The sequence below is a fragment of the Klebsiella terrigena genome, assembly GCF_006539725.1.
In the GTDB taxonomy this organism is placed as follows: domain Bacteria; phylum Pseudomonadota; class Gammaproteobacteria; order Enterobacterales; family Enterobacteriaceae; genus Klebsiella; species Klebsiella terrigena.
In genome coordinates this window covers 1-99,822 of the sequence record NZ_BJNO01000021.1, presented here as the reverse complement: position 1 = coordinate 99,822, position 99,822 = coordinate 1, and the positions used below count along the sequence as shown (strand labels likewise).

The following is a 99,822-nucleotide window of genomic DNA, read 5'->3' as shown; positions in this document are numbered from 1 at the left end:
GTTTCGTAGATTGCAGGACATGCTAAAAAAACAGCTTTCGCCCAAACCACCGTTATCTGTAATCCCCTGCCCTACGATAAAAAAAACCCGGCGCAGGGCGCCGGGCTTGTTATTTCATTGCGCGTTTACTGTGCGGTCTTATCAAATTTCCCCAGCACCTCACGTTCGTACGCCAGCGCTTTCTTACGGTCAAATTTGTGCTCCCACTTGGCGATAACCAGCACCGCCAGGGCATTCCCCACCACGTTCAGCGCGGTACGCGCCATATCGAGGATACGGTCAACGCCGGCAATAAAGGCCAGACCTTCCAGCGGGATCCCGACGCTGCCCAGCGTCGCCAGCAGCACCACGAAGGAGACGCCCGGCACGCCGGCAATTCCTTTCGAGGTCACCATCAGCGTCAGCACCAGCGTAATCTCCTGCCACAGCGACAGGTCAATCCCGTACAGCTGAGCAATGAAGATCGCCGCAATACTCTGGTATAGCGTCGAACCGTCGAGGTTAAAAGAGTAGCCGGTCGGCACCACGAAGCTGGTGATGGAGGCCGGTGCGCCGTAGGCCTCCATCTTCTCAATAATACGCGGCAGCACGCTCTCGGAGCTGGCGGTAGAGTACGCGAGGATCAGCTCGTCTTTGAGGATGCGAATCAGGGTCCAGATGCTCAGGCCGCAGACCCGTGCGACCAGCCCCAGCACCACCAGCGCAAAGAACAGAATCGCGAAGTAGACCAGAATCACCAGCTTGGCCAGCGGCCACAGGGAGGCGAAGCCGAAGGTAGCAACGGTCACGGAGATCAGCGCAAACACCCCGACCGGCGCGTAGCGCATCACCATGTGCGTCACTTTGAACATGGTCTCGGAAATGGAGCGGAAAACGGTCACCAGCGGCTCACGATGCGTTGCCGGCAGCGAGGAGAGGCCGAGGCCGAACAGCACCGAGAAGAAGATAATCGGCAGCATATCGCCCTTTGCCATCGAGGCGACGATATTGGTCGGCACCAGCGACAAGATAGTCCCCATCAGGCCGTGCGCGTGGCTTTGCACTTCCGCCGTCGTACTTTGGTATTTCGAAATATCGACCGCCGCCAGCTGCGACATATCAATGCCGGTGCCCGGCTGGAAAACGTTGGCCAGGGTGATCCCCAGCACAATCGCCACCGTGGTGATCACTTCAAAATAGATAATCGTTTTGGCGCCAATGCGTCCCAGCTGCTTAGCGTCGCCGACGCCCGCAATCCCGACGATCAGCGTCGAAATCACAATCGGCACCACGATCATTTTAATCAGGTGGATAAAGATGTCGCCCGCAGGCGTCAGGAGGTTCGAGATTAACCAATCACGGCTTTCGGCATGGTAATGCAGATAACTGCCCAGGAGTATGCCCAGCACCAGGGCCAGCAAAATTTGCCAGGCCAGGCTGACTTTTGTTTTTTTCATCACTACAGACTTCCTCAATGAAAGGCATCATTACCGGAGGTAATGATGCCCACTGAAAGGGGTATGAATTGTGTTGCGTTGCTCTATGGGGTTTTTTAACGCGGGATATGAGTATCATTTGCACGGCATGCTACGCAAGCCTTTAAGAACAGGCCTTTACTCTGGTTTTATGCATAAAGTCGCTCATTCCCCCCACTTATCTTGCATAAGTATTTGTTATAAAAAAATTTTAATAACTTCCATTTCTATAAATTCATTGCCGGAACTATTGCACTTAAAAGTTTCATTTGATTGATTTTCATTCAGTTGAATTAATGCGTGATCTGTCCCCCAAATAGCAAACAAAGCGCGCAAAGCCCCTACTATTAACGTTTATTTGACATATATTTAACAACCTACAGGAGAAAAAAAGCCATGAGCCAAATACATAAACACTCTATTCCCGCAAATATTGCGGACAGCTGCCTGATTAACCCGGAACAGTACAAGGCGCAGTATCAACAATCCGTGACCGACCCCGACGCGTACTGGGGCGAGCAGGGAAAAATTCTCGACTGGATGCGGCCCTATACGCGCGTGAAGAACACCTCGTTTGCCCCAGGCAACGTCTCTATCAAATGGTATGAGGACGGAACGCTAAACCTGGCGGCCAACTGTCTCGATCGCCACCTCGCGGAGCGCGGCGACCAGACGGCCATCATCTGGGAGGGCGACGACGCCAGCCAGAGCAAGAAAATTACCTATCGCGAGCTGCATCGCGACGTATGCCGCTTTGCCAACGCCCTGCTCGGCCTCGGGATTAAAAAAGGCGACGTCGTGGCTATCTATATGCCGATGGTGCCCGAAGCGGCGGTCGCTATGCTGGCCTGCGCGCGCATTGGCGCCATCCACTCGGTTATTTTCGGCGGCTTCTCGCCGGAAGCGGTGGCCGGACGCATCATCGACTCCAGCTCGCGGCTGGTGATCACCGCCGACGAGGGCCTGCGTGCCGGTCGCGCCATTCCGCTGAAGAAAAACGTCGATGACGCGCTGAAAAATCCTAACGTGACCACCATTGAAAACGTGGTCGTCCTCAAGCGCACCGGAGGCAAAACGGAATGGCACGAGGGTCGCGACCTGTGGTGGAGCGATCTGCTGGAAAACGCCAGCGACCAGCACCAGCCGGAAGAGATGAACGCCGAAGACCCGCTGTTTATCCTCTATACCTCAGGCTCAACCGGCAAGCCGAAAGGCGTCCTGCATACCACCGGGGGCTACCTGGTGTATGCGGCAACGACCTTCAAATACGTATTCGACTATCATCCTGGCGATATCTACTGGTGCACCGCCGACGTAGGCTGGGTAACCGGCCACAGCTACCTGCTGTACGGCCCGCTGGCCTGCGGCGCGACGACGCTAATGTTCGAAGGGGTACCAAACTGGCCGACTCCGGCGCGCATGTGCCAGGTGGTGGATAAGCACCAGGTCAGCATCCTGTATACCGCACCAACGGCGATTCGCGCGCTGATGGCCGAGGGCGATAAGGCTATCGAAGGCACCGACCGCTCTTCTCTGCGCATTCTGGGGTCCGTCGGCGAGCCGATCAACCCGGAAGCCTGGGAGTGGTACTGGAAGAAAATCGGCAACGAGAAATGCCCGGTGATGGACACCTGGTGGCAGACCGAAACCGGCGGCTTTATGATCACCCCGCTGCCGGGCGCGATTGAACTGAAGGCCGGCTCCGCCACCCGTCCGTTCTTCGGCGTTCAGCCGGTCATCGTCGATAACGAAGGCACGCCGCTGGAAGGGGCCACCGAGGGCAACCTGGCCATCGCCGACTCCTGGCCTGGCCAGGCGCGTACCCTGTTCGGCGACCACGAGCGCTTCGAGCAAACATACTTCTCCACCTTTAAAAACATGTACTTCAGCGGCGACGGCGCGCGTCGTGACGAGGATGGCTACTACTGGATAACCGGCCGCGTGGACGACGTGCTGAACGTTTCCGGCCACCGTCTGGGCACCGCCGAAATTGAATCGGCGCTGGTTTCACACCCGAAAATCGCCGAAGCGGCGGTGGTCGGCATCCCGCATAACATCAAAGGTCAGGCCATTTACGCCTACGTGACGCTGAATCACGGTGAAGAGCCGACGCCGGAGCTGTACGCGGAAGTGCGCAACTGGGTGCGTAAAGAGATAGGCCCGCTGGCCACCCCGGACGTGCTGCACTGGACCGATTCGTTACCGAAAACCCGCTCCGGTAAAATCATGCGCCGCATCCTGCGCAAGATTGCCGCCGGTGACACCAGCAACCTCGGCGATACCTCAACGCTCGCCGATCCTGGCGTGGTGGAAAAACTGCTCGAAGAGAAGCAGTCCATCGCAATGCCGTCGTAAATACGTACTGAATCCCTACACCCTCTCCCCAATCGGGGGAGAGGAGATAAACATAAAACCTTCCTAAGGATTCCAGGCAGCAGGAAAGCGGTAAGCAGGCAGATTCCCGACGGTTAACCGTCGGGCGGACGCGTGCTGCCGACGTCTCGCGCGTGGATGACGAAAGGAATACCTCTGGAGACGCTAAGATGAATGATCAAATTTGTCAGCGGATAGAAAATAGTGCGAATTTCAGGGAGTTAGTTGCAACCCGGCAAAGGTTTGCCGCCATTTTGTCACTGATCATGCTGGTTATCTATGTCGGCTTCATTTTGCTTATCGCCTTTGCCCCCGGCTGGCTGGGTACGCCGCTGCACGCGGGAACCAGCGTCACCCGCGGCATCCCCATCGGCATCGGCGTCATCGTTATCTCCTTCCTGCTCACCGGCGTTTACGTGTGGCGGGCCAACGGCGAATTCGATCGTCTGACGAAAAGCATTCTCAAAGAGGTGCAGGCATCATGAAGAAAGTTCTGACGGCGCTTGCCGCCACGCTCCCAGCTGCCGCAAACGCGGCCGATACGATCGCCGGCGCGGTCCAGCGCCAGCCGACAAACTGGCAGGCGATTATCATGTTCCTGATCTTCGTCGCCCTGACGCTCTATATCACTTACTGGGCGTCAAAACGGGTACGCTCGCGCAGCGATTACTATACCGCCGGGGGGAATATCACCGGCTTCCAGAACGGGCTGGCAATTGCCGGCGACTTTATGTCCGCCGCGTCCTTCCTCGGGATTTCCGCGCTGGTTTATACCTCCGGCTACGATGGGCTGATTTACTCCCTCGGCTTCCTGGTCGGCTGGCCGATTATTCTGTTCCTGATTGCCGAACGCCTGCGCAACCTCGGACGCTATACCTTTGCCGACGTCGCCTCCTATCGCCTGAAGCAGGGGCCAATCCGTACCCTCTCCGCCTGCGGTTCGCTGGTGGTGGTGGCGCTGTACCTGATTGCGCAGATGGTCGGCGCGGGCAAGCTTATCCAGCTGCTGTTCGGCCTTAACTACCACGTTGCGGTGGTGCTGGTCGGCGTGCTGATGGTGCTGTACGTGCTGTTTGGCGGCATGCTGGCAACCACCTGGGTACAGATCATTAAGGCGGTTCTGCTGCTGTGCGGCGCCAGCTTTATGGCCTTTATGGTCATGAAGCACGTCGGCTTCAGCTTCAATAACCTGTTCAGCGAAGCGATGGCGGTCCATCCAAAAGGGGTGGCGATCATGAGCCCTGGCGGACTGGTGAAAGACCCGATATCGGCGCTGTCGCTGGGGCTGGGGCTGATGTTCGGTACCGCCGGTCTGCCGCACATTCTGATGCGCTTCTTCACCGTGAGCGATGCGCGCGAAGCGCGTAAAAGCGTATTCTACGCCACCGGTTTTATGGGCTACTTCTACATCCTGACCTTTATTATCGGCTTCGGCGCGATCATGCTGGTGGGCGCCAATCCGGCGTTTAAAGACGCTGCGGGCGCGCTTATCGGCGGCAACAACATGGCGGCGGTGCACCTCGCTGACGCGGTGGGCGGTAATCTGTTCCTCGGCTTTATTTCGGCCGTGGCCTTCGCCACCATTCTTGCGGTGGTTGCGGGCCTCACCCTGGCCGGGGCCTCGGCGGTCTCCCACGACCTGTACGCCAACGTCTTCCGTAAGGGCGCCAGCGAGCGCGACGAGCTGCGGGTATCGAAAATCACCGTGCTGATCCTCGGCGTGGTCGCCATTCTGCTGGGGATCCTGTTCGAAAATCAGAACATTGCCTTTATGGTCGGACTGGCGTTCTCGATTGCCGCCAGCTGTAACTTCCCTATCATTCTGCTGTCGATGTACTGGTCGAAGTTGACCACCCGCGGGGCGATGATTGGCGGCTGGCTGGGGCTGCTGACCGCCGTAATCCTGATGATCCTCGGCCCGACAATTTGGGTCCAGATCCTCGGCCATGCGAAGGCGGTCTTCCCGTACGAGTATCCGGCACTGTTCTCGATTGCCGTTGCCTTTATCGGTATCTGGCTCTTCTCCGCCACCGATAACTCGGCGGAAGGGCAGCGCGAACGCGAGCGGTTCCGCGCCCAGTTTATCCGTTCACAGACCGGTATCGGTATCGAACGCGGCCAGGCGCATTAAGCCGCTTAACCCCGGCCGTTCGGCCGGGGTTCATCAGAACATCAGCAGGCGCACCAGCGGCGCCGCCAGCACCATCACCACTCCAGACAGCATCATCACCAGGCTGGCGACAACGCCCTCCTGCGGCCCGAGCTCGTAGGAGCGCGCGGTCCCGGCACCGTGCGAAGCGGCGCCAAAGCCCGCCCCTTTCGCCATCCCTTCACGAATCGACAGGCGCAAAAACAGCACATCGCCGATCGCCATGCCAAAGACCCCGGTGACCACCACGAACAGCGCGACCAGATCCGGCTGACCGCCGAGAGGCCGGGCCGCGGCCAGCGCAAAAGGCGTGGTGACCGAACGCACCGCCAGGCTGCGCTGAATCTCATCGGAAAGGGTGAACAGGCGCGCCAGCCAGACCGAGCTGCAGACCGCCACGATTGAGGCCGTCACCACCCCGGCGCTCAGCGACATCCAGTGGCGTTTAATAATCGCCAGGTTGTCATACACCGGCACGGCGAAAGCGATGGTCGCCGGCCCCAGCAGCCACAGCAGCCAGTGGGCTTCGCCCATATAGCTTTGATATGAAATATGGCCAAAGACCAGAATCAGCACCAGCAGGATCGGGGTAAAAACCAGCGGCATCAGCGGCAGCTTGTGAAAGCGGCGATAGAGGCGTTTATTGGCAAAATAGAGCACCAGCGTCACGATCAGGCACAGGATGCTCAGATGGAGATCACTCATGCTTCATCCTGCTGATTTCATAGCGATAAACTTTATCCACCACCCACGCCGTGGCGCCCAGCACCAGCGTCGTGCTCAGCGCGATCACCAGCAGAATACGCCAGCCATCCACCATCAGCAGCTGGGTGTAGTTGACCACCGCCACCACCGCCGGCACGAAGAACAGCAGCATTTCTGCCAGCAGCCAGCGGGCGCCGGCGCGCACCCACTTCAGCGGGATAATCCGACAGACGATAAGCGCCAGCAGCATCAGCATGCCGACCAGATTTGCCGGGAGCGGCAGGTGCAGCCAGTTAACCAGATATTGAGCGCAGACAAAGAGTCCGGCATAAACCAGTACCTGAACCGGTACCTGAAGGCGTTGCATAACGAAGGGGGTAACGCGAGCTGGCGCGAAGGCCATGAGCGATATTCCTGAAAAAGAAGCCAGGCGAGCAGTATAGTGAGCCGCCAGGTTGGACAGAAATGAATTAAAATCATCACAGGTATAGTCTCAGGGAATAATTATGGATATCCGCACGCTGCGTTATTTTGTCGAAGTCGTCCGTCAGCAGAGCTTCACCCGCGCGGCGGAGAAACTGTTCGTCACGCAGCCCACCATCAGCAAGATGCTAAAAAACCTCGAAGATGAGCTCAACTGTACGCTGCTAATTCGCGACGGCCGCCGGCTGCTGCTGACCGATACCGGCCGGGTGGTTTTCGAGCGCGGGCAGGCGATTTTGGGCGAATTCCGCCAGCTGGAATCCGAGCTTAGCGATATTAACCACCTGCATAAGGGCATTCTGCGGCTGGGGATCCCGCCGATGGTCGGGATGCTGATGGCCGAGCCGATCGGCCTGTTTCGTCAACGCTATCCGGGCGTGGAGCTGAAAATTGCCGAGTTCGGCGGCCTGACCGTACAGCAGGCGGTCAGCGACGGGGAGCTGGATCTGGCCATGACGGCGCTGCCGGTCGATGAGGAGAGCGGCCTGGCGACGCTGCCGCTGTTCAACCATCCGCTGTGCGTGCTGGCGCCGAGAACGGCGCAGTGGGAGGCGGTTAGCTCGCTGTCGCCGCAGGCGCTCGCCGCCCATCCGCTGGTTATCTATAACGAAGATTTCGCCCTCAGCCAGCAGCTGATGCAGCTGTTTACCGACCATGACGTCAAGCCCCGCATCGCGGTGCGCAGCGGACAGTGGGACTTCCTCGCCGCGATGGTTCAGGCGGGAATTGGCGTGGCTATCCTGCCGCAGCCGATTTGCGAGCGCCTCGACGCCCGGCATTTTTGCACGATCCCGCTGCAGAGCGAGCTGCGCTGGGAGCTGGGGATGATTTGGCGGGAGGGCGTCTATCTGTCGCATAGCGCCCAGGCGTGGCTGGAGTGCAGTAAAAGCTTCTGGCTCAATGAGTAAGCGCCCGGAGGCGGCGCGTTGCGCCGGTCCGGGCGAGCCCTGTCGATAGCTCAGCCGCACGGCTCCCCGGCGGGGAGCGGCGGCGGCTATTGATCTTCGATGAGCAGCGCTTCCAGCAGGTCAAGGTCGTGCAGCAGCTTCTGCAGCGTCTCGTTGCTGATCTGGCGGGTGGCGCGCAGGTGGTATAGCTCACCGCGCTCTGAACGCAGCGCCGCCAGGCGGAAGCGGCGCTCAAGCTGCTCTTCGAGGATGGAGGTTTCCACGTCGTTGCGCCCGTCGACCCGCCGGCGCAGGTTACCGATCACCCGCGAGCTGACCTCCGTCAGCAGCTGGTTATCGATATTCTCTTTGGTATCCGCCGCCAGCCGCTCCTCCATTTTTTGAATCGCCACGATCGCCACGTCCGCGGTTGCGGCGCGCGCCAGGCGCTCCTCTTTACGCTGCTGGACATGGTCGGTCGACTCGATGTGGCGCAGCAGGATCGGTAGCGCAATCACGCCGACAAACAGCGAGAACAGGATGACCCCGGCGGCAAGGAACACCAGCTCATAGCGCGCAGGGAAAACGTCGCCGCTCGGCAGCAGCAGCGGTATCGACAGCACGCCGGCGAGGGTAATCGCCCCGCGCACCCCGGCCACCGAGGAGATCAGCAGCTCGCGGGTGGTCCAGGAGCCAAACTCCATCGGCTTCTTCTTCAGGAAGCGCTGGCTGAGCTTGCGCATCGTCCACAGCCAGCCAAAACGGACCAGCATCAGGGCGGCGTAAATCAGGATTATATCGGTAAACAGCATCCAGGTTTCGACGTTGGGATCCGCCTCCGCCGCCACCAGCGAGCTCGACAGAATATCCGGCAGCTGCAGGCCTAACAGCAGGAACACCATGCCGTTAAACACGAACTCCAGCATCGCCCAGGTGCTGTTGGCGCGCAGGCGCATCGCCAGCGGCGCGGTGCGCATCACTCCTGAACGGGTGATGGTCATCCCCGCCGCGACCGCGGCCAGAATCCCGGAAAAACCAATATGTTCAGCGATCAGGTAGGAAGCAAACGGCAGCAGGAACAGCAGCACAATCTGCGTTGCCGGCTCATCGCCACCCCAGCGGCTGAGGAAGCGCATCGAGCGCCCGTAGAGCCAGCTGACGACAAAACCAGCGAGGATGCCGCCTATCGCCACCTTGAAGAACTCGACGGTCGCACCGCCAACGGTAAAGACCATCGTGCCCATCGCCACCGCGACGGCAAACTTCAGCGAGACCAGGCCGGAGGCGTCGTTCATCAACGCTTCGCCCTGCAGTATCCCCATAATTTTTTTCGGGATCCGCCCTTCGCCGACAATCCCGGAGAGCGCCACCGCATCGGTTGGCGACAGAACCGCCGCCAGCGCAAAGGCCGGGATCAGCGGAATGCCCGGGACTATCCAGTAGATGAGGTAGCCGATGCCCACCACCGTCACCAGCACCAGCGCCAGCGCGAGGCCAAAAATCTCTCGCCCGTGCTCAATGAACTCGCGGGTCGGCGTCTTCCAGCCATCGGCAAAAAGCAGCGGCGGAATAAAGAGGACCAGGAAGAGCTCGGGGTCGAATTCGACGTGCAGCCCGAAGGTAGGCCAGGCTAACAGCGCGCCGATGGCGATTTGGATTAAAGGTAGTGGAACCTGAAAGGGCAGTACGCGTGTAACCACCCCGGAGAGAGAGACCACGAGGGTCATGATGAGTATGGTAAAGAATATTTCCATGTGTTCCCTGTTTGCTGCGTTTTCTTTTTTTACATCTGAGGCGTCATGTCTCGAAATGATACGCTACCCAGATTAACGCAAAAGGAAACAGGATGTGGCTTAAAAATTAAACGGGCGGCCTGAGCCGCCCGCTGTCAGCATAAATCGCTTAAATTGCCCAGCCGCCGGCGTAGAAGATAACCAGCGCTGCAGCAATGATCACGGTGCCGAGGTTCAGCTTGCGCCACTCCCCGGAGACCAGGCGTCCGATAACCAGCGACGCGAAGCCGATCATGATGCCGGTAACGATGTTGCAGGTCAGCACGATAAAGACCGCGGTAATCAGCCCCGCCATCGCATCGACAAAATCGTTGAAATCAATCTTCGCCACGTTGCTCAGCATCAGCAGGCCGACATACATCAGCGCCGGAGCGGTGGCGTAGGCGGGCACCAGATAGGAGAGCGGAGAGAGGAACAGGATCAGCAGGAACAGCACGCCAACCGTCACCGCGGTCAGGCCCGTTTTACCGCCGGCAGCGGTACCCGCAGCCGATTCGATATACACCGCCGCAGGCGCCGCACCGACCAGGCCGGAGAAGACGCTGCTCAGGGAGTCGGTGGTCAGCGCTTTACCGCCGTTGATAATCTGCCCGTCTTTGTCCAGCAGGTTCGCCTGCCCCGCGACCGCGCGGATGGTACCGGTGGCATCAAATACTGCCGTCATCACCAGCGCCAGCACGCTCGGCAGAACAACCGGGTTCAGCGCGCCGATAATATCCAGGCTGCCGATCAGCGAATTGCCTTTATCGTCGCTCAGCGACGGCATGGCAAAAATACCGGAGAAGTGAACGTTAGGGTCGAAAATCAGGCCCACGATCGACACGCCGATAATGGTCAGCAGGATGCCACCCGGCACCTTCAGCTTTTCGAGGCCGATAATCACCGCCAGCCCCACCAGCGACATAATCACCGGGAAGCTGTCGAAATTACCCAGCGCCACCGGCAGACCATCCAGCGGGTTCTTAATGACCAGGCCCACGCCGTTGGCAGCGATCAGCAGCAGGAACAGGCCGATACCGATACCGGTGCCGTGCGCAACGCCCTGCGGCAGGTTGCGTAAGATCCAGCTACGAATGCCGGTCGCGGAGATAATGGTAAACAGCACGCCCATCAGGAACACGGCGCCCAGCGCAACCGGGATGCTGATCTGCTGTCCCAGCACCAGGCTGAAGGCGGTAAAGGCGGTCAGCGAGATAGCACAACCGATTGCCAGCGGCAGGTTGGCCCACAGCCCCATCACCAGAGAGCCCACGCCCGCCACCAGGCAGGTGGAGACAAACACCGCTGCCGGTGGGAACCCGGCTTTACCCAGCATGCCCGGTACCACGATTACCGAGTACACCATGGCGAGAAAAGTGGTTAAACCTGCAAGAACTTCCTGACGCACGGAGCTGCCGCGAGCCGAAATTTTAAACCAGGCGTCTAATGAACCGCCGGTACGCGCTGAAGGCGTAGACATAGAAAACTTCCCCTGAGAATTTTTATCATTCGTCGGTATGCGTGGTGGACCATCCACTGCCAGTTCAACGCGATCTCCTTGTGCTATATATCGCAGCGCCAGGGGGGCTGCAAAAAAAGCAAACGTTTAACTCCGCGCATACAATACGGTGGTCAAAATTACTTTACTCACCCCCTGTTAGCAGGATAAATAGCGAGCAAAATAATAAGGCAAACGATTATCCAGCCTTTAGATGGCCCTTTTCAACTGAAGTTTGTCGCATTTCGCTAAATTTCGCTTATGACGTTCAGGAAATAACCAGCCGATGCGCAAACGTTATCGTCCATGCGCAATCTACTAACATTTTTGTATTGCGCTGATAGCAATTCGCCTCGGCCATCGTAAAAGGTGATGCCTCAGGCACCCGGTAGCGTAAAGGGGCCACCGCGCTCAATGGCGCGCTGCCAGGCCGGACGCTGCTCGATACGCTGCGTCCAGCGGGCGATGTGCGCAAGCCCGTCAATTCCGCCACGCGACTGCAGCGCCAGCAGCGGAAAGCTCATCTGGATATCGGCCATGCTCAGGTTTTCGCCCGCAAACCACGGCCATCGGGAGAGGTGATCTTCGATAAAGCCGGCGTGGGTCGCAATCTGCCGGTCCAGCCAGGCCTTCTGCATCCCCTTCCCCAGCGCGCCGCCCAGCGTGCGCATGCCGAACGGCACCGGGGCCTTGCCGAGGCTGGAAAAGACCAGCTTCATCAGCATCAGGGGCATCAGCGAGCCTTCGGCATAGTGCAGCCAAAAGCGGTACTGCAGCCTGTCCGCCATCGCCTGCGGCCGCAGCTGCTGCGTGCTATCGTAGGTTTCCTGCAGATATTCGAGGATCGCCCCGGACTCCGCCAGCACGTAGCCGTTGTCCTCCACGACCGGAGATTTGCCCAGCGGGTGAATTTTTTTTAACTCCGGCGGTGCCAGCATATTTTTCTGCCGCGGATAGCAGACAATCTGATAGGGCAGCTGCAGCTCTTCCAGCGCCCAGAGCACGCGCTGCGATCGCGATTGATTAAGGTGATGTACCGTCAGCATGGGTCTCTCCCGTCGTTTGTTCAAATTAACTATAGGAACTGGCGGTGAATGACGGGAAAAATTCGCCAAAATAAGCGGGTGGATTTAAGGGGATGTGCCACAATTAAGGTGTCGGCGCAATCCGGAACCTCCATCAACTTGTTGCGCAATACTGAGGGGAGCCGATGTCGGGGGAAACCCTCCTGTGAACCAGCGGGATAGAGCGAAAGACAAAGACCGGAAAACAACTAAAGCGCCCTGTTGTGGCGCTTTAGTTTTTTTAATCATCCTCCAGCAGCCTCGCGCCGGTCCCCTCTTCACCCAGCTTGTCTCCCGGGTTACGCAGCGGGCAGTCCCGTCGTGACAGGCAGCCGCAGCCGATGCAGCCATCCAGCTGATCGCGTAGCGCGGTGAGCGTATGAATGCGCCGGTCCAGCTCTTCCCGCCACACCGACGATAGCTGCTTCCACTCTTTGGCGCTTAGGTTGTGGCCTTCTGGCAGCACGCCAAAGGCGTCGCCGATAGTCGCCAGCGGAATGCCGATGCGCTGCGCAATCTTGATAATCGCCACCGCGCGCAGCACGTCACGACGGTAGCGCCGCTGATTACCCGGATTGCGCTGGCTGTGAATCAGCCCTTTGCTTTCATAGAAATGGAGCGCCGAGACGGCAACGCCGGTACGTTTTGCCACTTCGCCGGGGGTCAACAGCATTTTGATACGGGGTGATTTCTTTTCCATAAAGCTCTTTACCTCAAGTTAACTTGAGGAATTATACTCGCCCGCAGACAAAACGACGAATCGAGAATTGAGAGAGAGGCCGCTTTATGTCCCATCAGGATATTATCCAAACGCTTATTGAATGGATTGATGAACATATCGATCAACCACTTAACATTGATGTAGTCGCCAAAAAATCGGGGTACTCGAAGTGGTATCTCCAGCGGATGTTCCGCGCCGTTACGCATCAGACGCTGGGTGATTACATTCGCCAACGTCGGCTGTTATTGGCCGCTGAAGCCCTCAGAACCACCCAGCGCCCGATTTTCGATATCGCGATGGATCTGGGTTACGTCTCGCAGCAGACGTTTTCACGGGTGTTCCGCCGGGAGTATGACCGCACGCCCAGCGACTATCGCCATCAGATTTCCGCCTGACGGGTTTGCGCGCAGGCGTTAAGCAGCGCTGGCGCCTTAACCAGCCACTGCTTAAACTCCTGCACCGGCATCGCCCTGGCAAAATGCCAGCCCTGGCAGTAGCGGACGCCGCGCTTCTGTAGCCACTTCACCTGGTCCAGCGTTTCGACGCCCTCGGCCACGGTTTTCAGATGCAGGCTGCGCGCCATCTCAATAATATGCTCGGCGATCGTGTGGCTGGTGCCGTGGGTCGTCAGCGTATCGATAAAGGATTTATCGATCTTGAGAATGTCGACGTTGAGCGAAGAGAGGTTATGCAGGTTGGAGTATCCGGTGCCGAAATCATCGATGGCGACTTCATATCCCGCCTCGCGAAAGGCCTGAATCACCGGCGTCGTTTTCTGCACGTCAATAAACCCACGCTCGGTCACTTCGATTTTAATCTGGTTGATGCATACCGCGTGGCTTTGCGCCTTTTCACTAATTTGGCTAATCAGCCGCGCGGAGTGGAAGTCGGTGGCTGAGAGGTTAATCGCGACGTACAGCTGCGGATGGCTGGCGAGGAATTCGCCCAGATCGGCAAACACCTCATCCACGACGTAGTCCGTCACCTGCGCAATCAGCCCTTCGTTCTCCGCCAGCGGAATGAACTCCGCCGGACTCATCACCGGGCCATCGCACCCGGGCCAGCGCAGCAGCGCTTCGGCCCCGACGCAGCGGTTATTTTTAATATCGACGATCGGCTGATAGTGCAGGCACAGCTGGCGACGGCTCAGCGCGCGCTGCAGCCTGCTGCGCGGGGAGTGATACTGCCGCCGGGTTCGTAGCCACAGCATTAACATCATCCCGCTACCAATCAGGCCCAGCGGCAGAGTAAGCATGCTCTGGTCATATAGATTTTGATAATAGCCAACGCGCGAGGTGGACATGATCACCGCGATTGGGCGGTTCGCCGAATGGGCAACGGTGTATACCCGGCGATCCTGCTGGAAAAATGTGTCTTCGCTGCGGATCAGCGGACGTAACGCCGCGGCGTTGGTATTTTTGCTGACGGAGAAGAACTGATTCGTTTTGGTATCGAACAGGCCGTAGGCTAAATCTCTATCGCTGGATATTAACGCACTATAGGAAAGCGGATTAATAACCGCGACATAGTGACCGCGCTGCATATAGGTCATGGCAAAACCGGGATAGAACGGCGTATCGCGATAGTAATAGATGGCGACATCCGGCTTTTTTATATAATTAGCCGTCTCAACATGCCAGACCGTATCGGGATGAACGACGGTTGAGCAAAAGAAATCAGCGCCTTCCGCATAGATTAAATCTTCGACGTAAAGCAGGCTGCGAACAATATCCAGCATATATCGCTGGTGCTGCGGCGAACATATTATCCCTTGATATTGCATGGCCTTTTTACGCGCCTGCTCGACCTCATGAATCACCATTTCGGTTTTCTGCAGCGCCAGTTGAGAAAACGCGCGGAGCTGGTCGTCAGTTTCCACCCTGGCCCGGTGTTGGGCAAGCCACGATGCCAGCACCACTGGCAGCAGGATAACTAGGGTAATACCTAATATTCTCAACGCCTTATGCGGCGCGCTACGACTCATTTCCGCTTTTTATCCATGCGATACGCCTTAATCACGGTAAAAGTCCACAATGGCAGATGCCTGCGCCTATACAACGCCCGGTCATTTAGCATTCGGCTATTGAGGGTAAAAACCCCACAGCTGATAATGATGAATAATACTAACTTATAGAACAATCGAGAAACATTCTCGACATAATGAGAGCGGCACCGCTTTCTGATTCGGTTTATCCGTATGATTACCGCGAACAGGTAATAAAACCCGTAGATATAAGCCTGGCAAAAAAAACAATCCATCGTATTAATGCATTAGCTTCAGCATCATAGCGGGTATGGCTATGGCGCACCGCGCCATTAACCACAATATTAAAATGGTTTATAAGTACATAAAAAACGCAATTTTTGACTGGTGAATAAAAGAACAAATGTGATATAGTTCACACATCCTAATGAAACGGAAACATTGTTTCATTATACGTTTGTTTGCCCGTCGATAGCCAGAGCGTCACGTCATCGTTAGTCTCGCCAGGTTGTCAAAGGCCCCCGACTTTCTTTGAGGATCAGGTTAATGGCTTCCATTACTACCAGTGTCATACTCCTGCGCTGGCCGCTGGTGAGCGCAGTGCTGATGTTTTTAGCCAGCTCGATGAATATTCAGCTACGTAAAAGCGACTATGCCGGCTTAGCGGTCATCTGCAGCTGCCTGGGGCTGGTCGCCGCCTGCTGGTTTGCCACCGGCCTGCTCGGCATCACGCTGATCGACGTTGCCAAAATCTGGGGCAACATTAAAGACGTCATGGTTGAAGTGATGAGCCAGACGCCGCCAGAGTGGCCGATGATGATGACCTGATAGTAAAAACGCTTCCCACCGGGAAGCGTTTTTACTGGCGGGTAGCCTGAGCGCTATTTGCCCATTTTCGCCAGCATTTCCGGGCGCATAAATTTATGAATAACCAGCATAAACAGCAGCGACGGCAGTAATAAAATCAGCGCGGTAATAGACGATACCTGATAGTTTCCCGACATGCTGGCGTTGTAGAGCAGCAGCGGCAGCGTGGTGATATCCGGCGCGCCGACAAAAAAGGTGCCGGTGAACTCGTCCAGCGACTCCAGAAAGACAAAAATACTGGCGGCAATAATCCCCGGCGATGCCTGGGGCAAAACGATATGCCAAAACGTATACACCGCCCCGGCCCCCAGATTGCGCGACGCTCTTGCCAGCAGCGGATCGACCGCCGAGAACGCCGCCACGCAGATCCATACCGAATACATCAGCCCGTGCACGCTGTGCACCAGCACCACGCCGGCCACGGTGCCGTTGAGCCCCCACTGATAGAAAAGCCGGGCAATATTCATATATACCGTCAGGTTAGGGAACGCCTGCGGAATAAGAAACAGCAGCATAAAGCCCACCCGCAGCGGCATCCCTCGCCGCGATAACGCATAGCCGGCGGGGATCGAAACCAGCAGGCACACCAGCACCGACAGCACGGCAATCAGCACGCTGGTCAGCAGAGAGCCCGAAACATCGCTATAGGGGCTGAACACCTGATACCAGTATTTCAGCCCCCACTGGCTGGGCAGGCTGTGGGGAAAGAACCAGCTTTCGGCCACCGTCCAGATAAGCAGATTCAGCAGCGGGCCAAACATCGCCAGCAGCATCAGAACCAGCAGCAGCGTCTGAAGCGGCAGGCTGGCGTTCAGCTTTCTCCGCCCTTTCGCCAGCAGCGTCGCGGGTGACGTCATCGTAACCTCCTTCATTATTCTCCCCCTTTTTGCCGCAGGCTGTGGCGCAGATAAAACCACGACAGCGCGCCGCAGATAAGCAGCGACACGACGCCGAGGGCGTTAGCCACGGCGTAATCCCCGTAAGAGTTCACGCGAAACGCCATATCAACGGTGATCATCGTCGGCGTACCGACGCCTATCATCAGCGGCACCGACAGCACCGACATCATGGTGACGGTCGAGAGCACCAGCGCCACGCCGATGGCAGGCAGTACCTGAGGCAGAATAATATCGAACAGGATCCGCGGACGAGAAGCGCCCAGGTTGCGCGCCGCCAGAATTTGCGACCGCTCAAGTGCCGCCATTGCGCCGCAGATAAGCAGCGTGGCGAACGCCAGCTGCTTCCAGACGAAGGTGATAATAATGCCCTTCCAGCCCAGCCAGGAGAGAGTTTCCATCGGCGTGAGCAGATCGCTGGCAACCAGCGCATTGTTCATTAAGCCGTTTTTGGCCAGAAAGGTGCGCATCATCTGCGCCGCAACGATAAAGGGTATAAACAGCGGCAGCCGATATAAAAATGCCAGCATCTGCACGATCGGCCGGCAGGACGACAGGGTAATCACCGCGGAAAGGGTGATGGAAATCAGCGCCAGCAGCGCCACGGAGCTCAGCACGACGATCAGCGTAAACAGAATATCGGTGGAGTAGAGCGCATAGACTTTGCGAAAGTGGGCCAGGGTCAGCCGCTGCGCATCGTCGGTGAAGGCGGCAATCAGCGAGAAGCCCAGCGGATATAAAAACAGCACGGCGATGGTCAGCGCAGCGGGAGCAACCAGCAGCAGATATTTCAGCGAAATACGCATAGCAAACCTGATATCAGCAAGGAGAAACGCCCGGGTCGACGCGCAGCCGCCCCGGGCATCGACGAAGATTAGTTGGCGACCTGGCTTTCGTAGCCTTCTTTAATATCGTCAAAATAGGCGCTAATCGGGAAGCTTTTGCCGTATTCCGCCAGCGCCTGCGGCGAGATCTCAGCAAACAGCTTTTGCCACGTCCCGGCGTCCAGCTGCGGCTTAACGTGCTGCGCATCGATGCCGGGATACCAGTTAAACTGCTTGACGATCCCCTGCGCCTGCACCTCCGGGCTGGTCGCCAGCTCGATAAACTCGCGCGCCAGCTGCGGATTCGCCGCCTTCGCCGGGGTCACGTAATACATCGGCTGACCCGGCATGCCCGGCGCCAGCAGGGAGAGCTTGATCGACGGCGGCAGCTTCCCCTGATCTTTCCAGCTGTAGAACATGTCCACCCACACCGGCCCCATCGCGATCTCCCCGCGGGTCAGCATATCGAGCGTCCCGGCGTTGCCCGGCGTAAAGGTGACGTTTTTATTAAAAGCCTTCAGTTTTTCATAGGCCTGGCCCCAGTTTTTCTCCACGCCTTTATCGTACGGCAGGGAGGAGAGGCGCTGGGCGTCGGTGCCGTAGGCGTACATCCAGCCCACCACGAAGCTGACCCCGGACATGCCGTTCTTAATCCCGTTATAGCCGAAGGCCTGCGGGTTTTTCTGCGCCCAGGCCACCAGCTCATCGTAGGAGGCCGGCGGGGTTTTGATCGTCTCGCTGTTCCAGGCAATGGCGGTCTGGCTTAAAAACATCGGCATCACGTAGCCGTCGACGTTAACCCCGAGGGCATTTTTAGCGTTGTCGGCGCTGACCAGGCTGCCGGTCTTAATCTGCTGGCGGTACTTCTCTAACAGCCCCTTCTCCACCAGCTCGCCGCCGGCTTTTTGATGCACTACGGCGACGTCAATATCCCAGCTGCTGGCGCCGCTCGCCTTCTGCGCCGTCAGCTTTTCGATAATTTTGTTCGAGCCCGCGTCCCCCGGCCCGGTACCGATAACCTGCACCTTAACGCCCGGATGCGCGGCCTCAAACTTTGGCCCCAGCCAGGTTTTTACGTAATCCACCATATTCTGATCGCCCGCCGTCGCGACGTTCAGGATGGTATCGGCCTGCGCGCCGTAGCTCAGGAGTACGGCGGTCGCTAGCGCAACGTTTGTTTTAGTAAACATGGTTTATCCCCAGAATGAACACGATGATGTCAACTTGCATGAGATGAAGGAAAAATATGCAGCGCCGGCGTCGGCACGTGCAGCCTGACCGGGGAGCTGGCGGGCCAGCAGCGGGTAGAATCCGCCAGCAGCAGGCGATCGCGGCAGCGCACGCTGTGGCGATATAAATGGCCGAGGAAGGCGCTTTGTTCGACGATGCCGTCGAGGATCAGCCCCTCCTGCGGCGCGCTATCCGCGACTGAAAGGAGCGCCGCGTCGGTGCTGCGGAAATAAATAACCTGCTCGCCGGAATCGGTAGCGGAATATGCCTGTGGGCTGCGCCAGTGAATACCGTCGAGGGTGTGGATATCGCGGCTATTTATTTTATTATCAGCCCCCATAAAATCGGCGACAAAAGGCGTGGCCGGACGCTGATATATCTCTTCTGGCGTCCCTAGCTGCTCAATCCTGCCGTTATTTAATACGGCGATACGGTCAGCCATCACCAGCGCTTCCTGCTGGTCATGAGTGACGATTAATGAGGTAAAGCCGAGCTTCTTTTGCAGCGCTTTTATTTCATGGCGGACGTTAAGGCGGACTTTGGCATCGAGATTGGAGAGCGGTTCATCCAGCACCAGCACGTCCGGTTCAATCGCCAGGGCGCGCGCCAGGGCAACCCGCTGACGCTGGCCGCCGGAAAGCTCGGTCACCTTCATTTCCGCCAGCCCCGAGAGGTTGACTACCTGCAGCAGCTCCGCCACCCGGCGGTCGATATCGTCGCGCCGCCACCGGCGCAGCTTCAGGCCGTAGCCGATGTTACGGGCCACCGTCAGATGCGGCCACAGCGCATAGCTTTGAAAAACCATCGTAATATTGCGCTGCTCCGGCGGGCTATGGGTAATATCCCTGCCGGCGACGACGATCTCCCCGCTCTGCGCCGGGATAAAGCCGCAGAGCGCATTTAGCAGCGTGGTTTTCCCGCAGCCTGAAGGCCCCAGCAGGGCGATCATCTCCCCCTTCTCTACCGCCAGGTCGATATTATGCAGGACAACCTTATCGCCGTAGCTAATTCTCAGGCTGGCAATGTGCAGATAGCTCATATTCGGTATCCAAAACTTTTCTGTAGGCATTTTTTATTTATTCGCGCCTGGATGAACACGTGTTCATTTAGCTGTAAAAAAAATGCAACCTTGACTCGACATGATGTGAGCCTACTTTGTCGGGTATTTGTGACAATTTAATTAAGTGCGAAAATTTTTTAGCGAGGGTAAATGAAAATAGACGTTCTCGGCTGCGGCAGCGCCTTCTCAGAGAGCCAAAATACCTCTGCGCTGCGCGTGATTGATAATAACAATCGCCAGTGGCTGATTGATTGCGGCCCCACCATCCCGCGCGCCCTGTGGCAGCGCGGGGGCGATATTAACGATATCGATGCCATTTACTTCACCCACGTCCATCCGGATCACTGTACCGGCCTGACGGCGCTGCTCAACTACTGGAAAAGCTTTTCCCGCCACAAGCCGCTGATTATCTACAGCCAGCCGCAGCAGCGTCCGGTGCTGATGCAGCTGGCGCAGCTGGCAAACTGGCCGGACACCGCGCTGTGCTTTGCGATTGAGTGGCGCGACGTCACCCCGGCGTGGACCTGGCACGACTGGCAGATCCGCACCGCCGAAACTCAGCACGAGCTCAGCAACCGCGCTATTCGCCTCACCTTTGCCGGCAAAAGCCTGTTCTACAGCGGCGACGGCCGGCCGACGGCGCAGTCGATCGCGCTGATGGCGGGAGCCGATCTGGCGTTCCAGGAGTGCGCCTCGCTCACCGCCCTGAGCGACGACGCCTCCCACGGCGATTTCCCGGCCTGCCTGGCGCTGTTTCAAAGGCTGGCGCTGCCCGCCATGGGGCTCTATCACTGCTACGACGCGATCCTGCCGGCGCTGCGGGTAGCCTGCCGGCCGTGGGACGGGTTGTTCGTCAGCCAGGACGGCTTACAATACGATCTTCATCAGCCACCGCGCAGCGGCGAGGAAAGCCCGGCATGAGCGCACTCCCCCGAAAACAGAGCATTACCGCCGAGGACGTTGCCCGCCGCGCCGGGGTCTCGCGCGCGGTCGTTTCCCGCGCGCTGAGCAATAACGGCAGCATCTCGCCCGCCGCCCGCGAGCGGGTGCTGCGCGCCGCAGAAGAGCTGGGCTATCAGGTCAACTTTCTCGCCCAGGGGCTTAACCGCCGGCGCAGCCACCTGATCGGGGTGATCGTTTCCCGCATCAACGATCCGTTTCGCAGCAGCCTGCTCGACGGGCTGCTGAGCGAGATCCAGCGCCGCGATTTTCAGGCGCTGGTCAGCGAGATCCGCAGCGAGCAGGATCTGGCCCAGACCCTTCGCCGCTTCGCGCAGTTTCGCGTGTCCGGGGCGATCGTCACCTCCGGCCAGCCGCCTGAATCGCTGGTCTACGAGTTCGCCCAGCAGCAAATTCCGGTCGTCGGCATTAATCGCCAGCCCAATATTCCCGGCGTCGATTACGTCTGCTCGGACAATGCAGCCGGGGCGGCGCTGGCCGCGAAGCAGCTGGTAACCGCCGGCTGCCGCCGCTTTGGCTGGCTAAACCATCGCCACTCGACCTGGGCCGGACAAATGCGCGGGGAAGCGTTTTATCAGGCGCTCACCGAGCTTGGGGTGGATACGCGGCGCAATCTTCAGCCGCTGTTTGCCACCCTCGAAGGCTATGAGGGCGGGCTGCAGGCCGCCGCCGACGCCGACGATGCGCTGGAGGGGATTTTTTGCGCCAACGCGCAGCTGGCCTGCGGCTTTCTTGACGGCATGCGCCAGCGTGGCAAAGAGGCCCCGGCGGATTTTCAGCTCATCGGGTTTGATAACACGCCGCAAACGGCGCAGTACAGCTACCGGCTCACCACTCTGCATCAGGACGTGGCGGAGATCTCCCGCCAGGCGCTCACCCGCCTGCTGGAGAGGGCCAGCGATCCGCTCCAGCCTTCACGCACCACGTGGGTGAAGGTCGATTTAATTCACCGGCGCACGTCGCCATCAACCACATAAGAGCCAGGCTATGACCGAAGAACAGCAGCAGTCGCTATGCAGATTGATTCGCCAGTTGGGTACGCGCGCGCAGGAGCTGCGCGATGCGGGACTGCAGGTGGATAAAAAAGCGCGCCAGGATTTTGTTTCCCAGGCCGACGTTTTTGTCGAGCAAGAGATCAAGGCCTGGCTGGAGGCCCATCGCCCGGAGGACGGTTTTCTCGGCGAAGAGAGCGGCCTGCGGGCCGGGAAGCAGGGAACCTGGGTCATTGATCCTATCGACGGCACCACCAACTATATTCTGGGCATGGATTACTGGTGTATTTCTCTGGCCTGGGTCAGCCAGGGCGCGCTGGAGCTGGGAATTATCTACGCCCCGGATCGCAACGAGTTTTTCTTTGCCCGCCGCGGCGAAGGCGCATTTCTCAACGATAAGCGCCTGACGCTGCGCGAGCCGGACCCGGAAACGGTGGTGATAGGCATGGGGCGCTCCAGCCGGGCGCCTGCCGCAAACTACGCCCGCATGCTTGAGCGGGTGATTGACGCCGGTATGGAGTACCGTCGCTTTGGCGCCGGGGCGCTGATGCTGGCCCACGTCGCCGCCGGCCAGGTGCACGCCTACTATGAGGCGCATATGAACAGCTGGGATGCGCTGGCGGGTATCCTGCTGATCGTCGAAGCGGGCGGGAGCAGCAGCGACTTTCTGGCCAACGACAGCCTGCTCAGCGGTAACCTGGTGCTGGCCGGCTGCCCTGAGGTTCAGTCGCGCCTGATGGCCCTGACGGAGAGCTAACCGCCCGCCGATGGCGACGGGCAGTCGTTGGATATTTTGATAAATTGATCGTTGTAAATTATGTACTTGTCGCCAGGTTGGCGCAGCGCGGCCTGGCGCACCACGTCGCCTGGGCGTAGGTACCAGGCGTCGCCGTCCTCTTCCGTTGCCCCGCATCCGGGCTTAATCAGCAGCTTAAACCAGGTGTTGCCGCTGTTGCTGACGGTGCCCGCCTGGCGGTCAAAGGCCCATTTAAAATCGACCTGACGCGGACGCACCGCCAGGATAGTCTCCACCACCACCACCGGGTCGATGCTCACCGCCGCCCCGGCGGTATTGCGCTCGACGCGGTTGCGGGTGGGGATTTCACGAAACGAGACCCGATAGTAGCGCTCGCGGTTGTCCTGAGGCCCGTGATAGTAGAACTTAAAATATTCCCCCTCCCCCGCCTGCAGGGTCAGCTGGCGCGGCGCAAAGAGCAGCTCGCCGTCCTCCGGGCGGGAGCGAACCTCTTTCCCACCCGGACGGTCGATGCCGACCACCGAGACCTGATACAGGCGCGCGCTCTTGTTATTATTCAGCACCCGCTTGGCGGCAAAACTCTCCTCCGCCCCCAGCGAGAAGGTCAGGTTACCGACCGATATGGCCTCTCCGACCGCCGGCAGGCAGAGGGCCAGCAGCCACGCCATCAGGCGTATTGTATTAGTTAACATTTCGCCACGTCGCCTGGACCCGAATTTCACCTGAAGCGCTCACCTCACCGAACCAGCCGTCATCGTCGATCGTTTTCAGCGAGATCGCGTCATTCATCGGGATGGAGAACCTGACCGTGGTTTTATTCATCACTCCCGGATCGCCGGAGGCGTCGTTCCACGGCGTGCTCATCCACAGCGCATCGGTCATGTCGCGCCAGCTATCGTCGCAGCCGGCATCGTAGGTTTTGTTACCGCCGCTTTGCGTCGTGAAGGTCAGCGTCGCCGGGAAAGGGACTTTCGTCGTATTGTCCGCGGAGCTGAAGATGCAGTATGAACGCCCGTCGATGGTCTGCGCCGGGCCGTTAACTTTGATCAGCACCTCATCGGCGGCGGTCCTGCCGCTGGTGGTGACGATATAGCCAAAATCCAGCGAAGGCTTGCCCTGGCCGACGTAGCCCTCGCGGCTCGGCGCGCTGGTGTACTCATCGGAAATAATGCTGATGCTGAAATCACGCGGCTTGATAATCAGCGAGTTGGAGGTGGAAAACTCATACCAGCCGGACTCCGGCGACGTAATGTTCTGGAAGCGGAAGTTAAACAAATCTTTGGTATTAATATCGCTGATCCCCAGCGCAACCATCTGCTTAAAGAAGTTATTCGAAAAGAAGATGTAAATGGAGTCAGAGGACTTCATCTCATTGAAATTGTAGTAGTAGGAGATGCCGCTTACTGGCTTCCACGTATTGCCGTTGAGGCTGAACTGCATATCATAGATGCCCACCGCGGAGACCAGAGACGAATTGCTGATGGCGGGGAAAACATGGATCGATGTATTGCTCAGGCCGTTGGTTTCCAGCGCATAGTTAACCATTTTGCAGCTCAGGCCGGAGCGGGGGCCGATGGTTTGGGCATGGCAGTTGGAGCTCCCCTCGCCGAGGGTCGGCACCCCGTCGGTATTGATAAACACTTCGGTAAGGGAGTGGGTATTGAGCAGCCTTAGGTTGGCGCCCTTGGTATGGGTGACCTTGCGGGTATACCAGCTCCCCGAAGCCTGATCCTTACAGCGCGCCCCGCTGCTGGCATCGTACTTAACGGAAGTCTGACAGCCGTTGATGGTCATCGAGAAGCTGCCGCCTACCGGCATCTGCTGGAGATACAGGTAGAAGGCGTCGGATAGCATCCCGTGCATCCATTTAGTCCCGCCTGAGGTTACCGTCGCGCCGTAGAAACCGCTCGCATCCAGCGCCGGTGCCTGAATCAGGCTGGTTGCCATATCGCAGCCAACGTACCAGTTTATACAGCGCAGGCCGCTCAGCGGGTTGGATACCGGCGAGTTCTCCAGCCACATGTCGAACTGCCAGTTGGCGTTCAGTATCGTGTTGTAGCCGTTATCGATATAGCCCAGGCTCTGCTGATAGATAGTGCCGGTACCGGTATACTTCAGCCCGGTCCAGCGGCTGCCGCCGGTCAGGCGCGGGTCGAGCGCGCCGCCAGGGGTAACGAAGTAGTTATCGTCAGAGTTGTTTTCCACAAACACATACTGCATCGCCGCCGCGTCGGCCCAGTTCGTTTTGCTCACCGCCGCAGAGGCCCGCGTCATTGCGCCCAGGGCGAGCACAATCGCCAATAGCGCACCCCATTTAGCCTTCATAATTCTCTCCCGTTGGCAGGTTGCTGGCGTAGGTTTTCAAGCCGTTACAGGTCACATCGCCGACCCATACCGCCCCACGCGCTTTGTTAATCTCAAGCTCCACTTCGCAGCGTTGGTTGTTGCCGTAGCTGAAGTCGATGGTCGGGAATTTTTTATCTACATCCATCACAAACTCGCCTTTGTCATCGGTGCGGGTACGCCCGATGTGGTTATTAATGTGCGCATTGGCCAGCAGCGTGCCGTCTTCGGCGCGAATACGCCCGGAGACGGTCACCATCTGCTTCACTTCCGGCTCGATCACCGCCACGTTGCCCGGATAGAGGGTGAGACGGCTTTTGCGGCTGCTGACGATGTCGTAGCTGTCGATCGAGTTCTTGCTGTTCTGCAGCTCGACTTCGTAGCGGCTGTAGGGCGAGAGCGGCAGATAGCTGCGTTTGCCCGAGAGCTGGAATACCCGGCCGTTTACCCTGGCGCTGAGCTTGCCGTCATCTTCAAGACCGGTATTAAAAATCACCCCGGCGTTCCCGTCGGTACGCCCGCTGGCGGCAATATTTTTACCCTGCCAGCCCACGCTGCCGTTAGCGGTCAGGTTGGTATTCACGTAGCCGTCGGTGCCGCTGTTAACGTTCAGCGTCCCGCTGGAGTAACGGGTATCGAACTGGGCATAGGCGCCGCCGCTCAGGGTTTTGTCATCCCCGGTGTCGCCGGAGATGGCCCGGGAGATATTGGCGCCGACGGTGCGAATGGTGCTCCCTTCCTCAAACTGCTTGCGCGCCGCCAGGTTGGCCATGGTGTAGCCGTTCTGGTGGGTCATCCCGGCGCTAAACCAGTTGCCGAGCGGCAGAGAAAAGTCGAGCGCGATATATTTCCCGGTGCTGGCGCTGCTGTCGCCGTTGTTAAAGCGCTGGATCCCGGCGCGCAGGCCCAGCGAACCGTAGGCGTTGCTGTAGAGGGTCTGATAGTAATCCGCGGTGTAGTAGTGGCTGCTATAGCGGCGATCGTCGTTATAGCTGATGCTGAAAGTGCCCAGCTTTGACCACAGAGGGCTGAGGTTCAACGTCCCGCCAATCGCCCGGTTATCGGCGTCGCTGCGCCGCAGCCTGTCGCCGATTATGGTCTTTTCCTGGTTGACCCAGACCGAGCTAAAGCCGCCGGGCAGCGTGGCGCTGACGCTGCCGATGCTGCTCCACGAGCTGTCGCTGGCCAGCATGTTTTGCAGGTTCACGTTGATAGATTGCGTCAGCGGCAGGGTCAGCCGGGTCTCGCCGACGGCGTTGTTATCGTAGCCGTAGCCGGTGGCGGCCCAGCTGAAGGCGCCCAGCGAGCCCGTTGCCGAAGCCCCGGCCAGCCAGCTCTCTTTGGCGGGCAGCGTCTTTTTGCCGCCCTCTGACCAGCGGTCCATATGGAAGCTTCCGCCCCAGACCTGCCAGGCCAAAGGCGCGCCGGCGCCGCGTCCCCGGGTGAACAGCTTGTTCACCCGCTGGGTGCGCTTGCTCACCACCCGGCCGTTGACGACAACTTCAACATTCACGTCGTAAATGCCGTACGGCAGGCCGCGGGTATCAACCTCATGGTTGCCCATCATGAAGTTCTGCACGCTCAGCAGGCGGCCATCGCGCGACAGATGCACTTCACCGGCGGAAGGCAGGAACGCGATAATCGGCGTCGCCGACTGGGAGTTATCAAAGACCGTCGAACTGGCCTGGTTGCCCCAGGAGGCGCCGTAAATTTTGCCTGCTGAAATGGCGGTCATCGGTCCGAGGGACTGCAGGTTCCACGTATCGAGCATTCCGCCCGCAAAGCGGTGACCGGCGAAGTCACGCTCGTACATCGCCTTATAGAGCTCGCTGTCCTGATTGCTGGTTCCGGCGCCGTAGAGCGAGCCGTCGAGCACCAGGTGATGCTCGCGCAGGGAGGTAACGCTGTTCATCGACAGATAGCTGGAGGTGCTGTTCCCCGCGTTGCGCATCTGATTGTTATAGACGCCGAGGTTATAGTTCAGGGTGCTGCTGAGGGCGTTAACGCTGGACTGGCCGATATCTTCGCTGCGCGATCGCAGTACGGTGCCCAGGGCCTCTTTTTTCACTACCAGCTGGAGCAGAAGCTGGCGCAGGCTGAGCTGCAGCTGCGCGTCGGCGGAGATCTTAATGCGCAGGTCGCTGTCGAAGGATTCGTTCGCCAGGGCGGTGAGCGTCTGCCGGGTTTGGGCGCTCACGGTGGCATTATTATCGCTCTCCTCCAGGCGGATCTGGCGCACGCGCAGCACGCCGCCATCCAGCCAGATAAAGGCGCTGCCGAGGCGCTGATCGTCCCCGTTTCCCGTACTGCCTTCCAGATGAATAAAGAGCGGGATGCTCATCCCGTCCTGCAGGGCCTGGCTAAACGCCTGGGGAATAATTACGCCGCCGATTTGCGGTATCTGTTCCGGCGCCGCGCTGACGCTGAGCGGAACAGAAAAAATAACCATACCGTAGGCCAGGAGCGCTTTCAGCTCCGGGGAAATCCGTAGTCGCGGCATAACCTTATCCCGTCAGCACAATTGTTATTTTACGGGAACAAACTGCTCGCCCTGCCAGAGCGCGACCCGTCCTTTTTTATCGGCAACGTTGACGCGCGTGAATCGGCGCTCTTTACCGGGCATGAGGTAATAATTTTCTTTACACTCTTTGCCATCCGCCGCCTTGAGGCATGGGCCGTAGGCGAGAATGCGCAGCGTGGCGTTTCCGCTGTTCACCAGCGTGCCGTTGGCGTACTGATAGCGGTAGTTCACCTTGCGGGGCGCCACGACCAAAATGGTGCCAATACGGGCGGATGCCGTCGCCACCGCGCTGCGGGCTGCGCCATTGCGCTGGGCGTCGCTTAGCGCCTGATCGAACCAGACGATGCGGTAATAGCGCTCTTTGTCATCCGTCGGGCCTTTGTAGAAAAAGCGAATAACATCGCTGCTCTTCGCCGGCAGCAGCAGGCTGGCTGGCGTGAGCAAAACTTCGTCCTGGCTCTCCATCGCAATGACGTTACCGCCATCGAGCGGCGAGGAGAGGCGCTCCATATGGATATTGATCAGGCGTCCACTGTCGGTGGTATTTTTTATCTCTTTGCTGAGCACGCTGCTGTCGCTGTTCATAAACGAGGAGATATCGCCAACGTCCAGCGCCCGGGCAGGCATGATGGCGCAGAAACAGAGGCCAATAGCCAGAATGTGGTTTTTCATGGGAATTCAATCCGTGAAAGAAAGCAGGGGAAGCCCCCTGCTTTGTGCTACAGGGAAATCAGCTGGTCCAGGTCGCGTCGAACTGTACGCTGACGTCGCCGCTCCAGATCCCTTCCGGCAGCGTGCTGTAATCCGTTACAGCCGTGGTGCCGTCGGTGGTGCCGCTAACGATAGTGAAGTTGAAACCATCCTGAGCGGTCGTACGGCCGGCCTGGTTATAGCCGTTAGCCAGCGCGCTGAGGTTGCCGCCCAGCTTGCCGTTAGCGGTATCGATCATGGTGGTGTCCGCCGATTTTTCTACGGACTCGCCGTTGTAATCAACGCCAACGCTCAGCGTAGAGCCAGAGGTATCCAGCTGAGTCAGGGTATTAGTGATCAGACGGGAAGTCAGTTTAAAGGCCGTTGCGGTCGCATCGCCTTCAATCGCCACATCAAACAGGCCTTTCTGCGAGTTAAAGCCTTTGATCCCTTCAGCGTACTGGAACGCCAGGCTGCCCAGCGGAGTGACGACCAGCTTGCTGGTGGTATCTTTTTTAGCGGTTGCTGACCAGGTCGCTACTGCCTGAGCCGTAACATCAGCGGCCTGAACAGCGCCAACACAGAGAGTAGTCATCAGAGCTGCTGCCAACATTTTCAATTTCATATTTATCACCTGATAAAGATAAGAGGCTTTTTATGGCCCGTACTGTTCCATAGTTCTTTATGGAATGATCGCCCTTAAGAACCCTGAGTCCTTAAAAACAAATGCCTGAATAAATCGATACAATGCGCTTCCGCGGCAGATCAAATAAGCCGCAGGCCGTTTTTTGATGCCGGCAGAATAAAACGCATCAGGGCCAGCATCGTGATATTGTTATTATTAAGCAAACCAACCTTATTGCTGGTATTGCTTTTATGCAAACTGACCGTCTTAATACTTAAGCCGAGCGTTTGTGAAATGTCATTAATTAAATTACCGATAATCATTAATGACATTATTTTCTCTTCGCGCGGAGTCAGGCTTCGTTTCCTGATTTTATATTTCTTAAGTTTAAACATATTCTCAACCGCCTTGACGCTGGCATTGGCCGAGAGAAAATAAATATCATTAATGTCCGACACGTCGCTAACAAACTTTGCATCCGGGGCGACAATAACTTTCGCCAGGCTGTGAGAAAGATAGTATCGGTAGAAACATAATATATGATCTAAATGTGCAAAATGGATAATCACATAGTCGTCAGCACTCAGCACCGCACATTGCCTACGGGCCAACTCGCTATCAAAACTGCCGGCGCAACCGATATAACAGAAGTCATCGGCCATATGGCTCAGGCCTTGTATAAAGAAATAATTATCAGTTACAATCAGTACCGCCATAATAACCAACCTTTATTCCATTGGGCCACCGGTCCGGAAAAAACACCTCCACGACGCCTTCGTTACTGATTATGACCGGTACGTAACAACAGTCTGATACGCCCCTGCCATTCATTAACATTGTTATCGCAGGACAACCACATCCTTTTATTAATCTTGTTACGTTACGGCCGTAACATTTTGTTGCAGCAATAATAATCGCAGTGCTCATATTTTATTACTCATAAAGTTATGAAGCGTAAAGAAATCACATTTGTTGATTTTATGTAAAAACATAACTCACTGAAATTAATGATATAAATACCATAAAATTAACAAACAATAGACTTTTTATAACAAACATCTTATTGGATTAAGATAATTCTTAGTTATGAATGAATGCCGGAAGTAAGCTTTAATGCTAGTATCTCAATATCAAATCTTAGATAAATTTCAGCAGCGGTAACTATTCTCACGATAAGACACGATATATGGACACTATTTACGTTATCGAGAACACGCTCAGGTTCAATCCTACGGCGCATACTCTCCATTCTATAGAAAGCAATGAGCGTATCACTCTGGCAATACCAGCAAGCCTTTGCTTTATTTTATTAATTAAAAACCAGGGCAGAATAGTCACCCAGGCAGAGCTGTTGCATAACGCCTGGGGAGAAAGAGGGATGAACGTTACGCCAAATACCCTACACCAAAATATCTCTCTGTTGCGTAAATCATTAAATCGCCTGCACGTTAACGGCAGCATAATTCAAACAATCCCGAAACGGGGATTTATGATTGCCGATGACACCACCATTTTGGCCCGGAATATTGAAAGCGACCCGGGGCCCGAAAACGATAGTGGGCCGAATGTTGAGGAAAAGGTTAATAACCCACAGCAACCTCCGGCAGTAGAAAGTATCGAACCGCAGCAGCCAGATCCGGAACCGCCGCGGGATAACCTATCGGCGTCGCCGCCGGTGAACGAAGACCCGTTCATCCCGCGGATACTTTCCGGCCTCAGATTCACTGACAGTGAAAAAGGAACCTGTAGAGTTGCAGGTATCGCCAGCCTGCTGGCGATCGTTCTGTTGGTCTATGTTTATTATTTTCCACAGACCAGCACGCCTTTCTCTTCTTATACCGAGCTGGCTACTCCCGGTACCTGCAAGGTGTTTCGTAATGATGATTTAAGATTTGATGAATTTTTTATTAACTTTATGCTGGAGAAGCACATCAGCTGTTCCGATGGCCAAACGGTATATATTACCAACCACTATCCATCGAGCAGAACGTCGCTGATCGTTTGTCGCTATCCGATCAAATCAAGCAAGAAATCATTCTGTACCTCCTCCTACTACTTAAAATAAAAGACAATCTCGGCATATAAAATGAAGAAAACAATAACCCTCATCATCATTATTCTTATCATCGTCGGTGCTGTATATTACACTCACTTCCGCGAAGAGGATGATAGTATTAACTGTACGTCAGCCTTTTCGATTATCAGTGGCGACGAAACCTTCTCGTTTTCAGTCACCTTTTTCACTAAAAATGGCAATGGCCTGATGACCTTTACCGGCAACTCCGGAAATACTCAGGATAACATCAGCATTCGCAAATATTTTTCCTATACTAAAAACAAGAGCGACATCTATATTTTTAAAAATAATAATTCCAACATGCGAGCCAGCTCACCGGCATTCTCTGAAAAGTTCGATGATATTCTCCCACCGTTCTTTACTGAAATTAGCAAAGAAGATAACTTTATTATTAAGATAATAAAAATAAAGCCAGATTCGTGGGTATTTATGTCGACAAACACGCCCTACTTTGTCTGTGAAAATACCCGTTCTTAATCGCCGCTGGTTTAGCATAAGGCGTGGCGATGATAGCTACCAGGGCATCGCTTAATGACGCAGTGCGGCTGGTAGCAGCACCCCTCTGCGGTGGTTGCGCTAAAGTCATGAGGGCAGGATGGCCGCTCTCTCAGCGACTCCCACTGCGTATCGCTGTAGGTCGCAATATTGTAAACCTTAAAGAAATGATATTTATTATTTATCAGAACTTTAGATGAGTACAGCTTCATTGACTCACCGGGAATCAACAGAATATCCGCTTCATACCAGACGATAAACTTTAAAAAACGCAGTCCGCAGATACTGGAGAATGCGACGCCAGAATGCGGGCATATGATTGTATTAAGCACCGTCCATTTCATGTTTCATCCTTGTATCCCTGGCCAGCAATCATGAATTCAGAAATAGCAAATATTATAATCAATCGCAAGTCCTCAGCGCAATAATGTGATATGCGACGGCCATTGCTTACAATCGATCTAGCTATTTATAAGTAATCACCATAATATTTAATACGTAGATATGGATGCTGGAAATACATATTTATATGTAAAGTCAGAAAACCATAAAATAAGCCTAAATAACTTTACAAAAAAGTATCGCCATGGAATTCAGATTAAACAACGACATAACGGCAAAATAGACTATTTTGCCGTCTATGCGCGTATTTTTCCCTGGCGGGCAGCTCGCCGCCGGGGGTAATGGGAGTAGAAAGGCCTCGCCGCCGCCGCGTGAATGATAGCCATCAGAGCGTCATCTCTCACGCGGCGGCGCGACGGTAGTAGCGCGGTTCCTGGCCCCCCGCTTACCAGGTTTTGCCGATATTAAACTGGAACTGCTCGGCCTTATCGCCATCGTACTTTTTAAAGGGCTCAGCCCAGGAGAAGACCAGCGGCCCCAGCGGCGACATCCACTGTACCGCTATCCCCGCCGACATTCGGATATGCAGCGGATCGCTATAGTCCGGGATCCCCGCCGCCAAGGTTTGGGCGTTATTCTGCCACGAGGTGCTCCATACCGTGCCGGCATCGACAAAGAGCGAGGTCCGCAAACTGTCGGCATATTTGTCGCTAATAAACGGCGTAGGAATAATAAACTCGCTGTTCAGCACCGCCATCGCATTTCCTCCAACCGCGTCGGAAGAGCTCTCCAGCGGGCAGCCGCTATAGCTGCTTTCAGAGCCATTACAGCGATAGTAGGCCGCCTTCGGGCCGATGGTATTTGAGGAGAAGCCGCGCACCGATGACGATCCGCCGGCGTAGAAATTATCGTAAAAGGGCACCGTTCTCCCCTGCAGGCCGCCGGCATAGCCCGCTTTCAGATGCTCCATCCATACCCAGCTTTGGTTTTCATTTAGCGGCACATACTGGGTGCTATCGAGGGTCAGCTTGTAATAGCGGTTATCCGATCCCGGGACGGTCACTTTGCCGCTCAGGCTGCTTTTATTGCCGGAGCGGGGGAAAAACCCGCGATCGAGATCGTTATAGCTCCATCCGAGGCTGACAAAAAAATCGTTGGCGCTGTATTCCGCCCCGCTGTCGCCATCTTTGGTCACCACCTGCGGATAAATTCCCCGCGAGTTAAGGTAATTCCAGGTCGTGAGCTCAGGATCCATATTGGTCAGGCGGTTATGGACATAATCAACGCCCAGATTCAGCGAATTATTTTCGCTAATCGGGAAGCCGAGATTGCTGCCAAGGCCGTAGCTTTGCTGGTTGTAGCTGCCGGAGTCGGCATCGGAGGCGTCATAGCTGTTATAGAAAATCTTGCCGCCGAGGCTCACGCCGTCGACGGTGAAATAGGGGTTAGTCGCGCCGAGCTCAACGTAGGACTGATAGCTATTGCGAGTGCCGTTAAAGCTGACGCTGTTGCCGGTGCCCAGCCAGTTATCCTGGGTCACTCCCAGCTGGTAGCTGACGCCGCTATCGGTACCAAAGCCCAGGCCAACGTTAAATGAGCCGGTATTGCGCTCTTTCACCTTATAGACGACGTCAACCTGGTCCTGGCTGCCGGCAACCGGGGTTATCTCTTTATCAACGCTCTCGAAATAGCCCGTGCGGTCAAGACGCTCTTTTCCCTGCTGCACCTTTTCATCGTTGAGCCACGCGCCCTCCATTTGCCGCATTTCGCGGCGTAAAACGGCATCGCGCGAGGTATCGTTGCCGATAAAACGAATCTGGCGTACGGAGTAGCGGCGCCCGGCATCGACGCTAATACGCAGCGTGACGCTTTTCTGCCGATCGTCAATGTCGGCGTGCGTCGCCACCTGCGGCCAGGCATAACCATATTTACCGAAGCGCTTTTTAATCGCGTTTTCGACGGCGGTAATCTCGGCTCCGCTATACCACCTGCCGGACAGCGGCTGGGCCAGCGCCTCAATTTCCTGGCCATGCGTGGCCATCTCACCCGTCACCACGGTGCGGCTGACCTTGTAGCGTTCTCCCTCTGCAAGGTCAATTGTAAGATAGAGCGATTTTTTATCCGGGGTAATACTGACCTGGCTGGAATTAATGGCAAAACGCGCATAGCCACGATCGAGATAATAGCTGCGCAGCGTTTCAAGATCCGCCGCCATTTTTTGCTTTTGATATTTTTTATCACCGATAACGTTCCACCACGGAACCCGATCGCGTAGCTGAAGCTGGTCGAGCAGCGTTTCTTCGCTAAACGCTTTATTGCCAATAATATTAATCTGGGCAATGGTTGCCGACTTCCCTTCCTGAAAGACAAATTTTAAATCCACGCGGTTGCGCGGCAGCGGTGTCACCACCGCATGGACCGTGGCGCTATATTTCCCGACGCTGTAATAGAAATCCTGCAACCCCTTTTCTATTTCACTGAGGGCGTTACGATCCAGCGCGCTACCCGCATCAACGCCGCTGGCGGTGAGGTTCTCTTTCAACATCTCGTCCTTCACCGATTTATTGCCGGCGAAGCTGATACTGGCAATGGTCGGGCGCTCTTTAACCTGCACCACCAGCGCACGGCCATCGCGCAGGATCTGCACGTTCTCAAAGTTGCCGCTGGCGTACAGGCCGCGTATCGCGTCGCTGATATCGTCGTTCGAGACCTCTTCTCCCGGGTGAACGGGCATGTTCAACAGTGCCGCTCCTACGGTAACGCGCTGCAGGCCCTCAAAGCGAATATCATCAATAGTGTACGAAGTCGCGGCATAAAGCGTTAAGGGTGAAATCAATAATCCGGCAATGATATTTGTTTTCTTTAGCATGGGCGTTTTATTTAAAAGAGATTTAGAAATAGCAGGCGTCTGCTGGGATTAACCTAAGCGAGGCGCAGAATTGCACTTAATTATGGTGAAACAATGGAGAAAAAATGGATCTTAAAGAACCGTAAATAAATAAATTTATTAGCGGAACTCACACCTATTTTTTCGGTCTGAGAGGGTCAGGCAGTAATATATAGCGCACTTTCAATGAATCAAAAAACAAAAAGCCCCCTTTCGCATTGGTTGAAAGGGGGAAAGATCTTGTTAGGAATGATGCTCTCTGGGGTTGACCAGGAACACGCAAAAGTTAGCTTAAAATACCGCAGATAAAATGAAGAGATATTGAAAAAATTATGCAGAGCGACCATCACGTATGCGCAAAATATATCATCAGGGATATTAATCCAGATTCTTCATATTTTCCTCAAAATGACAGGATATGGTCGCAGAGGCTTATGGGAGCATCATCGAAAGCCGATTGCGATATCCAAAAGCAAAGTAGTGGCGCCTTGCCAGGGACGGTAAGGCATTTTCCCGCGGCGGCGCTGGACACCGAGGCCCGGCAGAGAGCCATGCCGGGCGGCGACCTGGCCGTGACGTCACCCTCTGCCCGCGCCATGAAGCGACGGGCGCCATCGTTCTGGAACCGGCATGAATCAGCGTAAAAATGGGATCCAACAGGCCGTGCTGCACGAACTGGTGCGCTGGATAAAAAATAATCTTGAGAAAAAACTTACCGTCAATGCGCTAAGCGTTTTTTCCGGCTATTCAGAGTGGCACCTGTTTCGCCTCTTCCAGCAATACTTCCAGATGTCACCGATGGAATTCATCAGGCGGCAGCGGATGCTGCTGTGCCGGGATTTGCTGCAGATAAAACCGGCCTTTCGCATCGTCGATATCTGCATTATGGCCGGCTATGAGGATATCAGCGCATTTAACCGGACCTTTAAAAAATACTATTCGGTCACGCCCAGCCAGTTCCGTAAAATTTCAGCGGCATAAAACCACAGTCCAGGCGCCTGGCCGACACGCTAACCCGGCAGAGTTGACTAAAATAAAAGGATGTCCCTGCGGAGCGCCGCGCCATGAACATCCTCTGTTTGCCGCGATTATTTATCGCCTGGTCTACCTGCCTCCTCGCGATGCTGTTTGTTGGCTTCGTTTATGCCGCTTCCGCTGAGAAAAAACCGCCGGCGCCCGAGCCACGGGAAACCCTGGAGGTCAATACCGAAGAGATGCTAAAACCCTGGCAGGGGGATCTTTCCGGCATGCTCGACCGGCGGACCATCCGGGTTTTGACCACCTACAGCAAAACCTTTTTCTTTATCGATAAGGGCACCCAGCGCGGTGCCACCCACGACATTTTCATGGAGTACGAGCGCGACCTGAATCGTCAGCTGATGAAGGAGAAAAAGCTCCGGCACCGTCACCTCAAGGTACGGATCGTTTTCGTTCCGGTGGCGCGCGACCAGCTGATCGAGGCGCTCAATGCCGGTAAGGGAGATATCGTCGCCGCGAACCTCACCATCACCCCTGAGCGCCAGCAGCAGGTCGCCTTCAGCGCGCCGATTTATACCCGCGTTCAGGAGCTGCTGCTTTCCGGGCCGGGTTCTCCCGCGGTCGCTGACATCGACCAGCTTTCAGGCAAGACGGTGTTCGTGCGCCGCTCTTCAAGCTATTACCAGAGTCTGGTCGCGCTCAACGCGCGCTTTATCAAAGAGTCGCGCCAGCCGGTGATCATTGATGCCGCCCCGGAATCGCTTGAGGATGAGGACCTGATTGAGATGCTCAACGCCGGCCTTATCCCCCTGACCGTTGTCGATCGCCATAAGGCGCTGTTCTGGAAACAGGTGTTCCCTAAAATCGAGGTACACCAGAATATCGTCCTGCGCGACGATGGCAGCATCGCCTGGGCGGTGCGCAAAGATAGCCCCCAGCTGCTCGCTTCGCTTAATCAGTTTGCGAAGACGAATAGCCAGGGCAGCAGGCTGGGGAATACCATCCTGCTGCGCTACCTGAAAGACGCTAAATATGTCAAAAATGCGGCGGCGCAAAAGGAGCGGCAGAAATTTTTAGCGATGGTGGAGATCTTCCGTAAGTACGGCGATCGCTATGACGTTGACTGGCTGCTGATGGCGGCCCAGGGCTATCAGGAGTCGCGCCTCAATCAGTCGGTGCGCAGCCACGTCGGGGCGATAGGCGTGATGCAGGTTATGCCACGCACCGGTAAGGAGCTGAAGGTCGGGGATATCAGCAAGCTCGATCCCAACATCCACGCCGGGGTGAAATATATGCGCTGGATGATAGACCAGTACTACGGCGACGAGCCGATGACCCAGCTCGATAAGGCGCTGTTCTCCTTCGCCTCCTACAATGCCGGACCGGCGAGAATCGCCCGCCTGCGGGTTGAAACCAAAAAGCGCGGCTTTGACCCTAATATCTGGTTTGGCAACGTGGAGTACCTGGCCGCGGAGAAAATCGGCTCCGAGACCGTCACCTATGTCAGCAATATCTATAAGTACTACATCGCCTATCGGCTGATCGTCGATGAGATGACGCGCAAGCAGAAGGCCACCGCCGACGCCCAACGCGAGGAGATTCCGCTCAAGACGGGCGACGTCCCGGCGGCGCAGTAAGGCGCTGAGGTACTAAAAAACCCCGCCGAAGCGGGGTTTGGGTCAGCCGGGACGGCGCATTCCACAACGCGCGCCCTTTGCCCATCAGAAGAAGTATTTGAAACGCACCCGCGCGCCGTAGCGTTCATCGGTATTGCCGGTTTTGGCTGCCGACGAGTCCAGCCACGATGCGTAGGCCCCGAGGTAGATATTAAAGTTCGGCATATCCATGATATTCGGCAGCTGCCACGAGGTGTGAAGGGTGTGGATGTCATAGCGTCCCGGCGCCAGAATCGCGCAGTCGCCGTCGCACTCCGCGCTCACGCCGGACAGATTGAACTGGTCGATTTTGTTGTGCGCATAGATATAGCCAAGCTCCACGCGTTGCCATAGCGCATTAATACCGGCGCTGAAGTCCTTTTCGTCCGCCGCATCCAGATAGGCGCTGCTCAAATTGACCACCGCCCCATCCTGCGGGTCGGCCTTCTGCGTATTCCAGCTTAGGGTCATACCGTAGCCGGTACGGCTCGACTGGTCGACCCAGCGGCCACGTGAGTCCTGATAGCCGTAGGCGTTATTGACGAGGTTGCTCTCCAGCGCCGCCGCCACCGACCACGCGCCGGAACGCCACGCCACTACCGGACGCACGTAGGCGACGTTTTTCTGGTTATCCAGCGCGTTGCCGTGATAGCTCTGGTCAACAAACAGCGTGCTGCCGTCCTCCACCAGCGTATTGACCTCAAAATACCAGTTATCGAGGGTTTTACTGAGCAGGAAGTTACCGCCGCTGCTGCTGCGCCCGCGCCCTTCTTTCATCATGTAGATATAGCCGTAGCCGTCGCTGTACAGGTCGTTGGCCGTGTTGCCGGAATATTCAATAAACGTATCCTGATTAAGCGGGAACATATCGTAGGCTTCGAAGCGACCGATTTTAATTTTCCAGTCATTCTCCTGACCAAAGAAAAACGCCGCGTCATCAAGATTCATTTTGCCATTCATATCCGCCAGCGGCTGTACGCTAAACCCGGCGTATTTACCGTTAGCGCCTTTCCGCAATCCATCAAAGCCCAGAAGAATTCGTCCGTTAATATCCCAGCGCTCTTTATCTCCCGGAGCCCAGTTTTTATTGGCGCTGGTTTTTATCGAGGTCAGGCTACCGGTGCGACTGGCGCCGTCCATATTAAACTCGACGTCGCCGTAGAATTTTATATCGCCATAATCATTAAGCTGTAACGCGGGTTTAGCCGGCCCGGCGCTGGCGACCGGCGCTGGCGTATCCTGACGTTTTAATGCGGCGATCTCCGCCTCCGCGCTGGCCGCCCGATGCTCGGTCGCCTTCAGCCGTTGTTCCATTTGTGCCAGGCGCTCCTCAAGGGATAACGACGCCTGCGCATTGACTACAGGGGTAAGTAAAGACGTCAAAAAACAGCCGACCCAGAATTTATTCATCGGTAGAGCCTTTTATTATTTAATTAAATAGAGTTTATTTTTTAGGATTTATGAATAAAGCATAACGATAATTAAAATAATAACCCGCCCATCGTCGCGGACGGGTTATTAACGACAGAAGTAATATTATTCGTGCGACCGAACCCCGGTTTCTGCGCCCGCCGGTGGCGTAGGCTCAGAGGCGTTCGGGTCTGCCGGTCTATTTCTCCGGAGGAGACTTCTCCGCACAGGGATATACTCTGCGATTCACCAGAAGGTATATTTTATTGGCGTAATTAGTTTATTGGCAGCGGCTGCTTCAGGTTTTCCTGATCATCGTTTTCCTGAGGTGCAGCCTGTCGGCGATCCGCCAGTAACGCGCAAATCTCCGCATGCTTTTCTTCCGTAAAGGTATAGCGCGACATACAGCCCATCCTGATCAGCGAGCCAAATGCGGGCAGCAGGCAGATACCGAAGAACAGCCCGTTCAGCACGCTCTCGCTCTGGCTGGCCGCCTGCGGCACGTAGCCTATCAGGGTCAGAAATACGCCAATTAAGCCTCCGCCGACGGCCACCGACATTTTTCCGGTAAACGTTTGTCCGGAGAAGGTGATGGCCGCACAGCGCTTGTTGGTGTGATATTCGGCGTATTCAATGGTGTCGGCAATCATCGATGAGGTCAGGATATTGCTCATCATGATAAACAGCGTGCTGAGGCCCAGCAGAATAAAGAGCAGCGCCGCGTGCTGATAGCCAACGAACCACATCACCACCCGCACCGCAATATCCAGCCCGCAGAGGATCATAAACAGCTTTCGCTTCTGCATTCTGCGCGTCAGCATCGGGGCGACGAGGCACAGCACCGCGGCGACAATCCCCATAATACCGATCGCCATCTGCAGCCCGCCGTCGCCCATATTGTAGATAAAGAAATAGATGTAAATCCCGCCCGCGACGTTGTGGAATACGCAGAAAAAGAACGACAGCAGGACGATAAATAGCGGCTTATTTTGCCGCAGATTATGGAAGGTATCGCGCATGGTGACCTTTTCCGGGCCAGCCTGCACGCGCTCTTTAATCTGGAAAAAGCCGTTAAGCATCAGCGGCAGGCCGACCATCATCATCACCAGCGCCGCCATAAAATAGCCCTTATCGTTGCTGTACTGGGCAAAGAAGGCCGCAAGTTTGGGGAAGAAGATGTTGGCGCAGGCGATACCGGCATTAACGCCGAGCATTGCCGCCGTCACCGCGCGGGTGCGCTGACCGGAGTCGTTGGTCATCACCGAGGACATCGACCAGAAGGGAATATCCGATATCGCGTACAGCGTGCCCCACAGTATATAGGTCACCCCGGCGTAGATAATCATGGTGGTCATATCGGCTTCGATTTTATAAAACGCCAGCAGCGTGACCCCGGTAATTAACAGCGGCGCAATCAGCAGGAAATGACGAAACTTGCCAAAGCGGCTGTTAATGGTATCCATAATGCTGGCGAACAGCGGGTCGTGAACCGCATCCCACGCGCGTGCGATAAGGAAAATCGTACTCGCCGCCAGCGCCGATATTCCCAGTACATCGGTATAAAAATAGTTAATAAACGAGCCCACTAAACCAAAACTAAAACACTGACCTAAACCATAGCCGAAATAAGACCACAACTCGCGAGACGGTATTTTCATTGTCGTTGCCATAGTGCGTACCCTAATCCCGGCGGCGTACCGCCGGATATATTTTTATTATGCCCGTGACGGCTGGGCGATGTGACGAAGCCTGCGGATGAGCGCAATCTCTTTGCGGGAAAACGGGATCCCGTTCTCTTCAAAGACGTCGTGGAACCAGAGGCGGCAGTAATCGCCAGACGCCTTCATCACCACCGGCCACGGCAGCCAGGTCTGGGTTTTCCCGCGCACCAGGCCCCATTGATAAGGCGCAACGTTCGCGATATACATCAGCGGCAGCTGCTCTTCGATGGTGCTGCCAACGTGGCGAGCCAGCCATTCGGTGCAAAAAATCGGCCGCTCCAGCTGCTGAAGCTGCTGGATAATCGCCGTCATGCGGGCGGTATTGGTATAGGCGTGATAGCTGACCACGTCCGAGAGGGCCAGCGCGGCCCGATCCAGCGGATGCTGGTAGAACACCTCTCCTTCAACCTCCTCCGGCAGGCGCCACGCGCAGACGGTGAGCGGCTGCGTCGGGTCCTCTTCTCTCGCCCAGCGGAAGGCGAGCTCCATCAGCTCCTGAGCATAGGTTTCCAGCTTTTCGTCGTACAGCACCTCAACCGTGCCGGTAGCAAAGATGCCGCGATTGCCCGGCTCGTTATAGAGATCCCAGAGCAGAACGCGCTTATCGTCGCGGAACTGGCGGATAACGTCGCGGATATAGCATTCAATCTGCGGCCAGCTGTCGCGGTCGCAAACCTTGTCCCGCCCCGGGCTCGCCGCCGCCTGGCTATTATGCTTGCCGGGTACCGGCGGTTTTTGCGGCCCCAGATAGGGTTCGTCGCCCGAAAAGCCGCAGTCGTCCATCAGCGTCAGCATGGTGCTAAAGCCGCGGCTATCGGCAAGCGTCAGGAAGCGCTCGATGCGCGCCATCAGGCCATCGCGATCGGCCTCCCAGACGATAAACGGCAGGTTGATGCGCAGCGTGTTGTAGCCCGCCTCTGCCGCCCAGCCCAGCTCGCGCTCGATGGTTGGCGCATCGAACGTCTCCTCCTGCCAGATATCGGTCCAGTTCACCGCCGTCGAAGGCAGATAGTTAAACCCGCAAAGCCAACCCTGCTGCTGATACCACGCCTGCGCCTGCTCTTTGCTCCACTGCTGTTTCATCACTGCTCCCGATTACTGATAATAATTAGCTAATAAATATTAGCTATGGCATCAATGAGCAAATAGCGGCATGCAGAAAAGAGATAATCCTCACAAACCTGGCGCGCTGATGTCGATGAAACGTGATCGACTGCGCAGAAGAGGCTGGCCGGACAGAAAGGCTGTTTCGCAAGACGGTGAGTAGAGGACGGGAAAGCGGCTGAACGAAGGGGGGATTTTTAATTTATTGTTTATTAATAGTAATTTATTTAAACCTGACGTCAGGCACGGCGGTCTGTTCAGTCCGTAAATGGGAGCAGGAAGCAGGAAGCAGAGTAGAGGAAACGGGAAATGGGGAACGGAGGGCAGGAAGGCGGGTCACGGTCATATAAAAAAACCCTGCCGAAGCAGGGTTTATGATTCTGAGACGACCGTTCTCAATACGTACTGATTAGAACGGGATGTCGTCGTCGAAATCCATTGGCGGTTCATTAGAAGGCGCTGCCGGAGCCTGCTGCTGCGGACGAGACTGCGCGCCGCCGCTGAACTGGTTGCCACCCTGCGGCTGCTGCTGTGGCTGCTGAGGCTGACCCCAACCGCCCTGCTGGCCGCCGCCTGCCGGAGCACCGCCGCCCTGACGGCCACCCAGCATCTGCATGGTGCCGCCAACGTTGACCACGATCTCAGTGGTGTACTTCTCAGCGCCGGACTGATCGGTCCATTTGCGGGTACGCAGCTGGCCTTCGATATAAACCTGCGAACCTTTACGCAGGTATTCGCCAGCCACTTCAGCCAGCTTGCCGAACAGCACAACGCGGTGCCATTCGGTCTGTTCTTTCATTTCGCCGGTCTGCTTATCGCGCCAGGATTCGGAAGTCGCCAGCGTGAAGTTGGCGACTGCGCCGCCACTTGGCATGTAGCGTACTTCCGGGTCCTGCCCCAGATTACCGACGAGAATCACCTTGTTTACGCCTCTGCTGGCCATGATCGAATCTCCTGAATACGTTTCTTAATAAGTGTAAACCGGTAATTCTAACACCACAAAGGCCCTTTTAGATAGCTGGGACGTCGATTCCAGTAAACATCTTATCGCTATACAATTTTTCACCATCAACCCCGGCTGCCATTCCAATACTGTATATTCAAACAGGTCGGATTGTGCCATAATTAGCCGTTTCCGCCGTTTGTTCTTCATACAAACCAGGCAATCCGTGTATCTACCTACCGGGAAAGGTGAATGGATAAGATCGAAGTTCGGGGCGCCCGCACCCATAATCTCAAAAACATCAACCTCGTTATCCCCCGCGACAAGCTGATTGTCGTCACCGGGCTTTCAGGGTCAGGCAAATCCTCACTGGCTTTCGACACGCTGTATGCCGAAGGGCAGCGCCGCTACGTTGAATCGCTCTCCGCCTACGCGCGTCAGTTCCTGTCGCTGATGGAGAAGCCGGATGTCGACCATATCGAGGGGCTGTCGCCGGCGATTTCCATCGAGCAGAAATCAACGTCCCATAACCCCCGCTCTACGGTAGGCACCATTACCGAAATTCACGACTATCTGCGTCTGCTGTACGCCCGCGTCGGCGAACCGCGCTGCCCGGACCACGACGTCCCGCTGGCGGCGCAAACCGTCAGCCAGATGGTCGATAACGTGCTTTCCCAGCCGGAAGGCCAGCGCCTGATGCTGCTGGCGCCGATTATCAAAGAGCGTAAAGGCGAGCATACCAAGACCCTGGAGAACCTGGCGAGCCAGGGCTATATCCGCGCGAGGATCGACGGCGAAGTTTGCGATCTCTCCGATCCGCCAAAGCTTGAGCTGCAGAAGAAACACACCATTGAAGTGGTTATCGATCGCTTCAAGGTGCGTGACGATCTCGCCCAGCGTCTGGCCGAGTCGTTTGAAACGGCGCTGGATCTCTCCGGCGGGACCGCCGTGGTTGCCAATATGGACGACCCGAAAGCGGAAGAGCTGCTGTTCTCCGCCAACTTCGCCTGTCCGATTTGCGGCTACAGCATGCGCGAGCTGGAACCTCGGCTGTTCTCCTTCAACAACCCGGCCGGCGCCTGCCCCACCTGCGACGGCCTTGGCGTGCAGCAGTATTTCGATCCCGAACGCGTGATCCAAAACCCGGAGCTGTCGCTGGCGGGCGGGGCGATCCGCGGCTGGGATCGACGTAACTTCTATTATTTCCAGATGCTGAAGTCGCTGGCCGAGCATTACCAGTTCGATATCGAAGCGCCCTGGGGCACCCTCAATGCCGACGTGCAGAAAGTCATTCTGTCCGGCTCCGGCAAAGAGAACATTGAATTCAAGTACATGAACGATCGCGGCGACACCTCCGTGCGCCGCCATCCGTTCGAAGGCGTTCTGCACAATATGGAACGCCGCTACAAAGAGACCGAATCCAGCGCGGTGCGCGAAGAGCTGGCGAAGTTCATCAGCAACCGCTCCTGTACCAGCTGTGATGGCACCCGTCTGCGCCGCGAAGCGCGCCACGTCTTCGTCGAAAATACGCCGCTGCCGACGATCTCCGATATGAGCATTGGCCATGCGATGGACTTCTTCACCAACCTGAAGCTCTCCGGCCAGCGGGCGCAAATCGCTGAAAAGGTGCTGAAGGAGATCGGCGATCGCCTGAAGTTCCTCGTCAACGTCGGCCTGAACTACCTGACGCTCTCGCGTTCGGCGGAGACGCTGTCCGGCGGCGAAGCCCAGCGTATTCGTCTGGCCAGCCAGATCGGCGCCGGGCTGGTCGGCGTCATGTACGTGCTCGACGAGCCGTCGATCGGCCTGCATCAGCGCGACAACGAACGCCTGCTCGGGACGCTGGTTCACCTGCGTAATCTGGGTAATACGGTCATTGTCGTTGAGCATGATGAAGACGCGATTCGCGCCGCTGACCACGTGATCGATATCGGTCCCGGCGCTGGCGTCCACGGCGGACAGGTGGTGGCTGAGGGCACGCTGCAGGATATTATGGCGGTGCCTGAATCCCTGACCGGGCAGTACATGAGCGGCAAGCGCAAGATTGCGGTGCCTGAGCAGCGCGTAGCCGCCGATCCGCAAAAGGTACTGAAGCTGACCGGCGCACGCGGTAACAACCTGAAGGACGTTACCCTGACGCTGCCGGTAGGCCTGTTTACCTGCATTACCGGCGTCTCCGGCTCCGGTAAATCAACGCTGATCAACGATACGCTGTTCCCGATAGCCCAGCGCCAGCTCAACGGCGCGACTATCGCCGAACCGGCGCCCTATCGCGACGTGCAGGGGCTGGAGCATTTCGATAAGGTTATCGATATCGACCAGAGCCCCATTGGCCGTACGCCGCGCTCTAACCCGGCAACCTATACCGGCGTGTTTACGCCGGTACGCGAACTGTTCGCCGGCGTGCCGGAATCACGTTCACGCGGCTACACGCCGGGACGCTTTAGCTTTAACGTTCGCGGCGGCCGCTGCGAAGCCTGCCAGGGCGATGGCGTTATCAAGGTCGAGATGCACTTCCTGCCGGATATCTACGTGCCGTGTGACCAGTGCAAGGGCAAGCGCTATAACCGCGAAACGCTGGAGATTAAGTACAAGGGTAAGACTATCCATGAAGTGCTGGATATGACTATCGAAGAGGCGCGCGAGTTCTTCGACGCCGTCCCTGCGCTGGCGCGTAAGCTGCAAACCCTGATGGACGTGGGCCTGACCTATATCCGCCTTGGCCAGTCGGCGACCACGCTCTCCGGCGGCGAGGCTCAGCGCGTGAAGCTGGCGCGCGAGCTGTCGAAGCGCGGAACCGGCCAGACGCTGTATATTCTCGATGAGCCGACCACCGGTCTGCACTTCGCCGATATCCAGCAGCTGCTGGACGTCCTGCATCAGCTGCGCGATCAGGGCAACACCATCGTGGTCATTGAGCACAACCTGGACGTCATCAAAACCGCGGACTGGATTGTGGATCTTGGGCCGGAAGGCGGCAGCGGCGGCGGGGAAATTCTCGTCTCCGGGACCCCAGAGACGGTTGCCGAGTGCGAAGCCTCACACACCGCGCATTTCCTCAAGCCGTTGCTGAGCTAATCACTGCGAAAGCTGCTGTCGGGTCGGCTCCGACAGCAGCCTAATCGCCTGCTGATAAGAGGCGTCGACCAGGTAGTAAATCTGCGAATCGGGCAGCGAACCATCAAGGAACACCGTACTCCAGTGGGCCTTGTTCAAATGCCGGCTAGGACGCACGTCAGCGTGCTGCTCCCGCAGAAGCTCGGCAAGTTCCGGGCTGGCCTTCAGCGACACCGCAGGGCGCATATCCTCCACCTCTTTGACCATCGCAAACAGCACGTCCGACACTTTAATCTGCGTCGCCTTCCAGTCGCTGTGTTCGCTTTGCTCCGCGCCAGGCTTGGCCATGCAGTAGAGCAATAACTCCGAAATTGTCATCTAATATTCTCCCCATGAGCGTCCCGACGCGATGGCGCGAACCGCCGTGAATGCGATATTCCGCGAGCCGCATCGCGGCCCGACTGTCGATGTCAGATAAGCCATTCATGCTGCGAATGAATCTTTCTAAGTGTGCAGCAATAAGCGAAAAGGTAAAACCTTCCGGAGCGGATTTTGTACAAAAAAACGGCAGCCCACCGGCTGCCGCTGTTGCTGGCTGCTATTTCGCCCGCAGGCAATCAGTAATCGGAGTTCACAATCACCTCTTCTCCCTGGGCCCCGGCCATCGGTAAAGGCTTGTATGAGGAGTTGGAGGCGCGAAGAATGCGAATACCTCGTGCGCCCGCGTCACGGGCGGCGCCAATATCGTTATCCGAGTCGCCGTAGAAGACCTTAATGTTTTTCTCCTGCAGCCACTGGGTTTTCGTATTCTGTCCCGGCTTATCGCCGGCAAAAATGACCGGATTCATGTTTGACGCGGGGATCAGGAAATCATCCTGCAGGGTTTTCGAGACCGTTTCGGTTTTGGTCTGACTGCGGCCGGTCACAAAATAGATGCTATCGCCGCGCTTAACGTGCATCGCAATCAGCTGACGAGCGACCTCTTTCGGCATGCTGAAATCATCCCAGCCGTTGTTCATTTTTTCCCAAAACTCGGGATTTTTCAGGTAAGCATCGCTGCCGGGAGAGAATGTCTTCTGGCCGCGCCAGAATCCAGGGCTGGAAAACAGCACGGTATCGTCAATATCAAAGCCCACCGCAATCGGCTGGCGCCCCAGCAGGCTATTTTCAATCTGCGCCACCGATACCCAGTGAATCGGCGCCTGTTCAGCGAGCTTAGCGACGTTGGTTCCCGTCGAGAGGGGCTGCGGCGTCGAGGCGCGGGCAACGACGGCGCTATTGAGCGTGAACAGCAGGCAGACGGCCCCGAAGGCCAGGGTGATTTTGCGCATATTTATCCCTATAAACCGCCATCATTCAAACGGCCTCTTTGACGGCCACGGTTAGCCGAACGCTCCCTGGAGCTGAGACGCACTTTGCATGATGGCGAGTGTAAATAACCGAATCATTATAATTTTCAATAATGTGCATGCTTATAAATTCACCATGACCTTAACCTCCGCATCCGGTGATGAAAAGAGGTTTCTGCTCGAATGTCATAGAAAAAGAGAATGATCACACTTCGGGAGGGGAAACCGCCCTCTCCTTAACGCCGGAAAGGGCCGGATACTGCTGCGGGGGCTATAGCACTGCAGAAAATGCCTGCGCGACGCGCTGAACGTTGCCCGAGTTAAGGCCCGCCATGCACATTCTTCCGCTGGAAATCAGATAGACGCCAAACTCTTCCCGCAGGCGATCGACCTGAGCGGCGCTCAATCCCGTGTAGCTAAACATACCGCGCTGCTTGAGCAGGTAGTCAAAGTTAACGCCGGGGACCGCCTCTTTCAGGACGTTCACCAGCTCCTGACGCATCGCTAAAATGCGCGTGCGCATCTCTTCGACTTCAGCCAGCCATGAGGCCTTCAGCTCCGCGTCGTTCAGCACGGTGGCAACCACCTGCGCCCCGAAGTTCGGCGGGCTGGAGTAGTTACGGCGTACGGTTGCCTTCAGCTGGCCAAGCACGCGTCCCGCCGTTTCACTATCTTCGCAAACCACCGACAGGCCACCCACGCGCTCGCCGTACAGGGAGAAGATTTTCGAGAACGAGTTGCTGACCAGCATCGGCATACCGGCGCTGGCAATCGTGCGGATCGCCCAGGCGTCATCTTCCATGCCCGCGCCATAACCCTGGTAGGCGATGTCGAGGAAAGGGATCAGGCTGCGCGCTTTCAGCACTTTTGCCACTTCATCCCACTGGTCATGGCTCAGATCGGCGCCGGTTGGGTTATGGCAGCACGGATGCAGCAGCACGATATCGCCTTCAGGCAGCGTGCGCAGCCTCTCGAGCAGCGCCTCAAAGCGCACGCCGTTGGTCTCATTATCAAACCAAGGGTAAGCACTTACTTCGAATCCAGCCCCTTCAAAGATGGCGATGTGGTTTTCCCAGGTCGGATCGCTGACCCATACGCGCGCCTGCGGGAAGTAGCGCTTGAGGAAATCCGCCCCCACCTTCAGCGCGCCGGAACCGCCCAGCGTCTGAATGGAAGCCACGCGCTGCTGCTGCAGTACCGGGTGATCGGCGCCAAACAGCAGCGGCGCAATGGCGCTACGGTAAGCATTCAGACCCTCCATCGGCAGATACAGCGAGGCGCCGTGCGGCTGTGCGTTAAGGCGCGCTTCCGCTTCCGCCACCGCCTTCAGCTGCGGGATAATTCCGGCTTCGTTGTAGTACAAACCAATGCTGAGGTTTACTTTGTCGCTGCGAGGATCTTCTTTGAAACGCTCCATTAAGGAGAGAATGGGGTCGCCAGCGTAGGCGTCAACTTTCTGAAACACGCGATGTTTCTCCAGGTTTACAAAAGGCAGGTCATAACACAATAAACCGGAAGCCGTGGCAGGTCGAGAGGATGTTGGCGGTTTGCCGATGACGATCGCCCGCCAGGACGCCGGCGGGGCTTTTCCCGGCCGCAGCGCTGGCGCCATAGCCGGGCTGTCCGGTAGCACCCTGGCCCCGGCGGCCGTGACGCTGCCGGGGAATATTGCGGTAAATCGGGGCTAATCGACGTACTTCATCGAAACGCGTGAAGTCAGGCGCGTGATAAGTTCGTAAGCACTTACTTTCGTGATTTCTGCAATCCGTTCAACGGGTAAACCTTCTCCCCACAGCACCACCGGATCGCCGGACTTCTCCTGCGCCTCGGGGCCGAGGTCGACGCAGATCATATCCATTGCCACGCGGCCGACAATCGGCACTTCCCGACCGTTAACCAGCACCGGGGTACCGGACGGCGCGGCGCGCGGATAGCCATCGCCGTAGCCCATCGCCACCACCCCGAGACGGGTATGGCGTTCGCTAATCCAGGTCCCGCCGTAGCCCACCGGCTCGCCCGCTTTATGCTCGCGAACGGCAATCAGGCTCGAGGTCAGCGACATCACCGGCTGGCAGCCAAAATCGGCGCCGGTGGATTGATTCTCTAACGGCGACACGCCGTAGAGAATAATGCCCGGACGCGCCCAGTCAAAATGCGACTGCGGCCACAGCAAAATCCCGCCGGAGGCGGCGATAGAGCGCAGGCCAGGCTTGCCATCGGTAAAGGTGGTGAAGATATCCAGCTGCCGCTCGGTGGCCCCGCACTCCGGCTCATCCGCGCGGGCAAAGTGGCTGACGACGTTCACCGGCTGGCGGACGTTTTTACAGCGGCTCAGGCGCTGGTAGAAAGCCTCCGCATCTTCCGGCAGCACGCCCAGCCGATGCATGCCGGTATCGAGCTTCATCCAGACGCTGACCGGTTCGCTCAGCTCCGCGCTTTCCAGCGCGGCCAGCTGTTCGGGGCTATGCACCGCCGTTTGCAGGCGCTGGGCGGCAATCACCGGCAGATCGCTGGCTTCAAAAAAGCCTTCCAGCAGCAGGATCGGCTGCGTGATGCCGCCCGCCCGCAGGCGTAGGGCTTCTTCAAGCCGGGCGACGCCGAAGGCGTCGGCATCAGGGAGCGTTCGCGCGGTCTCGATAAGACCGTGTCCGTAAGCGTTCGCTTTCACGACTGCAACCAGCTTGCTGGCAGGCGCCAGTTCACGCAGACGTTGCAGGTTGTGTCGCAGAGCGCGGCGGTTAATGACTACAGTTGCCGCTTGCATTTAAGTTCCTTAATAAAAGAGTCGCCGGTATCCATCGCGCTGCCGGAAGGCGACAGGCCCGGGCGCCCCGGGAGCTTAACAGGCTAAGTGACCGAGACGGGCGGGCGAGTCAACGTACCAGCGGCGTGAAGGACTACGGAGATTTACTCATCATCATACTGAGGGCCGGCATAGTTATCGAAGCGCGACCATTGCCCGTTAAACGTCAGACGTACCGTACCAATGGGGCCGTTACGCTGCTTACCAATAATAATTTCGGCGATGCCTTTCAGGTCGCTGTTCTCGTGATAAACCTCATCACGATAGATAAACATGATTAAGTCGGCATCCTGCTCGATAGAGCCTGATTCACGGAGATCGGAGTTTACCGGGCGCTTATCGGCGCGCTGCTCCAGGGAGCGGTTAAGCTGCGACAGGGCCACCACCGGCACCTGCAGCTCTTTGGCCAGCGCCTTCAGCGAGCGGGAGATTTCGGCGATCTCCAGGGTACGGTTATCGGAGAGCGCCGGTACGCGCATCAGCTGCAGGTAGTCGATCATAATCAGGCCAATGCCGCCGTGCTCGCGGGCGATGCGGCGGGCGCGGGAGCGCAGCTCCGTCGGCGTCAGGCCGGAGGAGTCATCGATATAGATATTGCGTTTTTCCAGCAGAATGCCCATGGTGCCCGAAATTCGCGCCCAGTCTTCGTCATCCAGCTGGCCGGTACGAATACGCGTCTGGTCGACGCGCGACAGCGAGGCCAGGGTACGCATCATAATTTGCTCAGAGGGCATCTCGAGGCTGAAAATCAGGACCGGCTTATCCTGCAGCATCGCCGCATTTTCGACGATGTTCATCGCAAACGTCGTTTTACCCATCGACGGACGCGCCGCGACGATGATCAAATCCGACGGCTGCAGACCTGCGGTCTTTTTATTCAGGTCGTCATAGCCGGTATTGACGCCGGTGACGCCGTCGTGCGGCTGCTGGAACAGCTGCTCGATACGCGCAACGGTCGCATCAAGCACTTCGGCGATATTTCGCGGACCTTCGTCTTTATTCGCGCGGCTCTCGGCGATCTTAAAGACCCGGGACTCCGCCAGATCGAGCAGGTCTTCGCTGGTGCGGCCCTGGGGGTCAAAGCCCGCTTCGGCAATTTCGTTCGCCACCGAGATCATTTCGCGGACAACGGCACGTTCGCGCACGATATCGGCATAAGCGCTGATGTTCGCCGCACTTGGCGTATTTTTTGAGAGTTCAGCCAGATAGGCGAAACCGCCTACGCTGTCCAGCTGCCCCTGGCGTTCAAGCGATTCCGCGAGCGTAATAAGGTCAATCGGGCTGCCGGTTTCCTGCAGGCGGGCCATTTCAATAAAGATATGACGGTGCGGACGCGTGTAAAAATCTTCTGCAACAACGCGCTCGGCGACGTCGTCCCAGCGCTCGTTGTCCAGCATTAAACCGCCCAACACCGACTGTTCCGCTTCAATCGAGTGCGGCGGTACTTTCAACCCGGCGACCTGCGGATCGCGAACTCGGGGTTCAGTCTGGGGTTTGTTGAAGGGTTTATTTCCTGCCATATTGAATGGAATTCCCGGTATAGAAATTGGCTCGAAAGGTTACCACATAGTTCAGGAGGAAGCATGGCAACACGTATTGAATTTCACAAGCACGGTGGCCCCGAAGTTCTGCAGGTGGTGGAGTTTGTGGCAGGGGATCCGGCAGAGCACGAGATACAGGTAGAGAACAAAGCTATTGGTATCAACTACATCGATACCTACATTCGCAGCGGCCTCTATCCGCCCCCTGCGCTTCCGAGCGGATTAGGTACCGAAGCCGCCGGCGTGGTGAGCAAGGTCGGGATCGGCGTCACCCATATTAAAGCCGGAGATCGCGTCGTTTACGCCCAGTCGGCGCTGGGCGCCTACAGCTCGGTGCATAACGTCCCCGCCGATAAAGCCGCGATTTTGCCTGCGGCCATCTCCTTCGAGCAGGCGGCGGCCTCCTTCCTTAAGGGGCTGACGGTCTATTATCTGCTGCGTAAAACCTACGAAATCAAAGCCGGTGAGACGTTCCTGTTCCACGCCGCGGCCGGCGGCGTCGGGCTGATAGCCTGCCAGTGGGCGAAGGCGCTGGGCGCCAGGCTCATCGGCACCGTCGGCAGCGCGCAAAAGGCACAGCGCGCGAAGCAGGCCGGAGCCTGGGAGACGATCAACTATCGTGAAGAGAATATCGCTGAGCGGCTAAAAGAGATTACCGAGGGTAAGAAGGTGCACGTGGTCTATGATTCCGTGGGCAAAGACACCTGGGAGGCCTCGCTTGACTGTCTGCAGCGGCGAGGGTTGATGGTCAGCTTCGGCAACTCTTCCGGCCCGGTTACCGGCGTTAATCTGGGGATCCTCAACCAGAAAGGTTCGCTGTACGTTACCCGCCCTTCTCTGCAGGGCTATATCACCAACCGCGAAGAGCTGGTGGAAGCCAGTAACGAGCTCTTTTCGCTGATCGCCAGCGGGGTGATAAACGTCGACGTTGCCGAGAGCCAAAAATATCCACTGGCCGACGCCCGACGCGCGCACGAGGTGCTCGAAAGCCGCGCCACCGAAGGCTCAAGCCTGCTGCTGCCGTAATAGCAAAACGCCCCTGCTGCCTGAACGGGAAACCTCCCTAAATAATTCGGGCTACGGGAAGACGGCAAGATAGCGAATCCCCGGGAGCTTACTCCGGTAAGTGACCGGGGTGAGTTAACGCAGCCAACGCACCTGTAGTTCGAAGTATGACGGGAGAGTCGGGAGGGTAGAAAAGTTTAGGGCTTCCAAATGGAAGCCCTTACTTTTTTTAGTTCGGCTGTATGTAGGGTACAGCGCGATGAATTCGTTAACGCGCTAATAGTGACAGATTTAATAAGCAAAACCTACGCCGTTTTATGCAAAATTCCTCAGGTTGTGACCTACCACTCACTCCCTTAATAACGCCAGCGGTTGTTGCTACGGTAGCGGGTGATTTTTGGCTTATTTATCGCCCGAATCACCCATACCACCGCAACGGCCAACAGCAGCCACGGCAGCAGTTTAATCATCATCGCAAACAGACCGCCGACGAACATCAGCGCCGTCGCCGCAACAATCGCGGCAATAATGCCCAGCAGCGACACGCCGGTCACCAGCAGCATCACAAAAAAACCAATAATAAATAGCAGTTCCAGCATCGTCTTCTCTCCAAAGCAATAGCCCTCTGTACTCAGGCATTACAAGAAGCGTGCCAATTATAATTTATTGAATTTAAAGCAAAACGCCCTGAAGTTAACTTCAGGGCGTGGCGTATTTGACTAAATTTTAGCGAAACGTTAACGCTTATCGGCCACCAGCTTCAGCGCGTGTTCCAGGACGTTAATATCCGCCCCGGCCTTATGCGCGTTTTCACTCAGGTAGCGACGCCACTGGCGAGCGCCGGGGATCCCCTGGAACAGGCCCAGCATATGGCGGGTCACATGGCCAAGATAGGTCCCGTTGCTCAGCTCACGCTCGATATACGGATACATGGCGCGCACCACGGCAACCGGGTCAGCATCCGCGCCACTGGCCGCAAAAATCTCCCGGTCAACCGCGGTCAGCATGCCTGGATTCTGGTACGCTTCGCGCCCAACCATCACACCGTCCATATGCTCAAGGTGCAGCTTCGCCTCTTCCAGCGAGCGGATCCCACCGTTGATCGCCATCGTCAGATGCGGAAAATCACGCTTTAGCTGGTAGACGCGCGGGTAGTCCAGAGGCGGGATCTCGCGGTTCTCTTTCGGGCTCAGGCCGGAAAGCCAGGCTTTGCGGGCGTGGATGATGAACATATCGCATTCGCCTTTCCCGGATACGGTATCGATGAAATCACACAGGAACGCATAGCTATCCTGGTCATCAATGCCAATGCGCGTTTTTACCGTTACCGGAATCGAGACCACGTCGCGCATCGCCTTAATGCAGTCGGCAACCAGCTGCGCATTGCCCATCAGGCAGGCGCCGAACATCCCGTTCTGCACGCGGTCAGACGGGCAGCCGACGTTGAGGTTGATCTCATCGTAGCCGCGTGCTTGCGCCAGCTTCGCACACTGCGCCAGCGCAGCCGGATCGCTACCGCCCAGCTGTAGCGCAACGGGATGCTCCTCTTCGCTGTAGGCCAGATAGTCGCCTTTACCGTGAATAATCGCCCCGGTGGTCACCATTTCGGTGTACAGCAGCGTATGGCGCGACAGCTGGCGCAGGAAGTAGCGGCAGTGCCTGTCGGTCCAGTCGAGCATCGGTGCGATGGAAAAACGGTGGGCAGCAAAAGCGGTAGAAGTTGATTCTGGCATCATGGCGAATAAACAGGCATCCGGGTAAAAAGGGGCGCTACTATAGCACAAAGATAAACCACAGGCGCATAGCGCCAATGGTCATATCCTGGGGTGGAAAAAACGCTATTTCCTGCGCGGCTTGCCGTCGTGGGGACCGAAGAACTGCGGTGGATGGTCAACCCAGCGATCCTGGCGCGTCGCGGCGTAGCTGGGGTTAAGCGGATAGTAGATCCGGTTAAATTTTTTATTCGCTTCGCCGACCACCAGCAGGCACACCTCCTCCTCGGTGTTGTTCAGGAAGGTATGACATACCCCGGTACCGGCGGGAAAACCCACGCTGTCCCCGGGTTCCAGCTTCCACAGATAGCCGTTTATCCACACTTCCGGATACCCTTCCAGCACGTAGATAAACTCTTCTTCATCGCTTTCCGCATGCGGATAAGAGGTGCGACGCCCCGGCAGCAGGCGTTCATGATGGATCCCCAGCCGGTTTAGCCGTAAACCCCGGGCCAGCGGCGCGCCGATGGAAAAGAGCTCAGTGCTGTCAGGATAGGTGGCATCATCCGGCCCCTCCAGCTCGCGCCAATGTCGAATGCAATCAGGTCGTTTCATCGTTTTCTCCCGAAAATGAGATGCATCAGGTATAGCACAAACCGTGGGTTCTCGGCGTTTTGCCTGGATCGTGATAAAGTAACAACTTCATCGTTACGCAACCAGAGGATGCTCATGGATAAGTCCACTTCGCAAGAAATGTTAGCGCATGCTGAAAAGCTCTGCGCGCAGCGGGGCGTGCGCCTGACTCCGCAGCGCCTGGAAGTGTTGCGCCTGATGAGTCTGCAGCAGGGGGCGATCAGCGCCTACGATTTGCTCGATCTGCTGCGCGGTAAAGAGCCGCAGGCCAAGCCGCCAACGGTCTACCGGGCGCTGGAGTTTCTGCTGGAGCAGGGTTTCGTGCACAAGGTGGAATCAACCAACAGCTATGTGCTGTGCCATCTGTTCGATCAGCCAACTCATAGCTCAGCGATGTTTATCTGCGATCGCTGCGGCGTGGTGAAAGAAGAGTGCGCGGAAGGCGTAGAGGACATCATGCATACGCTGGCGGCAAAAATGGGCTTCGCCCTGCGCCATAACGTGATTGAAGCGCACGGGCTGTGCGCGGGCTGCGTCGAAGTAGAAGCCTGCAACACGCCGGGGCACTGCCACCACGACCACACCATCCAGATTAAAAAGAAAGCCCGCTGAGGCGTTAGCCGCAGCGGGAATCAGGGGATTTTCGTACATCCTTGTACCGTTCGGGCAGGCAATAACAATGCGTTAAAACAAAGGGTTAACGCTTTATGTCCGATCGCTACCAGCGATAGTCATTTTTGGTTTCCCAGTCAGACACTTCTTTCTCTGCCTGATCTTTAGCGTAGCCATAACGCTCCTGGATTCTACCGACCAGCTGGTCGCGCTTGCCCTCGATGACGGTCATATCATCGTCGGTAAGCTTGCCCCATTGCTCTTTGGCCTTACCTTTTAACTGTTTCCAGTTACCGCCGATTTCGTCTTTATTCATAATTCAATCCTCATCGTTCGGTGAATTAACAGCCCGCTGTGTGCCGGACGTATGATTAACTATAGATGAGAATTCTGAGTTAATTTTATTATTCGGAATCTTTAACCATCTTTACGACAAAACACGTTATGAAAACCAGGTTCCTCGCTGCCAGTGCCGCCGCCAGATCAGCGCCAGCGACAGGCCCCGCAGCGCCAGGAACACCGCCAGCGCCAGCCACAGTCCGTGGTTACCGAGCACCGGCAGCGTCAGCAGGGTTAAGGCAAAGCCCAAGGCGGCCACCGCCATGCTGTTACGCATTTCGCTGCCGCGCGTCGCGCCGATAAACATCCCGTCCAGCAGATAGCACCAGACGCCGATCGTCGGCAGAATCATCTGCCACCACAGATAGCGGTCGGCGAGCTGCTGGAGCGAAGGTATTGAGGTCAGCAGAGCGATAATCTGCTCGCCCGCCACGCTGTAGATCAGCGCAAACGCCAGCGCGACCATGCCGGACTGTCGACAGGCGGCCCGCCATACCTCCAGCAGCTTGCTGCCATCGCGCGCGCCGTAGGCCTGCCCGGAGTGGGCCTCCACGGCGTAGGCAAAGCCATCCAGCGCATAGGCGGTGAAGGTTAGCATGGTCATCAGAATGGCGTTCACCGCCACGATATCGCCTCCCAGACGCGCACCGAAAACGGTCACCGCCCCGAAGCAGAGCTGCAGCAGCAGCGAACGCAGCATGATGTCGCGGTTGAGGGCCAGCAGTCGCCGGATATCGCCGCGCCAGGCGCCCTTGAGCATAGCGAACGACACGCCGCGCAGCGTCAGCACGCGTTTCACCATCAGCAGGCCAATGATAAAGGTGGCGTATTCGGCGCTCACCGTCGCCAGCGCCGCGCCCTGCACGTTCATGTGCAGACCCATCACCAGCCACAGATCGAGGACAATATTCAGCAGGTTGCCGACAATCAGCAGGATCACCGGCGCACGGGCATACTGGACGCCCAGCAGCCAGCCCAGCAGCACCAGGTTAGCTAACGATGCCGGAGCGCTCAGCCAGCGGATCTCCAGGAAACGCCGGGCCTGCTCCAGCACCGCTTCGCTGCCGCCGACGATATGCAGCGCGAGGTTAATGAGCGGAATACGAAACACAACGATCAGCAGACCGGCGGCCAGCGCCAGGCCAAGCGGCTGCACCAGCGCGCGCGCCAGGCGAACGGGATCCTTTGCGCCAAACGCCTGCGCCGTCAGGCCGGTGGTACTCATTCGCAGAAAGAGCAGCAGCATGAACAGGAAGCTGGTCGCCGTAGCGCCGACCGCCACGCCGCCCAGATAAACCGGGCTATCAAGATGGCCGATGACCGCAGTATCCACCAGGCCCAGCAGCGGGACGGTGATATTGGAGAAAATCATCGGTAGCGCCAGGCGCCACAGGGCCTTATCAGCAGCATTAAAAAGCATGGGGGAAAGCCTGAGCGAGGAGAGATAGCGCAGCATCATGCATCAGACGATGCTGCGTTAGAGAAGGCGCTTACAGCCACTCGCCGTTGCGGATGACGCCGACGGCCAGACCTTCAATGGTAAAGCTTTGCTCGCGTAGGTTCACCACGATCGGTGAAAACTCGCTGTTTTCCGGCAGAAGTTCGACGACGTTACCCTGCTTTTTAAGGCGTTTAACCGTCACTTCTTCATCGATGCGTGCGACCACAACCTGCCCGTTGCGCACATCCTGCGTTTTGTGTACCGCCAGCAGATCGCCGTCAAGAATACCGATGTCTTTCATCGACATACCGCTGACGCGCAGCAGGAAATCGGCGCTCGGCTTGAACATTGCCGGGTCGACCTGGAAGTGGCCTTCGATGTGCTGCTGCGCCAGCAGCGGCTCGCCGGCAGCGACGCGGCCAATCAGCGGCAGGCCGGGCTCTTCTTCAGTCAGCAGACGAATACCGCGGGAGGCACCGGAAATGATCTCGATTGCGCCTTTACGCGCCAGCGCTTTCAGATGTTCTTCCGCCGCGTTTGGGGAACGGAACCCCAAGCGCTGAGCAATTTCCGCACGCGTCGGCGGCATGCCCGTCTGGCTGATATGATCCCTGATGAGATCAAACACCTCTTGCTGCCTGGTCGTTAACGCTTTCATTCCGCCCCCTGGGTGTATATACAGTTATGCTGTGAGTATATACAGCTAACGGTGATTTTGGAATCAAATTTCACACATAAATCAGGAGATTCTTTTGTTTTGATGCCCGCCGGAGCCGGTTAACGCAGAGGGGATGGTGGCGAGGCGCTGCGGCTCCACGCGAGACAAAAAAACGCGTGGAGGGAGGCTCGCCGGCCTCCGGCCCACGGACGCTAAACCGGGGCGGTGGACGGCAAACCCGATAGCCTGATGCTAGCGGCGCTTAGCGATAGTGCGACCACAGCAGCGTAACCCAGACGATCAGCGCGATGACGATCGCCAGAAAGACCGCCGCAGAGCCCATATCCTTCGCCCGTCCGGAAAGCTCATGGTGCTCGGAGCCAATCCGGTCCACCACCGCCTCAATCGCGCTATTAAGAATTTCGACTATCATCACTAACAGGACCGAGCCTATCAGCAGCACGCGCGTCACGGCGTCAACATCCAACCAGCAGGCGATCGCAATGGCAATAACGGTGGCGATCCCTTCCTGACGAAAGGCGGCCTCATTTATCCATGCCGCACGAAAACCTTTCCAGGAATACCCTGCTGCTTTAATGATTCGGGTTAACCCGGTGGTATTATTGGCCATCAAAAGAACCTTTTTATGTAAATGACGTCAATGAGTGTACGCGTTTGCCGCGTGGCGACGGAAATTTTGCGCACTTTCTGTTATTCTTGCCGCGCATTTGCATGATTAACCAGAGGCTTCACATCGTTTATGTCCGGCTGGCAACGAATTTACTATAAATTACTTAATTTACCATTACGGCTGCTGGTAAAAAGCAAGTCTATTCCCGCAGAGCCTGCTCAGGAATTAGGACTGGATACCTCGCGTCCGATTATGTACGTTCTGCCCTATAACTCGAAGGCAGACCTGCTGACGCTGCGCGCGCAGTGCCTGGAGCACGATTTAGCCGATCCGCTCGAGCCGCTCGAAATCGACGGCACCCTGCTGCCCCGCTACGTCTTCATCCACGGCGGCCCGCGCGTATTTACCTACTACACGCCGAAAGAAGAGTCCATCAAGCTGTTCCACGACTACCTGGATCTGCACCGCAACCACCCTGACCTCGATGTGCAAATGGTGCCGGTGTCGGTGATGTTTGGTCGTGCGCCCGGGCGCGAAAAAGGCGAGCTCAATCCGCCGCTGCGCATGCTTAATGGTATTCAGAAATTCTTCGCCGTGCTGTGGCTGGGCCGCGACAGCTTCGTGCGCTTCTCGCCGCCGGTGTCGCTACGCCGAATGGCGTCCGAGCACGGAACCGACAAAACCATCGCCCAGAAGCTGGCCCGCGTGGCGCGTATGCACTTCGCCCGCCAGCGCCTGGCCGCCGTCGGCCCGCGCCTGCCCGCCCGTCAGGATCTGTTCAACAAGCTGCTGGCGTCAAAAGCCATCGCCCGTGCGGTGGAAGACGAAGCCCGCAGCAAGAAAATCTCCCACGAGAAGGCGCAGCAAAACGCGATCGCGCTGATGGAAGAGATCGCCGCCAACTTCTCCTACGAGATGATTCGCCTGACCGACCGCGTGCTGGGCTTTACCTGGAACCGGCTGTATCAGGGCATTAACGTTCACAACGCCGAGCGCGTGCGGCAGCTGGCGCACGAAGGGCACGAGATAGTCTACGTTCCGTGCCACCGTAGCCATATGGACTACCTGCTGCTCTCGTACGTGCTCTACCACCAGGGGCTGGTACCGCCGCATATCGCCGCCGGCATCAACCTCAACTTCTGGCCAGCAGGGCCGATTTTCCGCCGCGGCGGCGCGTTCTTTATTCGCCGTACGTTTAAGGGCAACAAGCTCTACTCAACGGTATTCCGCGAATATCTTGGCGAGCTGTTCAGCCGCGGTTACTCGGTGGAGTACTTCGTCGAGGGCGGACGCTCCCGTACCGGGCGCCTGCTGGACCCGAAAACCGGCACCCTGTCGATGACTATTCAGGCGATGCTGCGCGGCGGCACCCGGCCAATCACGCTGGTTCCCATCTACATCGGCTACGAGCACGTGATGGAAGTCGGAACCTACGCCAAAGAGCTGCGCGGCGCGACGAAAGAGAAAGAGAGCCTGCCGCAGATGCTGCGCGGCCTGAGCAAGCTGCGTAACCTCGGCCAGGGGTACGTTAACTTCGGCGAACCGCTGCCGCTGATGACCTATCTCAACCAGCACGTGCCGGAGTGGCGCGAATCTATCGATCCTATCGAAGCCATTCGCCCGTCCTGGCTGACGCCGACGGTAAACAGCATCGCCGCCGATCTGATGGTCCGCATCAACAACGCCGGCGCGGCAAACGCCATGAACCTGTGCTGTACCGCGCTGCTGGCATCGCGCCAGCGTTCGCTGACCCGCGAGCAGCTGACCCAGCAGCTTGAGTGCTATCTCGATCTGCTGCGTAACGTGCCCTACTCTCCGGACGCGACCACGCCGGCGGCTTCCGCCAGCGAGCTGATTGACCACGCGCTGAAGATGAATAAGTTCGAGGTCGAGAAGGACACCATCGGCGACATCATTATTCTGCCGCGCGAGCAGGCGGTGCTGATGACCTACTACCGCAACAACATCGCTCATATGCTGATGATGCCTTCGCTGCTGGCGGCGATTGTGACCCAGCATCGGCGGATCACCCGCGCGGAGGTGCTGCGTCACGTCGAGATGTTCTATCCGCTGCTGAAGGCCGAGCTGTTCCTGCGCTGGGAAAAAGAGGAGCTGGCGAGCGTTATCGATGCGCTGACCGCTGAGATGCAGCGCCAGGGCCTGCTGGTGCTGAGCGATGATGAGATAAGCATCAACCCGTCGCACTCCCGCCTGCTGCAGCTGCTGGCCGCCGGCGCGCGTGAAACGCTCCAGCGCTACGCCATCACCTTCTGGCTGCTGAGCGCGAATCCTTCGATTAACCGCAGTTCGCTGGAGAAAGAGAGTCGCACGATGGCCCAGCGCCTGTCGGTTCTGCACGGTATCAACGCGCCGGAGTTCTTCGATAAGGCGGTATTCAGTACTCTGGTACTGACGCTGCGTGACGAAGGCTACATTAGCGATACCGGCGACGCCGAGCCGGAAGAGACGCTGAAGGTTTACCAGATGCTGGCGAACCTGATTACCTCGGATGTGCGTCTGACGATTGAAAGCGCCGCGCAGGATGAAGCGTAGCGCCTGAGACCTGCCCCGGCCTGCGCATCGCAGGTCGGGGAGTCATAACGAAGACTGGGGAAACTACGCCATGTAGCCCATCGCCAGGCCGAGGAACAGCACCAGCCCAACGTAGTTATTGTTTAAAAACGCTTTGAAGCAGTCGTCGCGTTCACGACGGAAAATCAGCTTCTGCTGCCAGAAAAACAGCCCCGCCGCGATAAACAGCGACCAGTAGTATTCCCAGCCCAGGCCGTTCAGCCAGCCTACCGCGCCCATCAATACCAGCACCGCGATCTGCAGCATGCCGATAATCAGGCGGTCGTTTTCACCAAACAAAATCGCCGTTGATTTGATGCCGATTTTAAGGTCATCGTCCCGGTCGACCATCGCATACTGGGTATCGTAGGCCACCGCCCACAGAATGTTGGCGAGGAACATCAGCCAGCAGCTCAGCGGCAGCGATTCGCTCACCGCGGAGAAGGCCATCGGAATCGACCAGCCAAACGCCGCGCCGAGCACCACCTGCGGCAGGTGGGTGTAACGTTTCATAAATGGATAGACCCACGCCAGCGCCAGCGCCGCCACCGACAGCAGAATGGTCATGGTATTGAGGGTCAGCACCAGCAGGAACGAGAGTACCACCAGCACGGCAAACAGCACCCGGGCCTCTTTCTCCGTCACGTCGCCGTTGGGCAGCGGGCGACGCGCGGTGCGTTTAACGTGACCGTCAAACTTACGGTCGGCATAGTCGTTGACCACGCAGCCGGCGGCGCGCATCAGCCACACTCCGGCGACAAAAACGGCCAGAATCCACAGCGGCGGAATACCCGGCGTCGCAACCCATAGCGCCCACAGCGTCGGCCACAGCAGCAGCAGCGCGCCGATCGGTTTGTCAGTACGCATCAGGCGATGAAACGCCAACAGCTTATTCTGCGTCAGACTCCACTCCATTTTCTCTTCCTCTTAATACAGCGGCGATGCCGGCAGAAACAGCTCTGTCAGCAGCAGCGGTTTACCGCTCAGCCGAAGGCGGGAACGACGCCCCCAGAGCTCCGCATAGCGCCCAATTTCAATAAAATCACGGGTTAACGTCGAAGACGTGAACAAATAGCGGCCCAGCGGCGTCTGCCCAAGCTGCTGCAGCGCCAGTTCGGGGCCGCTCAGCGTCGATTCCGGAACGAGAGTGCGCCCAGCCAGCCAGGGTTCATTATCGGCGCAGAGAATAATTTCCCGCAGCCAGTAACGCGCTTCATCCGGCAGCAGCGCTTCTTCGCCGACCAGCGCTTCACGTCCAACGAACGCTTCGTTGACCAGCATAACGCTAACCTTTTTCCCCTGCTGCTCAAAGCGTTTGGTCATTGAGTCTTCCAGCAGCAGCCAGTCGCGCAGCGAGGGTTCCAGCGGGGGCATAGCGGCAAAATAGCGCAGCGCACGCAGTTGCGTAAGCGCAGGATGTGACATGCCTGATTCTCCGATACATAACGTGAAGGCATTGTATCGCAGAATAGGCCGATCGGGGCGGGCAAACATCAAGATACGATCTTCCGCGCAACAGCCATGCAACAGCAGCCGCGCGCGAGAAAAAAAAGTGCGTCCAGGCGGACGCACCTAAAGGCTGTGCCTAAACATCAGCATTGTGGGGAGACGATCACCCCTTGCCTTTTACACTGCTGATAAAGGTGGAACGGGCAGATTTCGAGCCGAGGCGCTCGGCTTCGTTCATCAATTTGAGGGCTTTGTCGATATCACCTTTCGCAACCGCCTGCTTGATGCCGTTGTTAAAGTAGGTTTCCGTATCGTCCAGCATCGGCTCGCTCTTCGCCGCCGGTGCGGCGACCGGAGCCACAACCGGAGCGGCGGCCGGCGCGCTGTATACCGGCGCGGCCGTATTGCCGACGGTAACCGGACCCGGGCCGGAGGAGCCAAACAGCGGGCCAACCAGCACGCTGGAGCCGGAAGAGGTTTTCACCTTCAGACCCAGGGTACCTTCGGTGGTATGTTTGGCAATCGGGTCCGGAATATCCGGTACCGCGTTACCCGTACCTTTGGCGTAGGCCTTCGCCGGATCGATTAATTTGGTGGTCTGCTGCAGATCCTGCGGCGTGGTAAAGACCAGGACGTAAATCTTTTGCTGGCCCAGCGCCGGCGTCAGACGCATCACCCCTTCGAGGCGATCCGAGCTCATTACGCCCGGCTCGAGGTAGGTAAAGTAGCTGCTGGGGAAGTACGCAGATGGCGTCATATTCTGGTCAAGAATCAGCACGTTCGGTGCAAAAACGCTGGTCTGCTTGTTCACTTCGCTGGTCAGGGTAATGGTCAGCTCACCGATGTTCGCCGGGACGCTATAGGCGGCGACCGGCCCGGTGATGCCGGGAATATTCAGCGACTGTCCTGCCGTCGAGAGGTTGGTGACCTGAGATTTTGACTGATCGACCGGCGTCCAGGTTAACTGCTGTAGCGCGGAGGCGGGGATCGTCGGTGCGGCAGCGGTATTCTGCGGCACAAAATTCACATCGGCAAAACTGACTGCGGGTACGCTGGCCAACAGGCCGGCGGACAGGCAGAGGGCAACGAGACTTTTATTCATTTTCATTGTTATCACCTCAATTCCGATGGCCGAGCGGTAGCCAGGCAATAGCTCGCAGGGCCTAAGATAGAGAGGGGCTTGCGCCCCTCTTTTGGTCATGACAGGTCAGGCAGGATTACCACCAGATTTCCATCTGGGCACCGAAGGTCCACTCGTCGCTATCGCCACGGCTGAAGGTCTTCGCAGAGGTGTCGTTATACGCCACGCCGGAGGTGTAGCCAGTACCGGAGTCGCCGTTCGCATAGCCCCATTTCTCATCCCACTTGGCGTAGGTTGCGAATACGCGGATTGCCGGACGCGACCAGATGCTGTCGCCAGCCTGCCACTGCTGTGCCAGGGTGATTTTATACTGGTTGTTGTTGTCGCCGGTTTTCTGCGATTCTACGTTGTCGTAGCCAACTTCCAGCAGGGTGCTCATGATCGGCGTCCATTTGTACATTGGACGTACGCCGACGGTCCACCATTTGGTGCCGTTGTTGTTGTCGAGGTTGATATCCTGGTACATCGCAACGTACATCATGTCCCAGCTATCGCCCATGGAGATCGCGCCGTGGTCAAGCACGCGCCACATGGTACCGTCGTTGTTAATGCTGCCGCCCTGCGGAACGCCTTTGCCGTTGGAGGTCATCGCGTCGGTTGCGTACTGCAGCACGAACTTGTTGTAGCCCTTCAGCATGCTCTGGGTGTGTTCAGCGGTCAGCATCCAGCCGTCTTTAGACGCGTCTGGCTGCAGGTAGTAGTTATCCGGAACGTTGGTGTGACCGTAGTCGACGCCGAGCTCCAGGGTACCGCCTGGGTTGAGTTCCATCTGCGCTAAACGCACGTCGAAGACGTCGTTCGGCACGATGTTGTCATAAATACGGTTGCCCAGCGCATCGCGGTCAGCGAAGGTGGCAGAACCGCCGGACTCAGAAGAACGGGTTGCCGCCATAGACAGCTTACCGAAGCCCAGATCGATGTTTTCAATACCAGCACCAGGACCTGAAATATCCCAGTAGTAGAAGTCGATCATGTGAACGTCATGACGCTGGTAGAAACGCTTACCGGCCCAGATGGTGGAACCTGGCAGCCAGTCGATCAGGTTTTTACCCTGCACGTTGGCTTCACGGAATGCCGGGCTGGTTGATTCCCAGTCATTCTGCTGCGATACGGAGTACGCGACGTTAGTATCGAAGTAGAAGCTCTTATCACCTTCTTTCCATACTTCCTGGCCCAGTTTTAATTCCGCATAGGTTTCACATTCGTTACCAAGACGGTATTTACTTTGAGCACCGGTTGCCTGGAAGCACTGCTGTTCACCGCCGCTGCCGGTCCAGCCAATGCCGGAACGAGCATAACCGTGGAAATCGACGGCCATCGCCTGAGCAGACATAACGCCTGCCGCAACGGCTACCGCCAGTGGAAGTTTGCGCAGAGTAATCATCATTCTATCTCCTGAGATCATTGCTTTTCTTTGAACACTTCGCCCGTCGTTCTGCCTGCTGCTGCAGCGCTTAGGGGTTCGCGTTTTATTTTAATGGGAAGCCTTACACGCCCGGCTCTTGATGCAACCGACGACACGCCGTGCCATCCTCACGGAATAAATGGCAACGTTCCGGTGGCAAACCGATAGCGAATGTGGCTCCCTCTTTTACCAACACCACGTCGTTCTGGCGGTAGACCAGGTTCTGACGGATGGCTGGGATCTGGATATGAATTTGCGTTTCGTGACCAAGCTGCTCAACCACCTGCACTTCCCCTTCGAGGGTCACGTCGGCGATATCGCTGGGCAGCAGATGTTCCGGGCGGATGCCTAAGGACATGTTTGCGCCAACCTGAACGCGGGCGCTGTCCACCGGCAGCCAAATTTGCTGGCGGTTTGGCAGCTCTACCTGAACCTGCTCAATGGCGGTTGCGGTGACTTTTACCGGCAGGAAGTTCATCTTTGGCGAGCCAATAAAGCCCGCAACAAAGCGATCGGCCGGGTAGTGATACAGCTCAAGCGGTTTCCCTACCTGTGCGACGCGACCTGCATCCAGCACCACAATCTTGTCGGCCAAAGTCATCGCTTCAACCTGATCGTGGGTCACGTAAATCATCGTGCGTCCCAGCCGCTTGTGCAGGCGGGAGATTTCGATACGCATCTGCACGCGCAGCGCGGCATCGAGGTTTGAAAGCGGTTCATCCAGCAGGAAGACGCGAGGCTCCGCCACCAGGGTACGACCGATGGCTACGCGCTGACGCTGGCCGCCGGAAAGCGCCTTCGGCTTACGCTCAAGCAGGTGCGCCAGCTGCAGCACTTCCGCCACCTGAGTGACGCGCTGGTTGATCACATCTTTTTTGGCGCCGGCCAGCTTCAGGCCGAAAGACATATTTTCCGCGACGGAGAGATGAGGGTAGAGCGCGTAAGACTGGAAGACCATGCCGATGCCGCGTTCTGCGGGTGGGATGTCGTTCATCCGGGTTTCGCCGATAAACAAATCACCGCTGGTTATGGTTTCCAGCCCGGCGATCATACGCAGCAGGGTAGATTTGCCGCAGCCCGATGGCCCGACAAACACCACGAACTCCCCTTCCTGGATGTCGAGATTGATATCTTTCGATACCACCACGTCTCCCCAGGCTTTCGTTATATTTCGCAGCTGTACGCTCGCCATGCCCATCTCCCTTCGTTACAACTTGTCACTTAAAGACACATTCAAGATGGGCTGACTATGCGGCATTCATTAACCTGGTAAATCCTCCACCCCCGGCTTTTTTATGGGGGAGGAGACGGGAGGATGAGAGATTGCCTCTCACTGCGGGGGATGGCGCGCCAAAGTCAATTTCGTGACACAGGTTGCAAAAATAGCCGCCTTTTTATGTGCTCCACGCCCCAATACCGGCATTTCTGCAAGCCAGATCACACAAACCACGGGTGGGGCGTAGAGATGGGGAGGATGGAAAGGGGTTGTTAAAAAAGGAAACTCATCACCGTTAAGCCACCTAAGTGTATCCACGAGCACATCACCAAAAAGGACTGGTATATGAAAATCAAAACCGGCGCCCGCATCCTCGCGCTGTCAGCACTGACCACGATGATGTTTTCCGCCTCTGCCCTCGCCAAAATTGAAGAAGGTAAGCTGGTAATCTGGATTAACGGCGACAAGGGCTATAACGGCCTCGCTGAAGTGGGCAAAAAGTTTGAAAAAGACACCGGGATTAAGGTCTCCATCGAGCACCCGGATAAGCTGGAAGAGAAATTCCCGCAGGTTGCGGCAACCGGCGATGGCCCGGATATTATCTTCTGGGCACACGACCGCTTCGGCGGCTACGCACAGTCCGGCCTGCTGGCCGAGATCGCCCCGGACAAAGCTTTCCAGGACAAACTCTATCCGTTCACCTGGGACGCAGTACGCTATAACGGCAAGCTGATCGCTTACCCAATCGCGGTTGAAGCGCTGTCGCTGATTTACAACAAAGACCTGGTTCCGAATCCGCCGAAAACCTGGGAAGAGATCCCGGCGCTGGATAAAACGCTGAAGGCGAAAGGTAAGAGCGCGCTGATGTTCAACCTGCAGGAACCGTACTTCACCTGGCCGCTGATCGCCGCCGACGGTGGCTACGCGTTCAAGCTTGAAAACGGCAAATATGATGTCAAAGACGTCGGCGTGGACAGCGCTGGCGCGAAAGCGGGTCTGACCTTCCTGGTCGATCTGATCAAGAACAAACACATGAATGCTGATACCGATTACTCCATCGCTGAAGCGGCGTTCAACAAGGGCGATACCGCGATGACCATCAACGGTCCGTGGGCGTGGGCCAACATCGATAAGAGCAAAATCAACTACGGCGTAACGCTGCTGCCAACCTTCAAAGGTCAGGCGTCTAAACCGTTCGTTGGCGTTCTGAGCGCCGGTATCAACGCCGCCAGCCCGAACAAAGAGCTGGCGAAAGAGTTCCTCGAAAACTACCTGCTGACCGATCAGGGTCTGGATGAAGTGAACAAGGACAAACCGCTGGGCGCCGTTGCGCTGAAATCCTTCCAGGAGAAACTGGAAAAAGATCCGCGTATCGCCGCCACCATGGCGAACGCCCAGAAAGGCGAAATCATGCCGAACGTTCCGCAGATGTCCGCCTTCTGGTATGCCGTACGCACCGCGGTTATCAACGCAGCTAGCGGTCGTCAGACCGTCGAAGCCGCGCTGAAAGACGCACAGGCTCGTATCACTAAGTAACCTGCTAGTCCCCTCCCCCTTCTCGGGAGCGGGTCAGGATCCCGGCCGGCAGCCGCCGCCCGATCCGGGCCCTCTCTCCTGAAGGGAGAGGGAGAACAAAATACGTTGTAGAGGATGATCCCCATGGATGTCGTTAAAAAGAAACACTGGTGGCAAAGCCCGCAGCTGACATGGTCTGTGATTGGCTTGCTGTGCCTGCTGGTGGGTTACCTTGTTGTTTTGATGTACGCCCAGGGGGAGTACCTGTTTGCCATTCTGACGCTGATTTTAAGCTCGGCTGGCCTGTATATCTTTTCCAATCGCAAGGCCTATGCCTGGCGCTATGTCTATCCGGGTCTCGCCGGGATGGGGCTGTTCGTCCTGTTTCCGCTGATCTGCACCATTGCTATCGCCTTCACCAACTACAGCAGCACCAACCAGCTGACCTTCGAGCGCGCTCAGGAAGTGCTGATGGACCGCTCCTTCCAGGCCGGCAAAGCCTACAACTTCTCGCTCTACCCGGCGGGAGATGAGTGGAAGCTGGCGCTGACCGACGGTGACAGCGGCAAAAATTACGTTTCCGACGCCTTTAAGCTCGGCGGCGAGCAGAAGCTGGCCCTGAAAGAAGCCGATGCGCAGCCGGAAGGCGAGCGCGCCAACCTGCGCGCGATCACCCAGAACCGTACCGCGCTGAACCAGCTGACCGCCGTGCTGCCTGACGACAGCAAGGTCATCATGAGCTCACTGCGTCAGTTCTCCGGCACCCAGCCGCTGTATACGCTGGCGGCCGACGGCGAACTGACCAACAACCAGAGCGGCATCAAATACCGGCCGAACAACAAAGTCGGCTTCTATCAGTCCATCAACGCCGACGGCAGCTGGAGCAGCGAGAAGCTCAGCCCGGGCTACACCGTGAGCATTGGCTGGGATAACTTCACCCGCGTCTTTACCGATGAAGGGATCCAGAAGCCGTTCTTCGCCATCTTCGTCTGGACGGTGGTCTTCTCGATTCTGACCGTGATTCTGACCGTCGCGGTGGGCATGATCCTCGCCTGCCTCGTACAGTGGGAGTCCCTGAAAGGAAAAGCGATTTACCGCGTCCTGCTGATTCTGCCCTACGCCGTACCGTCGTTTATCTCGATTCTGATTTTCAAAGGGCTGTTCAACCAGAGCTTCGGTGAGATCAACATGATGCTCAGCGCGCTGTTCGGCATCAAGCCGGCCTGGTTTAGCGACCCGACCACCGCGCGTTCGATGATCGTTATCGTCAACACCTGGCTGGGCTACCCGTACATGATGATTCTGTGCATGGGCCTGCTGAAAGCCATTCCTGACGACCTGTACGAAGCGTCGGCAATGGACGGTGCCGGTCCGTTCCAGAACTTCTTTAAAATTACGCTGCCGCTGCTGATCAAGCCGCTTACGCCGCTGATGATTGCCAGCTTCGCCTTTAACTTTAACAACTTCGTGCTGATTCAGCTGTTAACCAACGGCGGCCCGGATCGCCTCGGCACCACTACGCCGGCCGGCTATACCGACCTGCTGGTGAGCTACACCTACCGCATCGCCTTCGAAGGCGGCGGCGGTCAGGACTTCGGCCTCGCGGCGGCTATCGCTACGCTGATCTTCCTGCTGGTGGGCGTGCTGGCGATTGTTAACCTGAAAGCTACACGAATGAAATTCGACTAACTGGAATGGCCAGGCGTCATTAGTACAGCCAGTTTGGACCCGGCCAGCGTGCAAGAACCGGAGCGTACGCGTAGTACGTGAGGATGATGAGCACTGCCCGGGTTCAAAATGGCCAGTGAGATAGCCTGGAGCGGTATCAAGGGGAATAAAAATATTATGGCTATGGTACAACCTAAATCTCAGAAGCTGCGTCTCTTCACCACGCACCTCCTGCTGCTCATTTTTATCGCGGCGATTATGTTCCCGCTGCTGATGGTTATCGCCATCTCCCTGCGCGAAGGTAACTTCGCCACCGGCAGCCTGATCCCGGATCAGATCTCCTGGGAACACTGGCGTCTGGCGCTCGGCTTTAGCGTTGAGCATGCGGACGGCCGCGTCACGCCGCCGCCGTTCCCGGTTCTGCTGTGGCTGTGGAACTCGGTAAAGGTTGCCGGGATCACCGCCATCGGTATCGTGGCGCTCTCCACTACCTGCGCCTACGCTTTCGCCCGCATGCGCTTCCCTGGCAAGGCTACCCTGTTGAAAGGGATGCTGATTTTCCAGATGTTCCCGGCGGTGCTGTCGCTGGTTGCCCTGTACGCCTTGTTTGACCGCCTCGGCCAGTATCTGCCGTTTGTCGGCCTCAACACCCACGGCGGCGTTATCTTCGCCTATATGGGCGGCATCGCGCTGCACGTCTGGACCATTAAAGGCTACTTCGAAACCATCGACGGTTCGCTGGAAGAAGCGGCCGCGCTGGACGGCGCGACGCCGTGGCAGGCCTTCCGTCTGGTTCTGCTGCCGCTGTCGGTGCCGATTCTGGCGGTGGTCTTTATTCTGTCGTTTATCGCCGCAATTACCGAAGTCCCGGTTGCGTCCCTGCTGCTGCGCGATGTGAACAGCTATACCCTGGCGGTTGGCATGCAGCAGTACCTCAACCCGCAGAACTACCTGTGGGGCGACTTTGCCGCGGCGGCGGTGCTCTCCGCTATCCCGATTACCGTGGTCTTCCTGCTGGCGCAGCGCTGGCTGGTGAACGGCCTGACAGCGGGGGGAGTGAAAGGTTAAGTTTGAAACACCCGCCCCAAATTTCAGAGGAGGGACGGTGGCTTAGTTGCCGTACACGAACCCCAACCGGGTACGGCAACTACCGCCCTCAGCTGAAAAAGTAAGGCAAATGCCACTGCTATCCTCAACTGGACCCTACATAAATTAAATTTGTGACTGTTGGTCAGCGGCCCTGGAGGCCGCTTTTTTTTATTCGCGTTTCAGGCGGTTGGAGTTGCACAGCCACAGCGTAATCACCAGCAGCAGGATCGCCGCGGAGTAGATCAGCACCGCCATCGGCGACTCGTGGTCAACGATAATCAGTCGCACAATCGCGGTAATACCGATGTAGACGAAATAGCGCAGCGGGAAGTGAAAGCCCGACTCAAAGTATTTCACAATCAGCGCGATAAACTCGAAATAGAGAAAATAGACCACCAGCCCTTCCACCAGCTTGTACTTGCTCACCGGCTCCGGGGTAAACAGCACGTGCGCCAGATGGAAGGTCTCCTTGCCGAGAAAGACCACCAGAATCACGCCCAGGCACAGCAGCGCCAGATTCAGAACGGCCTGCATGGCCTTCGCAACAAAACTCACCAGCGGACGATAGACCGACGGCATATTCACACCTCTTATATTCATTGTTCCTGGCGATCTGTATAACGCAAAAACGTGATCCAGATCGATAATATTCGTTAACTTTTTGCGTCTGTTGTGCCAAATGTAACAATCACTTGCCACACTGGCGGGTTAAAAAGGAGATAATCATGCTGACAATACGTACGGCGCAGCGGGAGGACGCAACCCTGCTCGGTGAAATGGGCAACGCCAGCTACCGCCACCACTTCACCCACCTCTGGCACAGCGCCAGCGAGCTGGAGCACTTTCTCCAGCAGGAGTATGCCGCCGAAGCCCTGCAGCGCAGCCTGGCCGAGACAAACTGCCGCTGGCTGATCGCCGAAGCGCAGCGCCCGGTAGGATTCGCCAAATACACCCATCGTCAGCAGATTGAGCCCGATGGCCCGCAGGGCACGCTGCTGCATAAGCTCTATCTGCTGCCCGGCGAAACGAGGCATCGCTACGGTGAACGGCTTTTTAGCGCCGTCGAAGCGCGGGCCAAAGCTGAGGGCGAGCGCTGGCTGTGGCTGGAGGTGCTGGCCGCCAATAGCGGCGCCCGGCGCTTCTATGAGCGCCAGGGCATGCGGCATCTTAAAGACACCGTCTTTCGCTCCGCCACCCAGCAGAGCACCATTCATATTCTGGCTAAACGCATCGGAGAGGAGTGATGCCTACGCTTCGTGATACCGGCGTTCGCAACGTCGAAAGCGGTGAAAATGTGGTGATCTACCAGCCCGCTAACCTGTACGACTGTCGCCTCGGCGATAACGTCTTCGTCGGCCCTTTCGTCGAGATTCAGGGCAATACGTCGGTTGGCGCGGATACCAAAATCCAGTCCCATACCTTTATCTGCGAATATGTCACCCTTGGCGAGCGCTGTTTTATCGGCCACGGGGTGATGTTTGCCAACGATATGTTTCGCGACGGTAAGCCCAACGCCGATCGCGAGAGCTGGGGAAGAATCGTGGTGGGCAACGACGTCTCTATCGGCAGCGGAGCCACCATTCTGGCGGTCAGCATCTGCGATGGCGCGGTGATTGGTGCGGGCAGCGTGGTCACCCGGTCGATAACCGAGAAAGGTGTGTGGGCGGGGAATCCGGCGAAATTATTGCGCCGTCTGCCATAAAAAATGCCGGCCCTGAGGCCGGCATTGAAGCGGATTAACGCTGATTACGCGCGCCAGGACTTATAGCGGTTAATCAGACCGTTGGTCGAGCTATCGTGGCTGCTGACATCTGCGCCATCTTTCAGCTCCGGCAGAATGCGGTTAGCCAGCTGTTTACCTAGCTCAACGCCCCACTGGTCGAAGGTGAAGATGTTGAGGATCGCGCCCTGGGTGAAAATCTTATGTTCATACAGCGCAATCAGTGCGCCGAGGCTGAACGGGGTGATTTCACGCAGCAGGATCGAGTTAGTCGGGCGGTTACCTTCGAAGACTTTGAACGGCACCACGTGATCCAGCGTTGCCGGATCTTTACCCTGATCGCGATACTCCTGCTCAACCACGTCACGCGCCTTGCCGAACGCCAGCGCTTCGGTCTGCGCGAAGAAGTTGGACAGCAGCTTCGGATGGTGGTCAGAGAGCGGGTTGTGCGTTAACGCAGGCGCGATGAAATCGCACGGCACCATTTTGGTTCCCTGGTGGATCAGCTGGTAGAACGCATGCTGGCCGTTGGTACCCGGCTCACCCCAGATAATCGGGCCAGTCTGGTAGTCTACGGCGTTACCGCTGCGGTCAACGTATTTGCCGTTAGATTCCATGTTGCCCTGCTGGAAGTAGGCAGCAAAGCGGTGCATATACTGGTCGTACGGCAGAATCGCTTCGGTTTCTGCGCCGAAGAAGTTGTTGTACCAGATCCCGATCAGCGCCAGCAGCACCGGCAGGTTTTGCTCCGCCGGCGTGGTGGAGAAGTGTTTATCCATCGCGTGCGCGCCGGACAGCAGCTCAACAAAGTTGTCAAAACCAACGGAGAGGATGATCGACAGGCCGATCGCTGACCACAGAGAGTAGCGGCCGCCAACCCAATCCCAGAATTCAAACATGTTGGCGGTGTCGATACCAAACTCGCCCACCGCTTTGCCGTTGGTGGAGAGCGCCGCGAAGTGTTTCGCCACGTGTTTGTCATCGCCAGCCGTTGCCAGGAACCAGTCGCGCGCGCTGTGGGCGTTGGTCATCGTTTCCTGGGTGGTAAAGGTTTTTGATGCCACCAGGAACAGCGTCGTTTCCGGGTTCACGCCTTTCAGCACTTCCGCAATGTGGGTACCGTCGACGTTGGAAACAAAGTGCATATTGAGGTGATTTTTGTACGGACGCAGCGCTTCGGTCACCATAAACGGACCGAGGTCGGAGCCGCCGATACCGATGTTAACCACGTCGGTAATCGCCTTGCCGGTATAGCCTTTCCAGCTGCCGGAGATGATGGCTTCAGAGAAGGTTTTCATCTTCTCCAGCACCGCGTTGACTTCCGGCATCACATCTTTGCCGTCAACGATGATTGGGGTATTGCTCCGGTTGCGCAGCGCGACGTGCAGCACGGCACGGTCTTCGGTACGGTTGATTTTCTCGCCGGAGAACATCGATTTGATGGCGCCTGCCAGATCGGTCTCTTTGGCCAGATCCTGCAGTTTCGCCAGCGTCTCTTCGGTAATGCGGTTTTTGGAGAAATCCACCAGCATCAGATCGTCGAACGTTGCGGAAAACTTAGTAAAACGATCGCTATCGTTAGCGAAAAGCTCGCTGATAGTGACGTCTTTCATTTCATCAAAGTGTTTCTGTAGCGCCTGCCAGGCAGATGTCTGCGTTGGGTTGATGTTTTTCATGAGCAATACTCTTCTGATTTGAGAATTGTGACTGCGGTCGATTGTAGCGCCGGAGGCAAAAAATTGTGATGATTTTTGTGTTATGCCGTTGACGCGCGTCAGGAACAGGGTCAGATCAGGGTAAAAAACCACTACCAGTATAGACATAAACGCGGGCAAAACGTCCCGCACCAGCGCGCGGGGGGATCCGCCCACGGGCGCCGGGCAGAGCGGCGCACTCTCGGCCACCGGGCGGCGGCCCGCCGGAGTACGGCCGGGCTCATCATAAGGCTTTTTGCTGTTAATCGCCCGCGCATGAAAAATCCGCATAACCGCAGCGTTGACATACTCCCTCTGAAGCCTTTATATAGCTGCACTGCCTGCATATAACGAGGTATGTATTGCTCGCGCATTTCACACTACAGCGAAAGGGTATTGCAGGGGGAATCATGACCAGCGCCCCCAGGCAAAGTGAAAGACGTCGGTAATTGCCAGAAGAGGTGCGTTGCCCAGGTAACCGTATTGGAGGAACCAGTCCGGGGAAAATACGTGAGGGGGAGCAACGCCGAGGTGAAAGAGCGTCTGGTACGTTCATCACCGGCCACAGGGGCTGAATCCCCTGGGTTGTCACCAGAAACGTTCGCAGTCGGGCGTTTCATACTCAGGAACTGACGCAAAGGTCGGGGAACGGGTCTACAAGGTGGAGCACTTCTGGGTGACATCGTAGCTGTTTATCCCTCTGCGCCCACCCTGTTTTTCGCTCTTCCCTTGTGCCATGGCTGAATAATTTGGCCTGGCTTATTAAGACATTTTATGACTGTTAGGTTGTGTCCAGCCCAAACCCAATCAGGAATCGTTTTAATAAGTCAGGCCCCCCTGACACGAGGTTGTTATGACAGATTTAGTTGTAGCCAAATTCGGCGGCACCAGCGTTGCCGATTTCGATGCCATGAACCGCAGCGTTGACGTTGCGATGATTGATGAAAACACTCGTGTAGTGGTGCTGTCTGCCTCTGCGGGTGTCACCAATCTTCTGGTTGCGTTAGCCGACGGGCTGGAACCCACCGAGCGTTTCGATAAGCTTGAGGCGCTGCGCCAGATTCAGTTCAATATTCTCGAACGCCTGCGCTATCCCAACGTGATCCGCGAAGAGATCGAGCGTCTGCTCGAGAATATCACCACCCTGGCGGAAGCCGCGGCGCTGGCAAGCTCGACGGCGCTGACCGATGAGCTGGTCAGCCACGGCGAACTGATGTCCACCCTGCTGTTTGTCGAAATCCTGCGCGAGCGCGGCATTGCCGCCCAGTGGTTTGACGTGCGTAAAGTGATGCGCACCAGCGATCGCTTTGGCCGCGCCGAGCCCGATATCGCCGCCCTGGCTGAGCTAACCCAGCTGCAGCTGACGCCGCGCCTTGCCGAAGGTCTGGTCGTCACCCAGGGCTTTATCGGTAGCGAAGCCAAAGGCCGCACCACCACCCTCGGCCGCGGAGGCAGTGATTACACCGCCGCCCTGCTGGGTGAAGCCCTTAACGCCAGCCGCGTCGATATCTGGACCGACGTCCCGGGCATCTACACCACCGACCCGCGCGTTGCCCCGGCGGCAAAACGGATCGACGTTATCGCCTTTGCCGAAGCCGCCGAAATGGCGACGTTTGGCGCCAAGGTGCTGCATCCGGCGACGCTGCTTCCCGCGGTGCGTAGCGATATTCCGGTCTTCGTTGGCTCCAGCAAAGAGCCGAAAGCCGGCGGCACCCTGGTGTGCAATAAAACCGAACACCCGCCGCTGTTCCGCGCGCTGGCGCTGCGCCGTCGCCAGACCCTGCTGACCCTGCACAGCCTGAATATGCTGCACTCCCGCGGCTTCCTCGCCGAAGTGTTCGGTATTCTGGCGCGCCATAATATCTCCGTGGATCTGATCACCACCTCAGAAGTCAGCATTGCCCTGACCATGGATACCACCGGCTCAACCTCCGCCACCGATACCCTGCTCACCCAGGCGCTGCTCACCGAGCTCTCCTCCCTGTGCCGCGTAGAGGTAGAGCAGGATCTGGCGCTGGTCGCCCTGATCGGCAACGATCTTTCTCGCGCCTGCGGCGTCGGCAAAGAGGTCTTCGGCGTTCTGGAGCCGTTCAACATTCGCATGATCTGCTACGGCGCATCCAGCCATAACCTCTGCTTCCTGGTGCCGGGCGTCGATGCTGAGAAGGTCGTGCAGAAGCTGCATCATAATTTGTTTGAATAATATTCCTCCACGCGATAAATATTACCTATAGCCGGGCTCGAACCCGGCTTTTTTTATAACTATATCAACACAACCTACTCGCAATCGTTCGGGCAGCGGGCGCAGCCGGCCTGGAAGATGACGAGCCAATTGCAAGGAAACCAACATGCTCGCTATGCTGACACGGCTGTTCCCGCTCTGGGCGCTGCTGCTCTCCGTTCTGGCCTATTACACGCCGGCCACCTTTACCCCCATCGGCCCCTGGGTCACCACCCTGCTGATGCTCATCATGTTCGGGATGGGCGTCCACCTGAAGCTGGAAGATTTTAAGCGCGTGCTGTCGCGCCCGGCGCCGGTTGCGGCGGGGATTTTTCTGCACTATCTGGTGATGCCGCTCGCCGCCTGGGCGCTGGCGCTGCTGTTCCATATGCCGCCGGAGCTGTCGGCCGGGATGGTGCTGGTGGGCAGCGTTGCCAGCGGAACGGCGTCTAACGTGATGATCTACCTGGCGAAAGGCGATGTGGCGCTCTCGGTCACCATCTCTTCCGTCTCCACGCTGGTTGGCGTGGTGGCAACGCCGCTGCTGACGCGCCTGTACGTCGATGCGCATATTCAGGTCGACGTGGCGGGTATGCTGCTCAGCATCCTGCAAATCGTGGTTATCCCGATTGCGCTGGGGCTGATTATTCATCACCTGCTGCCGAAGGTGGTCAAGGCGGTCGAGCCGTTCCTGCCCGCGTTTTCCATGCTCTGCATTCTGGCGATCATCAGCGCCGTCGTCGCCGGCTCCGCTGCGCACATTGCCTCCGTGGGCCTGGTGGTGATTGTCGCGGTGATCCTGCATAACGCCATCGGGCTGCTCGGCGGCTACTGGGGCGGGCGTCTGTTTGGCTTTGATGAGTCAACCTGCCGCACGCTGGCCATTGAGGTGGGGATGCAAAACTCAGGACTGGCGGCGGCGCTGGGGAAAATCTACTTCGGCCCTCTTGCCGCCCTGCCCGGCGCGCTGTTCTCGGTCTGGCACAACCTTTCCGGATCGCTGCTGGCCGGCTACTGGTCGGCTAAGCCCACCGGGAAGAAAGAGAAGTAGCGCCCTGCCTTCATCGCCCGGACAGGCCGCTCGCCGCGCCTGCCCGGGCGTTTTCCCGTCCTCACGGTATCCAGACTGTCAGTCAACCCGGTATTGCCGTACACTGAATTATCGGCTGACTGAGGGTTCTACTATGGCACTTCCCCGCATTACGCAACAAGATATGACCGAGCGCGAGCAGCGCGAGCTGAAAACGCTGCTTGACCGGGCGAGAATCGCGCACGGCCGTCTGCTGACTAACGCAGAAACCAACGCTGTAAAAAAAGAGTACATCGATAAGCTGATGGTGCTGCGCGAAGCTGAGGCAAAAAAGGCCCGCCAGTTAAAGAAAAAGCAGGCCTATAAACCCGACAGCGACGCGTCATTCTCCTGGTCGGCGAGCACGCCGACGCGCGGCAGGCGCTAACGCCCCTTCTTTTTACGTCCCGGCTGGTTAAAACGTTTGCCGTTTGCCGCCGGGCGTCCTTTCTCGCTGCTCTTTTCCACGTTCACCACCGGGCGCTTGATGCCCGCCGTTTTCGGCTTCGCTTTCGCCTTCGGTTTGGCCTCAGAGGAGGAGTTCTCAATCAGCTTAAACAGCGCAACCAGCTCATCATCCGTCAGGTCACGCCACTCGCCGAGGGGCAATCCCGACAGGCCGATATTCATAATCCGCGTGCGCTCAAGCTTCATGACCTCGTAGCCAAAGTGTTCGCACATCCGGCGAATCTGCCGGTTAAGCCCCTGAACCAGGGTAATGCGGAAGACGAACGGCGCTTCTTTTCTCACCTTGCACTTCTTCGTCACCGTGCCGAGAATCGGTACGCCCGCCCCCAGCCCGCGCACGAACTCATCGGTCACCGGCTTATCGACGGTCACCAGGTACTCTTTTTCGTGATCGTTACCAGCGCGGAGGATCTTATTCACCAGATCGCCATGGTTGGTCAGGAAGATCAGCCCCTGAGAGTCTTTATCCAGCCGGCCGATCGGGAAAACGCGCTTGCTGTGGTTCACAAAATCGACGATGTTGTCGCGCTCGCTGTCCTCGGTGGTGCTGACGATCCCCACCGGTTTATTCAGCGCGATAAACACCAGATCTTCCGCCTCACGCGGCTCAATCAGCTGGCCGTTAACCTTCACGACATCGCCCGGGGCAACCTGGTCGCCAATGGTCGCACGCTTGCCGTTGATGAAAACGTTGCCTTGTTCAATGTAGCGATCCGCCTCGCGACGCGAGCAAATGCCGCTTTCACTGATGTATTTGTTGAGTCGGGTTGATGAGTCGGGCAGCATAACGTCTCCTAAAAACACTTCATCCTTCAAGTTGTCCCCGTATTGGCCACGCTCACGCATCCCGGTCACATAGATTGCTATGCTGCCGGCGCTCGCTCTCCTGCCGCCTCGATAAAACTTGAATGCTTTTATATGTAAAACGAGAAATATACCTCAGCCGGCGGGCAATCAAAAATAATCACGTACCGGCGCCGTGGCGCTAAGTGTGATCTGCCGCGTCTTTCTACACAAAAGTGTCCCGTGGAACCCTCTGCAACTTTGTCCGGCGAAAATAAGCAGAATCAAGCGATTAGGCAATCCGGCACAAAGGTGCCGTCCGCCGGCGGGCCGATAATCAAATGTGCAATATAAACGCCCGACATAGCGCAATGAAAGGGGGGAAAATTGCTTTGTGGTCGGCTGCTGATGGGGTTATATCAGATCAAGGCAGCAACAACGTGATTTGCACAAATGTGCAGGAGCCCGCAGATGACCACCGAAAATAGCGACGATATCCGCTTAATCGTGAAAATTGCCCAGCTCTACTACGAGCAGGACCTGACCCAGGCACAGATCGCCCGCGAGCTGGGTATTTACCGCACCACGATCAGCCGTCTGCTAAAACGCGGCCGCGAGCAGGGCATCGTCACTATCGCCATCAACTATGACTACAACGAGAACCTGTGGCTGGAGCAGCAGCTGAAGCAAAAATTTTCCCTCAAAGAAGCAGTGGTGGCTTCCTGCAGCTCGGCGCAGGAGGAGGATCAGCTCAATACCATCGGGCAGCACGGCGCTCAGCTGGTCGATCGGCTGCTGGAGCCCGGCGATATCATCGGCTTCTCCTGGGGACGCGCGGTGCGGGCGCTGGTCGAAACCCTGCCGCAGGCCAGCCAGTCGCGTCAGGCGATCTGCGTGCCGATTATCGGCGGCCCCTCCGGTAAGCTGGAGAGCCGCTACCACGTCAATACTCTGACCTATAGCGCGGCGGCGAAGCTGAAGGCCGAGTCGCACCTCGCCGACTTCCCGGCGCTGCTGGAAAATCCCCTGATCCGCAACGGCATCATGCAGTCCAGGCATTTTCAGACCATCTCATCCTACTGGGACAATCTGGATGTTGCGCTGGTCGGGATCGGCTCACCGGCGATCCGCGACGGCGCGAACTGGCACGCGTTTTACGGCAGCGAAGAGAGCGACGATCTCAACGCCCGCCACGTCGCCGGCGATATTTGCTCGCGCTTTTACGATATTAACGGCGGCATCGTTGAAACTAATATGAACGAAAAAACGCTCTCTATTGATATCGCCAGGCTCAAGCACGCACGCTATTCGGTGGGCATCGCCATTGGCGAAGAAAAATATAGCGGGATCCTCGGCGCCCTGAACGGCGGATATATTAATTGTCTGGTCACTAACCGGGAAACGGCTGAGCTATTACTGAAATAAAATAAGAATATTCATTCCCGCAGCTCGCGCTGCGCGGAATCCCTTTATCTAAATAACGAGAAGACGATAATGAAAACATGGCTAAACCTTAAAGATAAAATAGTTATTGTCACCGGCGGCGCCTCCGGAATCGGCCTGGCCATCGTCGATGAATTAATTGAGCAAGGCGCCAATGTGCAAATGACGGATATTCACGGCGGCGATAAATATCGTAACGGTGAGAACTATAGGTTCTGGCCCACCGATATTTCCCGCGCCGACGAGGTGAACCACAGCGTCGAGCAAATTATTCAGCGCTGCGGACGTATTGACGGCCTGGTAAATAACGCCGGGGTTAATTTTCCCCGCCTGTTAGTTGATGAAAAGGCGCCCGCCGGCCGCTATGAGCTGAACGAAGCGGCCTTTGAGAAAATGGTCAACATTAACCAAAAAGGCGTCTTTTTAATGTCCCAGGCGGTCGCCCGGCAGATGGTGAAACAGCGCGAAGGGGCGATCGTTAACGTCTCGTCAGAAAGCGGGCTGGAAGGCTCGGAGGGCCAGAGCTGCTATGCGGCCACCAAGGCGGCGCTGAATAGCTTCACCCGCTCATGGTCGAAGGAGCTGGGCAAACACGGTATCCGCGTGGTGGGCGTCGCGCCGGGCATTCTGGAAAAAACCGGGCTGCGCACGCCGGAGTATGAAGAAGCGCTGGCGTGGACCCGCGGCATCAGCGTTGAACAGCTGCGCGAGGGCTATAGCAAAAACGCCATTCCCATCGGCCGCTCCGGGCGCCTGAGCGAGGTTGCGGACTACGTTTGCTACCTGCTGTCAGAGCGTGCGAGCTATATAACCGGAGTAACCACTAACATCGCTGGCGGTAAAACCCGCGGTTAAGGAGATCCTATGGTCAACGCTATTTTCTGCGCTCACGGCCAGCTTGCCTGCGCCATGCTGGACTCCGTTCGTATGGTCTATGGCGACGTCAACGTCAGCGCGGTGGAGTTTGTCCCGGGAGAAAATGCCGGCGATATCGCCGCTAAGCTGGAAGAGTTAGTAAGTACTCACAGCAATGATGAGTGGCTGATTGCCGTCGATTTACAGTGCGGCAGCCCGTGGAATGCCGCCGCAGGGCTGGCGATGAAAAACCCGCAGCTGCGGGTGATCAGCGGCCTCTCTTTGCCGCTGGCGCTGGAGCTGGTGGATAACCAGCAGGCCATGACCGCCGACGCCCTGTGCGACCATTTGACCGCGATTGCCAGCCAGTGCTGCGTGGTCTGGCGGCTCCCGCAAACCGTTGAGGAGGATTTCTGATGAACATCACGCTCGCCCGCATCGATGACCGGCTGATCCACGGCCAGGTGACCACCGTCTGGTCCAAAGTGGCCAACGCTCAGCGCATTATTATCTGCAACGACGATGTTTATAACGATGAAGTGCGCCGGACCCTGCTCCGCCAGGCCGCGCCGCCGGGGATGAAAGTCAACGTCGTAAATCTCGAAAAAGCGGTTGCCGTTTATCATAATCCGCAATATCAAAATGAATCCGTTTTTTATTTATTTACTAATCCGCAAGACGTTTTAACGATGGTGCAGCAGGGGGTCAAAATAGCCACGCTAAATATAGGCGGCATGGCCTGGCGACCGGGCAAGAAACAGCTCACCAAAGCCGTTTCATTAGATCAAACGGATATTGACGCATTTCGCCAGCTGGACCAGCTTGGCGTTATTCTGGATTTACGCGTGGTGGCCTCCGATCCATCCATTAATATTCTCGACAAGCTCGCTCAGCAGTCCGTTACAGAATAAAGAACGCCTGTTTACTATCCGTCCGGGTGCAGGCATTGCGGCGAAAATAAATACCTCGCCGTCAGCATAAATAACCACGTGACTGGTATATGTGCCGTAACAGGCAGGGTTCCCTACACTTTAAAGGTTATAATTATGGAAATTAGTACCCTACAAATAATAGCCATATTTATTTTTTCCTGTATTGCCGGAATGGGCAGCGTGCTGGATGAATTCCAGACCCACCGCCCGTTAATTGCCTGTACGGTGATTGGGCTGATTCTCGGTGATTTAAAAACCGGAATTATGCTCGGCGGCACGCTGGAGCTGATTGCCCTCGGCTGGATGAACGTCGGCGCGGCGCAGTCTCCGGATTCAGCCCTGGCCAGCATCATTTCGGCCATTTTAGTCATCGTCGGCCAGCAAAGCATCGCGACCGGTATCGCCATCGCTCTGCCGGTTGCCGCAGCCGGACAGGTGCTGACCGTCTTTGCTCGCACCATCACGGTGGTCTTCCAGCACGCGGCGGATAAAGCCGCCGAAGAGGCCCGCTTTCGCACCATCGATCTGCTGCACGTCTCGGCGCTCGGCGTGCAGGCACTGCGCGTCGCCATCCCGGCGCTGGTGGTGTCGCTGTTCGTCAGCGCCGATATGGTCAGCAGCATGCTGAATGCGATCCCGGAATTCGTGACCCGCGGCCTGCAAATTGCCGGCGGTTTCATCGTCGTGGTCGGCTACGCCATGGTCCTGCGCATGATGGGCGTGAAGTATCTGATGCCCTTCTTTTTCCTTGGTTTTCTTGCCGGCGGCTACCTCAACTTTAGCCTGCTGGCCTTCGGCGGCGTGGGGGTCATCATCGCGCTGATCTATATCCAGCTCAATCCGCAGTGGCGCAAGCCTGAACCCCAGGCGAGCGCCGCCTCTTCCACCGCCCTTGACCAACTTGACGACTAATGGAGCCGACCATGGAACAGAAAAAACTCACGCAAGGCGACCTGGTTAGCATGTTTCTGCGCTCCAACCTGCAGCAGGCCTCTTTTAACTTCGAACGTATTCATGGCCTGGGATTTTGCTACGACATGATCCCGGCGATCAAGCGCCTCTACCCGCTGAAGGAGGATCAGGTTGCGGCCCTCAAGCGCCACCTGGTGTTCTTCAATACCACCCCCGCGGTTTGCGGCCCGGTGCTGGGCGTCACCGCCGCGATGGAAGAGGCGCGCGCCAACGGCGCGGCGATTGACGACGGCGCGATTAACGGCATCAAGGTCGGGCTGATGGGGCCGCTGGCGGGGGTCGGCGACCCGCTGGTGTGGGGAACCCTGCGCCCGATTACCGCCGCGCTCGGCGCCTCGCTGGCGCTCTCCGGAAATATTCTTGGCCCGCTACTGTTCTTCTTTATTTTCAACGCGGTACGTCTGGCCATGAAGTGGTACGGGCTGCAGCTTGGCTTTCGCAAAGGGGTCAATATCGTCAACGATATGGGCGGCAACCTGCTGCAAAAACTCACCGAAGGCGCCTCAATCCTCGGCCTGTTTGTGATGGGCGTGCTGGTGACGAAGTGGACCACCATCAACGTACCGCTGGTGGTCTCCCAAACTCCGGGCGCTGACGGCGCCACCGTCACCATGACCGTGCAGAACATCCTCGACCAGCTTTGCCCTGGCCTGCTGGCCCTGGGGCTGACGCTGCTGATGGTGCGCCTGCTCAATAAGAAGGTGAACCCGGTCTGGCTCATTTTCGCCCTGTTCGGCCTCGGGATTATCGGTAACGCGCTGGGCTTCCTGTCCTGATCTTTCGCCCCGGCGCTGCCGTCGGGGCGGCTTCAATAAACTAACCCCGCAAGAGTAAGGGGATGAGGTGGTAAACATGAAAACTACGGCTCTACGTCTGTATGGCAAACGCGATCTGCGCCTGGAAACTTTCGAACTCCCGGCGATGGGGGATGATGAAATTCTCGCTCGGGTAGTCACCGACAGCCTGTGCCTCTCCTCATGGAAAGAGGCCAATCAGGGTGAGGATCACAAAAAGGTCCCGGACGACGTTGCGCTCAATCCGATTGTCATCGGGCATGAGTTTTGCGGCGAAATCCTCGCGGTCGGCAAAAAGTGGCAGCACAAATTCCACCCCGGCCAGCGCTACGTGATTCAGGCCAACCTGCAGTTGCCGGATCGCCCGGATTGTCCCGGCTACTCGTTCCCGTGGATCGGCGGCGAAGCCACCCACGTGGTGATCCCCGACGAGGTGATGACCCAGGACTGCCTGCTCCCCTGGGAGGGCGATACCTGGTTTGAAGGCTCGCTGGTTGAGCCGCTCTCCTGCGTTATTGGCGCCTTCAACGCCAACTATCACCTGCAGGAAGGCACCTATAACCATACGATGGGCATCCGGCCGCAGGGGCGCACGCTGATCCTCGGCGGCACCGGCCCGATGGGCCTGCTGGCCATTGACTATGCCCTGCATGGCCCGATCAACCCCTCTCTGCTGGTGGTCACCGACACCAATAAGCCCAAGCTGAGCTACGCCCGTCGGCACTATCCTTCAGAGCCGCAAACCCTGATCCACTACCTCGACGGCCATGACGCCAGCCGGGAGACGCTGATGGCGCTGACCGGCGGCCACGGGTTTGACGATATTTTCGTTTTCGTGCCGAAAGAGGAGCTGATTACCCTTGCCTCTTCGCTGCTGGCCGCCGACGGCTGCCTGAACTTCTTCGCCGGCCCGCAGGATAAACAGTTTAGCGCGCCGGTTAACTTTTACGACGTCCACTACGCCTTTACCCACTACGTCGGCACCTCCGGGGGCAACACTGACGATATGCGCGCCGCCGTGGCGCTGATGCAGGAGAAAAAGGTGCAGGCGGCGAAGGTGGTAACCCATATTCTTGGGCTCAACGCTGCGGGCGAAACCACCCTCGATTTACCGGCCGTCGGCGGCGGCAAGAAGCTGGTTTATACCGGAAAATCGATCCCGCTGACGCCGCTGGGCAGCATTGCCGATCCGGCGCTGGCGGCAATTATGGCGCGCCATCACGGGATCTGGTCCGGCGAAGCCGAGCAGTATCTGCTGGCCCACGCGGAGGAGATTACCCATGATTAATCGCGACACTCAGCTCTGCATGTCGCTGGCCAGCCGCCCGGGCAACTTCGGTACCCGTTTTCATAACTATCTCTATGAAAAGCTGGAGCTAAACTACATCTACAAAGCCTTTACGACGCAGGATATTGCGGCAGCGGTACAAGGCGTTCGGGCGTTGGGCATTCGCGGCTGCGCGATATCCATGCCGTTCAAAGAGAGCTGTATGCCGTTTCTCGACGCTATCGACCCTTCTGCAAAGGTGATTGATTCAGTCAATACCATCGTCAACGATAGCGGCAGGCTGACCGGCCTCAACACCGACTATATCGCGGTGAAAAGCCTGATCGACAGCCACAGTCTGGCGCCCACGGCGAAGGTGATGATTCAGGGCAGCGGCGGCATGGCGAAGGCGGTCATCGCCGCGTTTCGCGACGCTGGCTTCCGCGATGTCATTATCGCCGCCCGCAATCGCGATAGCGGCCTGGCGCTGGCAAAACAGTACGGCTTCCAGTGGCAGCCGCAGCCTGAGGGGATCGCGGCGGCTATCCTGGTCAACGTCACCCCTCTCGGCATGGCGGGCGGAGAGTACGCCGGGACGCTGGCCTTCAGCCAGGCCATGGTTGAGGGTGCCGACGTGGTGTTCGACGTGGTGGCCCTGCCGCCGGAGACGCCGCTGATCCGCCTGGCGCAGCGGCTGGATAAACGCACCATCAGCGGCGCGGAGGTGATTGCCCTGCAGGCGGTAGAGCAGTTTGCGCTGTACACCGGCGTGCGCCCGGACGAGGCGCTGGTTAACGAAGCGGCGGCGTTTGCCCGCGCGGGCTAAACGCCCGGGTCGTAATGCGCAGGTTGCGGCAGCGTGGCGTGCCGCAACCTGACAACATCGTGAGCCACGTCAGCGAGCGCAGGGGCAAGCAGTGGTAGGATCGCCAGCCGACTTTGTCATTATGACCAGACCATAGACGTTCAGGCGCAGCGGCGCGTTTTGCGGCTCCGCCACCGCGCAAACGGCCTGAATGACGGTGGTTATCACGGAGAAAAGATGGAACTACTGCTACTGAGTAACTCGACCCTGCCCGGCAAGGCATGGCTGGAACACGCGCTGCCGGTCATTTCCGGGCAGCTGAACGGCCGCCGTTCGGCGGTGTTTATCCCTTTCGCCGGCGTCACGCAGACCTGGGATGATTACACGGCAAAAACCGCCGCGGTCTTTGCTCCTCTGGGCGTGAGCGTCACGGGCATTCACAGCGTCGCGGATCCCGTCGCGGCGATTGAGACCGCCGACGTGGTCATCGTCGGCGGCGGTAATACCTTCCAGCTGCTCAAAGAGTGCCGCACGCGCGGCCTGCTGGCGCCAATCGTTGACGTGGTCAGGCGCGGCGCGCTGTATATCGGCTGGAGCGCCGGCGCCAATCTCGCCTGCCCGACCATCCGCACCACTAACGATATGCCGATCGTTGACCCGCAGGGGTTTGACGCCCTGGGGCTGTTCCCGCTGCAGATTAACCCCCACTTCACCAACGCCCTGCCGGAAGGACATAAAGGCGAAACCCGCGAGCAGCGGATCCGCGAGCTGCTGGTGGTGGCGCCGGAGCTGGTGATTATCGGTTTACCGGAAGGAAACTGGATTCAGGTCGCGCAGGGACACGCCACCCTCGGCGGCCCGAACCCAACGCTGGTGTTTACTGCTGGAAAAGAAGCGGTTCCTGTCGCCGCCGGCCACCGATTTTAACCACCTTCCTCCTCTCCCCGCCGGGGAGAGTCGCAGGCCCGGTTAACGCAGCGCCTGCGGGGTTTCCCTGAGGCGCTGCGGCCGGCAGCGGCCTTAGCGCTTAATAATCATCCCGCTCGTCATCTTCGTCCGGCTGCTCCATCACGCTGTAGGCGACCGAACAGAACAGCGAGTTGAGACGCTTCATATCGCCCAGCAGCCCCAGATGCAGGGAGCTGGTTTCAATGCTCTGCACGTTCTGCTGGTGCAGGCGATCGACGTGCGCGTGCGCGTAGCGGCGGTTCATGATGCGGAAACGGTGCTTGTTGCGGCGCAGGCGCCGGGCGCTCGGGACGTCGCCGGAGAAGAAGACCGACATCGCCAGCTGGAGGTTGCTCAGCAGCTGATCGTACAGGCCGTCGAGCTCCTTCAACCCTTCAACGGAGAAGGCCCGCCGCGCGGCCAGCGATTTATCGGCAATTTCGCTGCCCATTCTCTCGACGATATCGGAAGCCTGCTCGAGGTTGAGCGCCATTTCGATAATCTCCGCCCAGCGGCGAGACTCCTCTTCGGCGAGCTCATCTTTCGGCATCCGCGCCAGATAGAGCTTGATGGCGGTATAAAGCACGTTGATATCGTCCGCCATTCTGCGCAGCCCCTTCTCCTCCCGCGGCTCGCCGTGCATCACCTTGCGCAGGCCGTCCAGCATCTGCTCCATGGCGTCGCCAATGCGCAGCGTCTCGCGAGCGGCGTTGGCCAGCGCCAGCGCCGGCGTATCCAGCGCCGAGGTATCCAGATGCTTCGGTTTCAGGTGCAGGTCCTGCTCAGGCTCTTCCTGAATCAGACGCCTGCAGAGCCGGGCCATCGGCTCGGCGAACGGCACCATCGCCACGCAGCGGATCAGGTTGTAGAAGACGTGGAAGTAAATCACCAGCTCCGCTTCCGGCAAAGGCAGCTTGTGCATCGCATCCGCCAGCAGGTGGACAAACGGCAGAATAATCAGGCTGCCCACCAGCTTAAACAGCAGGCTGCCCAGCGCGACGCGGCGCGCGGCGGCGTTGGCGGCGCTGTTGTTGATCATCGCCAGGATCCCGGAACCGAGGTTCGCGCCGATAACCAGGCACAGCGCGACCGGGAACGAAATCACGCCGGTGGAGGTGAGCGTGGCGGTTAGCAGCACCGCCGCGAGGCTGGAGTAGCTCACTATCGCGAACATGGCGCCAATCAGCGCATCCAGCATGATATCGCCGGTCAGCGACGCGAATATCACCTGCACGCCGTTGGCCTGGGTGATGGGATGCACCGCCTGCACGATCAGCTCCAGCGCCAGTAAAATCAGCCCCAGCCCGATACCGACCCGCCCCAGCTGGCCCGCGCGGGTCTGCTTGCGGCCAAGGAAGAAAATCACGCCGATAAATATCAGCAGCGGTGAGAGCCAGGAGAGGTCGAAGGTCAGCACCCTCGCCATCAGCGCGGTCCCCACGTCGGCGCCCAGCACAATCACCAGCGCCGGGGCCAGCGCGACCAGGTCCTGGGCGACAAACGAGGTAACCAGCATGGTGGTAGCGTTGCTGCTCTGGACCAGAGCCGTAACGCCAATACCGGCGCAGAAGGCGAGCGGTTTTTTCTCGACGCTACTGCTGAGAACGGAACGCAGGCGTGCGCCATAGACGCGCATCACGCCGGTACGAACGATATGGGTGCCCCAAACCAGCAGGGCGACGGCAGAAAGCAGGTGCAGCAGAGTTAACACGGATTCTTGTTCTCCTTATTACCCGACGGATAAATGCGGATAGCCCCGTCGGGAATTCCCCCGGCGGCGCTACGCTTAGCCGGGCTACATCGCCCAGAGCAATCCCGGTCAGTGCAGATTGCCCTGAATCAATACTCCAGTATAAGGGTTTAGCCGCAATAAAGAGACAGGGCGCCTTTTGGGCGCCCGCTAAGTTGTAAGTGAAGATAACCGATTTGCGACAGGCCGCAGGCTAGTCCGCGTCGTAGCCCAGGTTCGGTGCCAGCCAGCGCTCAACTTCGCCAGGGGTCATTCCTTTGCGCAGCGCGTAATCCTCAACCTGATCGCGCTGGATCTGCGCCACCGCGTAGTACTTGCTGTCCGGATGGCTGAAGTACCAGCCGGAGACCGAGGCGCCCGGCCACATGGCGAACGATTCGGTCAGCTTCATGCCGGTATGCGCCTCCACGTCCAGCAGCTCCCAGATCACGGCTTTTTCGGTATGCTCCGGGCAGGCCGGATAGCCCGGCGCCGGACGAATCCCCTGATAGTTCTCGCGGATCAGCTCCTCGTTGCTCAGGTTCTCGTTCGCGGCATAGCCCCAGTAAACCTTACGCACCCGCTCATGCAGATATTCCGCAAACGCTTCGGCCAGACGGTCGGCGATCGCTTTGACCATGATTTTATTGTAATCATCGTGCTGAGCGTCAAAGGCCTCGGCCAGCGCGTCCTCCTCCAGCCCGCCGGTCACCGCGAACGCGCCAAGATAGTCGGCCTTGCCGCTCAGCTTCGGCGCGACAAAATCGGCGAGGCAGTAGTTGGCAAATCCGACCTTCTCGGTCTGCTGGCGCAGGTGATGGCTGACGGTCAGAACATGGGTGCGCGTCTCGTCACGGTAGATTTCGATGTCGTCGCCCACGCGGTTAGCCGGGAATAATCCCACCACCCCACGCGGGTTCAACGACTTCTCGGCGCTCAGCTTATCCAGCAGGTCGTTGGCATCTTTAAACAGCCGCTGCGCCTCTTCGCCGACCACTTCGTCCTCGAGGATGCGCGGGTATTTCCCGGCCAGCGACCAGGTCATAAAGAACGGCGTCCAGTCGATATAGTTACGCAGCGTTTCGATGCTGGCTTCGACCTCCTGCACGCCGAGGCGATGGGCCACCGGCGGCGTGTAGCTCTCCCAGTCAAACGCCAGGTCGTTATCCCGGGCGGCCTCCAGGGTGACCGGCGGAGTGCGCGGCTTCTTGCGCGCATGCTGGATACGCACGGTTTCGTACTCTTTGCGCGTCCGGGCAACGAAGTCATCGCGCTGGGTATCGGAAAGCAGCGCCGCCACGACGCCAACGGTACGCGAGGCGTTCTGCACGTAGACCGTCGGGCCGCTGTAGTTCTGCTCGATTTTTACCGCCGTATGCGCTTTGGAGGTGGTCGCGCCGCCAATCAGCAGCGGCAGGGTAAAGCCCTGGCGCTCCATCTCTTTTGCGACGTTGACCATTTCATCCAGCGACGGGGTAATCAGCCCGGAGAGGCCAATCAGGTCGGCGTTGACCTCGCGCGCGGTTCGGAGGATTTTTTCTGCCGGAACCATCACGCCAAGATCGATGATTTCGTAGTTATTACACTGCAGCACCACGCCGACGATGTTTTTACCGATATCGTGCACGTCGCCTTTGACGGTGGCGATCACCATCTTGCCGTTGCTGGAACCCTTCTCTTTACTGGCTTCAATATAGGGCTCGAGGTAGGCCACCGCCTGCTTCATCACGCGGGCCGATTTCACCACCTGCGGGAGGAACATTTTGCCCTCGCCGAACAGGTCGCCCACCACGTTCATGCCGTCCATCAGCGGGCCTTCAATCACCTCGATGGGGCGGGTCGACTGCTGACGCGCCTCTTCGGTGTCCAGCTCGATAAATTCGGTGATCCCTTTCACCAGCGAGTATTCAAGACGCTTTTTAACGTCCCAGCTGCGCCATTCCGCCTGCTGGGCGTTGGCGGAGTCGTCCGTTTTGCTGCCGCGATATTTTTCCGCCAGCTCCAGCAGGCGATCGGTGCCCTCGGCGTGACGGTTGAGGATCACGTCTTCGACGGCATCGCGCAGCTCGGCGGGCAGGTCGTCATAAATCGCCAGCTGCCCGGCGTTCACAATCCCCATGTCCATGCCGTTACGAATGGCGTAGTACAGGAAGACGGCGTGAATCGCCTCGCGGACCGGATCGTTGCCGCGGAAGGAGAACGAGACGTTGGAGACGCCGCCGGAAATCAGCGCATGCGGCAGCTCGCGTTTGATATCTTCACAGGCGCCGATAAAGTCCTGCGCATAGTTGTTGTGCTCTTCAATGCCGGTCGCCACTGCGAAGATATTGGGGTCGAAGATAATATCTTCCGGCGGGAAGCCCACCTCTTCGGTCAGAATTTTGTACGCCCGGCGGCAAATCTCGATTTTGCGCGCCCGCGTATCGGCCTGGCCCTGCTCGTCGAAGGCCATCACCACCACGGCGGCACCGTAGCGGCGCACTTTTTTAGCGTGATGGATAAACGGCTCGATCCCCTCTTTCATCGAGATAGAGTTGACGATGCCTTTGCCCTGGATGCACTTCAGGCCTTTTTCGATGACTTCCCACTTTGAGGAGTCGATCATGATCGGCACGCGGGCAATATCGGGCTCACCGGCAATCAGGTTGAGGAAACGCACCATCGCCGCCTCTGCGTCGAGCATCCCCTCATCCATGTTGATATCGATAATCTGCGCGCCGCTCTCGACCTGCTGGCGGGCAACGTCCAGCGCTTCATTATATTTTTCTTCTTTAATCAGTCGCTTGAACTTCGCAGAGCCGGTCACGTTGGTCCGTTCGCCGACGTTAACAAACAGGCTGTCGTCGCCGATATTCAGCGGCTCGAGGCCGGCAAGGCGGCAGGCCACCGGGATTTCCGGCAGCGCGCGCGGCGCCAGTCCGGCAACGGCGCGCGACATGGCCGCGATATGCTCCGGCGTGGTGCCGCAGCAGCCGCCGACGATATTCAGGAACCCGGATTCAGCCCATTCGCGAATTTGCGCGGCCATGGTATCGGCATCCAGATCGTATTCACCAAAGGCGTTCGGCAGGCCCGCATTGGGGTGCGCGGTAACGTAGCATTCGGCGATGCGCGAGAGCTCCTGCACGTACTGGCGCAGCTCGTCCGGGCCCAGCGCGCAGTTGAGGCCGAAGGTGAGCGCATCGGCGTGGCGCAGCGAGTTATAAAAGGCTTCGGTGGTCTGCCCGGAGAGCGTACGGCCGGAGGCATCGGTGATGGTGCCGGAAATCATGATCGGCAGATCGACGCCCAGCGCCTCAAGCTCCTCTTTGACCGCAAAGATTGCCGCTTTGGCGTTCAGGGTGTCGAATACCGTCTCAATCATAATCAGGTCGACGCCCCCTTCCACCAGCGCCTTCGTTGACTCACGGTAGGCTTCCACCAGCCCGTCGAAGGTGATGTTGCGGTAGGCCGGGTCGTTGACGTCAGGAGAGATGGAGGCGGTGCGGTTAGTCGGCCCGAGGACCCCCGCGACGTAGCGCGGCTTTTCCGGCGTGCGGGCGGTCCACTCGTCGGCGCTGGCGCGCGCCAGCTGTGCCGCGACAAAGTTGATTTCCGCCGACAGGGATTCCATCTGGTAATCCGCCATCGCGATAGTCGTCGAGTTAAAGGTGTTGGTCTCAATGATGTCCGCGCCGGCCTCGAAATAGGCGTCGTGAATGGCGCGGATCACGTCCGGCTTGCTGAGCACCAGCAGGTCGTTATTGCCTTTCAGGTCGCAAGGCCAGTCGGCAAAGCGCGCGCCGCGGAACTCTTCTTCACTCAGACGATAGCCCTGGATCATGGTGCCCATGCCCCCATCCAGAACCAAAATACGTTTTTTTAACTGCTGATGCAGTTGCTCAACTTTGCTGCTCACACTCGCTCCCGACAACGCTCAACCAGACCCCAGAAATACACAAAATCATTCAAGCTGGGTCAGGGCGGCAAGCCAGCCCCAGGCGCTTAGACAAGCAGGTAACCGGGGATGAGTCAGAGCAGCCAACGCAGAAGCAGTTTGAAGGATGAAGTGTCCGTCCATACTGGCATAAACCACAGGGGCGGGAAAGAGAGCGGCGGGCAATATGAGACATGTTCAGCTTCACTCATCCGATCAGTCGGGTTGTGATTGCAAAATGGGCAAATAAAACGAAAACTATTTCCACGATACAGAAAAAAGGAATCTGCGATGGCCACTCCCGTTCCCGCAAAGCGCGGCAGAAAACCCGCGACTCCCGCCGCCCCTCAGGCCAGCGGGCAAGTTCAGTCGCTTACCCGTGGGCTAAAATTACTCGAATGGATTTCTGAATCGCACGGCAGCGTCGCGTTAACCGAGCTGGCGCAGCAGGCCGGCCTGCCGAACTCGACAACCCACCGCCTGCTGACAACCATGCAGCAGCTGGGCTTCGTGCGCCAGGTGGGCGATCTCGGGCACTGGTCCGTCGGCGCCCACGCCTTTGTGGTCGGCAGCAGCTTTCTGCAAAGCCGCAACCTGCTGGCCATCGTGCACCCCATTCTGCGCCAGCTGATGGAGGACTCCGGCGAAACGGTCAACCTGGCGGTGCTGGATCAGGGCGACCACCAGGCGATTATCATCGACCAGGTGCAGTGTACGCAGCTGATGCGCATGTCGGCGCCGATTGGCGGCAAGCTGCCGATGCACGCCTCCGGAGCGGGTAAAGCCTTCCTGTCGCAGCTAAGCGAAGAGCAGGTCACCGGCCTTCTGCACCGCAAAGGCCTGCACGCCTACACTCACGCCACCCTGGTATCGCCGCTGCATCTGAAAGAGGACCTGGCCCAGACGCGCAAGCGCGGCTATTCGTTCGACGACGAAGAGCATGCCCTGGGCCTGCGCTGCGTCGCGTCCTGCATCTATGACGAACACCGCGAGCCGTTTGCCGCGATCTCCATCTCCGGGCCTATCTCGCGGATGACCGACGATCGCGTCACCGAGCTCGGCGCGCTGGCAATTAAGGCCGCCAAAGAGGTGACCCTGGCCTACGGTGGGGTGCGCTAAGATGAGCGATCTGCAGGCCCTCTGGCAGCAGCGCTATCCCGGCGCCTTCTGCTGGTCATTTGGCGACTCCCCCGCGCTGGCCGACGAGCTGGTGGCGCTGGTTATCGCCGGGAAAAAGCGCGGCACCTGCGGCTCGCTTGCCAGCTATCGGCAGGAAAATCCGCCGGTCACTCCGGGCTCGTTGCACATCGTGCTCAACGGCGCGGGCGAGCCGGCGTGCGTCATCCGCACCCTGGCGCTCAGAATTATTCGCTTTAATGAGATGACCGCGGATCTTGCCGCGCTGGAGGGTGAAGGCGATTTGAGCCTGGGCTACTGGCAGCAGGCTCACCGGGCCTTCTTCGAACGTGAAGGGAGCTGGTCACCGGAGATGGAGCTGGTTTACGAAGAGTTCGCGCTGATCGACGTCGCCGATGCGCTATCGTCCTGAGCCGCGACCCCGCGGCTCGCATCGGCTTTTCGCTTAGCCCGCCTGCTGCATCGCGCCGTAACGCACGCAAAAACGCTGGCGACGGCGGTAGGCGTAGACATCCTCCACGTGGCCGTTGCGGATGCGCGTCTGCAGCTCGCGCCAGTAGTCGGCCCGCAGCAGATCGGCGTGCATCTCCTCGAGCAGCGGCCCGATACGCGGGTCCGCGCAGAGCCAGTGGCGGAACTCTTCCGGGAAAACGTCCCCCGGCGACACGCTGTACCACGGCTCGCTCGCCAGCTCATCTTCCGGATAGCGCGGCGGCGGGATCTCGCGGAAATTAACCTCCGTCATGTAGCAAATCTCATCGTAATCGTAGAACACCACCCGGCCATGGCGGGTCACGCCGAAGTTTTTGAACAGCATGTCGCCGGGGAAAATATTGGCGGCGGCCAGTTGGCGAATAGCGTTGCCGTACTCCTCGACCGCATCGCGCAGCGCCTGGCCGTCGACCTGCTCCAGCCAGATATTCAACGGCACCATCCGCCGCTCGATATAGAGATGGCTGATGGCAATCCGATCCCCGAGGTCGGTAATTTTAGCCCCGGCTTCCGACTGCAGCAGCGCCATCAGCTGCGGTGCGATTTGCCGCTTATCCAGCACGAAGTTTTCAAACTCCTGGGTATCGGCCATTCGCCCGACGCGGTCGTGCTCTTTAACCAGCTGATAGCAGGCGCGGACGTGGGCGGCGGTCATCTCCTTTTGCGGCGCAAAACGGTCCTTGATGATCTTAAATACCCGGTCGAAGCCCGGCAGAGTAAAGACCAGCATCACCATGCCGCGGATGCCGGGCGCCTCGATAAACTGCTCGTCGCTGCGGGCAATATAGTGCAGGTATTCACGGTAGCTTTCCGTTTTTGCGTGCTTCTGGCAGCCAATCGCCATGTACAGCTCGGCGGTGGTTTTCCCCGGCAGGATCTCGCGCAGCCACTCGACCAGCGCACCGGGCAGCGGGGCGTAAACCATAAAATAGGAGCGCGCAAAGCCAAAGACGATGCTCGCCTCTGCGTGGGTGGTTAGACAGGCATCAATAAACAGCTCGCCTTCATCGCTGCGATGGACGGGCAGCAAAAAGGGCAGCGTTGCCACCGGCGTCACCAGTTTGCCTACCAGCCAGGCCGCCTTATTGCGATAAAAAAGTTCGTTGGCTATTTGCAGATGAGAGCGGGAGAGCATCTCGCTGCCGAGTGCCTCTACCAGGCTGGCCGTGATATAGCCGATATCCCGCGCCTTGTTTTGCCACGCCAGCCGCAGGGGCAGATCGGAGAGTACCTTGCTTAATAGCGTTTCCCAGCCGCGCTCGGGGAAAAACGTTTTCGCCAGCGGACGGGGAATTGAGCGGAAGCTGCGCTCCGGCTGCGAGCTGAAAATAAAAAGCCGCTCGGGAGTCAGCGAGCGGTGGTCAAACAACCGGCAATAGACGGAATTGAAGAAGCTCTCCGCAATTTCGAAGCGAGGGTAGTCCGGTAGCAAACGGGTGTAGTGCTCTTTCACCCGCAGTAAAAAATCGGCGTCGGTACTTTTGCCGTCAGTAATGCAGCGCAGCTGCTCAACCACCAGACCGACGTGATGGTCGTAGAGGTGAATACGCTGCTTCATCGCCTGCTGTACCGCGTGCCAGTCGGCGTGCTCAAAGCGCTGCTGCGCGCCCGAGGTCACTTCAAGAAAACGGCCATACTGGGCGTCAAAGCCCTGCAAAATAGTCTGTGCAATCAGTAGTTCCAGGCCACGCGTCATACCTTCCCCCTCACCCAGCCCTCTCCCCGGCAGGGAGAGGGGGAAAACAGTCAGAACTGCTCTTCTTCCGTTGAACCTGTCAGCGCGGTGACTGAGGAAGCGCCGCCCTGGATAATGGTGGTCACCTTATCGAAGTAGCCGGTGCCCACCTCCTGCTGGTGGGAAACGAAGGTGTATCCCTCCGCTGCGGCGGCAAACTCCGGCTGCTGCACCTTCTCAACGTAGTGCTTCATCCCTTCACCCTGCGCATAGGAGCGGGCGAGGTCGAACATGTTGAACCACATGCTGTGGATACCCGCCAGGGTAATGAACTGATATTTGTAGCCCATGTCGGAGAGCGCCTGCTGGAAGCGAGCGATGGTCGCGTCATCGAGGTTTTTCTTCCAGTTAAACGACGGCGAGCAGTTGTAGGCCAGCAGCTTGCCCGGGAAGCGGGCGTGAATAGCATCCGCAAAGCGCTTAGCCTGCTCAAGATCCGGCTTAGACGTTTCGCACCACACGAGGTCAGCGTACGGCGCATAGGCCAGGCCGCGGCTAATCGCCTGCTCAATGCCGGCATGGGTGCGGAAAAAACCTTCATTGGTGCGATCGCCGGTAATAAACTCGCGATCGTACGGATCGCAGTCAGAGGTGATCAGATCCGCAGCATCGGCGTCAGTACGGGCGATGACCAGCGTCGGTACGCCCATGACGTCGGCCGCCAGGCGAGCGGCCACCAGTTTCTGGATAGCCTCCTGCGTCGGAACCAGCACCTTGCCGCCCATATGGCCGCATTTTTTCACCGATGCGAGCTGATCTTCAAAGTGAACCGCCGCTGCACCGGCCTCAATCATCGATTTCATCAGCTCAAACGCATTCAGCACGCCGCCGAAGCCGGCTTCAGCATCCGCCACGATCGGCAGGAAATAGTCGGTATAGCGCGGATCGTCGGATTCAATACCGGTAGACCACTGGATCTGATCGGCGCGACGGAAGGTGTTGTTGATCCGATCGACCACCGCCGGCACCGAGTTCGCCGGGTACAGCGATTGATCCGGATACATGCTGGAAGCCAGGTTGGCATCCGCCGCGACCTGCCAGCCGGAGAGATAAATCGCCTCGATCCCCGCCTTCGCCTGCTGCAGCGCCTGCCCGCCGGTCAGCGCGCCAAGGCTGTTGATATAGCCCTTTTTCGAGCCGCCGTGCAGCAGCCGCCACATTTTGGCCGCGCCAAGCTGCGCCAGGGTACATTCCGGGTTGACCGAACCGCGTAATTTCACCACTTCTTCTGCGCTATACGGGCGGGTGATGCCTTCCCAACGCGGCTGTGTCCACTCTTTGTTTAATTCTTCGATTTGCTGGGTACGAGTTTTCATGTGCAGATGCTCCATAGGGTCACGAGTGGGTGAATTACGCCAACAGGCGGTAGCCAGGCAACGTTAAGAAATCAATCAGTTCATCTGAGGTGGTGATTTGTTCCATCAGCCGCGCGGCATCGTCAAAGCGGCCGCTGCTGTAGCGGTGCTCGCCCAGCTCCTCCTGAATAACCATCAGCTCTTCGCCAAGCCACTGGCGGAACAGCGCTTTGGTCACCGGCGTCCCGTCGCTAAGCGTCTTCTGATGGTGGATCCATTGCCAGATAGAGGTGCGCGAGATTTCGGCCGTCGCCGCATCTTCCATCAGGCCATAAATCGGTACGCAGCCGTTGCCGGAGATCCAGGCTTCGATGTACTGCACCGCCACGCGAATATTGGCGCGCATCCCGGCTTCGGTACGCTCCCCGGCGCAGGGGGCCAGCAGCTGTTCGGCGGTAATCGGCGCATCCTGGTCCCGGCTGACGCCCAGCTGATTGGTCCTTTCGCCCAGCACGCGGTTGAAAACCTCCATCGCCGTATCCGCAAGGCCCGGGTGGGCAATCCAGGTGCCGTCATGGCCGTTTTTAGCTTCCAGCTCTTTGTCGGCGGTAACTTTGCCGAGTACCTGGCGGTTGCGTTCAGCGTCTTTACTGGGAATAAAGGCCGCCATGCCGCCCATCGCAAACGCGCCGCGCTTGTGGCAGGTTTTAATCAGCAGGCGTGAATAGGCGTTGAGGAACGGCTTGTCCATCGTCACCACCTGGCGGTCGGGTAAAACACGGTCAGCATGGTTTTTTAACGTTTTGATATAGCTGAAAATGTAGTCCCAACGTCCGCAGTTCAGGCCAACGATATGGTCACGCAGCGCGTGGAGAATCTCATCCATCTGGAACACCGCCGGCAGCGTTTCAATCAGCAGCGTCGCCTTGATGGTGCCGCGCGGCAGTTCAAAGCGATCTTCGGTGTAGCTGAAGACTTCGCTCCACCAGGCCGCTTCCTGCCAGGCCTGGGTCTTCGGCAGATAGAAATAGGGGCCGCTTCCTTTCGCCAGCAGGGCCTGGTGGTTATGGAAGAAGTAGAGCGCGAAATCGAACAGGCTGCCGGGAATCGACTCCCCGCGCCAGGTCACGTGTTTTTCCGGCAGATGCAGGCCACGCACCCGACAAACCAGCACCGCAGGATCGGGCTTCAGCTGGTAGATTTTCCCCGCTTCGTTGGTATAGCTGATGGTGCCGTTGACCGCATCGCGCAGGTTAATCTGACCGTCGATAACTTTGTTCCAGTCAGGCGCCAGCGAATCCTCAAAGTCAGCCATAAATACTTTCACGTTGGCATTCAGGGCGTTAATCACCATCTTGCGTTCAACGGGGCCGGTAATCTCCACCCGGCGATCCTGTAAATCGGCCGGAATACCGCGAATCGTCCAGTCACCATTACGAATGGAAGCCGTTTCCGAAATGAAGTCAGGTAGCTTCCCGTCGTCGATATCCTGCTGCTGCTGGATACGGGCCGCCAGCAGTTTATTGCGCTCAGGCGTAAAGCGGCTCACCAGTTCCGCCAGGAACTCCACCGCCTCGGGCGTTAAGACCTGCTTTTCCTGCTCGCCATAGGGCTGGCCGAAGGCCAGTTCGTCAGTGATTGTCGCCTGTTGCGTCATTGTGCAGCTCCTCTTGGTTGATCCAGTTGGCGCGAGTGAAAGATCGTTGTCTGGTTTTCGCTCAACACAATTAAGACTACGCATTATTTTTCCAAAATCAAAAACAATTTCCATTTTAATTTTAATATCAATGCAACATATTGATAACATTAAAATTAAAGTTTATTTCGTACATGAATTGAATTTCGGAAACAAAAAAGGCACCCGAAGGTGCCAGAGGCAAAATGCTGAAACGCTTTAGGATCGCGTTGGCTGGAGGATTAATCCAGAGTCGGATTCATATGCCGCAGATCGTATGGCGTGATTTGGTAGACATAGTAGTTCAGCCAGTTGGCAAACAGCAGGTTTCCGTGACTTCTCCAGCTGGCCCGCGGTGTGTTTTGTGGGTCATCATGCGGGAAATAATTGGTCGGTACTTCCGGACTGAGCCCCGCTTCCACATCGCGGAAAAACTCCCCCGCCAGGGTATTGGCATCGTATTCCGGATGTCCGGTGACGAAGGCAATGCGCTTATCTTTGCTGGCAAACAGATAGGCATCGCCCTCTTCGGTTTCTGCCAGGATCTCTAAATCGGTATAGTCGCGGATCAGTGCGGCCGGAAAATCGGCATAGCGCGAGTGCGGCGCGAGGAAAGTATCGTCGAAACCTCGGGTCAGCAGCGCATGCGGATGCAAAATATGGTGTTCAAAGACGCCGGAGATTTTTTCAGTGCGGGTTTGCTTGGGGATGCCATAAAGGATATTGAGCGCGGCCTGTACGGCCCAACAGACAAAAAGCGTGGAGGTGACGTGATCCTTTGCCCACTCCAGCACCTGCTTAATCTGCGGCCAGTAGGCCACGTCGTTGAATTCGACCAGCCCCAGCGGCGCGCCGGTGACGATCAGGCCATCAAAGTTCTGGTCGCAGATGTCCTCAAAATTGCAGTAGAAGTTGTTCAGGTGCTCGGTTGGCGTGTTGCGAGACTCACGCGCGTCGATGCGCAGCAGCTGGATATCAAGCTGGAGCGGAGAGTTTGATAGCAGCCGCAGGAACTGGTTTTCGGTCTCGATTTTCTTCGGCATCAGGTTGAGAATAAGCACCTTCAGCGGGCGAATTTCCTGGGTCGTTGCGCGCGTTGCCGTCATCACAAAGACGTTCTCACTACGCAAGAAATTGACGGCCGGTAGCTCGTCCTGCACCCGAATAGGCATAACTTTATTACCTCATAGCATACGTATAAACGTTTAGACATCCAGACAGCTAACAATAACCAGGAATAAGCAAAATGTCGAGTCTGCAAGCGGAAGGTGAGAAAGTTTCAACCACACATGGGACAGAATACAGCGATTAATCGGCAGGAAGCATCATGAATATAGCGCTGCGCCGCGCAAGTCGGCAAAAAGCGGGCAACGGCTGACAACAGGGTGCTATATGGCGGGATAAAGCAGCATTTTGACGCTACGTTTCACCGCTGCAGGGCGGAAGAGAGAGGGATTTTTCGGCGTTTTAGCGGCTAAAGGGTCAGGGATCGCGCTGTGCGCGGCCCCCGATCCGGGCGGCATCCGGGCGCTTTTCCTGAACCGCAGACAACAAAAAAACCCCATGCTTT

At 57.5% G+C, this 99,822-nt stretch carries 87 protein-coding genes and 1 riboswitch; of the genes, 37 read left to right on the top strand and 50 right to left on the bottom strand.

What is annotated here, in order from left to right:
• Positions 1-125: 125 nt before the first annotated feature.
• Positions 126-1,436 (bottom strand): glutamate/aspartate:proton symporter GltP, encoded by a 1,311-nt coding sequence (gene gltP / locus RTE01_RS20550; protein WP_041143641.1) that lies wholly within the window; start codon positions 1,434-1,436, stop codon positions 126-128.
• Positions 1,437-1,850: 414 nt separating this feature from the next.
• Here gltP and acs point away from each other — a divergent pair, with 414 nt between their 5' ends.
• The 3 genes from acs (at position 1,851) to actP (ending at position 5,958) form a co-directional block, all read left to right on the top strand.
• Positions 1,851-3,809: an acetate--CoA ligase gene (gene acs, locus RTE01_RS20540; RefSeq protein WP_041143640.1), complete on the top strand. Its 1,959-nt coding sequence runs from the start codon at positions 1,851-1,853 to the stop codon at positions 3,807-3,809.
• A gap of 188 nt (positions 3,810-3,997) precedes the next feature.
• Complete coding sequence (locus RTE01_RS20535; RefSeq protein ID WP_041143639.1) at positions 3,998-4,312, top strand: DUF485 domain-containing protein; 315 nt, start codon at positions 3,998-4,000, stop codon at positions 4,310-4,312.
• The gene (actP, locus tag RTE01_RS20530) at positions 4,309-5,958 is read left to right on the top strand and encodes a cation/acetate symporter ActP (RefSeq protein WP_041143638.1); all 1,650 of its coding nucleotides are present in this window, start codon (positions 4,309-4,311) and stop codon (positions 5,956-5,958) included. The genes RTE01_RS20535 and actP overlap by 4 nt, the downstream gene beginning before the upstream one ends.
• Positions 5,959-5,991: 33 nt before the next feature.
• Here actP and RTE01_RS20525 read toward each other — a convergent pair whose 3' ends face one another.
• Both RTE01_RS20525 and RTE01_RS20520 read right to left on the bottom strand, forming a co-directional pair.
• Positions 5,992-6,681 carry an LrgB family protein gene (locus RTE01_RS20525; protein WP_041143637.1) on the bottom strand — a complete coding sequence of 230 codons (690 nt, stop codon included), beginning with the start codon at positions 6,679-6,681 and terminating at the stop codon, positions 5,992-5,994.
• Positions 6,674-7,084: a CidA/LrgA family protein gene (locus RTE01_RS20520; RefSeq protein WP_041143636.1), complete on the bottom strand. Its 411-nt coding sequence runs from the start codon at positions 7,082-7,084 to the stop codon at positions 6,674-6,676. Before RTE01_RS20520 ends, RTE01_RS20525 begins: the two co-directional genes overlap by 8 nt.
• A 103-nt stretch (positions 7,085-7,187) precedes the next feature.
• On the opposite strand from RTE01_RS20520, the gene RTE01_RS20515 reads away from it, so the two are divergent.
• On the top strand, positions 7,188-8,072 hold the full coding sequence (locus tag RTE01_RS20515; protein WP_041143635.1) for a LysR family transcriptional regulator: 885 nt from the start codon (positions 7,188-7,190) through the stop codon (positions 8,070-8,072).
• An 86-nt stretch (positions 8,073-8,158) separates the two neighbouring features.
• Here RTE01_RS20515 and RTE01_RS20510 read toward each other — a convergent pair whose 3' ends face one another.
• From RTE01_RS20510 to soxR, 4 genes are all read right to left on the bottom strand, one after another.
• Positions 8,159-9,805, bottom strand: a complete 1,647-nt coding sequence (locus RTE01_RS20510) for a Na+/H+ antiporter (protein ID WP_041143634.1) — start codon at positions 9,803-9,805, stop codon at positions 8,159-8,161.
• 148 nt (positions 9,806-9,953) lie between these two features.
• Positions 9,954-11,303: an NCS2 family permease gene (locus RTE01_RS20505; RefSeq protein ID WP_041143633.1), complete on the bottom strand. Its 1,350-nt coding sequence runs from the start codon at positions 11,301-11,303 to the stop codon at positions 9,954-9,956.
• 395 nt (positions 11,304-11,698) lie between these two features.
• A complete protein-coding gene (locus RTE01_RS20495; RefSeq protein ID WP_041143632.1) occupies positions 11,699-12,367 on the bottom strand; it encodes a glutathione S-transferase family protein in 669 nt (222 codons plus the stop codon).
• A gap of 259 nt (positions 12,368-12,626) precedes the next feature.
• The gene (soxR, locus tag RTE01_RS20490) at positions 12,627-13,085 is read right to left on the bottom strand and encodes a redox-sensitive transcriptional activator SoxR (protein ID WP_041143631.1); all 459 of its coding nucleotides are present in this window, start codon (positions 13,083-13,085) and stop codon (positions 12,627-12,629) included.
• An 86-nt stretch (positions 13,086-13,171) separates the two neighbouring features.
• On the opposite strand from soxR, the gene soxS reads away from it, so the two are divergent.
• The gene (gene soxS, locus RTE01_RS20485) at positions 13,172-13,501 is read left to right on the top strand and encodes a superoxide response transcriptional regulator SoxS (RefSeq protein WP_041143630.1); all 330 of its coding nucleotides are present in this window, start codon (positions 13,172-13,174) and stop codon (positions 13,499-13,501) included.
• Here the strand turns inward: soxS and RTE01_RS20480 are convergent.
• Positions 13,486-15,090 (bottom strand): EAL domain-containing protein, encoded by a 1,605-nt coding sequence (locus RTE01_RS20480; RefSeq protein WP_141335317.1) that lies wholly within the window; start codon positions 15,088-15,090, stop codon positions 13,486-13,488. The genes soxS and RTE01_RS20480 overlap by 16 nt on opposite strands.
• 546 nt (positions 15,091-15,636) lie before the next feature.
• Here RTE01_RS20480 and RTE01_RS20475 point away from each other — a divergent pair.
• Entirely contained in the window at positions 15,637-15,918 is a 282-nt protein-coding gene (locus RTE01_RS20475) for a YjcB family protein (RefSeq protein ID WP_041143628.1), read from the top strand.
• 53 nt (positions 15,919-15,971) lie between these two features.
• Here RTE01_RS20475 and RTE01_RS20470 read toward each other — a convergent pair whose 3' ends face one another.
• The 4 genes from RTE01_RS20470 to RTE01_RS20455 form a co-directional block, all read right to left on the bottom strand.
• On the bottom strand, positions 15,972-16,814 hold the full coding sequence (locus RTE01_RS20470) for an ABC transporter permease (RefSeq protein WP_115194031.1): 843 nt from the start codon (positions 16,812-16,814) through the stop codon (positions 15,972-15,974).
• 14 nt (positions 16,815-16,828) lie between these two features.
• On the bottom strand, positions 16,829-17,659 hold the full coding sequence (locus RTE01_RS20465) for an ABC transporter permease (RefSeq protein ID WP_123552920.1): 831 nt from the start codon (positions 17,657-17,659) through the stop codon (positions 16,829-16,831).
• Positions 17,660-17,727: 68 nt separating this feature from the next.
• Complete coding sequence (locus RTE01_RS20460; RefSeq protein ID WP_115193769.1) at positions 17,728-18,867, bottom strand: ABC transporter substrate-binding protein; 1,140 nt, start codon at positions 18,865-18,867, stop codon at positions 17,728-17,730.
• Positions 18,868-18,896: 29 nt separating this feature from the next.
• On the bottom strand, positions 18,897-19,946 hold the full coding sequence (locus tag RTE01_RS20455) for an ABC transporter ATP-binding protein (RefSeq protein WP_134525131.1): 1,050 nt from the start codon (positions 19,944-19,946) through the stop codon (positions 18,897-18,899).
• Positions 19,947-20,117: 171 nt separating this feature from the next.
• Here RTE01_RS20455 and RTE01_RS20450 point away from each other — a divergent pair, with 171 nt between their 5' ends.
• Genes RTE01_RS20450 through RTE01_RS20440 form a run of 3 tightly spaced genes read left to right on the top strand, consistent with a single transcriptional unit; the run spans position 20,118 to position 22,676 of the window.
• Positions 20,118-20,888 (top strand): MBL fold metallo-hydrolase, encoded by a 771-nt coding sequence (locus RTE01_RS20450; protein WP_134525130.1) that lies wholly within the window; start codon positions 20,118-20,120, stop codon positions 20,886-20,888.
• Positions 20,885-21,904 (top strand): LacI family DNA-binding transcriptional regulator, encoded by a 1,020-nt coding sequence (locus RTE01_RS20445; protein ID WP_134525129.1) that lies wholly within the window; start codon positions 20,885-20,887, stop codon positions 21,902-21,904. Before RTE01_RS20450 ends, RTE01_RS20445 begins: the two co-directional genes overlap by 4 nt.
• A 10-nt stretch (positions 21,905-21,914) precedes the next feature.
• Positions 21,915-22,676 carry an inositol monophosphatase family protein gene (locus RTE01_RS20440; protein WP_134525128.1) on the top strand — a complete coding sequence of 254 codons (762 nt, stop codon included), beginning with the start codon at positions 21,915-21,917 and terminating at the stop codon, positions 22,674-22,676.
• Here RTE01_RS20440 and RTE01_RS20435 read toward each other — a convergent pair.
• The 6 genes from RTE01_RS20435 to RTE01_RS20410 form a co-directional block, all read right to left on the bottom strand.
• Complete coding sequence (locus tag RTE01_RS20435; protein ID WP_134525127.1) at positions 22,673-23,368, bottom strand: fimbria/pilus periplasmic chaperone; 696 nt, start codon at positions 23,366-23,368, stop codon at positions 22,673-22,675. The genes RTE01_RS20440 and RTE01_RS20435 overlap by 4 nt on opposite strands.
• Entirely contained in the window at positions 23,358-24,950 is a 1,593-nt protein-coding gene (gene ecpD, locus RTE01_RS20430; protein ID WP_255313548.1) for a fimbrial adhesin EcpD, read from the bottom strand. Before ecpD ends, RTE01_RS20435 begins: the two co-directional genes overlap by 11 nt.
• A 40-nt stretch (positions 24,951-24,990) precedes the next feature.
• Positions 24,991-27,519 (bottom strand): CS1-pili formation C-terminal domain-containing protein, encoded by a 2,529-nt coding sequence (locus tag RTE01_RS20425; protein ID WP_123552935.1) that lies wholly within the window; start codon positions 27,517-27,519, stop codon positions 24,991-24,993.
• Positions 27,520-27,543: 24 nt separating this feature from the next.
• On the bottom strand, positions 27,544-28,212 hold the full coding sequence (locus RTE01_RS20420) for an EcpB family pilus assembly chaperone (protein ID WP_041143617.1): 669 nt from the start codon (positions 28,210-28,212) through the stop codon (positions 27,544-27,546).
• Positions 28,213-28,270: 58 nt separating this feature from the next.
• The gene (gene ecpA / locus RTE01_RS20415) at positions 28,271-28,855 is read right to left on the bottom strand and encodes a common pilus major fimbrillin subunit EcpA (RefSeq protein WP_041143616.1); all 585 of its coding nucleotides are present in this window, start codon (positions 28,853-28,855) and stop codon (positions 28,271-28,273) included.
• A 140-nt stretch (positions 28,856-28,995) separates the two neighbouring features.
• Entirely contained in the window at positions 28,996-29,571 is a 576-nt protein-coding gene (locus tag RTE01_RS20410) for a helix-turn-helix transcriptional regulator (protein ID WP_134525126.1), read from the bottom strand.
• Positions 29,572-30,041: 470 nt separating this feature from the next.
• On the opposite strand from RTE01_RS20410, the gene RTE01_RS20405 reads away from it, so the two are divergent.
• Positions 30,042-30,920: a winged helix-turn-helix domain-containing protein gene (locus tag RTE01_RS20405; RefSeq protein WP_141335313.1), complete on the top strand. Its 879-nt coding sequence runs from the start codon at positions 30,042-30,044 to the stop codon at positions 30,918-30,920.
• A 21-nt stretch (positions 30,921-30,941) separates the two neighbouring features.
• On the top strand, positions 30,942-31,409 hold the full coding sequence (locus tag RTE01_RS26460) for a hypothetical protein (RefSeq protein ID WP_227503269.1): 468 nt from the start codon (positions 30,942-30,944) through the stop codon (positions 31,407-31,409).
• An 11-nt stretch (positions 31,410-31,420) separates the two neighbouring features.
• Here RTE01_RS26460 and iraM read toward each other — a convergent pair whose 3' ends face one another.
• Together iraM and bamA are read right to left on the bottom strand one after the other, a co-directional pair.
• Positions 31,421-31,771 (bottom strand): anti-adapter protein IraM, encoded by a 351-nt coding sequence (iraM, locus tag RTE01_RS20395; RefSeq protein WP_123552937.1) that lies wholly within the window; start codon positions 31,769-31,771, stop codon positions 31,421-31,423.
• Between the two features lie 443 nt (positions 31,772-32,214).
• Entirely contained in the window at positions 32,215-34,638 is a 2,424-nt protein-coding gene (gene bamA / locus RTE01_RS20390) for an outer membrane protein assembly factor BamA (protein WP_141335311.1), read from the bottom strand.
• A 648-nt stretch (positions 34,639-35,286) separates the two neighbouring features.
• Here bamA and RTE01_RS20385 point away from each other — a divergent pair.
• Together RTE01_RS20385 and RTE01_RS20380 are read left to right on the top strand one after the other, a co-directional pair.
• Entirely contained in the window at positions 35,287-35,637 is a 351-nt protein-coding gene (locus RTE01_RS20385) for a helix-turn-helix transcriptional regulator (protein WP_115193780.1), read from the top strand.
• 83 nt (positions 35,638-35,720) lie between these two features.
• Complete coding sequence (locus tag RTE01_RS20380; protein WP_134525124.1) at positions 35,721-37,271, top strand: MltF family protein; 1,551 nt, start codon at positions 35,721-35,723, stop codon at positions 37,269-37,271.
• Between the two features lie 84 nt (positions 37,272-37,355).
• Here the strand turns inward: RTE01_RS20380 and RTE01_RS20375 are convergent, their stop codons facing one another.
• The 4 genes from RTE01_RS20375 to ssb1 form a co-directional block, all read right to left on the bottom strand.
• Positions 37,356-38,699 (bottom strand): carbohydrate porin, encoded by a 1,344-nt coding sequence (locus tag RTE01_RS20375; protein WP_134525123.1) that lies wholly within the window; start codon positions 38,697-38,699, stop codon positions 37,356-37,358.
• 275 nt (positions 38,700-38,974) lie between these two features.
• On the bottom strand, positions 38,975-40,369 hold the full coding sequence (locus RTE01_RS20370; RefSeq protein WP_041143609.1) for an MFS transporter: 1,395 nt from the start codon (positions 40,367-40,369) through the stop codon (positions 38,975-38,977).
• 45 nt (positions 40,370-40,414) lie between these two features.
• Positions 40,415-41,503: a cellulase family glycosylhydrolase gene (locus tag RTE01_RS20365; RefSeq protein ID WP_115193783.1), complete on the bottom strand. Its 1,089-nt coding sequence runs from the start codon at positions 41,501-41,503 to the stop codon at positions 40,415-40,417.
• Positions 41,504-41,933: 430 nt separating this feature from the next.
• Positions 41,934-42,467 (bottom strand): single-stranded DNA-binding protein SSB1, encoded by a 534-nt coding sequence (gene ssb1 / locus RTE01_RS20360; RefSeq protein ID WP_041143607.1) that lies wholly within the window; start codon positions 42,465-42,467, stop codon positions 41,934-41,936.
• A gap of 252 nt (positions 42,468-42,719) precedes the next feature.
• On the opposite strand from ssb1, the gene uvrA reads away from it, so the two are divergent.
• The gene (uvrA, locus tag RTE01_RS20355) at positions 42,720-45,545 is read left to right on the top strand and encodes an excinuclease ABC subunit UvrA (protein ID WP_041143606.1); all 2,826 of its coding nucleotides are present in this window, start codon (positions 42,720-42,722) and stop codon (positions 45,543-45,545) included.
• Here the strand turns inward: uvrA and RTE01_RS20350 are convergent, their stop codons facing one another.
• The 3 genes from RTE01_RS20350 to tyrB all read right to left on the bottom strand — a co-directional run bounded on the left by RTE01_RS20350 (position 45,546) and on the right by tyrB (position 48,338).
• Positions 45,546-45,902, bottom strand: a complete 357-nt coding sequence (locus tag RTE01_RS20350) for an MmcQ/YjbR family DNA-binding protein (protein ID WP_041143605.1) — start codon at positions 45,900-45,902, stop codon at positions 45,546-45,548.
• A gap of 239 nt (positions 45,903-46,141) precedes the next feature.
• Complete coding sequence (gene aphA, locus RTE01_RS20345; protein ID WP_041143604.1) at positions 46,142-46,855, bottom strand: acid phosphatase AphA; 714 nt, start codon at positions 46,853-46,855, stop codon at positions 46,142-46,144.
• A gap of 289 nt (positions 46,856-47,144) precedes the next feature.
• The gene (gene tyrB / locus RTE01_RS20340) at positions 47,145-48,338 is read right to left on the bottom strand and encodes an aromatic amino acid transaminase (RefSeq protein ID WP_134525122.1); all 1,194 of its coding nucleotides are present in this window, start codon (positions 48,336-48,338) and stop codon (positions 47,145-47,147) included.
• A gap of 55 nt (positions 48,339-48,393) precedes the next feature.
• On the opposite strand from tyrB, the gene RTE01_RS26200 reads away from it, so the two are divergent.
• Positions 48,394-48,561, top strand: coding sequence for a hypothetical protein (locus RTE01_RS26200; protein WP_166793702.1), 168 nt, complete (start codon positions 48,394-48,396; stop codon positions 48,559-48,561).
• Here RTE01_RS26200 and alr read toward each other — a convergent pair.
• Both alr and dnaB read right to left on the bottom strand, forming a co-directional pair.
• The gene (alr, locus tag RTE01_RS20335) at positions 48,558-49,637 is read right to left on the bottom strand and encodes an alanine racemase (protein ID WP_134525121.1); all 1,080 of its coding nucleotides are present in this window, start codon (positions 49,635-49,637) and stop codon (positions 48,558-48,560) included. The genes RTE01_RS26200 and alr overlap by 4 nt on opposite strands.
• A 143-nt stretch (positions 49,638-49,780) precedes the next feature.
• Positions 49,781-51,196: a replicative DNA helicase gene (gene dnaB, locus RTE01_RS20330; RefSeq protein ID WP_041143601.1), complete on the bottom strand. Its 1,416-nt coding sequence runs from the start codon at positions 51,194-51,196 to the stop codon at positions 49,781-49,783.
• A gap of 63 nt (positions 51,197-51,259) precedes the next feature.
• Here dnaB and RTE01_RS20325 point away from each other — a divergent pair, with 63 nt between their 5' ends.
• Positions 51,260-52,243, top strand: a complete 984-nt coding sequence (locus RTE01_RS20325) for a quinone oxidoreductase (RefSeq protein ID WP_141335309.1) — start codon at positions 51,260-51,262, stop codon at positions 52,241-52,243.
• A 335-nt stretch (positions 52,244-52,578) separates the two neighbouring features.
• Here the strand turns inward: RTE01_RS20325 and pspG are convergent, their stop codons facing one another.
• The 3 genes from pspG to RTE01_RS20310 all read right to left on the bottom strand — a co-directional run bounded on the left by pspG (position 52,579) and on the right by RTE01_RS20310 (position 54,549).
• Positions 52,579-52,821: an envelope stress response protein PspG gene (gene pspG / locus RTE01_RS20320; protein ID WP_041143599.1), complete on the bottom strand. Its 243-nt coding sequence runs from the start codon at positions 52,819-52,821 to the stop codon at positions 52,579-52,581.
• A 138-nt stretch (positions 52,822-52,959) separates the two neighbouring features.
• Positions 52,960-53,958, bottom strand: coding sequence for a tRNA dihydrouridine(20/20a) synthase DusA (gene dusA / locus RTE01_RS20315; RefSeq protein WP_115193785.1), 999 nt, complete (start codon positions 53,956-53,958; stop codon positions 52,960-52,962).
• A gap of 102 nt (positions 53,959-54,060) precedes the next feature.
• Positions 54,061-54,549 carry a cupin domain-containing protein gene (locus RTE01_RS20310; protein WP_041143598.1) on the bottom strand — a complete coding sequence of 163 codons (489 nt, stop codon included), beginning with the start codon at positions 54,547-54,549 and terminating at the stop codon, positions 54,061-54,063.
• A gap of 114 nt (positions 54,550-54,663) precedes the next feature.
• Here RTE01_RS20310 and zur point away from each other — a divergent pair, with 114 nt between their 5' ends.
• Positions 54,664-55,179, top strand: a complete 516-nt coding sequence (zur, locus tag RTE01_RS20305; protein WP_041143597.1) for a zinc uptake transcriptional repressor Zur — start codon at positions 54,664-54,666, stop codon at positions 55,177-55,179.
• A gap of 106 nt (positions 55,180-55,285) precedes the next feature.
• Here zur and RTE01_RS20300 read toward each other — a convergent pair whose 3' ends face one another.
• From RTE01_RS20300 to RTE01_RS20285, 4 genes are all read right to left on the bottom strand, one after another.
• Positions 55,286-55,495 (bottom strand): CsbD family protein, encoded by a 210-nt coding sequence (locus RTE01_RS20300; protein WP_041143596.1) that lies wholly within the window; start codon positions 55,493-55,495, stop codon positions 55,286-55,288.
• A 126-nt stretch (positions 55,496-55,621) separates the two neighbouring features.
• Positions 55,622-56,938: an MATE family efflux transporter DinF gene (gene dinF, locus RTE01_RS20295; protein WP_115193786.1), complete on the bottom strand. Its 1,317-nt coding sequence runs from the start codon at positions 56,936-56,938 to the stop codon at positions 55,622-55,624.
• A gap of 70 nt (positions 56,939-57,008) precedes the next feature.
• Complete coding sequence (gene lexA, locus RTE01_RS20290; protein ID WP_041143594.1) at positions 57,009-57,617, bottom strand: transcriptional repressor LexA; 609 nt, start codon at positions 57,615-57,617, stop codon at positions 57,009-57,011.
• Between the two features lie 262 nt (positions 57,618-57,879).
• Complete coding sequence (locus RTE01_RS20285) at positions 57,880-58,248, bottom strand: diacylglycerol kinase (RefSeq protein WP_041143593.1); 369 nt, start codon at positions 58,246-58,248, stop codon at positions 57,880-57,882.
• Between the two features lie 129 nt (positions 58,249-58,377).
• On the opposite strand from RTE01_RS20285, the gene plsB reads away from it, so the two are divergent.
• Positions 58,378-60,801 (top strand): glycerol-3-phosphate 1-O-acyltransferase PlsB, encoded by a 2,424-nt coding sequence (gene plsB, locus RTE01_RS20280; RefSeq protein ID WP_041143592.1) that lies wholly within the window; start codon positions 58,378-58,380, stop codon positions 60,799-60,801.
• 63 nt (positions 60,802-60,864) lie between these two features.
• On the opposite strand, the gene ubiA is transcribed toward plsB, so the two are convergent.
• The 5 genes from ubiA to malK all read right to left on the bottom strand — a co-directional run bounded on the left by ubiA (position 60,865) and on the right by malK (position 66,006).
• Positions 60,865-61,734 carry a 4-hydroxybenzoate octaprenyltransferase gene (ubiA, locus tag RTE01_RS20275; protein WP_141335307.1) on the bottom strand — a complete coding sequence of 290 codons (870 nt, stop codon included), beginning with the start codon at positions 61,732-61,734 and terminating at the stop codon, positions 60,865-60,867.
• Positions 61,735-61,746: 12 nt separating this feature from the next.
• A complete protein-coding gene (ubiC, locus tag RTE01_RS20270; RefSeq protein WP_041143590.1) occupies positions 61,747-62,244 on the bottom strand; it encodes a chorismate lyase in 498 nt (165 codons plus the stop codon).
• A 187-nt stretch (positions 62,245-62,431) separates the two neighbouring features.
• Entirely contained in the window at positions 62,432-63,376 is a 945-nt protein-coding gene (gene malM, locus RTE01_RS20265) for a maltose operon protein MalM (protein ID WP_134525120.1), read from the bottom strand.
• Positions 63,377-63,485: 109 nt separating this feature from the next.
• Complete coding sequence (locus tag RTE01_RS20260; RefSeq protein WP_041143588.1) at positions 63,486-64,796, bottom strand: maltoporin; 1,311 nt, start codon at positions 64,794-64,796, stop codon at positions 63,486-63,488.
• A gap of 100 nt (positions 64,797-64,896) precedes the next feature.
• Positions 64,897-66,006, bottom strand: coding sequence for a maltose/maltodextrin ABC transporter ATP-binding protein MalK (gene malK, locus RTE01_RS20255; protein ID WP_041143587.1), 1,110 nt, complete (start codon positions 66,004-66,006; stop codon positions 64,897-64,899).
• A 369-nt stretch (positions 66,007-66,375) separates the two neighbouring features.
• On the opposite strand from malK, the gene malE reads away from it, so the two are divergent.
• The 3 genes from malE to malG all read left to right on the top strand — a co-directional run bounded on the left by malE (position 66,376) and on the right by malG (position 70,281).
• Positions 66,376-67,566, top strand: a complete 1,191-nt coding sequence (malE, locus tag RTE01_RS20250) for a maltose/maltodextrin ABC transporter substrate-binding protein MalE (protein WP_041143586.1) — start codon at positions 66,376-66,378, stop codon at positions 67,564-67,566.
• Between the two features lie 123 nt (positions 67,567-67,689).
• Entirely contained in the window at positions 67,690-69,234 is a 1,545-nt protein-coding gene (gene malF, locus RTE01_RS20245; protein WP_041143585.1) for a maltose ABC transporter permease MalF, read from the top strand.
• Between the two features lie 156 nt (positions 69,235-69,390).
• Complete coding sequence (malG, locus tag RTE01_RS20240; RefSeq protein ID WP_041143584.1) at positions 69,391-70,281, top strand: maltose ABC transporter permease MalG; 891 nt, start codon at positions 69,391-69,393, stop codon at positions 70,279-70,281.
• Between the two features lie 189 nt (positions 70,282-70,470).
• On the opposite strand, the gene psiE is transcribed toward malG, so the two are convergent.
• Positions 70,471-70,881 (bottom strand): phosphate-starvation-inducible protein PsiE, encoded by a 411-nt coding sequence (gene psiE, locus RTE01_RS20235; RefSeq protein WP_041143583.1) that lies wholly within the window; start codon positions 70,879-70,881, stop codon positions 70,471-70,473.
• A 146-nt stretch (positions 70,882-71,027) separates the two neighbouring features.
• Between psiE and RTE01_RS20230 the strand changes: the two genes are divergently transcribed.
• Both RTE01_RS20230 and RTE01_RS20225 read left to right on the top strand, forming a co-directional pair.
• Positions 71,028-71,546, top strand: coding sequence for a GNAT family N-acetyltransferase (locus RTE01_RS20230; protein ID WP_134525119.1), 519 nt, complete (start codon positions 71,028-71,030; stop codon positions 71,544-71,546).
• Positions 71,546-72,004: an acyltransferase gene (locus RTE01_RS20225; protein WP_041143581.1), complete on the top strand. Its 459-nt coding sequence runs from the start codon at positions 71,546-71,548 to the stop codon at positions 72,002-72,004. The genes RTE01_RS20230 and RTE01_RS20225 overlap by 1 nt, the downstream gene beginning before the upstream one ends.
• Before the next feature lie 44 nt (positions 72,005-72,048).
• On the opposite strand, the gene pgi is transcribed toward RTE01_RS20225, so the two are convergent.
• On the bottom strand, positions 72,049-73,698 hold the full coding sequence (gene pgi / locus RTE01_RS20220) for a glucose-6-phosphate isomerase (protein ID WP_141335305.1): 1,650 nt from the start codon (positions 73,696-73,698) through the stop codon (positions 72,049-72,051).
• A gap of 466 nt (positions 73,699-74,164) precedes the next feature.
• Positions 74,165-74,396, top strand: a riboswitch (Lysine riboswitch).
• A gap of 173 nt (positions 74,397-74,569) precedes the next feature.
• Between pgi and lysC the strand changes: the two genes are divergently transcribed.
• The 3 genes from lysC (at position 74,570) to RTE01_RS20205 (ending at position 77,394) form a co-directional block, all read left to right on the top strand.
• A complete protein-coding gene (lysC, locus tag RTE01_RS20215; RefSeq protein WP_041143580.1) occupies positions 74,570-75,919 on the top strand; it encodes a lysine-sensitive aspartokinase 3 in 1,350 nt (449 codons plus the stop codon).
• Between the two features lie 145 nt (positions 75,920-76,064).
• Positions 76,065-76,988, top strand: coding sequence for a ketopantoate/pantoate/pantothenate transporter PanS (gene panS, locus RTE01_RS20210; protein WP_041143579.1), 924 nt, complete (start codon positions 76,065-76,067; stop codon positions 76,986-76,988).
• 133 nt (positions 76,989-77,121) lie between these two features.
• The gene (locus RTE01_RS20205; protein WP_041143578.1) at positions 77,122-77,394 is read left to right on the top strand and encodes a YjbD family protein; all 273 of its coding nucleotides are present in this window, start codon (positions 77,122-77,124) and stop codon (positions 77,392-77,394) included.
• On the opposite strand, the gene rluF is transcribed toward RTE01_RS20205, so the two are convergent.
• Positions 77,391-78,260, bottom strand: a complete 870-nt coding sequence (gene rluF, locus RTE01_RS20200; protein WP_041143577.1) for a 23S rRNA pseudouridine(2604) synthase RluF — start codon at positions 78,258-78,260, stop codon at positions 77,391-77,393. The genes RTE01_RS20205 and rluF overlap by 4 nt on opposite strands.
• A 468-nt stretch (positions 78,261-78,728) precedes the next feature.
• Between rluF and RTE01_RS20195 the strand changes: the two genes are divergently transcribed.
• The 9 genes from RTE01_RS20195 to pepE all read left to right on the top strand — a co-directional run bounded on the left by RTE01_RS20195 (position 78,729) and on the right by pepE (position 86,252).
• Entirely contained in the window at positions 78,729-79,682 is a 954-nt protein-coding gene (locus RTE01_RS20195; RefSeq protein WP_134525118.1) for a sugar-binding transcriptional regulator, read from the top strand.
• A 69-nt stretch (positions 79,683-79,751) separates the two neighbouring features.
• A complete protein-coding gene (locus RTE01_RS20190) occupies positions 79,752-80,555 on the top strand; it encodes an SDR family oxidoreductase (protein ID WP_041143575.1) in 804 nt (267 codons plus the stop codon).
• 9 nt (positions 80,556-80,564) lie between these two features.
• The gene (locus RTE01_RS20185; protein ID WP_041143574.1) at positions 80,565-80,972 is read left to right on the top strand and encodes a mannose/fructose/sorbose PTS transporter subunit IIA; all 408 of its coding nucleotides are present in this window, start codon (positions 80,565-80,567) and stop codon (positions 80,970-80,972) included.
• Positions 80,972-81,466: a PTS system mannose/fructose/N-acetylgalactosamine-transporter subunit IIB gene (locus tag RTE01_RS20180; RefSeq protein WP_041143573.1), complete on the top strand. Its 495-nt coding sequence runs from the start codon at positions 80,972-80,974 to the stop codon at positions 81,464-81,466. Before RTE01_RS20185 ends, RTE01_RS20180 begins: the two co-directional genes overlap by 1 nt.
• Before the next feature lie 135 nt (positions 81,467-81,601).
• On the top strand, positions 81,602-82,399 hold the full coding sequence (locus RTE01_RS20175) for a PTS mannose/fructose/sorbose transporter subunit IIC (RefSeq protein ID WP_041143572.1): 798 nt from the start codon (positions 81,602-81,604) through the stop codon (positions 82,397-82,399).
• A gap of 11 nt (positions 82,400-82,410) precedes the next feature.
• Complete coding sequence (locus RTE01_RS20170; protein ID WP_141335303.1) at positions 82,411-83,235, top strand: PTS system mannose/fructose/sorbose family transporter subunit IID; 825 nt, start codon at positions 82,411-82,413, stop codon at positions 83,233-83,235.
• 76 nt (positions 83,236-83,311) lie between these two features.
• Positions 83,312-84,541 (top strand): L-sorbose 1-phosphate reductase, encoded by a 1,230-nt coding sequence (gene sorE / locus RTE01_RS20165; protein ID WP_141335301.1) that lies wholly within the window; start codon positions 83,312-83,314, stop codon positions 84,539-84,541.
• On the top strand, positions 84,534-85,346 hold the full coding sequence (locus RTE01_RS20160; RefSeq protein ID WP_134525117.1) for a shikimate 5-dehydrogenase: 813 nt from the start codon (positions 84,534-84,536) through the stop codon (positions 85,344-85,346). The genes sorE and RTE01_RS20160 overlap by 8 nt, the downstream gene beginning before the upstream one ends.
• Before the next feature lie 216 nt (positions 85,347-85,562).
• Positions 85,563-86,252 (top strand): dipeptidase PepE, encoded by a 690-nt coding sequence (gene pepE, locus RTE01_RS20155; RefSeq protein ID WP_041143568.1) that lies wholly within the window; start codon positions 85,563-85,565, stop codon positions 86,250-86,252.
• Between the two features lie 100 nt (positions 86,253-86,352).
• On the opposite strand, the gene RTE01_RS20150 is transcribed toward pepE, so the two are convergent.
• Positions 86,353-87,984 (bottom strand): Na/Pi cotransporter family protein, encoded by a 1,632-nt coding sequence (locus RTE01_RS20150; RefSeq protein WP_041143567.1) that lies wholly within the window; start codon positions 87,982-87,984, stop codon positions 86,353-86,355.
• A gap of 232 nt (positions 87,985-88,216) precedes the next feature.
• Entirely contained in the window at positions 88,217-91,900 is a 3,684-nt protein-coding gene (gene metH / locus RTE01_RS20145) for a methionine synthase (protein ID WP_041143566.1), read from the bottom strand.
• A 309-nt stretch (positions 91,901-92,209) separates the two neighbouring features.
• Between metH and iclR the strand changes: the two genes are divergently transcribed.
• Entirely contained in the window at positions 92,210-93,037 is an 828-nt protein-coding gene (gene iclR, locus RTE01_RS20140; RefSeq protein WP_041143565.1) for a glyoxylate bypass operon transcriptional repressor IclR, read from the top strand.
• A 1-nt stretch (position 93,038) separates the two neighbouring features.
• A complete protein-coding gene (locus RTE01_RS20135; RefSeq protein ID WP_076947883.1) occupies positions 93,039-93,467 on the top strand; it encodes an ASCH domain-containing protein in 429 nt (142 codons plus the stop codon).
• Positions 93,468-93,500: 33 nt separating this feature from the next.
• Here the strand turns inward: RTE01_RS20135 and aceK are convergent, their stop codons facing one another.
• The 4 genes from aceK to metA all read right to left on the bottom strand — a co-directional run bounded on the left by aceK (position 93,501) and on the right by metA (position 99,424).
• A complete protein-coding gene (gene aceK, locus RTE01_RS20130) occupies positions 93,501-95,243 on the bottom strand; it encodes a bifunctional isocitrate dehydrogenase kinase/phosphatase (RefSeq protein WP_041143563.1) in 1,743 nt (580 codons plus the stop codon).
• A 50-nt stretch (positions 95,244-95,293) separates the two neighbouring features.
• On the bottom strand, positions 95,294-96,598 hold the full coding sequence (gene aceA / locus RTE01_RS20125; protein ID WP_041143562.1) for an isocitrate lyase: 1,305 nt from the start codon (positions 96,596-96,598) through the stop codon (positions 95,294-95,296).
• A 34-nt stretch (positions 96,599-96,632) separates the two neighbouring features.
• Complete coding sequence (gene aceB, locus RTE01_RS20120; protein WP_141335297.1) at positions 96,633-98,234, bottom strand: malate synthase A; 1,602 nt, start codon at positions 98,232-98,234, stop codon at positions 96,633-96,635.
• 260 nt (positions 98,235-98,494) lie between these two features.
• On the bottom strand, positions 98,495-99,424 hold the full coding sequence (gene metA / locus RTE01_RS20115; protein ID WP_041143560.1) for a homoserine O-acetyltransferase MetA: 930 nt from the start codon (positions 99,422-99,424) through the stop codon (positions 98,495-98,497).
• Positions 99,425-99,822: the final 398 nt, after the last annotated feature.

What these genes read in the sequence shown, in the direction of transcription:
- ssb1 (WP_041143607.1), bottom strand. Translation starts at nt 42,467, where the DNA reads ATGGCCAGCAGAGGCGTAAACAAGGTGATTCTCGTCGGTAATCTGGGG.
- malG (WP_041143584.1), top strand. Translation starts at nt 69,391, where the DNA reads ATGGCTATGGTACAACCTAAATCTCAGAAGCTGCGTCTCTTCACCACG.
- dnaB (WP_041143601.1), bottom strand. Translation starts at nt 51,196, where the DNA reads ATGGCAGGAAATAAACCCTTCAACAAACCCCAGACTGAACCCCGAGTT.
- RTE01_RS20510 (WP_041143634.1), bottom strand. Translation starts at nt 9,805, where the DNA reads ATGGAAATATTCTTTACCATACTCATCATGACCCTCGTGGTCTCTCTC.
- lexA (WP_041143594.1), bottom strand. Translation starts at nt 57,617, where the DNA reads ATGAAAGCGTTAACGACCAGGCAGCAAGAGGTGTTTGATCTCATCAGG.
- RTE01_RS20195 (WP_134525118.1), top strand. Translation starts at nt 78,729, where the DNA reads ATGACCACCGAAAATAGCGACGATATCCGCTTAATCGTGAAAATTGCC.
- RTE01_RS20375 (WP_134525123.1), bottom strand. Translation starts at nt 38,699, where the DNA reads ATGAATAAATTCTGGGTCGGCTGTTTTTTGACGTCTTTACTTACCCCT.
- RTE01_RS20450 (WP_134525130.1), top strand. Translation starts at nt 20,118, where the DNA reads ATGAAAATAGACGTTCTCGGCTGCGGCAGCGCCTTCTCAGAGAGCCAA.
- soxR (WP_041143631.1), bottom strand. Translation starts at nt 13,085, where the DNA reads ATGGAAAAGAAATCACCCCGTATCAAAATGCTGTTGACCCCCGGCGAA.
- dusA (WP_115193785.1), bottom strand. Translation starts at nt 53,958, where the DNA reads ATGATGCCAGAATCAACTTCTACCGCTTTTGCTGCCCACCGTTTTTCC.
- aceA (WP_041143562.1), bottom strand. Translation starts at nt 96,598, where the DNA reads ATGAAAACTCGTACCCAGCAAATCGAAGAATTAAACAAAGAGTGGACA.
- ecpD (WP_255313548.1), bottom strand. Translation starts at nt 24,950, where the DNA reads ATGACGCGGGCCTCTGCGGCGGTGAGCAAAACGAACTGGGCCGACGCG.
- aceK (WP_041143563.1), bottom strand. Translation starts at nt 95,243, where the DNA reads ATGACGCGTGGCCTGGAACTACTGATTGCACAGACTATTTTGCAGGGC.
- RTE01_RS20475 (WP_041143628.1), top strand. Translation starts at nt 15,637, where the DNA reads ATGGCTTCCATTACTACCAGTGTCATACTCCTGCGCTGGCCGCTGGTG.
- RTE01_RS20420 (WP_041143617.1), bottom strand. Translation starts at nt 28,212, where the DNA reads ATGAAAAACCACATTCTGGCTATTGGCCTCTGTTTCTGCGCCATCATG.
- RTE01_RS20535 (WP_041143639.1), top strand. Translation starts at nt 3,998, where the DNA reads ATGAATGATCAAATTTGTCAGCGGATAGAAAATAGTGCGAATTTCAGG.
- bamA (WP_141335311.1), bottom strand. Translation starts at nt 34,638, where the DNA reads ATGCTAAAGAAAACAAATATCATTGCCGGATTATTGATTTCACCCTTA.
- psiE (WP_041143583.1), bottom strand. Translation starts at nt 70,881, where the DNA reads ATGCCGTCGGTCTATCGTCCGCTGGTGAGTTTTGTTGCGAAGGCCATG.
- aceB (WP_141335297.1), bottom strand. Translation starts at nt 98,234, where the DNA reads ATGACGCAACAGGCGACAATCACTGACGAACTGGCCTTCGGCCAGCCC.
- malE (WP_041143586.1), top strand. Translation starts at nt 66,376, where the DNA reads ATGAAAATCAAAACCGGCGCCCGCATCCTCGCGCTGTCAGCACTGACC.
- RTE01_RS20225 (WP_041143581.1), top strand. Translation starts at nt 71,546, where the DNA reads ATGCCTACGCTTCGTGATACCGGCGTTCGCAACGTCGAAAGCGGTGAA.
- zur (WP_041143597.1), top strand. Translation starts at nt 54,664, where the DNA reads ATGGATAAGTCCACTTCGCAAGAAATGTTAGCGCATGCTGAAAAGCTC.
- pspG (WP_041143599.1), bottom strand. Translation starts at nt 52,821, where the DNA reads ATGCTGGAACTGCTATTTATTATTGGTTTTTTTGTGATGCTGCTGGTG.
- uvrA (WP_041143606.1), top strand. Translation starts at nt 42,720, where the DNA reads ATGGATAAGATCGAAGTTCGGGGCGCCCGCACCCATAATCTCAAAAAC.
- gltP (WP_041143641.1), bottom strand. Translation starts at nt 1,436, where the DNA reads ATGAAAAAAACAAAAGTCAGCCTGGCCTGGCAAATTTTGCTGGCCCTG.
- iclR (WP_041143565.1), top strand. Translation starts at nt 92,210, where the DNA reads ATGGCCACTCCCGTTCCCGCAAAGCGCGGCAGAAAACCCGCGACTCCC.
- ecpA (WP_041143616.1), bottom strand. Translation starts at nt 28,855, where the DNA reads ATGAAATTGAAAATGTTGGCAGCAGCTCTGATGACTACTCTCTGTGTT.
- ubiA (WP_141335307.1), bottom strand. Translation starts at nt 61,734, where the DNA reads ATGGAGTGGAGTCTGACGCAGAATAAGCTGTTGGCGTTTCATCGCCTG.
- RTE01_RS20380 (WP_134525124.1), top strand. Translation starts at nt 35,721, where the DNA reads ATGAACATCCTCTGTTTGCCGCGATTATTTATCGCCTGGTCTACCTGC.
- sorE (WP_141335301.1), top strand. Translation starts at nt 83,312, where the DNA reads ATGAAAACTACGGCTCTACGTCTGTATGGCAAACGCGATCTGCGCCTG.
- RTE01_RS20410 (WP_134525126.1), bottom strand. Translation starts at nt 29,571, where the DNA reads ATGGCGGTACTGATTGTAACTGATAATTATTTCTTTATACAAGGCCTG.
- RTE01_RS20385 (WP_115193780.1), top strand. Translation starts at nt 35,287, where the DNA reads ATGAATCAGCGTAAAAATGGGATCCAACAGGCCGTGCTGCACGAACTG.
- RTE01_RS20435 (WP_134525127.1), bottom strand. Translation starts at nt 23,368, where the DNA reads ATGTTAACTAATACAATACGCCTGATGGCGTGGCTGCTGGCCCTCTGC.
- RTE01_RS20495 (WP_041143632.1), bottom strand. Translation starts at nt 12,367, where the DNA reads ATGCTGACGGTACATCACCTTAATCAATCGCGATCGCAGCGCGTGCTC.
- iraM (WP_123552937.1), bottom strand. Translation starts at nt 31,771, where the DNA reads ATGAAATGGACGGTGCTTAATACAATCATATGCCCGCATTCTGGCGTC.
- RTE01_RS20405 (WP_141335313.1), top strand. Translation starts at nt 30,042, where the DNA reads ATGGACACTATTTACGTTATCGAGAACACGCTCAGGTTCAATCCTACG.
- RTE01_RS20470 (WP_115194031.1), bottom strand. Translation starts at nt 16,814, where the DNA reads ATGACGTCACCCGCGACGCTGCTGGCGAAAGGGCGGAGAAAGCTGAAC.
- RTE01_RS20230 (WP_134525119.1), top strand. Translation starts at nt 71,028, where the DNA reads ATGCTGACAATACGTACGGCGCAGCGGGAGGACGCAACCCTGCTCGGT.
- RTE01_RS20135 (WP_076947883.1), top strand. Translation starts at nt 93,039, where the DNA reads ATGAGCGATCTGCAGGCCCTCTGGCAGCAGCGCTATCCCGGCGCCTTC.
- RTE01_RS20160 (WP_134525117.1), top strand. Translation starts at nt 84,534, where the DNA reads ATGATTAATCGCGACACTCAGCTCTGCATGTCGCTGGCCAGCCGCCCG.
- pgi (WP_141335305.1), bottom strand. Translation starts at nt 73,698, where the DNA reads ATGAAAAACATCAACCCAACGCAGACATCTGCCTGGCAGGCGCTACAG.
- RTE01_RS20460 (WP_115193769.1), bottom strand. Translation starts at nt 18,867, where the DNA reads ATGTTTACTAAAACAAACGTTGCGCTAGCGACCGCCGTACTCCTGAGC.
- alr (WP_134525121.1), bottom strand. Translation starts at nt 49,637, where the DNA reads ATGCAAGCGGCAACTGTAGTCATTAACCGCCGCGCTCTGCGACACAAC.
- RTE01_RS26460 (WP_227503269.1), top strand. Translation starts at nt 30,942, where the DNA reads ATGAAGAAAACAATAACCCTCATCATCATTATTCTTATCATCGTCGGT.
- malM (WP_134525120.1), bottom strand. Translation starts at nt 63,376, where the DNA reads ATGAAAATGAATAAAAGTCTCGTTGCCCTCTGCCTGTCCGCCGGCCTG.
- RTE01_RS20365 (WP_115193783.1), bottom strand. Translation starts at nt 41,503, where the DNA reads ATGAAACAGCAGTGGAGCAAAGAGCAGGCGCAGGCGTGGTATCAGCAG.
- RTE01_RS20350 (WP_041143605.1), bottom strand. Translation starts at nt 45,902, where the DNA reads ATGACAATTTCGGAGTTATTGCTCTACTGCATGGCCAAGCCTGGCGCG.
- RTE01_RS20170 (WP_141335303.1), top strand. Translation starts at nt 82,411, where the DNA reads ATGGAACAGAAAAAACTCACGCAAGGCGACCTGGTTAGCATGTTTCTG.
- RTE01_RS20370 (WP_041143609.1), bottom strand. Translation starts at nt 40,369, where the DNA reads ATGGCAACGACAATGAAAATACCGTCTCGCGAGTTGTGGTCTTATTTC.
- RTE01_RS20300 (WP_041143596.1), bottom strand. Translation starts at nt 55,495, where the DNA reads ATGAATAAAGACGAAATCGGCGGTAACTGGAAACAGTTAAAAGGTAAG.
- RTE01_RS20480 (WP_141335317.1), bottom strand. Translation starts at nt 15,090, where the DNA reads ATGAGTCGTAGCGCGCCGCATAAGGCGTTGAGAATATTAGGTATTACC.
- RTE01_RS20325 (WP_141335309.1), top strand. Translation starts at nt 51,260, where the DNA reads ATGGCAACACGTATTGAATTTCACAAGCACGGTGGCCCCGAAGTTCTG.
- pepE (WP_041143568.1), top strand. Translation starts at nt 85,563, where the DNA reads ATGGAACTACTGCTACTGAGTAACTCGACCCTGCCCGGCAAGGCATGG.
- RTE01_RS20440 (WP_134525128.1), top strand. Translation starts at nt 21,915, where the DNA reads ATGACCGAAGAACAGCAGCAGTCGCTATGCAGATTGATTCGCCAGTTG.
- RTE01_RS20260 (WP_041143588.1), bottom strand. Translation starts at nt 64,796, where the DNA reads ATGATGATTACTCTGCGCAAACTTCCACTGGCGGTAGCCGTTGCGGCA.
- panS (WP_041143579.1), top strand. Translation starts at nt 76,065, where the DNA reads ATGCTCGCTATGCTGACACGGCTGTTCCCGCTCTGGGCGCTGCTGCTC.
- RTE01_RS20445 (WP_134525129.1), top strand. Translation starts at nt 20,885, where the DNA reads ATGAGCGCACTCCCCCGAAAACAGAGCATTACCGCCGAGGACGTTGCC.
- RTE01_RS20310 (WP_041143598.1), bottom strand. Translation starts at nt 54,549, where the DNA reads ATGAAACGACCTGATTGCATTCGACATTGGCGCGAGCTGGAGGGGCCG.
- RTE01_RS20185 (WP_041143574.1), top strand. Translation starts at nt 80,565, where the DNA reads ATGGTCAACGCTATTTTCTGCGCTCACGGCCAGCTTGCCTGCGCCATG.
- lysC (WP_041143580.1), top strand. Translation starts at nt 74,570, where the DNA reads ATGACAGATTTAGTTGTAGCCAAATTCGGCGGCACCAGCGTTGCCGAT.
- malK (WP_041143587.1), bottom strand. Translation starts at nt 66,006, where the DNA reads ATGGCGAGCGTACAGCTGCGAAATATAACGAAAGCCTGGGGAGACGTG.
- RTE01_RS20455 (WP_134525131.1), bottom strand. Translation starts at nt 19,946, where the DNA reads ATGAGCTATCTGCACATTGCCAGCCTGAGAATTAGCTACGGCGATAAG.
- actP (WP_041143638.1), top strand. Translation starts at nt 4,309, where the DNA reads ATGAAGAAAGTTCTGACGGCGCTTGCCGCCACGCTCCCAGCTGCCGCA.
- ubiC (WP_041143590.1), bottom strand. Translation starts at nt 62,244, where the DNA reads ATGTCACATCCTGCGCTTACGCAACTGCGTGCGCTGCGCTATTTTGCC.
- RTE01_RS20205 (WP_041143578.1), top strand. Translation starts at nt 77,122, where the DNA reads ATGGCACTTCCCCGCATTACGCAACAAGATATGACCGAGCGCGAGCAG.
- rluF (WP_041143577.1), bottom strand. Translation starts at nt 78,260, where the DNA reads ATGCTGCCCGACTCATCAACCCGACTCAACAAATACATCAGTGAAAGC.
- dinF (WP_115193786.1), bottom strand. Translation starts at nt 56,938, where the DNA reads ATGCTTTTTAATGCTGCTGATAAGGCCCTGTGGCGCCTGGCGCTACCG.
- RTE01_RS20525 (WP_041143637.1), bottom strand. Translation starts at nt 6,681, where the DNA reads ATGAGTGATCTCCATCTGAGCATCCTGTGCCTGATCGTGACGCTGGTG.
- acs (WP_041143640.1), top strand. Translation starts at nt 1,851, where the DNA reads ATGAGCCAAATACATAAACACTCTATTCCCGCAAATATTGCGGACAGC.
- RTE01_RS20175 (WP_041143572.1), top strand. Translation starts at nt 81,602, where the DNA reads ATGGAAATTAGTACCCTACAAATAATAGCCATATTTATTTTTTCCTGT.
- RTE01_RS20180 (WP_041143573.1), top strand. Translation starts at nt 80,972, where the DNA reads ATGAACATCACGCTCGCCCGCATCGATGACCGGCTGATCCACGGCCAG.
- RTE01_RS20520 (WP_041143636.1), bottom strand. Translation starts at nt 7,084, where the DNA reads ATGGCCTTCGCGCCAGCTCGCGTTACCCCCTTCGTTATGCAACGCCTT.
- RTE01_RS20505 (WP_041143633.1), bottom strand. Translation starts at nt 11,303, where the DNA reads ATGTCTACGCCTTCAGCGCGTACCGGCGGTTCATTAGACGCCTGGTTT.
- metA (WP_041143560.1), bottom strand. Translation starts at nt 99,424, where the DNA reads ATGCCTATTCGGGTGCAGGACGAGCTACCGGCCGTCAATTTCTTGCGT.
- RTE01_RS20285 (WP_041143593.1), bottom strand. Translation starts at nt 58,248, where the DNA reads ATGGCCAATAATACCACCGGGTTAACCCGAATCATTAAAGCAGCAGGG.
- malF (WP_041143585.1), top strand. Translation starts at nt 67,690, where the DNA reads ATGGATGTCGTTAAAAAGAAACACTGGTGGCAAAGCCCGCAGCTGACA.
- RTE01_RS20465 (WP_123552920.1), bottom strand. Translation starts at nt 17,659, where the DNA reads ATGCGTATTTCGCTGAAATATCTGCTGCTGGTTGCTCCCGCTGCGCTG.
- RTE01_RS20425 (WP_123552935.1), bottom strand. Translation starts at nt 27,519, where the DNA reads ATGCCGCGACTACGGATTTCCCCGGAGCTGAAAGCGCTCCTGGCCTAC.
- RTE01_RS20190 (WP_041143575.1), top strand. Translation starts at nt 79,752, where the DNA reads ATGAAAACATGGCTAAACCTTAAAGATAAAATAGTTATTGTCACCGGC.
- aphA (WP_041143604.1), bottom strand. Translation starts at nt 46,855, where the DNA reads ATGCGCAAAATCACCCTGGCCTTCGGGGCCGTCTGCCTGCTGTTCACG.
- soxS (WP_041143630.1), top strand. Translation starts at nt 13,172, where the DNA reads ATGTCCCATCAGGATATTATCCAAACGCTTATTGAATGGATTGATGAA.
- plsB (WP_041143592.1), top strand. Translation starts at nt 58,378, where the DNA reads ATGTCCGGCTGGCAACGAATTTACTATAAATTACTTAATTTACCATTA.
- RTE01_RS20515 (WP_041143635.1), top strand. Translation starts at nt 7,188, where the DNA reads ATGGATATCCGCACGCTGCGTTATTTTGTCGAAGTCGTCCGTCAGCAG.